The sequence below is a fragment of the Bacillus sp. XT-4 genome, from assembly GCF_050864245.1.
GTDB classification, from domain to species: Bacteria; Bacillota; Bacilli; order Bacillales; family Bacillaceae; genus Bacillus; species Bacillus altitudinis.
Genome location: NZ_JBPAFI010000002.1, coordinates 629,540 through 744,882 on the forward strand (window position 1 = coordinate 629,540; position 115,343 = coordinate 744,882).

At 41.5% G+C, this 115,343-nt stretch carries 110 protein-coding genes, 1 riboswitch and 1 other annotated feature (2 of these 112 running past the window's edge); of the genes, 34 read left to right on the forward strand and 76 right to left on the reverse strand.

Features of this window, described 5'->3' with window-relative positions:
* From ACRRMM_RS08525 to ACRRMM_RS08545, 5 genes are all read right to left on the reverse strand, one after another.
* On the reverse strand, positions 1-8 hold the beginning of the coding sequence (locus ACRRMM_RS08525) for an ABC transporter ATP-binding protein (protein WP_007499016.1). The gene continues 910 nt to the left of window position 1, outside the view; 8 of the gene's 918 nt are visible here — the first part of the coding sequence; it begins with the start codon at positions 6-8; its stop codon lies beyond the left edge, outside the window.
* Position 9: 1 nt separating this feature from the next.
* A complete protein-coding gene (locus tag ACRRMM_RS08530; RefSeq protein WP_007499018.1) occupies positions 10-1,089 on the reverse strand; it encodes an ABC transporter ATP-binding protein in 1,080 nt (359 codons plus the stop codon).
* Between the two features lie 12 nt (positions 1,090-1,101).
* Positions 1,102-2,019 (reverse strand): ABC transporter permease, encoded by a 918-nt coding sequence (locus ACRRMM_RS08535; RefSeq protein WP_017360167.1) that lies wholly within the window; start codon positions 2,017-2,019, stop codon positions 1,102-1,104.
* 3 nt (positions 2,020-2,022) lie between these two features.
* Entirely contained in the window at positions 2,023-2,967 is a 945-nt protein-coding gene (locus tag ACRRMM_RS08540; protein WP_007499022.1) for an ABC transporter permease, read from the reverse strand.
* Between the two features lie 116 nt (positions 2,968-3,083).
* Positions 3,084-4,721 carry a peptide ABC transporter substrate-binding protein gene (locus ACRRMM_RS08545; RefSeq protein WP_148780238.1) on the reverse strand — a complete coding sequence of 546 codons (1,638 nt, stop codon included), beginning with the start codon at positions 4,719-4,721 and terminating at the stop codon, positions 3,084-3,086.
* A gap of 482 nt (positions 4,722-5,203) precedes the next feature.
* Positions 5,204-5,423, forward strand: a binding site (T-box leader).
* Between the two features lie 53 nt (positions 5,424-5,476).
* On the opposite strand from ACRRMM_RS08545, the gene trpS reads away from it, so the two are divergent.
* A complete protein-coding gene (gene trpS, locus ACRRMM_RS08550) occupies positions 5,477-6,472 on the forward strand; it encodes a tryptophan--tRNA ligase (protein ID WP_017367013.1) in 996 nt (331 codons plus the stop codon).
* A 35-nt stretch (positions 6,473-6,507) separates the two neighbouring features.
* On the opposite strand, the gene ACRRMM_RS08555 is transcribed toward trpS, so the two are convergent.
* The 9 genes from ACRRMM_RS08555 to ACRRMM_RS08595 form a co-directional block, all read right to left on the reverse strand.
* Positions 6,508-7,260 (reverse strand): YjbA family protein, encoded by a 753-nt coding sequence (locus ACRRMM_RS08555; RefSeq protein WP_144684661.1) that lies wholly within the window; start codon positions 7,258-7,260, stop codon positions 6,508-6,510.
* Between the two features lie 165 nt (positions 7,261-7,425).
* Positions 7,426-8,325: an oligopeptide ABC transporter permease gene (gene opp4C, locus ACRRMM_RS08560; RefSeq protein WP_081114822.1), complete on the reverse strand. Its 900-nt coding sequence runs from the start codon at positions 8,323-8,325 to the stop codon at positions 7,426-7,428.
* A gap of 33 nt (positions 8,326-8,358) precedes the next feature.
* Positions 8,359-9,309 (reverse strand): ABC transporter permease, encoded by a 951-nt coding sequence (locus ACRRMM_RS08565; RefSeq protein ID WP_007499031.1) that lies wholly within the window; start codon positions 9,307-9,309, stop codon positions 8,359-8,361.
* A 77-nt stretch (positions 9,310-9,386) separates the two neighbouring features.
* A complete protein-coding gene (locus ACRRMM_RS08570) occupies positions 9,387-11,021 on the reverse strand; it encodes a peptide-binding protein (protein WP_428828875.1) in 1,635 nt (544 codons plus the stop codon).
* Positions 11,022-11,106: 85 nt separating this feature from the next.
* A complete protein-coding gene (locus tag ACRRMM_RS08575; protein ID WP_058214013.1) occupies positions 11,107-12,102 on the reverse strand; it encodes an ABC transporter ATP-binding protein in 996 nt (331 codons plus the stop codon).
* A 23-nt stretch (positions 12,103-12,125) separates the two neighbouring features.
* Positions 12,126-13,106: an ABC transporter ATP-binding protein gene (locus ACRRMM_RS08580; RefSeq protein WP_039963422.1), complete on the reverse strand. Its 981-nt coding sequence runs from the start codon at positions 13,104-13,106 to the stop codon at positions 12,126-12,128.
* Positions 13,107-13,276: 170 nt separating this feature from the next.
* Positions 13,277-14,071 (reverse strand): DUF2268 domain-containing protein, encoded by a 795-nt coding sequence (locus tag ACRRMM_RS08585; protein WP_428828874.1) that lies wholly within the window; start codon positions 14,069-14,071, stop codon positions 13,277-13,279.
* A 77-nt stretch (positions 14,072-14,148) separates the two neighbouring features.
* Positions 14,149-15,390 carry a beta-ketoacyl-ACP synthase II gene (fabF, locus tag ACRRMM_RS08590; RefSeq protein ID WP_008348501.1) on the reverse strand — a complete coding sequence of 414 codons (1,242 nt, stop codon included), beginning with the start codon at positions 15,388-15,390 and terminating at the stop codon, positions 14,149-14,151.
* A gap of 21 nt (positions 15,391-15,411) precedes the next feature.
* Entirely contained in the window at positions 15,412-16,350 is a 939-nt protein-coding gene (locus ACRRMM_RS08595; protein ID WP_008348504.1) for a beta-ketoacyl-ACP synthase III, read from the reverse strand.
* A 169-nt stretch (positions 16,351-16,519) separates the two neighbouring features.
* On the opposite strand from ACRRMM_RS08595, the gene ACRRMM_RS08600 reads away from it, so the two are divergent.
* On the forward strand, positions 16,520-16,753 hold the full coding sequence (locus ACRRMM_RS08600) for a hypothetical protein (RefSeq protein ID WP_035700279.1): 234 nt from the start codon (positions 16,520-16,522) through the stop codon (positions 16,751-16,753).
* 202 nt (positions 16,754-16,955) lie between these two features.
* On the opposite strand, the gene ACRRMM_RS08605 is transcribed toward ACRRMM_RS08600, so the two are convergent.
* From ACRRMM_RS08605 to ACRRMM_RS08620, 4 genes are all read right to left on the reverse strand, one after another.
* Entirely contained in the window at positions 16,956-17,153 is a 198-nt protein-coding gene (locus ACRRMM_RS08605; RefSeq protein WP_008348507.1) for a ComZ family protein, read from the reverse strand.
* 11 nt (positions 17,154-17,164) lie between these two features.
* The gene (locus tag ACRRMM_RS08610) at positions 17,165-18,130 is read right to left on the reverse strand and encodes a BMP family ABC transporter substrate-binding protein (protein WP_008348509.1); all 966 of its coding nucleotides are present in this window, start codon (positions 18,128-18,130) and stop codon (positions 17,165-17,167) included.
* A 90-nt stretch (positions 18,131-18,220) separates the two neighbouring features.
* Complete coding sequence (locus ACRRMM_RS08615; protein ID WP_148780241.1) at positions 18,221-18,796, reverse strand: nad binding enzyme; 576 nt, start codon at positions 18,794-18,796, stop codon at positions 18,221-18,223.
* A 75-nt stretch (positions 18,797-18,871) separates the two neighbouring features.
* Positions 18,872-19,612 (reverse strand): hypothetical protein, encoded by a 741-nt coding sequence (locus ACRRMM_RS08620; protein WP_007499048.1) that lies wholly within the window; start codon positions 19,610-19,612, stop codon positions 18,872-18,874.
* Between the two features lie 212 nt (positions 19,613-19,824).
* On the opposite strand from ACRRMM_RS08620, the gene ACRRMM_RS08625 reads away from it, so the two are divergent.
* The gene (locus tag ACRRMM_RS08625; RefSeq protein WP_024720055.1) at positions 19,825-20,019 is read left to right on the forward strand and encodes a YjzD family protein; all 195 of its coding nucleotides are present in this window, start codon (positions 19,825-19,827) and stop codon (positions 20,017-20,019) included.
* Positions 20,020-20,138: 119 nt separating this feature from the next.
* Here the strand turns inward: ACRRMM_RS08625 and ACRRMM_RS08630 are convergent, their stop codons facing one another.
* From ACRRMM_RS08630 to ACRRMM_RS08690, 13 genes are all read right to left on the reverse strand, one after another.
* On the reverse strand, positions 20,139-21,404 hold the full coding sequence (locus ACRRMM_RS08630) for an MFS transporter (RefSeq protein ID WP_148780243.1): 1,266 nt from the start codon (positions 21,402-21,404) through the stop codon (positions 20,139-20,141).
* Between the two features lie 169 nt (positions 21,405-21,573).
* The gene (locus ACRRMM_RS08635) at positions 21,574-21,753 is read right to left on the reverse strand and encodes a YjzC family protein (protein ID WP_008348517.1); all 180 of its coding nucleotides are present in this window, start codon (positions 21,751-21,753) and stop codon (positions 21,574-21,576) included.
* A gap of 103 nt (positions 21,754-21,856) precedes the next feature.
* Complete coding sequence (gene argF / locus ACRRMM_RS08640; protein ID WP_428828873.1) at positions 21,857-22,807, reverse strand: ornithine carbamoyltransferase; 951 nt, start codon at positions 22,805-22,807, stop codon at positions 21,857-21,859.
* A complete protein-coding gene (locus tag ACRRMM_RS08645; RefSeq protein WP_428828872.1) occupies positions 22,804-25,884 on the reverse strand; it encodes a carbamoyl phosphate synthase large subunit in 3,081 nt (1,026 codons plus the stop codon). Before ACRRMM_RS08645 ends, argF begins: the two co-directional genes overlap by 4 nt.
* Positions 25,877-26,938 carry a carbamoyl phosphate synthase small subunit gene (locus ACRRMM_RS08650; RefSeq protein ID WP_017360179.1) on the reverse strand — a complete coding sequence of 354 codons (1,062 nt, stop codon included), beginning with the start codon at positions 26,936-26,938 and terminating at the stop codon, positions 25,877-25,879. The genes ACRRMM_RS08645 and ACRRMM_RS08650 overlap by 8 nt, the downstream gene beginning before the upstream one ends.
* A 70-nt stretch (positions 26,939-27,008) precedes the next feature.
* Positions 27,009-28,160, reverse strand: coding sequence for an acetylornithine transaminase (locus tag ACRRMM_RS08655; RefSeq protein ID WP_250026579.1), 1,152 nt, complete (start codon positions 28,158-28,160; stop codon positions 27,009-27,011).
* On the reverse strand, positions 28,157-28,933 hold the full coding sequence (argB, locus tag ACRRMM_RS08660) for an acetylglutamate kinase (RefSeq protein ID WP_008348528.1): 777 nt from the start codon (positions 28,931-28,933) through the stop codon (positions 28,157-28,159). Before argB ends, ACRRMM_RS08655 begins: the two co-directional genes overlap by 4 nt.
* A 14-nt stretch (positions 28,934-28,947) precedes the next feature.
* On the reverse strand, positions 28,948-30,168 hold the full coding sequence (argJ, locus tag ACRRMM_RS08665) for a bifunctional ornithine acetyltransferase/N-acetylglutamate synthase (RefSeq protein WP_007499060.1): 1,221 nt from the start codon (positions 30,166-30,168) through the stop codon (positions 28,948-28,950).
* Between the two features lie 20 nt (positions 30,169-30,188).
* Positions 30,189-31,226 (reverse strand): N-acetyl-gamma-glutamyl-phosphate reductase, encoded by a 1,038-nt coding sequence (argC, locus tag ACRRMM_RS08670; protein ID WP_366963298.1) that lies wholly within the window; start codon positions 31,224-31,226, stop codon positions 30,189-30,191.
* A 138-nt stretch (positions 31,227-31,364) separates the two neighbouring features.
* The gene (locus ACRRMM_RS08675; protein WP_048001695.1) at positions 31,365-31,913 is read right to left on the reverse strand and encodes an MFS transporter; all 549 of its coding nucleotides are present in this window, start codon (positions 31,911-31,913) and stop codon (positions 31,365-31,367) included.
* A complete protein-coding gene (locus ACRRMM_RS08680; RefSeq protein WP_045034692.1) occupies positions 31,910-33,355 on the reverse strand; it encodes an FAD-binding oxidoreductase in 1,446 nt (481 codons plus the stop codon). Before ACRRMM_RS08680 ends, ACRRMM_RS08675 begins: the two co-directional genes overlap by 4 nt.
* 116 nt (positions 33,356-33,471) lie before the next feature.
* Positions 33,472-33,780, reverse strand: coding sequence for a metal-sulfur cluster assembly factor (locus ACRRMM_RS08685; protein WP_003211530.1), 309 nt, complete (start codon positions 33,778-33,780; stop codon positions 33,472-33,474).
* 46 nt (positions 33,781-33,826) lie between these two features.
* Positions 33,827-34,612 carry an alpha/beta fold hydrolase gene (locus ACRRMM_RS08690; RefSeq protein ID WP_017360185.1) on the reverse strand — a complete coding sequence of 262 codons (786 nt, stop codon included), beginning with the start codon at positions 34,610-34,612 and terminating at the stop codon, positions 33,827-33,829.
* Between the two features lie 137 nt (positions 34,613-34,749).
* Here ACRRMM_RS08690 and ACRRMM_RS08695 point away from each other — a divergent pair, with 137 nt between their 5' ends.
* From ACRRMM_RS08695 to ACRRMM_RS08705, 3 genes are all read left to right on the forward strand, one after another.
* Positions 34,750-35,562 (forward strand): Cof-type HAD-IIB family hydrolase, encoded by an 813-nt coding sequence (locus tag ACRRMM_RS08695; protein WP_065460126.1) that lies wholly within the window; start codon positions 34,750-34,752, stop codon positions 35,560-35,562.
* 88 nt (positions 35,563-35,650) lie between these two features.
* Positions 35,651-35,803 carry a hypothetical protein gene (locus tag ACRRMM_RS08700; protein ID WP_008348539.1) on the forward strand — a complete coding sequence of 51 codons (153 nt, stop codon included), beginning with the start codon at positions 35,651-35,653 and terminating at the stop codon, positions 35,801-35,803.
* Positions 35,800-35,991, forward strand: a complete 192-nt coding sequence (locus ACRRMM_RS08705; RefSeq protein ID WP_008348541.1) for a DUF3813 domain-containing protein — start codon at positions 35,800-35,802, stop codon at positions 35,989-35,991. The genes ACRRMM_RS08700 and ACRRMM_RS08705 overlap by 4 nt, the downstream gene beginning before the upstream one ends.
* A gap of 40 nt (positions 35,992-36,031) precedes the next feature.
* Here ACRRMM_RS08705 and ACRRMM_RS08710 read toward each other — a convergent pair whose 3' ends face one another.
* Both ACRRMM_RS08710 and ACRRMM_RS08715 read right to left on the reverse strand, forming a co-directional pair.
* Positions 36,032-36,487: a BsuPI-related putative proteinase inhibitor gene (locus tag ACRRMM_RS08710; RefSeq protein ID WP_017360187.1), complete on the reverse strand. Its 456-nt coding sequence runs from the start codon at positions 36,485-36,487 to the stop codon at positions 36,032-36,034.
* Positions 36,488-36,501: 14 nt separating this feature from the next.
* On the reverse strand, positions 36,502-37,344 hold the full coding sequence (locus tag ACRRMM_RS08715) for a YitT family protein (RefSeq protein WP_007499067.1): 843 nt from the start codon (positions 37,342-37,344) through the stop codon (positions 36,502-36,504).
* Between the two features lie 141 nt (positions 37,345-37,485).
* Between ACRRMM_RS08715 and ACRRMM_RS08720 the strand changes: the two genes are divergently transcribed.
* Positions 37,486-38,343, forward strand: a complete 858-nt coding sequence (locus ACRRMM_RS08720) for a DegV family protein (RefSeq protein WP_008348544.1) — start codon at positions 37,486-37,488, stop codon at positions 38,341-38,343.
* A 41-nt stretch (positions 38,344-38,384) separates the two neighbouring features.
* Here the strand turns inward: ACRRMM_RS08720 and ACRRMM_RS08725 are convergent, their stop codons facing one another.
* From ACRRMM_RS08725 to ACRRMM_RS08735, 3 genes are all read right to left on the reverse strand, one after another.
* Positions 38,385-40,034: a methyl-accepting chemotaxis protein gene (locus tag ACRRMM_RS08725; RefSeq protein WP_079920109.1), complete on the reverse strand. Its 1,650-nt coding sequence runs from the start codon at positions 40,032-40,034 to the stop codon at positions 38,385-38,387.
* Positions 40,031-41,008: a BMP family lipoprotein gene (locus ACRRMM_RS08730; protein WP_035700250.1), complete on the reverse strand. Its 978-nt coding sequence runs from the start codon at positions 41,006-41,008 to the stop codon at positions 40,031-40,033. Before ACRRMM_RS08730 ends, ACRRMM_RS08725 begins: the two co-directional genes overlap by 4 nt.
* 354 nt (positions 41,009-41,362) lie before the next feature.
* Positions 41,363-42,211 (reverse strand): CvfB family protein, encoded by an 849-nt coding sequence (locus ACRRMM_RS08735; RefSeq protein ID WP_017360190.1) that lies wholly within the window; start codon positions 42,209-42,211, stop codon positions 41,363-41,365.
* Positions 42,212-42,437: 226 nt separating this feature from the next.
* Between ACRRMM_RS08735 and ACRRMM_RS08740 the strand changes: the two genes are divergently transcribed.
* The 5 genes from ACRRMM_RS08740 to ACRRMM_RS08760 all read left to right on the forward strand — a co-directional run bounded on the left by ACRRMM_RS08740 (position 42,438) and on the right by ACRRMM_RS08760 (position 50,510).
* Positions 42,438-42,929 carry a YajQ family cyclic di-GMP-binding protein gene (locus ACRRMM_RS08740; protein ID WP_076821901.1) on the forward strand — a complete coding sequence of 164 codons (492 nt, stop codon included), beginning with the start codon at positions 42,438-42,440 and terminating at the stop codon, positions 42,927-42,929.
* 81 nt (positions 42,930-43,010) lie between these two features.
* Positions 43,011-43,129, forward strand: a riboswitch (SAM riboswitch).
* 78 nt (positions 43,130-43,207) lie between these two features.
* Complete coding sequence (locus ACRRMM_RS08745) at positions 43,208-45,049, forward strand: bifunctional homocysteine S-methyltransferase/methylenetetrahydrofolate reductase (RefSeq protein ID WP_268449138.1); 1,842 nt, start codon at positions 43,208-43,210, stop codon at positions 45,047-45,049.
* Positions 45,033-48,461, forward strand: a complete 3,429-nt coding sequence (gene metH / locus ACRRMM_RS08750; protein WP_428828871.1) for a methionine synthase — start codon at positions 45,033-45,035, stop codon at positions 48,459-48,461. Before ACRRMM_RS08745 ends, metH begins: the two co-directional genes overlap by 17 nt.
* A 117-nt stretch (positions 48,462-48,578) precedes the next feature.
* Positions 48,579-49,514, forward strand: coding sequence for an anti protein (locus tag ACRRMM_RS08755; protein WP_428828870.1), 936 nt, complete (start codon positions 48,579-48,581; stop codon positions 49,512-49,514).
* Positions 49,515-49,652: 138 nt separating this feature from the next.
* The gene (locus ACRRMM_RS08760; protein ID WP_046343157.1) at positions 49,653-50,510 is read left to right on the forward strand and encodes a GNAT family N-acetyltransferase; all 858 of its coding nucleotides are present in this window, start codon (positions 49,653-49,655) and stop codon (positions 50,508-50,510) included.
* Positions 50,511-50,555: 45 nt separating this feature from the next.
* Here the strand turns inward: ACRRMM_RS08760 and ACRRMM_RS08765 are convergent, their stop codons facing one another.
* From ACRRMM_RS08765 to ACRRMM_RS08790, 6 genes are read right to left on the reverse strand one after another with little or no spacing between them, the layout of a single operon-like run.
* Positions 50,556-52,370, reverse strand: a complete 1,815-nt coding sequence (locus ACRRMM_RS08765; protein WP_206114273.1) for an IucA/IucC family protein — start codon at positions 52,368-52,370, stop codon at positions 50,556-50,558.
* Between the two features lie 13 nt (positions 52,371-52,383).
* A complete protein-coding gene (locus ACRRMM_RS08770; RefSeq protein WP_428828869.1) occupies positions 52,384-53,733 on the reverse strand; it encodes a lysine N(6)-hydroxylase/L-ornithine N(5)-oxygenase family protein in 1,350 nt (449 codons plus the stop codon).
* Positions 53,708-54,262: a GNAT family N-acetyltransferase gene (locus ACRRMM_RS08775; protein ID WP_007499091.1), complete on the reverse strand. Its 555-nt coding sequence runs from the start codon at positions 54,260-54,262 to the stop codon at positions 53,708-53,710. Before ACRRMM_RS08775 ends, ACRRMM_RS08770 begins: the two co-directional genes overlap by 26 nt.
* Positions 54,259-56,040, reverse strand: coding sequence for an IucA/IucC family protein (locus ACRRMM_RS08780; protein ID WP_428828868.1), 1,782 nt, complete (start codon positions 56,038-56,040; stop codon positions 54,259-54,261). Before ACRRMM_RS08780 ends, ACRRMM_RS08775 begins: the two co-directional genes overlap by 4 nt.
* Positions 56,037-57,533: a pyridoxal phosphate-dependent decarboxylase family protein gene (locus tag ACRRMM_RS08785; RefSeq protein WP_428828867.1), complete on the reverse strand. Its 1,497-nt coding sequence runs from the start codon at positions 57,531-57,533 to the stop codon at positions 56,037-56,039. The genes ACRRMM_RS08780 and ACRRMM_RS08785 overlap by 4 nt, the downstream gene beginning before the upstream one ends.
* Complete coding sequence (locus tag ACRRMM_RS08790; RefSeq protein ID WP_035392469.1) at positions 57,520-58,866, reverse strand: aspartate aminotransferase family protein; 1,347 nt, start codon at positions 58,864-58,866, stop codon at positions 57,520-57,522. The genes ACRRMM_RS08785 and ACRRMM_RS08790 overlap by 14 nt, the downstream gene beginning before the upstream one ends.
* Positions 58,867-59,253: 387 nt before the next feature.
* Between ACRRMM_RS08790 and ACRRMM_RS08795 the strand changes: the two genes are divergently transcribed.
* The gene (locus tag ACRRMM_RS08795) at positions 59,254-59,790 is read left to right on the forward strand and encodes a serine O-acetyltransferase (protein ID WP_428828866.1); all 537 of its coding nucleotides are present in this window, start codon (positions 59,254-59,256) and stop codon (positions 59,788-59,790) included.
* A 168-nt stretch (positions 59,791-59,958) separates the two neighbouring features.
* On the opposite strand, the gene ACRRMM_RS08800 is transcribed toward ACRRMM_RS08795, so the two are convergent.
* The 3 genes from ACRRMM_RS08800 to ACRRMM_RS08810 form a co-directional block, all read right to left on the reverse strand.
* Positions 59,959-60,234 (reverse strand): hypothetical protein, encoded by a 276-nt coding sequence (locus ACRRMM_RS08800; protein WP_008348576.1) that lies wholly within the window; start codon positions 60,232-60,234, stop codon positions 59,959-59,961.
* Between the two features lie 63 nt (positions 60,235-60,297).
* Positions 60,298-60,858: a GNAT family N-acetyltransferase gene (locus ACRRMM_RS08805; protein WP_035392472.1), complete on the reverse strand. Its 561-nt coding sequence runs from the start codon at positions 60,856-60,858 to the stop codon at positions 60,298-60,300.
* A 14-nt stretch (positions 60,859-60,872) separates the two neighbouring features.
* Positions 60,873-61,739 carry an AraC family transcriptional regulator gene (locus ACRRMM_RS08810; RefSeq protein WP_025207121.1) on the reverse strand — a complete coding sequence of 289 codons (867 nt, stop codon included), beginning with the start codon at positions 61,737-61,739 and terminating at the stop codon, positions 60,873-60,875.
* A gap of 113 nt (positions 61,740-61,852) precedes the next feature.
* Between ACRRMM_RS08810 and ACRRMM_RS08815 the strand changes: the two genes are divergently transcribed.
* Entirely contained in the window at positions 61,853-63,229 is a 1,377-nt protein-coding gene (locus ACRRMM_RS08815; RefSeq protein ID WP_268357517.1) for an MATE family efflux transporter, read from the forward strand.
* An 81-nt stretch (positions 63,230-63,310) separates the two neighbouring features.
* Here ACRRMM_RS08815 and ACRRMM_RS08820 read toward each other — a convergent pair whose 3' ends face one another.
* The 4 genes from ACRRMM_RS08820 to asnB all read right to left on the reverse strand — a co-directional run bounded on the left by ACRRMM_RS08820 (position 63,311) and on the right by asnB (position 69,121).
* Positions 63,311-64,150, reverse strand: a complete 840-nt coding sequence (locus ACRRMM_RS08820; protein WP_024720032.1) for a phytoene/squalene synthase family protein — start codon at positions 64,148-64,150, stop codon at positions 63,311-63,313.
* Positions 64,143-65,618, reverse strand: a complete 1,476-nt coding sequence (locus ACRRMM_RS08825; protein ID WP_428828865.1) for a phytoene desaturase family protein — start codon at positions 65,616-65,618, stop codon at positions 64,143-64,145. Before ACRRMM_RS08825 ends, ACRRMM_RS08820 begins: the two co-directional genes overlap by 8 nt.
* Positions 65,615-67,132, reverse strand: coding sequence for a phytoene desaturase family protein (locus ACRRMM_RS08830; protein WP_428828864.1), 1,518 nt, complete (start codon positions 67,130-67,132; stop codon positions 65,615-65,617). Before ACRRMM_RS08830 ends, ACRRMM_RS08825 begins: the two co-directional genes overlap by 4 nt.
* A 147-nt stretch (positions 67,133-67,279) precedes the next feature.
* Positions 67,280-69,121 (reverse strand): asparagine synthase (glutamine-hydrolyzing), encoded by a 1,842-nt coding sequence (gene asnB / locus ACRRMM_RS08835; RefSeq protein ID WP_024720029.1) that lies wholly within the window; start codon positions 69,119-69,121, stop codon positions 67,280-67,282.
* 155 nt (positions 69,122-69,276) lie between these two features.
* Here asnB and ACRRMM_RS08840 point away from each other — a divergent pair, with 155 nt between their 5' ends.
* Complete coding sequence (locus ACRRMM_RS08840; RefSeq protein ID WP_008348597.1) at positions 69,277-69,804, forward strand: DUF2777 family protein; 528 nt, start codon at positions 69,277-69,279, stop codon at positions 69,802-69,804.
* A gap of 38 nt (positions 69,805-69,842) precedes the next feature.
* Here ACRRMM_RS08840 and ACRRMM_RS08845 read toward each other — a convergent pair whose 3' ends face one another.
* The 3 genes from ACRRMM_RS08845 to cotG form a co-directional block, all read right to left on the reverse strand.
* The gene (locus ACRRMM_RS08845) at positions 69,843-70,211 is read right to left on the reverse strand and encodes a YisL family protein (protein WP_007499115.1); all 369 of its coding nucleotides are present in this window, start codon (positions 70,209-70,211) and stop codon (positions 69,843-69,845) included.
* Between the two features lie 91 nt (positions 70,212-70,302).
* Positions 70,303-71,208, reverse strand: coding sequence for a fumarylacetoacetate hydrolase family protein (locus tag ACRRMM_RS08850; protein ID WP_007499116.1), 906 nt, complete (start codon positions 71,206-71,208; stop codon positions 70,303-70,305).
* A 127-nt stretch (positions 71,209-71,335) separates the two neighbouring features.
* Positions 71,336-71,857 (reverse strand): spore coat protein CotG, encoded by a 522-nt coding sequence (gene cotG / locus ACRRMM_RS08855; RefSeq protein ID WP_167764454.1) that lies wholly within the window; start codon positions 71,855-71,857, stop codon positions 71,336-71,338.
* Positions 71,858-72,058: 201 nt separating this feature from the next.
* Here cotG and ACRRMM_RS08860 point away from each other — a divergent pair, with 201 nt between their 5' ends.
* The 8 genes from ACRRMM_RS08860 to ACRRMM_RS08895 all read left to right on the forward strand — a co-directional run bounded on the left by ACRRMM_RS08860 (position 72,059) and on the right by ACRRMM_RS08895 (position 75,528).
* On the forward strand, positions 72,059-73,153 hold the full coding sequence (locus tag ACRRMM_RS08860; RefSeq protein ID WP_428828863.1) for a CotH kinase family protein: 1,095 nt from the start codon (positions 72,059-72,061) through the stop codon (positions 73,151-73,153).
* A gap of 122 nt (positions 73,154-73,275) precedes the next feature.
* The gene (locus ACRRMM_RS08865; RefSeq protein WP_008348605.1) at positions 73,276-73,437 is read left to right on the forward strand and encodes an aspartyl-phosphate phosphatase Spo0E family protein; all 162 of its coding nucleotides are present in this window, start codon (positions 73,276-73,278) and stop codon (positions 73,435-73,437) included.
* Between the two features lie 127 nt (positions 73,438-73,564).
* On the forward strand, positions 73,565-73,786 hold the full coding sequence (locus ACRRMM_RS08870; protein ID WP_003211745.1) for a spore germination protein: 222 nt from the start codon (positions 73,565-73,567) through the stop codon (positions 73,784-73,786).
* A gap of 14 nt (positions 73,787-73,800) precedes the next feature.
* Positions 73,801-74,034, forward strand: coding sequence for a spore germination protein GerPB (locus ACRRMM_RS08875; protein ID WP_017360215.1), 234 nt, complete (start codon positions 73,801-73,803; stop codon positions 74,032-74,034).
* Positions 74,035-74,065: 31 nt separating this feature from the next.
* On the forward strand, positions 74,066-74,680 hold the full coding sequence (locus ACRRMM_RS08880; protein ID WP_008348607.1) for a spore germination protein GerPC: 615 nt from the start codon (positions 74,066-74,068) through the stop codon (positions 74,678-74,680).
* Positions 74,677-74,853, forward strand: coding sequence for a germination protein GerPD (locus ACRRMM_RS08885; RefSeq protein ID WP_003210893.1), 177 nt, complete (start codon positions 74,677-74,679; stop codon positions 74,851-74,853). The genes ACRRMM_RS08880 and ACRRMM_RS08885 overlap by 4 nt, the downstream gene beginning before the upstream one ends.
* On the forward strand, positions 74,853-75,287 hold the full coding sequence (locus ACRRMM_RS08890; RefSeq protein WP_065460098.1) for a spore germination protein GerPE: 435 nt from the start codon (positions 74,853-74,855) through the stop codon (positions 75,285-75,287). Before ACRRMM_RS08885 ends, ACRRMM_RS08890 begins: the two co-directional genes overlap by 1 nt.
* Positions 75,288-75,309: 22 nt before the next feature.
* Complete coding sequence (locus ACRRMM_RS08895; protein ID WP_003211468.1) at positions 75,310-75,528, forward strand: spore germination protein; 219 nt, start codon at positions 75,310-75,312, stop codon at positions 75,526-75,528.
* Between the two features lie 47 nt (positions 75,529-75,575).
* On the opposite strand, the gene ACRRMM_RS08900 is transcribed toward ACRRMM_RS08895, so the two are convergent.
* The 5 genes from ACRRMM_RS08900 to addB are packed head-to-tail and all read right to left on the reverse strand — an operon-like array spanning position 75,576 to position 87,677.
* Complete coding sequence (locus ACRRMM_RS08900) at positions 75,576-75,875, reverse strand: hypothetical protein (protein WP_025207111.1); 300 nt, start codon at positions 75,873-75,875, stop codon at positions 75,576-75,578.
* Positions 75,876-75,892: 17 nt separating this feature from the next.
* Entirely contained in the window at positions 75,893-79,288 is a 3,396-nt protein-coding gene (gene sbcC / locus ACRRMM_RS08905) for an exonuclease subunit SbcC (protein ID WP_432450823.1), read from the reverse strand.
* Positions 79,285-80,460 (reverse strand): exonuclease subunit SbcD, encoded by a 1,176-nt coding sequence (gene sbcD, locus ACRRMM_RS08910; protein WP_007499123.1) that lies wholly within the window; start codon positions 80,458-80,460, stop codon positions 79,285-79,287. Before sbcD ends, sbcC begins: the two co-directional genes overlap by 4 nt.
* A 25-nt stretch (positions 80,461-80,485) precedes the next feature.
* A complete protein-coding gene (gene addA, locus ACRRMM_RS08915) occupies positions 80,486-84,190 on the reverse strand; it encodes a helicase-exonuclease AddAB subunit AddA (RefSeq protein WP_428828862.1) in 3,705 nt (1,234 codons plus the stop codon).
* A complete protein-coding gene (gene addB / locus ACRRMM_RS08920) occupies positions 84,168-87,677 on the reverse strand; it encodes a helicase-exonuclease AddAB subunit AddB (protein WP_428828861.1) in 3,510 nt (1,169 codons plus the stop codon). Before addB ends, addA begins: the two co-directional genes overlap by 23 nt.
* 166 nt (positions 87,678-87,843) lie before the next feature.
* Between addB and ACRRMM_RS08925 the strand changes: the two genes are divergently transcribed.
* Entirely contained in the window at positions 87,844-88,290 is a 447-nt protein-coding gene (locus ACRRMM_RS08925; RefSeq protein WP_428828860.1) for a ferritin-like domain-containing protein, read from the forward strand.
* 191 nt (positions 88,291-88,481) lie between these two features.
* Here the strand turns inward: ACRRMM_RS08925 and ACRRMM_RS08930 are convergent, their stop codons facing one another.
* From ACRRMM_RS08930 to ACRRMM_RS08940, 3 genes are read right to left on the reverse strand one after another with little or no spacing between them, the layout of a single operon-like run.
* Positions 88,482-88,892, reverse strand: coding sequence for a DoxX family protein (locus ACRRMM_RS08930; protein WP_073415055.1), 411 nt, complete (start codon positions 88,890-88,892; stop codon positions 88,482-88,484).
* 58 nt (positions 88,893-88,950) lie between these two features.
* Positions 88,951-89,790 (reverse strand): M56 family metallopeptidase, encoded by an 840-nt coding sequence (locus ACRRMM_RS08935; RefSeq protein ID WP_281201349.1) that lies wholly within the window; start codon positions 89,788-89,790, stop codon positions 88,951-88,953.
* Positions 89,783-90,205, reverse strand: a complete 423-nt coding sequence (locus ACRRMM_RS08940; protein ID WP_007499135.1) for a BlaI/MecI/CopY family transcriptional regulator — start codon at positions 90,203-90,205, stop codon at positions 89,783-89,785. Before ACRRMM_RS08940 ends, ACRRMM_RS08935 begins: the two co-directional genes overlap by 8 nt.
* Positions 90,206-90,481: 276 nt before the next feature.
* Between ACRRMM_RS08940 and ACRRMM_RS08945 the strand changes: the two genes are divergently transcribed.
* Positions 90,482-91,624, forward strand: coding sequence for an AbrB family transcriptional regulator (locus ACRRMM_RS08945; RefSeq protein ID WP_007499137.1), 1,143 nt, complete (start codon positions 90,482-90,484; stop codon positions 91,622-91,624).
* A 35-nt stretch (positions 91,625-91,659) separates the two neighbouring features.
* Here ACRRMM_RS08945 and lepB read toward each other — a convergent pair whose 3' ends face one another.
* Positions 91,660-92,172: a signal peptidase I gene (gene lepB / locus ACRRMM_RS08950; protein ID WP_007499139.1), complete on the reverse strand. Its 513-nt coding sequence runs from the start codon at positions 92,170-92,172 to the stop codon at positions 91,660-91,662.
* Positions 92,172-92,789 carry a TVP38/TMEM64 family protein gene (locus ACRRMM_RS08955; RefSeq protein ID WP_081298145.1) on the reverse strand — a complete coding sequence of 206 codons (618 nt, stop codon included), beginning with the start codon at positions 92,787-92,789 and terminating at the stop codon, positions 92,172-92,174. The genes lepB and ACRRMM_RS08955 overlap by 1 nt, the downstream gene beginning before the upstream one ends.
* Positions 92,790-92,948: 159 nt before the next feature.
* Between ACRRMM_RS08955 and ACRRMM_RS08960 the strand changes: the two genes are divergently transcribed.
* Together ACRRMM_RS08960 and ACRRMM_RS08965 are read left to right on the forward strand one after the other, a co-directional pair.
* Positions 92,949-93,311, forward strand: coding sequence for a hypothetical protein (locus tag ACRRMM_RS08960; RefSeq protein WP_008348633.1), 363 nt, complete (start codon positions 92,949-92,951; stop codon positions 93,309-93,311).
* Between the two features lie 85 nt (positions 93,312-93,396).
* Positions 93,397-93,831 (forward strand): hypothetical protein, encoded by a 435-nt coding sequence (locus ACRRMM_RS08965; protein WP_035700181.1) that lies wholly within the window; start codon positions 93,397-93,399, stop codon positions 93,829-93,831.
* A 234-nt stretch (positions 93,832-94,065) separates the two neighbouring features.
* On the opposite strand, the gene ACRRMM_RS08970 is transcribed toward ACRRMM_RS08965, so the two are convergent.
* The 7 genes from ACRRMM_RS08970 to ACRRMM_RS09000 all read right to left on the reverse strand — a co-directional run bounded on the left by ACRRMM_RS08970 (position 94,066) and on the right by ACRRMM_RS09000 (position 100,439).
* On the reverse strand, positions 94,066-95,022 hold the full coding sequence (locus ACRRMM_RS08970; protein ID WP_007499147.1) for an LCP family protein: 957 nt from the start codon (positions 95,020-95,022) through the stop codon (positions 94,066-94,068).
* A gap of 138 nt (positions 95,023-95,160) precedes the next feature.
* Positions 95,161-96,105 (reverse strand): siderophore ABC transporter substrate-binding protein, encoded by a 945-nt coding sequence (locus ACRRMM_RS08975; RefSeq protein WP_331832635.1) that lies wholly within the window; start codon positions 96,103-96,105, stop codon positions 95,161-95,163.
* A gap of 22 nt (positions 96,106-96,127) precedes the next feature.
* Positions 96,128-96,886 carry an ABC transporter ATP-binding protein gene (locus ACRRMM_RS08980; protein WP_428828859.1) on the reverse strand — a complete coding sequence of 253 codons (759 nt, stop codon included), beginning with the start codon at positions 96,884-96,886 and terminating at the stop codon, positions 96,128-96,130.
* The gene (locus tag ACRRMM_RS08985) at positions 96,877-97,827 is read right to left on the reverse strand and encodes an iron chelate uptake ABC transporter family permease subunit (protein ID WP_057079733.1); all 951 of its coding nucleotides are present in this window, start codon (positions 97,825-97,827) and stop codon (positions 96,877-96,879) included. The genes ACRRMM_RS08980 and ACRRMM_RS08985 overlap by 10 nt, the downstream gene beginning before the upstream one ends.
* The gene (locus ACRRMM_RS08990; RefSeq protein WP_017360230.1) at positions 97,820-98,770 is read right to left on the reverse strand and encodes an ABC transporter permease; all 951 of its coding nucleotides are present in this window, start codon (positions 98,768-98,770) and stop codon (positions 97,820-97,822) included. The genes ACRRMM_RS08985 and ACRRMM_RS08990 overlap by 8 nt, the downstream gene beginning before the upstream one ends.
* Positions 98,771-98,928: 158 nt before the next feature.
* Entirely contained in the window at positions 98,929-99,207 is a 279-nt protein-coding gene (locus ACRRMM_RS08995; protein ID WP_048001722.1) for a barstar family protein, read from the reverse strand.
* A gap of 62 nt (positions 99,208-99,269) precedes the next feature.
* The gene (locus ACRRMM_RS09000; RefSeq protein WP_428828858.1) at positions 99,270-100,439 is read right to left on the reverse strand and encodes an MFS transporter; all 1,170 of its coding nucleotides are present in this window, start codon (positions 100,437-100,439) and stop codon (positions 99,270-99,272) included.
* Positions 100,440-100,582: 143 nt separating this feature from the next.
* Here ACRRMM_RS09000 and ACRRMM_RS09005 point away from each other — a divergent pair, with 143 nt between their 5' ends.
* A complete protein-coding gene (locus ACRRMM_RS09005; RefSeq protein ID WP_428828857.1) occupies positions 100,583-102,022 on the forward strand; it encodes a PLP-dependent aminotransferase family protein in 1,440 nt (479 codons plus the stop codon).
* Positions 102,023-102,052: 30 nt separating this feature from the next.
* Here ACRRMM_RS09005 and ACRRMM_RS09010 read toward each other — a convergent pair whose 3' ends face one another.
* The 3 genes from ACRRMM_RS09010 to ACRRMM_RS09020 all read right to left on the reverse strand — a co-directional run bounded on the left by ACRRMM_RS09010 (position 102,053) and on the right by ACRRMM_RS09020 (position 104,665).
* Positions 102,053-102,535, reverse strand: a complete 483-nt coding sequence (locus ACRRMM_RS09010; RefSeq protein WP_428828856.1) for a hypothetical protein — start codon at positions 102,533-102,535, stop codon at positions 102,053-102,055.
* Between the two features lie 301 nt (positions 102,536-102,836).
* Positions 102,837-103,943 (reverse strand): alanine racemase, encoded by a 1,107-nt coding sequence (locus ACRRMM_RS09015; protein WP_098681009.1) that lies wholly within the window; start codon positions 103,941-103,943, stop codon positions 102,837-102,839.
* A gap of 143 nt (positions 103,944-104,086) precedes the next feature.
* Positions 104,087-104,665 (reverse strand): competence protein ComK, encoded by a 579-nt coding sequence (locus tag ACRRMM_RS09020; protein ID WP_017366958.1) that lies wholly within the window; start codon positions 104,663-104,665, stop codon positions 104,087-104,089.
* A 289-nt stretch (positions 104,666-104,954) separates the two neighbouring features.
* Here ACRRMM_RS09020 and ACRRMM_RS09025 point away from each other — a divergent pair, with 289 nt between their 5' ends.
* Positions 104,955-105,191, forward strand: coding sequence for an IDEAL domain-containing protein (locus tag ACRRMM_RS09025; protein WP_008348804.1), 237 nt, complete (start codon positions 104,955-104,957; stop codon positions 105,189-105,191).
* 58 nt (positions 105,192-105,249) lie between these two features.
* Here the strand turns inward: ACRRMM_RS09025 and ACRRMM_RS09030 are convergent, their stop codons facing one another.
* Positions 105,250-106,110 carry an SDR family oxidoreductase gene (locus ACRRMM_RS09030; protein WP_008348806.1) on the reverse strand — a complete coding sequence of 287 codons (861 nt, stop codon included), beginning with the start codon at positions 106,108-106,110 and terminating at the stop codon, positions 105,250-105,252.
* A gap of 142 nt (positions 106,111-106,252) precedes the next feature.
* Here ACRRMM_RS09030 and ACRRMM_RS09035 point away from each other — a divergent pair, with 142 nt between their 5' ends.
* The 4 genes from ACRRMM_RS09035 to ACRRMM_RS09050 all read left to right on the forward strand — a co-directional run bounded on the left by ACRRMM_RS09035 (position 106,253) and on the right by ACRRMM_RS09050 (position 111,350).
* Positions 106,253-107,785, forward strand: coding sequence for an FAD-dependent oxidoreductase (locus ACRRMM_RS09035; RefSeq protein ID WP_008348809.1), 1,533 nt, complete (start codon positions 106,253-106,255; stop codon positions 107,783-107,785).
* 25 nt (positions 107,786-107,810) lie between these two features.
* On the forward strand, positions 107,811-109,172 hold the full coding sequence (locus ACRRMM_RS09040; protein WP_370539267.1) for a globin-coupled sensor protein: 1,362 nt from the start codon (positions 107,811-107,813) through the stop codon (positions 109,170-109,172).
* Between the two features lie 61 nt (positions 109,173-109,233).
* Positions 109,234-109,818, forward strand: a complete 585-nt coding sequence (locus ACRRMM_RS09045; RefSeq protein ID WP_017360298.1) for a histidine phosphatase family protein — start codon at positions 109,234-109,236, stop codon at positions 109,816-109,818.
* Positions 109,819-110,204: 386 nt separating this feature from the next.
* Positions 110,205-111,350 carry a serine alkaline protease SapB gene (locus ACRRMM_RS09050; protein ID WP_026050071.1) on the forward strand — a complete coding sequence of 382 codons (1,146 nt, stop codon included), beginning with the start codon at positions 110,205-110,207 and terminating at the stop codon, positions 111,348-111,350.
* Between the two features lie 46 nt (positions 111,351-111,396).
* Here ACRRMM_RS09050 and ACRRMM_RS09055 read toward each other — a convergent pair whose 3' ends face one another.
* A complete protein-coding gene (locus ACRRMM_RS09055) occupies positions 111,397-112,698 on the reverse strand; it encodes a M48 family metallopeptidase (protein WP_342493410.1) in 1,302 nt (433 codons plus the stop codon).
* A gap of 177 nt (positions 112,699-112,875) precedes the next feature.
* Between ACRRMM_RS09055 and ACRRMM_RS09060 the strand changes: the two genes are divergently transcribed.
* A complete protein-coding gene (locus ACRRMM_RS09060) occupies positions 112,876-113,292 on the forward strand; it encodes a hypothetical protein (protein WP_007497192.1) in 417 nt (138 codons plus the stop codon).
* A gap of 15 nt (positions 113,293-113,307) precedes the next feature.
* On the opposite strand, the gene ACRRMM_RS09065 is transcribed toward ACRRMM_RS09060, so the two are convergent.
* Together ACRRMM_RS09065 and ACRRMM_RS09070 are read right to left on the reverse strand one after the other, a co-directional pair.
* Positions 113,308-114,861, reverse strand: coding sequence for a fatty acid--CoA ligase family protein (locus tag ACRRMM_RS09065; protein ID WP_428828855.1), 1,554 nt, complete (start codon positions 114,859-114,861; stop codon positions 113,308-113,310).
* 172 nt (positions 114,862-115,033) lie between these two features.
* Positions 115,034-115,343: the final stretch of a lipoate--protein ligase gene (locus tag ACRRMM_RS09070; RefSeq protein ID WP_008348846.1), read on the reverse strand. Its footprint extends 680 nt past the window's final position; the window shows 310 of its 990 coding nt (coding positions 681-990); the start codon falls outside the window, past its right edge; its stop codon occupies positions 115,034-115,036.

A 115,343-nucleotide genomic window follows, 5' to 3' on the forward strand; every position in this document is an offset into this window, starting at 1 on the left:
TCTGCCATGCTATTCACCCTCTTTTACTAATACAGGTTTTTCGTAGCTACCTTCTAGTTCACGCATTCTCGCCTTTACGGAAGCAGGCGGTTCAACTTTAGGGGCATTCGGATGAAGTAGCCATGATTTCACATAATGCGTATCTGATACTTTGAACATTGGTGGTTCTTGTTCAAAGTCAATTTTCATTGCATAATCGCTCCGGAGTGCAAATGCATCTCCTTTCGGCGGGTTTGTTAAATCTGGTGGTGTTCCTGGAATCGCCGTTAGTTTCCCTTCAGCTCCTCCATCTGTGTCTAGGCTTGGCATAGATGCTAAAAGTCCCCATGTATATGGATGTTTCGGATTGTAGAAAATTTCATCAACAGTCCCTGTCTCCACGATCTGTCCAGCATACATAACGGCTACACGATCAGCAACATTGGCCACAACACCTAGATCATGGGTAATAAAGATAATAGATGTTTCGACTTTTTGCTGAATTTCTTTCATTAATTCTAAGATTTGCGCCTGAATGGTTACATCAAGTGCAGTCGTTGGCTCATCAGCAATCAATAGCTTTGGATCGGCTGCAAGTGCCATCGCGATGACAACCCTTTGTCTCATCCCGCCACTAAATTCATGTGGATATTGTTTGATTCTTTTTTCAGGCATTGGAATCCCAACAAGCTCTAAAAGTTCAATGGCTCTTTTTTCAGCCGCTTCTTTTGAGATTTGTTCATGCTTGAAAAGTACTTCTGTAATTTGTTTCCCGACCTTCATGGTTGGGTTCAAAGAAGTCATCGGATCTTGGAAGATCATTGAAATGTCTTTTCCTCGAATGGTTTGCATTTGCTTTTCCGTTTTCTTGACAATATCCTGCCCATCAAATAAAATCTCTCCGCGCTTGAAATAACCTGGCGGCATCGGGATTAATCTCATGATGGCCTGTGATGTTACACTTTTACCAGAACCAGATTCACCTACAATAGCAAGTGTCTCGCCTTTATTTAAGTGGAAGTTCACACCACGAATGGCTTGAACCTCTCCACCATATGTTTTAAATGAGATTGCAAGGTCTTTCACCTCTAGAATACGTTCACGTTCCATCCTAATCACTCCTTATTTACGCAACTTCGGATCTAAAGCGTCTCTTAGTCCGTCTCCAACCACGTTAAAACCAAACATTGTAATACAGATAAATGCGGCTGGGAACCATAATCTCCATGGATAATACGTCATGGCCGGAATTCCGTCAGAAGCCATTGTTCCCCAGCTAGCTAATGGAGCCGGTACACCAAGCCCTAGATAGCTTAAGAATGCTTCTGTGAAAATAGCAGAAGGAATCGTTAATGTCATTGTGACAAGAATTGGTCCCATTGAGTTTGGAATCAAGTGTTTAAATAAAAGTCTAGATGTTTTTGCACCTAATGTTTGTGCTGCAAGAACGTATTCTTGGCTCTTCAATTGTAAAACTTGCCCTCGAACGATACGTGCCATGTTAATCCAGCCTACGACTGTCATAGCAAGGATAATCGTTAATAATCCTTTTGGCAGAACAACCATCATTAAAATAACCATTAATAGTGTTGGAATTGCCCATAAAACGTCTGCGATACGCATCATCACTTCATCTGTACGGCCGCCTTTGAACGCAGCAATACTTCCCCAGATGATCCCGATGATCACGTCAAGAACTGCTGCAGCAAGACCGATGAAGATCGAAATTCTTGCCCCTACCCATGTACGAACAAACATGTCTCGGCCTAAATCATCTGTACCAAACCAATGCTCTTTTGATGGCGGCTGATCTGCGTTTAGCAAATCTGTCGTCGAATAATCATATTTCGAAAATACTGGAACGAAAATGGCCAGAATCACAATAATGAAAATGATTGCAAGTCCAACCATTGCAAGTTTATTTGCACGGAAGCGAAGCATGGCATCCTTCCATAAAGATAGACTAGGTTTAGAAATTTTTTCAGATTCTGCTGCGTCAGCTGTCGCAGGCACAAATAAATCTTTTCTCATCTCTTCCATGTGTTAGACCCCTTTCTTCGCCTTCGTCAGTTTAATTCTAGGATCAATAATACCGTAGAGGACGTCAACAACTAGAATACTGACTAATAGAATAATACTGTAGAAGACTGTGACACCCATGATGACGGTGTAGTCACGGTTTGTAATGCTTGTAACAAAGTGAGAGCCAAGACCAGGAATACCAAAAATCTTCTCCACGACAAAACTACCTGTTAACACTGAAGCAGCCATTGGTCCCATGTATGTGATAACAGGTAACAATGCGTTTCGAATGGCGTGTTTGATCGTCACAGCTGATTTTGTTAATCCTTTTGCTCTAGCCGTTCTAATGTAGTCACTATTTAATACTTCAAGCATACTTGACCGTGCAAGTCTAGCGATAAATGCCATTGGCATGAAGGAAAGTGCAATAGAAGGTAGTACGGTGCTTGCCCAAGACTCCCATCCTGCAACTGGGAAGATCGCTAAAAAGCTTGCCTCAGATGCAAATACATATTGTAATAGCGCCGCTAAGATGAAACTTGGAACTGAGATTCCAAAGATCGTTAAAATGGCAATCGTATAGTCTTGCCACTTGTTATGATAGAGCGCTGCAAGGACCCCAAACAATACACCAAATGCTAATGCGAGGAGAATTGCCTCAATTCCGAGGGTAAAGGAAACGGGGAATCCAGAACTGATTAAATCATTAACAGTTTGTCCTTTATATTTAAATGAGGGACCAAAATCTAATTTTGCAACTGAACCTAGGTAGCTCACGTATTGAACAAATAAGGGTTTGTCCAACCCGTAGTGCTCGTTTAGGTTTGCTTCAATTTCAGCAGGAAGTTTCTTCTCTCCAGAGAATGGACCACCAGGTGCTGCCTGCATGAGAAAGAAAGTTGCAGTTACAATAACAAACAGTGTGATTAAAATATATATTAATCGCTTACCGATATATTTAAGCAACGGAATTGCACCTCCATGATTTTACAACAATTTCTCTAATCAGCAAGAAAGGTATATGGAGAGACATCCTCCATATACCTTAAGATCCTTGCCGTAGATCTCTTACACTATAACTCTTACTTTTCGAAATGTGCCCATTTGTATTGAACATCACCAAGTCCAGATACAACCACACCTTTAAGTTTTGGATCTTGTACCCAAAGTTGAGTGTAGAAGTAAATAGGCGCTACAGGCATATCGTCGATGATGATTTTTTCTGCTTTTTTCAGCATTTCTTCACGCTTTGTTTTGTCTGTTTCTTTTGCAGAATCATTCAATAATTGTTTGTATTCTTTGCTTTCCCATCCAGTGTCATTGTTTCCACCGTCTTTATCTTTGTAAAGCTCAAGGAAGTTCACTGGATCGTTGAAGTCTCCTAACCAGCCCATACGTCCGATTTGGTAGTCTCCACTGTGGATTTTATCGATGTATACGTTCCACTCAGAGTTATCAAGTTCAACGTTCACACCTAAATCTTTTTTCCACATTTCTTGAATTGCTTGTGCAATCTTTTGATGAGCTTCATCAGTGTTGTAAGAAAGTTTCAAAGCTGGAAGATCAGAAACAGACTTATAACCTAATTCTTTCGCACCTTTTTCAAGAAGTTTTTTAGCCGTATCTACATCGTGATCTTTGAAGTAACCAGTTTTGTTATCAGTGAATCCTTCCATTGTTGGTGGAACGATTGCCATAGCTGGAACTTGTTCACCTTGCGTAATTTTGTCAACGATCGCTTGACGGTTGATAGAGTATGCAAGGGCCTTACGGATGTTTGCATTGTTTAAAGGTTTTACTTCTGTGTTGAATTTGTAGTTATAAATACCAGCGATCGTTTGGATTTTAAGACCGCCATCTTTTTTCAACGTTTTTAAAGACTCAGTTGGAAGGTTTCCAGTTGGAGAACCAGCCCAGTCAAGTTCGCCTTTTTTGAACATGCTAAGTTCAGTGTTTGTATCTTTGATCATAGACATGTTAATCTTTTTCAATTTCACAGTGTCTTTATCCCAGTATTCATTGTTCTTTTCAAGTGTGATAGAACCGCCATGCTTCCATTTAGAAAGAACGAATGGTCCATTAGATACGTAGTTTTCACCAGCATTTGTGTACCAGTTTTTATTCTTTTCAGCCACTTTTTTGTTGATTGGCATATACGTATAGAATGCAGTTAGTTCAGTAAAGAACGGTGTTGGGTTCTCTAGCTCAACTACAAGCGTTTTGTCGTCTTTTGCTTTAATGCCAACATCAGAAACTTTTGCTTCCCCTTTGTTAGCAGCTTCAGCACCTTTAATATAATAAAGCTGGTAAGCATATTGAGATTCATTTTTAGGATCTAATGCCCATTTCCAAGCATATTCGAAGTCTTGTGCTGTGACAGGGTCACCATTAGACCATTTTGCATCACGAAGTGTGAATGTATAAGTTTTACCATCATCACTTGTTTTGATATCAGAAGCCATTGCGTTTTCTGGCTTACCTTCAGCGTTAATTCTTGTTAATCCCTCAAAAGTCTGACGGATGACACTTCCTGAAGTTGAATCATTTGCCAATCCCGGATGTAGAGAAAAAGGCTCAGTGGAGATATTCACATTTAATGTTGTTTTAGCCTCTCCAGAACTGCTCGTGCTGTCGCCTGATTTGTTTCCGCTGAAACCACAAGCGCTTAATACAAGTGTGAAAATAAGCATTAAAGTAACAACAGACCAACGCTTTTTCAACTGTATTCCCCCTTATAATATGTTTTTAGTTCAAAGGTCTCGATAGAAGATGAGATTCAGATTTAAGAAATAGCGTAAAAAAGTCCCTGAATAGCTTACTTTCTATTTCTTTTGTTTTTTCTGAATTTTCACTATGTAAAGAGCCTAGCACAAACGTGTGAACAAATTCATTATAATGAATAGAATAATTTATTGCAATATCAATTTCACATATTTTTAAAAAACGTAAATGGGGATAAAGATTGATTTTTATAAACTAAAGTCTCAATCACTTCAACAAATTAAAGCGTAAATTGATTAAAATAATTTAACAAATTCAGCAGGAATAATGTTTTATACATATAATTAATCATCCTTTTTTAAAAAATTCTGACAGATAGTTACTATTTTATCTAAAATTTTAAGTGTCAAACGACATGATGAGAAGGTCACAAATAGGCTTCGTGACTTTTTCATGGTCATCCTTTATAATAGATAGACATACTGTTGCGATGAAAAAGAAGAGTACATATATTCACCATTAACAGAGAGTCTGCGGTTGGTGCAAGCAGATAATGGCATGTATGGAATGGGCTTTGGAGCAGCTAACCGAACACTTGATAGAGTGAGTAGGCTTAGTCGGAGCAGTCTCCGATATCAACGTCTTGAGTGATTTCTGATTTGAAATAACAAGGGTGGTACCACGGTTCATTCGTCCCTTTTCTGTTGAAAAGTGATGGGTGGGCCTTTTTATATTGAAGAAAAGAGGTTTTAGTATGACAAAAAAGACGATTTTCTCAGGCATTCAGCCTAGCGGTTCTGTGACATTGGGGAACTACATTGGAGCGATGAAGCAATTTGTCGATCTTCAGCATGATTACAACGGCTACTTTTGTGTGGTCGATCAGCATGCCATTACGGTGAGTCAGGATCGTTTAGCCCTTCGACAAAATATTAGAAGTTTAGCCGCTCTTTATTTGGCAGTGGGACTTGATCCTGAGAAGGCAACATTGTTTATCCAATCAGAGGTACCTGCCCACGCCCAGGCAGGATGGATGCTGCAATGTGTCGCTTATATTGGAGAATTAGAAAGAATGACTCAATTTAAGGACAAATCTGCTGGTAAGGAAGCAGTCGTTTCAGGACTATTAACGTATCCGCCATTAATGGCTGGCGATATTTTGTTATACGGTACGGACTTAGTTCCTGTAGGAGAAGATCAAAAGCAGCATCTTGAATTAACGAGAACGCTTGCTGAACGCTTTAACCGAAAGTATAACGACATCTTTACTGTACCTGAAGTCAAAATTCCAAAAGAAGGCGCTCGGATTATGTCTTTAGCAGACCCAACGAAAAAGATGAGCAAATCTGATCCGAACCAAAAATCTTTCATTACCTTATTAGATGAGCCAAAACAGCTTGAAAAGAAAATCAAAAGTGCTGTGACTGATTCAGAAGGCATCGTCAAATATGACAAAGAAAACAAACCTGGAATTGCCAACTTACTGACGATTTATTCTGTATTAGGGAACGTATCGATTGCAGAGCTTGAACAAAAATACGAAGGCAAAGGTTATGGTGAATTTAAGGGAGATCTTGCGAACGTTGTTGTGGATGCATTAAAACCGATTCAAGATCGCTATTATGAACTCATTGAATCAGAAGAGCTTGACCGCATTTTAGATGAGGGTGCTGAAAAAGCGAACCGTACGGCAAACAAAATGCTGAAAAAAATGGAGAATGCGATGGGTCTTGGCCGGAAACGCAAATAAAACAAGCTTGCAGCATATTCAGCTGCAAGCTTTTTCTAATTCACTTTTGATTCATTTTCCATTTCCCAAAGTTTTTCAAAAAATGGCTGTCCTTTAATCATTTTTTCACAAAAGGCTAAATGGTTTTCTGACCATCCATCAATGGTTTCGTTATAAAGCATGTTCCAAATTTCCTCGAAAGACATTCGTTTGATCTGGTTGTACATGCGCGGATTCCATTCTGTATACCAATAGGCAATTTCTGCTCGGTTTTGAAGCCCCTTTAGTTGATCTAGCGCCATAAACATCAGCTGCTTCAGCTGTCTTTCTTTTCTCGTTAATCCGCTGATATGCTGCGGTGGTAATGATAGGATGTGATATTCTTTCGTCGATTCAAGGCTGTCCGGCGTGAATTCATACTCCTCTGCCTTCACATCTTTCACCATTTCATACACCAATTGCTCCTGTCTTGGAATCAATCGGCTCTTTCTCACAGGGATGGAATAACCAATCGTATCCACAGCAATGATTCTAATCCCGTCCGTGACCACAAAGCAATACTCTAATTTACGGCGTTCATGATTTTTTCGAATATATGATTTCTCAAATACAGACTCTAGCAGCGTCTTCGGCAGCTCTGATAGATCATTCTCTATGTAATCAAACAAAGGACTCTGCACCTTGAGTAAAGGTACTTGATCTAACAGCTCCACGCTGTCCTCCTTGCGCCACTCATGAAAATGGCACACATTATAGCCATTCTCTTCCCCTTCAAACCAATTCACCCATACGTCATGAAGAAATAACATAACCAATCCCTCACTTTTTAAAAACTGTTGTCCACAGTATGGGCAAGGGATAGAGAAATTATTCCAACTTTATTAAAACTTCTCCCTGACGGAAGGACGGCTTTATTTCCTGGGAAAAGGAGAACGTCTCGCAGAGTCCTTTCACGATTTTCTATAAGAAGAACCTTATTTTAGCTTTTTAGGATCAAGGGCATCTCTCAGTCCATCACCTAAGAAGTTAAAGCATAAAACGGTAAGTAGAATCAGTAAACCTGGGAACAGTGGATACCACCATGCTTGCACCATAATGGAGAAATTTTGTGCATCTTGAAGCATGTTTCCCCAGCTCGCCGTTGGAGGCTGGATGCCGAACCCTAGATAGCTAAGTGTCGACTCAGCTAAAATAACAGAACCGACTTTTAATGTAGCAGACACAATAATAGGGCCGATACAGTTCGGTAAAATATGCGAAAAGATGATGACATGGTTTTTCGTTCCGATCGTTCTTGCTGCGAGTACGAATTCTCTTGTGCGAAGTGACAAGAATTCACTGCGGATCAGCCTGGCGGTTGTTGTCCAGCCAGTCAGCGCAAAGATTAAAATCAATTTATCAATACCCGGTTTAAAAATTGTCACTAGCGTGATCAAGAGAAAAATATCTGGAATAGACAATACCACATCCACCATTCTCATGAGCACAGAATCGACAAAGCCTTTAAAGTATCCCGCTACCGCCCCAATGACGGTACCAATGGTGATGGCTCCGACTACTGAGACAAAGCCAACTAATAGAGACACCCTCGCTCCGTATAGCACCCTTGAAAAAATATCTCGGCCAAACTTGTCGGTTCCCATAAAATGCTCTGCACTTGGAGGCTGTAGCCGTTTCAATAAGTCTTGCTGTTCCGGTGCGTAAGGTGCGATCACCGGGGCGAAAATAGCAGAAAAGATAATGACCAATAAAATAGCGGAGCCGGCAACCGCCAATTTATTTTTGAAAAATTTCTCGCAAAATAAACGAAGCATCGTCTCTGGTTTTGGCGGAAGGCCTTCTTTTAATTTGAGATCAACAGAAGGTGTTCCCATATTAGGTTGTGCCAATTGTGCTTCAGCTCCCTTCTAATATTCAATACGCGGATCAACGATCGCATAGAGAATATCCGCTATTAAGTTTCCAACGACCACGAGCACAGCAGAGATAACAGTCATCGCCATAATGACGGGATAATCTCTTGAAAAAGCAGAATCGATAAACAGCTTCCCAAGCCCTGGCCATGTGAAGATTTGTTCCACCACGACCGCGCCGCCAATAAAGGATGGAATCATGAGTCCAAAGATCGTAATAACAGGCATCAGACCGTTTCTCAATCCATGTTTGAAGATGACTTTGTTCTCTCTAAAACCTTTCGCTCGCGCCGTACGAATGTAATCCTGCCGCATCACATCGAGCATACTTGACCTTGTATAACGTGTAAGGCCGGCCATATCAGCCGTTGCTAAAACAAAGGCAGGTAAAATAATATGATGAAGCCGGTCAAATAGATTAAAATCTGCATTTAAGGTAGAGACACCCCCGGTCGGAAACCATCCTAAATTCACTGATAAAACCATAATAAGGATCAAACCAAACCAGAAATTCGGAATAGCCAGTCCGATAAATGATGTAACCGTAATACCATAGTCAAGTTTTGTATACGGACGTTTTGCTGAAAGAACACCAAATGGGATGGCAATGATCAGGGCAACTAATGTAGAAAAGATCATGAGGATGAGGGTATTTGGCAGCCGGGCAAAAATCAAATCAGCCACGGGCGTTCCTTTTTTTACGATGGATGTGCCAAAGTCACCTTGAAGCATATTACCAAGCCATTTCATATATTGCACATATTCAGGATCGTTCAAGCCGTACTTATCAATAAAGGCTTCCCGGTCTGCGGCACTAATGGTCGGGTCCATCATGAGTGACATCGGATCGCCTGGTGCTGCTTTCATAATCGCAAAGGACAAAATCGTAATACCAAACAAAATTGGGATGGAAAGAAGTGTCCTTCTAATGATATATGTAACCATGTGCACAACTCCTTTTTCATCGGATGGCCATACTATGATGAAAAAAGGGGAGACCCCTCCCCTTCTTCACTAGCAAACTACTGTTCAATCCACCATTTTTCGATTTTGTAATATTCATCTTTCGGGTGGTAAGAGTAGCCTTGTAGATTAGATGGCATCGCGCGATGTGAGTTGGCATAATAAAGGAACGTATACGGCTGGTCTTTTGCAATCAGCTCATAAATTTTTTCATATGCCTTTGAATACTCTTTTCGATCACTCAAGTTTTTGGCATCAACTAGCAGTTTATCGACTTCTTCATTTTTATACCAAATGTTATTTAAGCCTTTTTCAGACTGACTTGAATGGAAAATGCTGTATTGGTCAGGGAATGTCGCTAAGCTCCAGCCGAGTAATAACGCATCATAATCCCATTTTGGCGGGGTTGTTTGTTCGATTAATGCACTGAACTCCACAATTTGCGGTTTTGCTTCAATGCCAATTTCTTTGAGCTGCTGCTGGACAACGACAGCAATATCTTCACGGACTTTGTTTCCTTGGTTCGTCTTCAAGACGAAGGAGAACTTCTTACCGTCCTTATCAAGATAACCATCTCCATCTGTATCCTCCCAGCCTTCTTCCTTCAGCATCTTTTTCGCTTTTTCTTGATCAAATTCAAATACTGGGACATTTTCATTTTTAGGGTAGTTCCATGACAGCGGGCTTTCTGGGATGTTGGCTACTTTCCCGTCTCCATCTAACACTTGATCGACAATCGTTTGACGGTCAATGGCATGGGTAAGCGCTTGACGGACTTTTTTACTTTTGAACAGTTCGTTTTTCTGATTCCAGCCAATATATGAATAATTTAGCCCTAGATCAGATTCGATTTTGATATTACTAACTTTTTCAGCTGTTTGCAGTTCTGCTCCAGGTACTGCAAAGAAATCAATATCACCTGCGGATAGCTGGGCCATGGCTGCATTTTGATCAGGAATCGTTTTAATGGTGACTGTATCAAGGTATGGCCGTCCATCCCAATAGTCATCAAATGCTTCAAGTTTGACATAGTCTCCTTCTTTCCACTCGGCAAATTTAAATGGGCCAGAGCCGATTGGATTTTTTCGGTTAAATTCATTTTCGCCAAGATCCTTTATAGGGACATCACCTAAAATATGTTTTGGTAAAATGCCATAGCTTCCTAGCGTGACATTATAAAAATATGGATCTTTTTTATTCAGCTTAAATTCGACCGAATAGTCCCCTGTTTTTTTGACAGACTCTAATACTTCAAAGCCTGATCCACGCTCACCATTGTAATCCTTATTGATCGGAATGCTGTATGTAAACACAACATCATCAGCAGTCAGTTCTTCTCCATCATGAAACTTCACGCCTTTTCTAATGGTCACATCAAACTGTTTGCCGTCATCGGATTCTTTAATATCTTCTGCCAACGCCAGCTGTGGGTTAAGCTTTCCATCTGTTTGCAGCAAAAAGCTATAGATTCTTTCTTCAATATCAGAACTTGCCACGTCTGTTGAGTAAAGTGAGTTAAATAATGTAGGCTCTGCAATCGAACCAATGACAAGATCGCCGCCTTGAACAGGTTTACCTGTGGATTTCTTTTCACTGTCTCCAGACGTTTTATTTCCACCAGAACAAGCAGCAAGGATCAATGTAAAGATCAGCAGCAAACTGACCAAAATGGACTTTCTCTTTCTATCTTTCATAGACAATTCCCCCTATCTTTTTTAAAAAATGATGACAGAAGCCCGTTTTATCCCCCCTCTCAAAGATGAGATCATACAAGCGTGATCAAGCGTCGTAGAGGTGGCAGGCCACAAAGTGGTTCGTTTTTAATTCTTGAAATTGTGGTACTTTTTCTTTACAGACTTCTTTCGCATGCGGACATCTTGTATGAAACACACAGCCTTTTGGCGGATTAGCAGGGCTTGGTAAATCACCTTGCAGCATAATCCGTTCCCTTTTCACCTGACCTTTTTTACGGGTGACTGGAACGGAAGATAAAAGCGCCTGTGTATACGGATGAAGCGGATCATCGTACAGGCTATGCTTATCCGCAAGTTCCATCATTTTGCCAAGATACATGACGCCCACTCGATCACTAATGTGGCGGACCACACTGAGATCGTGAGAGATAAAGAGATAGGTGAGGTCAAACTCTTCTTGAAGCTCTTCCATCAAATTGATGACCTGCGCCTGAATGGAGACGTCAAGCGCTGAAACAGGCTCATCTGCTATGATCATTTCAGGATTCATGGCAAGTGCACGAGCGATACCGATCCGTTGCCTTTGTCCGCCGGAGAATTCGTGCGGGTATCGATTCGCAAAACTTGGGTGAAGGCCGACTTTGGATAAAAGCTGTTCTACTTTTTCATTTCTTTCTTTTAAGGAATATAAGTGATGTGTTTTGTAGGGTTCTTTGATGATACTTCGAAGTGTTTTTCTAGGGTTGAGTGATGCAAAGGGATCTTGAAAAACCATTTGGATGTTTTTCCTTGTTGATTGTCTTAGCTTTGATTCAGATACATGAGAGATATCTTGCCCTTTAAATAGAATTTGTCCTTCTGTTGGTTCATATAAACGAATCATCGTCCGTCCTAATGTGGATTTACCGCATCCAGACTCTCCAACGATGCCTAACGTTTCGCCTTTATAAATGTTTAAGTCGATGCCGTCAACCGCTTTGACTGCTCCTACTTTCTTTTGCAGCACCCCAGCTTTAATCGGAAAGTGTTTTCGTATATTTTTTAATTCCAGGATGGTTTCTTTCTCAGATTGATCTGTCATGTATGGTTGATTTTCAGCAAGTGTCATGTTTGGCTTGCCTCCTCATATAAGAAACACCTGACGCTTCTACCATTTTCAAAGGTTGCCAGTTTGGGCAATTCACCTATGCAGCGTTCCATTACTTTCGGGCATCTAGGCGCAAAACGGCATCCTGCGGGAAGCTGATCTGGCGCAGGGACATTTCCTTTTATCGCCGTTAATGGCTGAATGTCTCCGTCAATGACCGGAATGGATTCAAGCAGTCCTTCTGTGTATGGATGAAGCGGATGATCAAACAACTCTTCAACGGTTCCATTTTCAACAACCTGTCCGCAGTACATGACAATGACGCGGTCTGCTACTTCCGACACAACACCTAAATCATGCGTAATGAGAAGTATAGACGTACCAAAGGTCGAACATAAATCTTTCATTAAGGTCAGCACCTGGGCTTGTATGGTCACATCGAGCGCAGTAGTCGGCTCATCCGCAATGAGGAGCTTCGGATCACAGCTTAGCGCAATGGCGATCATGACTCGTTGACGCATACCGCCGGATAAACGGTGCGGGTAATCTTTGATGATTTGTTCTGGCCTGGAAAAGCCTACAAGCTTTAGCAAGTCAATCGCTTTTTTGGTCGCTTCTTTTTTTGAAAGTTTTTTGTGGTAAATGAGGATTTCTGTTATTTGTTCCCCGATGGTTAAGACGGGATTAAGTGAGGTCATGGGTTCCTGAAAGATCATGGATACATCATTACCACGAATATTGCACAATTCCTTTTCACTATATGTAACAAGGTCTTTTCCATCAAGCTTAATGGAACCATCCATAATCTTCCCACCAGTCCCATTAATCAGACCCATGATGGATAAAGACGTAATACTTTTACCAGACCCAGACTCACCGACTAATGCGACTGTTTCCCCTTTTTTGATACTAAAATCAACGCCATCAACAGCAGGTATTGGTTCCTTTTTTCGAAAAAAATAGGTTTTTAAGTTTTGCACTTCAAGCAGTGTGCTCATGCATTCGCCCCTTTCTCCATAGATCAAATGAACCGAATCAAAAAATTCCGTCTTTTTAGAATAAAAAGAATTATCAAAATTTATATTTGTATATTATTACATCAGCATGACGAAATCAAGAAGTATTTAGTAAAATTGTAATATGTCACTTTTTTTGAGAATGATTGTCTTTATGACTCTATCGCCTTTAAGAACGTTTCCGCTGGCTCCGCAATCATAGATTCCCCGCTGATTCGGTGCTCATCGAAATACTTTTTCACGATATAAAACCCAGTGGCATAGCCAAGCATTTTGGGGTAGTTCCCTTTTCCATAAAGGAGATTCTGTATCAGTCTTTCGTCGTCCTGCACTTTCTGATAAAGGTGACTGGATACCCATTTCTTGTACATGCGCTGCAGCTGCGATTCGTCATATAAAGTCGTCCACTTTGCTGTATAGCTTTCTCCATATCTATGATACACAGCATATTCAGCGAGCCCCTCCATCATGATTGTATCAAGGAATGTAAAATCTTTTTCTTCTTTCGTGAGAAAATGCAACCTGCATACATGATGATATTCATGCGTCAGCAACGTACCGATTCGCTCCTTCGGTGTATGCGGGGATAAAAAAAGAAAGATTTTGTCATCAAATGCCATGCCGGATTGAAAGTAAAATTGTTCTCTGATCTCTTTGCTGCTCTCATTAACAGGCAAAATAAAGACAGGGACATCAGGACCTCCCCACTTTTTTTGCAACGCTTTGTATTCTTTCATCACAAGCTGGAAATACCCTTTTTCTTTGAGCTTGTCGATCATTTCCAGGCAGGCGTTCCATGATCGCACCATTCCGTGATGTTGTAAATGGGCGAGAATAGATGATCCTTCTTTTTTCTCCGCTCCTTTAAAATAAGGGACAAAACGTGCCGCCAGCTCCTGAAATGATGATGATTGCTCAATGAGATATTGTGTATTGATCAGACCCATACCGCTGAACACCTCCATTTTCATCATATGCAAAAAGGCGGCGATCTGTTTATAGATCGCCGCCTTCTTAAGACATATTACGCTTCGTATTTTTTGAAGATAATTGTCGCGTTGTGCCCGCCAAAACCAAGTGAGTTGCTCAATGCAACTTGTACTTCTTTTGAACGTGCTTCATTTGCTACATAATCAAGATCACATTCTTCATCTGGTGTTTCAAGGTTAATCGTTGGCGGAATGACACTGTCTTTAATCGCCAGAACAGAGAAAATCGCTTCTACTCCGCCTGCTGCGCCAAGTAAATGACCTGTCATTGATTTTGTCGAGCTGATCGCAAGCTGATTCGCATGCTCTCCGAACACTTCTTTAATCGCCATTGTTTCAAACTTATCATTATACGGTGTGCTTGTTCCGTGGGCATTGATATAATCAATTTCTTCCACTGTTAAACCTGCATCACGAATGGCTTCTTTCATTGCACGTACGCCGCCTTCTCCGTTTGGAGCAGGTGCTGTGATATGGTATGCATCTCCAGTTGAGCCGTAGCCAACGATTTCTGCATAAATGGTCGCACCACGTTTTAACGCATGCTCTAATTCTTCAAGAACAACAATTCCCGCTCCCTCACCCATGACAAATCCGTCACGGTTTTTGTCAAATGGACGACTTGCTGTATCTGGATCAGGATTTGTCGAAAGGGCTTTGTTTGCACAGAAACCAGCAAACGACATTTTCGTTAATGGTGCTTCTGTACCACCTGTAATCATCGCATCTGCATCTCCGCGCTGAATGACTTTAAAGGCATCTCCAATGGAGTTTGTTCCTGTCGCACATGCTGTCACTGTACAAGAGTTAACCCCTTTTGCGCCAAGTGCAATCGAAATTTGACCTGTCGCCATATCTGGAATCATCATTGGAACGAAGAACGGGCTTACGCGTCTTGCTCCTTTATTTGAATACACTTCGAATTGCTCTTCGAATGTTTCAAGTCCGCCAATACCAGATCCAACCCATACCCCAACACGAGGTGCGTTTTCATCTGTAATTTCGAGGCGTGAATCTTCTAAAGCCTTTTGAGCAGCAACAACTGCATATTGTGTGAAGCGTGCCATCTTTCTCGCTTCTTTTTTCTCCATGTAATCTTCGATGTTAAAATCTTTTAGTTCTGCAGCTACTTTTGCTGTATATTCACTTGAATCAACACGTGTGATCGGGCCAACACCTGATACACCTGCTACAGCATTTTTCCATGTTGTCTCTACATCGTTGCCAAGAGGTGTCAAAGCACCTAATCCTGTAACAACTACTCGTTTCTTATCCATTAATTTGTGCACCCCACTCTTTTATCGGCCCCATCGCATAGCGATTGCGCCCCACGTTAATCCTCCACCAAAACCAACCATTACAATCACATCGCCGTCATGAATTTTTCCGGCTTCGATTTCTTCACATAGTGAAATTGGAATGGATGCTGCTGATGTGTTTCCATATTTATGGACTGTTTTCGACATTTTTTCAACTGGCAGCTCTAAGCGTTCGCGTGCTGCTTCCATAATGCGAATGTTTGCTTGATGCGGAATCAAGAAGTCTACGTCTTCTTTTGATAGTCCAGCTTTTTCAATCACGTTTACACTTGACTCGCCCATTTGTCTCACAGCAAATTTAAATACTTCTCTTCCATTCATGATTGTATGATCTTTTTCATCTAAGTACAAGTGCTTCCCGCCGCTTCCATCGGCTCCAAGCTCAAATGATAGAATTCCCTTGCCTTCGCTGACTGTTCCTAGTACAGCAGCACCTGCTCCATCTCCAAACAAAACAGCTGTGTTGCGGTCATCCCAGTCGGTAATGCGAGAAAGCTTTTCTACACCAACGACAAGCACGTGTTTGTAAGTGCCTGATTCGATAAATTGTTTTCCAGTAACAAGACCATACATAAAGCCAGCGCAGGCAGCGCTAATATCCATTGCACATGCTTTATGTGCACCGAGCTGCTCTTGAATCATACAAGCGACTGTCGGAAATGCTTGATCTGGCGTAACTGTCGCTACAAGAATCATATCAATATCTTCTGCAGCCACATCTGCGTCAGCTAATGCTTTTTTTGCAGCAGCAAGCGCCATATGAGATGTATTGACATCATCAGATGCAATTCTTCTTTCTTCTATACCTGTTCTAGTACGAATCCACTCGTCAGAAGTTTCAACCATTTTTTCTAAATCACGATTTGTTAATACTTTTTCAGGTATATAGCGGCCAAGGCCAATAATTCCAGCATTCATTGAATAAGACTCCTTTTACTCATACGAGCATGTGATATTGTGATCTTATATTAGTATCTGGTACTAATTTTACCTTATTTTTTTCTCCTTGGCAATACAAACGTCTAACCTTTCCTCTCACTTTTTTCATAGATTAATGATATACCAATAGTAGAAAGGAACATGTGATATGGCGCAAAAGGATATTTTCTCAGCAATGATGTTTGGTCAGCCGCTTGAAAAAGAGAAAAGCAAGGCAGAAAAAAAGGAGGAGCGTGCAGAGACTTCTTCAAGTGATGACTCCATTGACTACATGCATGTCATGAATCAAATTGGAAACATTATGAACTCCATCGATGAGCTGAAGCCTGTGTTTAAAGATGTTGGTCCTATGATTAGTGCCTTCAAGAAAAAATTATCATAAAAAAAAGCCACTATTCTGTGGCTTTTTTTGATTGTTGACAAAGGGCTAAAATATTTTAGCCCTTTGTCTTCTTCTCAGCGTGATAGAAAACCTTTGCAGTCTAGGAAGGACAGCTACTTGCACGGAGCGAATTTGTCATTCGTGAGCACCAGCGCGCAGGACTGACAAAGAATGCGAGGGTTTGTCTACACGCTGAAAGCCACTATTCTGTGGCTTTTTCTGATGCTGCATCTGCTTTTCCAAGCTCATATGCCTCTTGCATGACAGATGTAAACAAAGAGAGAAGTGGCTGAAGTGCTTGTGGATCAAGCTGAATCCCTGCTTTATCTAATTCTTCTTTTGCTTGTGGAAAATACTTCATCGCAATTTGTAAAAACTCCATCGATTTTTCGTGTTGCATGTTCAACGTCCTCACTTTTCATTTGGCAATTTGCCTGTTTTTTTGTAATTCGCAATATCCTTCTCAATGTCTTTCACAAAAGCGCGGTCTATGGTTGAGCTAAATTTCCCCATTTCGATCACTCCTTCTTTAAAGTCAAAGGAGTACTCACCTTGTTCGTTTAGCTTGCCTTCATTAAACTTCTTCGCAATGATACTGTACGCTTTATCGACATGCTGTACTGTGCTAGTTAACACCGTATGGCTTCCAAGGTTGGATTGATCTGTGACATATCCGATCGCAGATAAATTGTCGTTTTTGATTTGTTCAATGACAGGGATATTATAACCATCACCTGCTGGATACACAACATCTACACCTTGTTTTTTCAATTTTTGATAGAGGTTCACCGCTTTGTCAGCATCATCCCAGTTTTCGACAAATTCCGCTAGGACTTGCACATGTTCGTCCTGATATTTTGCACCTTTGATAAAACCGTCTACTTCACTTTGCCAATCATATGTAGCCAGAATACCAATCTTTTTTGTTTTGGACATATGCGCTGCTGTCATGCCTCCGAAAAAGCCCATTGCTTCTCCTTTAAACGTGACGTTTGTGACATTATCAGCTTGAGGCTTGCCTCCATTGACCGTGATAAATTGTGTTTTCGGATAATCTTCACTGATCAAGTTGAAAATTTCGCTGTATTCATTGCCATGGCCAATAATTAAATTGACTCCTTTTTTATGAAATTCTTCAATGGCATCAACGATTTTCTCCTTGTCGACCATCCCTTCCTTATAATAAACATCTACACCAAATGTTGATTGGATATTTAATAAGCCTTTATAACCTTTCGTTCCCCAAACTTGATCATTAATCGTATCGGGGACGAGTAAACCCACCTTCTCAATATGTCCTTTTAACGGCGCCTGCGAGCAGGCAGATAGCATAAGAAGAAGGAACGAAAAGATCATGACAAGCCGCTGGTACTTCATGCCATGTTCAACTCCCTTTGCAACACGCAGGCATGAACCTGTATGTTAAATATAGGTTTATTTTATACTGAAAAAAGATAAGATGGAAGATCATTCTTGCTTTTTGTCGAAAAATGTTGAGTTTTGTCTTTTCCATTCTGCTATGATTTCTTCTGCTTGTTTGTCATCTGTTTGTCTTTCTACCTTCAATTGATGGATCATTTCCTCCCTTTGATCAGTCCGTGCCCACTTTAAAAGCTCCTTTGCGACATCTTCTACAAAAAATGTGTGATCATCCTTTATTCGTCTCTCTTCATGGAGTGTCCACGGACCAAACATGCGTGGAAGGATAACAGCCGAAACGCTTTGTTCATGCGAATGGCTTTCGGGTTCTTCGTAAAACAAGCGGTATATGCCATGCTTCGCTTCGAGGTCTGTCTCTCTGTTCATTGAATCATCTGATTGAAAAAAGATCAGGTCATATGCCTCTTTCCTATCTTGACCATCAATAACGCGGACAAGATCATTGCGGCCGAGCCACATCATCCGCTCTTCTAATAACATTTTTTGCTCCTCTGACTGCTCCTTAGGATATGTGATATCCACTTGTATGCCCTCTTTCATCATATATTCACAAAGTGTCAGTCCAAAAAATTCATCTGCACCTATGATCAGTCCTGTTTCCATGTTCATGTCCCCTTTTTTAGCATATCGAATAAAAAGAAGAGCCCTTTCCATGAAGGGCTGTTATCATCCTATTCATTACAATTCTCTTTCATGCGATTTATAAAACTTGTGAATGGACTGAAAGATTCTTCTTGGATGATCAAACATATGCAAGGTGAGGTCCATCTGACAATGGTCTGGATTCATCATATGTTGATCAATAAAAGGCTTTGCATGTAGTTCATAGGCATACGGTGCGCCGTTTAGTCTCTGCCATATATGAATCGGTACATGAGCTGAATGAACGGGGCAAGAAGGAAGTGGATACGTTTCTGCTTCCTTTGCAGAGCACCCATAGCTCTGTGCGAGTTCTTTCATGAACTGTTTGTAGAAGAATTTGTGTTCCTTTTCTCTTTCTCTTTGTGCTTGCAGGTGTAAACATGGATTCATCATGGCTATAGACCTTAGCACTTCTGGCATTTCTTCGGCAAGACTCATGGCGACAAGTGCACCCATTCCCTCTGCCAGCACATGAATTTCCCGGTTTAATATTTCTTGTTTTAATGTGTGATGAACAAGCTGTTTCGCACTAAAAACAGCATCTTCACATCCCCAGTGATTCCCATGAAGATGACTATTAAACAATGTATATCCTTCATCCTTTAAAGCAGTTAATAGCTGGTTTCTTCCGTAATGCTGAAGCCAGAATGATGTATTTTCCTGCACAAAGTGATTTCGGTCACCGAGGATTAGAATGCCAAAGCCATTTGGTTTTTGAGGAAGGTGAATGACGTTCCACTGGGAACCAAGCTGGAAAAAACGTTCGCTTACACCCATATGGCCAGCCTCCTTTCAGTGATTCTGCTTTCTATGATATGAACAACAACTCTTGTAGGAATAAGGAAATCCCCTAAAGACAGAAGAATTCTTTTTATTTTTATAGTAGAAGGTCTCAAAATGGTCACATAAAGGCGGAAAACAGTCTTTTCTCTGAACTCGTATCTATGGTATGATAGTCAATAGATTGTTACATAAAGGACGGTGGAATAATGCATTACATTATCACCCTCATTTGGACTTTTCTGCTGACACATATGGCTGGTTACATCGTTTCATCTATGAATGGAGCTGCTTATGATTTTACGTTAACTTCCATTCTTGCCATAGTGTTTACGGTTATTTTATTCATCTTTGCTGAAGTAAGTCCAATGAAAGAAACAGAAAGTTCAACAGAACATTCTTAATATTGCTGGAAAAGAGCTAATGATTTGAGATTAGCTCTTTTTCTTTTTTTCAGAATGATGACCAGAAGTTGAGAGGGCACGCTAAAACCCCCTGCCGTCAATTACAGGGGGTTTTTGAGTTACACATCAACCGTTTCGGACTTCTGTTTGTCTGCTGACAAATGGCTTTTCGCTAGCCCTGTGAACAGGAAGATCGCGATGCCTGATAAAATTTCAAGCACACCACCCCCCGCAATGACAGGTCCTGCTCCAAAGCGTTCTGCCAGGACGCCCGATATGACGGCTGCAAGCGGGAGAAAGACATTCGATGACGCATTGATCACGGCATATACTTGCGGCTGATCTTCTTGGTCAACAGACGTTTGAATAATGACCATCTCTGGGACATTGATTGCACTGACGGCTGCACCAAAAATAAAGGAAGCTAGAAGAACGACTGGAAGCCATGTACTCATTCCAGTGATAAAGAATGCAGCTCCTTCAATCATGCCTGCGACAATAAAGAACAAGCCGAATCTTTTGATTTTCACCTTCGCCAGTGCAAAGCCCATCATAAACGCACCAACTGCGGCGACACCTCTTAAAATGGAATAAACCATTGAATCACTTTGCAGCGCTTCTGCTACATATACAGCGGATAATGCCTGCCACGGAGCTGCGGCGACATTCATTAAAATACAATAAAGGGTTAGTGCAAATAAAATATGATGATTTTTAACGACTAGAAAGCCTCTTTTTAAGTTATACAGATATGTATTCTTTGCTTGTTTAATGTCTGCTGCTTTTTCTGCATCTGACTTTTGGAGTTTAACGCCAATAATGAACAAGCCCGATATGATGAATAAAGCAGTGGTGATCAGGAGCGTATCTGCAGGTCCAATTAATTTGACCAAAAGACCAGCGACCATCACCGCAGCAAGTGCGACAATTTCAAAAGATGATTGCAGGATCGCATTTGCTTTTTGAATGAGATGCTTTGGAACAATCTGCGGAAGGATAGCCACAGAAGCCGGGTTATAGGCTGCACCTGTTGCCGATTGAATAACCATTAATGAGATCAATAACCATAGAGGCAATATGTGCGAAAAATGCAGTAGTGGAATAATGAGTACAATGGTTGCTCGAATGACATCTGAAGCAAACATCCATTTAGATAAATGGTGTCTTTTCATAAGAGGTCCTAGTATTGGGGCCAACAATGATGAAGGAAGAACTGTCACTGCTAGAAGAAGTCCGGTACCGAGCGCTCCATCCCCTCTTAAAATCAATAACCAAAGAACGGATGTAAAAGCAAAACTTTCTCCTGTATTTTTTATGAGTCTTGATATGAACAATGAGGTGAAGCGTTTATTCCAAACACTTTCACTGAGATTCATCTTTTCCATCACACAAATCCTTTCAACCTTATACTATTCTTACATATTTTACCTTAAACTTTCTTTTTTTCATACTATTTATTTGAAAATTGGAACTTAATTGTTTTTTATTATAAAGAAAAAAGAGGCATGACACATGCCTCTAAAGACTTATTCATATGGACTCTTAGTCAATTGCTTACGGCTTTCTTTGGTAAGTCCAAACGCGGTTATGGTTCGAGTTATCTGGAAAGACGTCTCCTGCTTTAAGCTTTATCTTTAAAGGATCTTTCACCATACTACCGGTCTCACCGATTTCGATATAAACACCATTATTAGGTGCCTTATTACCAGATTTAAACTGATGCTGTTGACCCATTTCCATCCTCCTTTCTCGATTGATGTTATTATGTCCCGTCCATTGTCTCTCCAATCCAACATGTAAAAAGTCCCTGCTCAGTCGAGACAGGGACACTTGTGATTTATTTAGGTTGTTGATACATGAGCTCTTTGATTAACGCTTTTTGCACATGCAGGCGATTTTCTGCTTGCTGGAATACTTTAGAGTGTGGTCCATCAATGATATCAGTCGTCACTTCTTCTCCGCGGTGTGCCGGCAAACAATGAAGGAAGATATAATCTGCTGCTGCATGTTGCATGAGTTCCTCATTGACTTGATATTCTTTAAATTCAGCTAGACGTTTCTCTGTTTCAGCTTCCTGTCCCATGCTTGTAAATACGTCTGAATAAATGACATCTGCATCCTGAACAGCAGCTACTGGATCTGTTGTGACGATGACTTCTGCGCCTGATTGTTTTGCAAACGCCTGGGCAGTCTCTGTCACCTCTTGAAGAGGTTCATAGCCTTTTGGTGATGCAACGGCAATGTCACAGCCTAACTGCGCGCAGCCGACCATTAAGGAATGAGCCACATTATTCCCATCACCGATGTACGCCACTTTCACACCTTTTAGTGTGCCTTTTGCTTCTTTAATCGTCAGTAAATCAGCCAGTGCCTGACATGGATGAGAGTAGTCCGTTAGTCCGTTGATCACTGGAATAGAGGCGTATTTTGCAAGTTCTTCTACCTTCTCATGTTCAAAGGTTCGAATCATAATGCCATCTACATACCCAGACAGCACCTGCGCTGTATCACCAATCGTTTCTCCTCTGCCAATTTGCAGATCATTTGAGCTGAGGAAGAGCGCATGTCCGCCTAGCTGCGTCATGCCCGCTTCAAACGAGACACGGGTTCTAGTTGAAGATTTTTCAAAGATCATCGCTAATGTTTTTCCTTTGAATAAATCTTGATATGGATGTTGTTTCATTTCTTCTGCTTTTTCAATTAAGTACGCAATATCATTGATCGAAAAGTCTTTTAACGATAAAAAGTCTTTTCCGTATAATGCCGGTTGCACGTCGACTTGGCTCATGCCGTCACTTCCTTTTTATATAATTCGTGGAGAGATACTGGTGATACATCTCCATCTTTTCCTTGCAGGAACGCTTGCGCTGTTTCATATTCGGTTAGAACTTGAACACCATGTGTGAGTGCTTTTACACGCTGTTCTTTTGCCTCTTCATCATCACCTAAATGAATGTGAAGCGATTTATCGTCTTGTTGCAGCCACGATTCAAAGCTGCCAGTCCAGACGTTAAAGCCTGCTCGTGTAGCTTCATCTATGAGTAATTCACTGCCATGAATATAGAGGGTCCCTTTCTGTTGCCAGATCGGCGCAAACACTTTTTTCAAAGCGCTTTCGACGTTCTTTCCAACACACATTCCTTCACCCGTCGCTTTCATTTCAGGTGTCAGCTTTAAATCGATATCTTGAATGGCATGTGAGGAGAAGACTGGGAATTTAACAGCTGTGCCCCCCTTATTCTTCGTTGCCGGATTCAATTCTTCAAGCGTTGCACCAGCTAACAGCTGAGTCGCCATTGGGATCATGTCAACACCCATGACTTTACTTACAACTGGAACAGTCCGGCTTGCCCGAGGATTCACCTCTAATACGAGCGCCTGGTTCCCTTTCATCACAAATTGAATATTCATAATGCCTTTAAAAGCTAATTTCTTTGCGATTTGTTCAGAAGCGTTATACACCTGCTCTTTGATGTCTTCACTAATAGAGACACTTGGCAAGATGGCAAAGCTGTCACCTGAGTGTACGCCCGCTTTTTCAATATGCTCAACGATTGTTGGAATGAATGTCGTCTTTCCGTCTGAAATAAGATCCACTTCCACTTCTTTTCCAGTGACGTACTCATCAATTAAGATCGGATAAGGTAAATGATCTGGCTGATCAAGTATTGCTGCCAATTGAGCTTCTGTATGGACAACGATCATGCCCATTCCCCCAATGACATATGATGGACGAATAAGAACAGGGTACCCGATGCTTGCAGCATGCCCCAGTGCTTCTTCTTTTGAATGAGCTGTATCTCCTTTTGCATGAGGAAGATTCAGTTCATCAAGAAGCTGATAGAATAAATCGCGATCTTCTAATGCATCTAATGTGTCAAAGGACGTGCCTAACAAGGTAACGCCGGCTTTTTCTAAACCTTCCGCCACATTGATTGCTGTCTGCCCGCCAAATTGAACGATGACAAAATCAATTTGCTCCGCTTCAACTACGTTTAAAATATGTTCTAACGTGATAGGCTCAAAGTATAAACGATCTGCAATCTCATAATCGGTACTAACCGTTTCTGGATTGTTGTTCATCATGATGGTTTCAAATCCAAGCTTTTGTAGAGTAAGAACGCCATGAACGGCACTATAATCAAACTCGACTCCCTGCCCAATTCGAATCGGACCGGAACCAATGATGAGTGCACGCTGCTTTGTTTTCTCTTGATGCTCTCCATCACTTTTGCCAAAGTACGTAGAATAGAAGTAATTCGTTTTTGCATCGAATTCAGCCGCACATGTATCGACAATTTTAAATGAAGCGGCAATGCCATACTCTTGGCGAAGCTGTCTGATATCTTGTTCACTGCGATCCGTCAGAGAAGCGATTGTTTCATCAAGGAAGCCTTTTTCCTTCACCTTTCTTAAGGTGTCTTTGGATAGCGTCCCCTGATGATTCTTCAATTCTTGTTCGAGTGTAATCATATTCTTGAAAACATGTAAGAAAAACAGATCAATCTTCGTCGTTTCATGAATCGTTTCAACGGTTTCTTGTCTGGAAAGCAGCTCCATGACAGCGAAGAAACGGCGATCGTCCGGTGTTTTGATTAATTCAAATAACTGTTCAGTTGAATGTTCTTTCAGTTCAGGCAAGTGGAAGCCCTTTGTTTTAATTTCAAGTGATGCGACTGCTTTTTGAATGGCAGATTCTAAATTACGGTCAATCGCCATGACTTCACCAGTCGCCTTCATTTTTGTGCCTAATTTCCGGTCTGCCTGTTTAAATTTATCGAACGGCCAGCGCGGGAATTTCACCACGACATAATCGAGTGCCGGTTCAAAGCTAGCATACGTTGTTCCTGTAAGCGGATTTTTCAATTCATCTAATGTATATCCGACCGCAAGTTTTGCCGCCATTTTGGCAATCGGATAGCCTGTTGCTTTCGATGCAAGAGCAGAAGACCGGCTGACCCGAGGGTTGACCTCAATGACAAAATATTCTTTGCTGAGTGGATCGAGAGCGAATTGGATATTACAGCCGCCAACGACATCAAGCGCTGAAATAATTTTTAAGCTCGCTGAGCGGAGCATTTGATAATCCTGATCCGTTAATGTCTGTGACGGTGCAACGACAATCGAGTCACCTGTATGCACACCAACTGGATCGATATTTTCCATGTTACATACAGTGATACACGTATTTTGACGATCTCTCATGACCTCATACTCGACTTCTTTAAAGCCAGCAATGCTTTTTTCAACTAAGCACTGATGAATCGGACTCGCTAGAAGAGCACCTTCAATCAGCGGTTCAAAAGCCTCTTCAGTTAAAGCGATGCCTCCCCCTTTACCACCAAGTGTGTAGGCTGGTCGAAGAATGACAGGAAAGCCCACTTCTTTTGCAAATTGAAGGGCGTCTTTCGCATTATCCACAATTTCACTTTCTGGTACAGGTTCATTCAAATGCTTCATGAGAGCACGGAATTTCTCACGATCTTCACCGTTTTCAATTGTTTCAACTGACGTTCCGAGCAGTTTTACCCCATGCTTTTTCAGCACACCGGCTTTTTCTAGCTCGACAGCAAGGTTTAAAGCTGTCTGTCCGCCAAGATTGGCTAAAAGACCATCTGGTTTCTCTTTTTCAATGATTCTTGTCACTGAATCAACTGAAAGCGGTTCAAAATAAATTTCATCAGCAAATGACTCGTCTGTCATAATAGTTGCTGGGTTGTTATTCACTAAGATGACGTTGTAGCCTTCTTCTTTTAAGGCCATACAACCTTGTGTTCCTGAGTAATCAAATTCTGCTGCCTGACCAATGATGATTGGACCAGACCCGATGACTAGAATGGTTTGTATGCTTTGATCTTTAGGCATGTGCGACTTCTCTCCTTGCTTGTTTCACTTTCTCAATAAAATCATCGAATACCCATTCACTTTCTGCAGGGCCTGGATGTGCTTCTGGATGAAATTGAACGGACATAATCAGCTTCTCTTTATGAATGAAGCCTTCAACAGATCCGTCATTCACGTGGAGGAATTTGACGTCCACTTCTTTGTCATTCATGCTTTTTTCATTGACCACATAGCTATGATTTTGGCTTGTCATAAAGACACGTTTTGATTCTGTATCTTGTACAGGATGATTCGCCCCGCGGTGGCCAAAAGGAAGCTTATACGTATCCCCGCCAAGCGCAAGAGCAATTAATTGATGACCTAAGCAAATGCCTAGTGTCGGGAAGGTCATCATGATGTCATGAATGGTTTTTAAATATGGCTTCATTGTTTTTGGATCTCCAGGTCCATTTGACAAAAGGATCGCATCTGGCTTGATATCAAATACCTTTTCCATTTGTTTGTACGGAATCACTGTGACTTTACAGCCGCGCGCTTCGAGTGAGTCTGCAATAGATTTTTTAAAGCCAAAATCAATGAGTGCTACATGTTCCTCGCCGCTGCCTTGTGTGTATACTTCATCTTCTGTGACCTGCTCAACCACATTGTCTTGCTTCATTGCAGGTGGCGTTTCATTTTCGTCTAAACTAAGCACTGCATTCATCGTTCCATTTGCTCGAATGTTCTGCACGACTGCACGAGTATCTGTATGTGTAAGAAGCGGAATGTTCCACTTCTGTAAATAATCTTTTAAGCTTACGGCTGCAAGGTGATGAGAAAAATGCTCAGCTGCCTCATAGACAACGACCGCTTTTACTTGTGGTTTTTTGCTCTCAAAGTCTTCATGATTGATGCCGTAGTTTCCGATGAGTGGATATGTGAAAACAATGATTTGTCCTTTATAAGAAGGATCTGTGAGCACCTCTTGATAACCTGTCATCCCTGTAAAAAAGACCACTTCACCTGTTATGCCAGCTTCTCCTGTCAGATCTCCTTCAAAAGAGGCTCCATCTTCTAAATTTAAATAACCTTTCATGCTTGTGTCACCCCGTATTGAATAATTAATAATATAAATGCATGTTTATGCGTTCTGGTGTAAAAAAAATTTAGACTGTTACTGCTTCATTTGCTAACACTTGAATGACCGCTTCTATTGCTTGATCCAATTCAACTTTTTTGACATTCAGTGGAGGTAATAAACGAATGACATTCGGACCAGCTGGAAGCACCAGCAAACCTTGCGCTCGAAGGGCTGTGATGTAATCACCTACTGGCTGATGACACTCAATTCCTGCCATTAATCCTTTGCCCCTTACTTCTTTCACGATGTTCAGCTGTTTGACTTCTTGCAGTCTCTTTAAGAGGTACGCACCCTTTTCTTTCACTTCTGAAAGAAAGTCCTCTTTGAATATTACATCAAGGGTTGCGTTCACAGCTGACATAGCGAGCATATTGCCACCAAATGTTGTACCATGAGAGCCTGGAGAAAATGCATCCCCTAAAGCTTTTTTCCCTATCACTGCACCGACTGGAAACCCATTTCCTAAACCTTTTGCGGCTGAAATAATATCAGGATCAAGTCCCGATTGCTCATAGGCAAATGCTGTCCCTGTTCGCCCAATACCCGTTTGGATTTCATCTACAATCAGCAGCGCTTGATGTTTTTTGCAAAACGTTTGAACGGCTTCTAGAAATTCAGCTGTAGCTGGATTCACTCCACCTTCACCTTGCACCACTTCCAGCATGACAGCTGCGACATCATCGATTTCACACGCTGTAATCGCTTCAGGGTCATTAAACGGTACATAATGAAAGCCTTCCAGCATCGGTCCAAAACCAGTTTTGATTTTATCTTGACCTGTGGCAGCCATACCAGCATACGTGCGCCCATGGAAAGAGTGCAAAAACGTCACAATATTTGTTTTACCTGTTGCTTTTCGGGCCAATTTGATAGCCCCTTCATTCGCTTCAGCCCCGCTGTTGCAGAAAAATACGAGATCTCCTGAACTGTTGGCTGCCAGCTTTTCCGCTGCTTTTTCTTGCAGTCCATTTTCAAATAGATTTGATACGTGCCAGACCTCGTCAAGCTGCTTCTTGATGGCTTGATTGACCTTTGGATGGTTGTGACCTAAATTCGTGACCGCAATGCCTTGTATAAAGTCTAAATATTTTTTCCCAGTTGTATCAACTGCCCAAGAACCTTCTGCCTCTTTAATTTCAACATTCCACCGTCCGTACGTTTGAAAGAGATGACTCACAGGACCGCCTCCTTTTGTTTTACAATTCGAGTTCCTTTAAAGGTATCTCCTGTAAAAATACTACCTTTTCCATTCACAATCATGACTTCATCCACATCTCCAGATAAAGCACTTAGCGCAGATTGCACCTTTGGAATCATTCCCCCGGAAATAATACCTTCATCGATGAGCTTGAGCGCTTCTTGTTCGGTGACAACGTCTAACAGCTCACCATTTTTTAAAATTCCTTCCACATCTGTGACAAACATGAGCTTATCAGCTTTCATAGCTCCTGCGACTGCTGATGCTGCAAGATCAGCATTTACATTTAACGTTTGGCATTCTTCGGTCATAGATAGCGGCGCAATGACGGGAATGAATTGTTTCTCCATTAGTGCTTCTGCCATCTCTGGATTGACTTCTTTGATTTCGCCAACGTACCCATATACATCTTGATCGAGAAAATCGGCGACAAGCATCTGTCCATCTTTACCAGATACACCGACAGATGATATATCATGCTTTGCCAGCTCTGAAACAAAGTATTTATTCACCGTTCCTGAAAGGACCATTTCGGCTACCTCTAACACCGGCTTTGTTGTTTTGCGCTGTCCATCTACAAATTCCGTTTTCACTTCTAATTTTTGCAGCATTCTCGTGATTTCAGGACCCCCGCCATGTACGATAGCCAGTTTAAATCCAGCAGCTTGAAGTGAGCGGACATTTTCATAAAAGGTATCGGAAAGTTCTCGAATGACACTGCCTCCACACTTGAACACGATCGTTTTATCCATGTCTATCTCCTTCATTATGTGCGATAGCTCGCGTTAATTTTCACATAATCATAGGTAAGGTCACAGCCCCATGCGGCCGCTTCACCATTTCCTTCATTCATTTGAATGAAAATCGTAATCTCATCCTGCTCTAGATACGCTTTTGCTTCCTCTTCTGAGAAAGACTGAGGTTCATTATGTTTAAACAGACATTGCCCGCCTAAGTAAACTTCCACCTCTTCTGGCGTGACAGAAGCTGCGCTATGACCGATTGCTCCGACAATCCGGCCCCAGTTGGCGTCCGTACCGTATACGGCTGTTTTCACAAGACTTGAACCTACGATTTTTTTTGCAATAATACCAGCTTCTAAGTTGTTTTTTGCACCAACAACTTTCGCTTCGATTAATTTGGTTGCGCCTTCTCCGTCTCTTGCAATCTCTTTTGCTAGATCTTCGCAGGCTAGTTTTAATCCTTCTTTAAACAATGGCCATTCTGGATGTTCTTCATTCAGTGCCTGGTTTTCTGCCATTCCATTTGCCATCACAAGCACCATATCGTTAGTCGATGTTTCTCCATCGACGGTAATTTGATTAAACGTCACATCTGTAATGTCACGAAGAGCATTTTGCAAAGCTTCTTGTTCGACATTTGCATCGGTTGTGACAAACCCGAGCATTGTGGCCATGTTCGGATGAATCATACCAGAGCCCTTTGCTGCACCAGAAATGAGAATCTCTTTCCCGTCTATCGTCAAGGAGTATGTCGTATTTTTAATGACTGTATCTGTTGTTAAAATCGCTTCTTCAAAGTGGCCATTTCCTGCTTTTGCTTCTTTTAGCTGAGCGATGCCTGTTTTGATTTTATCCATATCCAGACACTCTCCAATGACACCAGTAGAAGAAACAGCAATGTAATCAGGCTCTGTCCCTAACATGTCTGCACAGGCTGCCTGCATGTCGTATGCATCTTTTAATCCCTGTTCACCTGTACATGCGTTGGCGATGGCACTATTGACAATGACACCTTTTAGTTTGCCCGTCTTTTTCAAGCTTTTTTGTGTGACTTGAAGAGGCGCAGCTTGAAAGTGACTTTGAGTGTATACCGCTGCACTCGCTGCTGGTACTTCACTGATGATCAAGCCAAGGTCTTTTTTTGAATAGCGTAATCCTATATGAATCCCCTTTGCTTCAAAACCTTTTGGTGATGATACGTCCCCGTCTATTTTGACAATACTTTTTTCATTCAATTCGATCATGTTTGTTGTCTCCCCTGTTCTTATGGATAGAGAGGTGTCATTGTGAGGCCCGCCTCTTCATGTAAGCCTTTGATGATATTGAAGTTTTGAACCGCTTGGCCGGCTGCGCCTTTCATGAGATTATCTATGACAGATACAATCGTCAGTCTGCCTGTTCGCTCATCTAAATGAAAACCAATGTCACAGAAGTTACTGCCGTATACTTCTTTTGTTTGCGGATATATCCCATGATCTCTCACTCTTACAAAATAGGAATCTTCATAAAAGTCCTTCATCCGTTTCATTAATTCTTCTTTTGTGACATCTGCTTTCAATTGTGTATACATCGTCGCCATAATCCCTCTTGTCATCGGGACAAGATGTGTTGAAAATGTGATGTTCGCCGTTTGCGGGTTCCATTCTCTAAGTACTTGTTCTATTTCAGGTGTGTGCTGATGTTCATTCACCTTATAAATTTTAAAGTTATCGTTCAGCTCTGAAAAATGTGTGCCAAGTGAGGCTGATCGTCCTGCACCGGACACCCCGGTTTTTGCATCTATTATGATCATAGATTCATCGATTAAATTCTGTTTCATCAGCGGTGCTAATCCTAGAAGAACTGAAGTAGGAAAGCAGCCTGGGTTTGCAATGACTTCCGCTTGCTTAATGGTTTCACGATTCAATTCAGATAATCCGTATACAGCTTGTTGAACCGATGCTTCATCCGCTGCCCTTCGTTTATACCACGCTTCATAAACAGTTCCATCTTGAATGCGCAAGTCACCTGATAAATCAATAATTGGCACCCCTTGATTCATGAGCTTCGGTGTGAGTTCACTTGAAACGCCTGCTGGTGTCGCTAAAAACACAGCATCTGTTTCTTGCACAATACCAGCCGGATCAATGGCTTTTAATGTTTGGTCAGTAATCGTTGTCAGATGCGGATAAGATTGACTGTATAATTGCCCATCACCACTTGATGAATACAATATACATTCCTCCACATGTGGATGCTGCTTAAAGATACGAACTAATTCCGCACCACCGTACCCTGTAGCACCTATAATACCTATTTTCAACGTCAATACACCCTCTTGATCTTTGTGAAATTATTTAACATTATAACATGTATAAAAATTAATTCAATTGTATATTTAATATTTGTTTTCATTTTTTTTCATAAAAAAATCCACATATCTTCGTGAGACATGCGGATTTTATCTATTGTTCTTCATATTGAGGACCAGAAGCGCACTGCATAAATATAATAGGGAACTTGCATAAAAAATCAAATGAATGGTGAAGAAATCAGCAAACAGGCCGCCAAGCATAATGGCGATAGATGAAAAAAGCGCTGTCCAAAAATGATAGTGCCCAACTTCTTTCATTCGCTTCTTCTCATTTGTGAGTTCGGTGACGAGCAGTTTCTCTCCGTGCTTCTGAACACCACCTAGCACACCTAAGGCAATCTGAATCATATAAACTTGCTCTACTTCTGTGATATGCGGAAAAAGGAGAAGAAGAAACGCCATACCAAACGAATGAATGATTAAAAAGAGACGCCTGTCGGTCGTTTCAGGAAGTTTTCCTAATAATAAATGAATGAACGCACCGCTCAAACCAAACAGACCATAAGCAAGACCAAATTGAGAATAGCTCGACCCAACATTTTTAATAAAAAGAATATAAAAAGGGAAAATAAGACTACTGGCGAAAAACAGTAGACTTTGTGAATAGACAAACCATTTCATTGCTTTAGCATTCATTGTGTATTGTACCTTTCATAAAAGTAGTTGATAAATCTGCCATCTGGATCTGCTTGCTTTTTCTTTTGAAAGAATAGATCGGTTTTTGGATACGCTTGTTTCATTTGTGCTTTCGTTTGATAAGGCATGTATGGTAAGTAATAGCTTCCATGGTGCCGCAAGGTGATATCTGTCATTTGCCGGATGACCCGCTCTGCTTCTGCCTTCTCTTCTTTCTCAAAACCATAATTCACTAACAAAACAAGTGCAAACATATCTTCTTTCGCATATGAGAGATCCGCTTTTTCATTTTTTTGTACGTAGCGGATCGTGATGTTCATTAAATTCAATTCTTCCTGTTGTAAAAAGCTTCTCATGTCATCGATATACGCACGAAAACGATCAACTGGAACAAAGTATTCTTGAAGCACATCGGTATCTGACTCATTTTCATATTCTAAAAAAGCAGAATCAGACCGCATCACGTTATTTCTTGTGATCAGCTGGTCATTTTGACTTTGAAAATACTTCTTTTGCAAGTTCCATAGCAAATCTTTCCCCATATCAAATCTTCTCGAAAGGCCGAGCATAAATTTTAAAGGGATGACGAGCTGATCTTCTTTGAGCTCGCGGTATGGATCGATCTGTTGATCAGAAGTAAGTGAATAATTCGTCACATACATCTCTTTCAAAAAATTTGTTTTCGCTGTAGAGATTCTTGCGAGATGCATGCGCACTTCTTTATTGTTCTTTACATGCTTTTGAAAATAATCAGTGTATTCATCGAAGTGTAGAGAGGTTGTCTCCATTTTATATAATTCATCCTTTGTTAAGGAAAGCTCAACATCTAAAATGACACCAAATAAGCCGTATCCTCCAATCACGGCAGTAAATAAATCATCGCTAGGCTTTACTGTGATGATCTCTCCATCTGCTTTTAACAGTGTGAAAGAGCGCACAGTGTCAATAAGTGAGCCGTAGCGAATGTCACGTCCATGTGCATTTGCACTTAACGAGCCACCAATCGTAAAGATGTTTTGAGATTGCATCACCTTTACTGCAAGACCATATGGGTTCACATATTTTTGAATATCATCCCATGTGGCGCCGCTTTGGACCCGAATGGTCTTCTTTTTTTCATTAAATGATACGATTCGGCGAAATTTCGTCATGTCTAGTACAATGCCATTTTCATAATACGTGTGGCCACCCATACTATGCTGCTTTCCGGCGATTGAAATGGGCAGATTCTTCTCTTTTGCTTCTTCTAATACTTCTTTTAAAGATTCTATTTCTTTTCCTTGCACGACTTTTTTTATTTTGACCGGCATGAGGTGACTCACATCTGTAAACGCCTCAAGTCCTTGTCTTTTGTGTGCTTGACCTTCACGTATAGAGACTGATGCAAAAAAGGCAGCACCATATCCCATCAAAAGGACGATCCATATCCACTTTCGCTTCATTATAGGTACTCCGTTCTATAAAATTACATCCATTATATCATTCCATACTCCTCCTCTACCTTAATTTTTCATAAAAAAACCTGGCATGAGTTCAACTCATACCAGGTCGTATTTACTTATTGAATACCAAGCGCAATTTTTGCGTATCTTGACATTTTGTCACGTGTCCAAGGTGGATTCCAGACGATGTGAACTTCAGTTTCCTTCACTTCAGGCAAGTCGCTTAATGCTTTTTTCACTTCATCCACGATAACTGGTGCAAGGGGACACCCCATTGATGTTAAAGTCATTGTGATATCCGCTTTTCCATTCTCATCAAGATCGACATCATAGACAAGTCCAAGGTTGACGATGTCTACGTTTAACTCAGGGTCAATCACCTGTTCTAGGGCGCCTAAAATATTTTCTTTCAATGCTTCATCCATGATATCCACTCCTTTTTCAACTAGTATAACGTACTTTTCCTTTTGGCTAAACGTTTGTGCTTTTCAGGTGTGTCACAAACCAATCAATCGTTTCAAACATCGCTTGTCTTGAGACCTTATGGCCAGCCTGTCCATCTGTAATAAAACGAATCAGGTGCGGATCTTCTTTATATTGGGTTTCTGCTAACTCGTCATAAAGAGCTTTTGCATGTCTGTAAGGGACAACTGGATCGTTTTCTGCATGCCAGAATAACAGCGGTCTTTTGTTTAATCGATCTGTTTGCAGCGTTAAATCATAAGGACGCAGCGCGTCTAATTGCTGATTGACTTCTTCGTCCGTGATATCTTTCATCAACCCTTTGTGACGCATGTCCATGATTTGTGCTTGTAGGAATGTCGTATATTTCGGACTGCCCATCAAGCTGACTGCCGCTTTAATCCAATCATGCTTTGCAAGTGCACCAAAGGTCGTGATCCCTCCCATAGATGTACCTGCAACACCTATTAGATCAGCTTCAATCAATTGTTTTTCTTGAAAATGTGTCTTAAGTATATCGATTTCACGTATTTCGTTTAGGACGATTTCCCAAAACTTTGATGCCAGTTCCTCTAAGCTGAGGTTTTCTGATCTTACACCATGATAAGCACAGTCAGGCAAAATGACTCTCATGCCTTTTTCCGCCAAATGAAAGGCGAAGTGTAAGTTGTGCTCGCGTGCACTTGTAAATCCATGTATAAAAAATACAAGTGGCAGTGGTTTGTCTTTATTTTCAGCTTTTACGATATGTAAAAATGGAATATCGTGCGTCATTTGCTCATCAATGGTGATCACAGCCTATGAATCCTCCTTTATCATTCCCGTCTTTGTTTATTTTAACATGTAGACAACGAAGATGTGATAAAGATACACTATAGGTGGAGGCACCCGCACTAGCTGCCTCCTATTACTTACAGATCAAAGGAGATTTTATGGAGACTAAACCTTATCTAATCGCACTTGACCTGGATGGCACGTTATTAAAAGACGATAAAACGATTTCAGCGCGCACACTTGATGTCATTCAAAAAGTGAAAGACAGCGGGCATCATGTCTGTATTTCAACTGGCCGGCCATTTCGTTCCAGCTCTCCTTATTATCAGCAATTGCAGCTCGATTCACCGATTGTGAACTTTAATGGAGCGTTTGTCCATCATCCTCTTGATGAAAAATGGGGCAGATTTCACACATCACTTGATCTTCAAGTCGTGAAACAGCTTGTGGATATTAGTGAGGAATATAAAGTGCACAATGTGTTAGCTGAAGTGCTAGACGATTTGTATTTCCATTATCATGATGAAAAGCTCATTGATATATTTAATATGAATGCAAACAAAGTGACCGTTGGAGACCTTCGGGACAATCTTGGAGAGAATGTTACAAGCGTCTTAATTCACGCAAAAGAAGAAGACGTCGGAGCGATCCGGAGCTATTTGACAGATGTTCATGCAGAAGTGATTGACCACAGACGCTGGGCTGCTCCGTGGCACGTCATTGAAATCATTAAAACAGGTATGAATAAAGCCGTTGGACTGCAAAAGATCAGTGATTATTACGGGGTGCCACAGGAGCGGATTGTGGCATTCGGAGATGAAGACAATGATTTAGAAATGCTTGAGTTTGCTGGATGCGGGGTTGCCATGGGCAACGGAATTGATGCAGTGAAACGCGTCTCAAATGAAGTGACAGATACGAATGAACAAGATGGGATTGCAAAATTCCTAACGAATTACTTCTCGCTTTAATTTTTCCATTCATACATAACAGGTCGAAACGGGCATACTACCGTTAGACAGGTTGTCCTGTCAGCTTGTGTAAAGGGGCGGATTCCGAATGGGTAAAAGAAGCAAATCGAAACGCTTTATACAACAAGGTAAAGATTCAGTCAGTCTGCATGACGCACGTTTTCCGTATCGTTCCACACTTGAAGAAGCTGCGGAGGACAGGGGAAATATGAAGACTGATGCTTCTGGAGGTTCATTGTGAGAAACGAACTTTTTGATCAAGCCAAATCATTTACTGAGGAAGCCCTTACTTCTTCATTTCCATCTGGTTTAGAGCGTCAACAAGCAGTTCAGCGAGCTAAAAACGCCGTATCGTCTGCATTTGCTAATTCGACAGATGCAGAAAGAAACCAGCTGCATACGTTCCAAGACCTGCTTGATGATCTTTAACGAAAAAAGCTGTCCGCTTTGTGGACAGCTTTTCTTATGCTTATTTCACTTGGAACGTTTTCTTCTCAGTGATTTGCTTTAGCCCTTCTGCTTTTCCTTTAAATGTAACGACCGCTTCATACGTTCCCGGCTCCACACCGCTTGACCACGTATCTTGGAAGTCATATGTTTCATCTGCTTTCAGCACAAAGGATTGGATGGCTTGTGTGAACATACGGTCTTTCGAGTAACGGTATTTTTCATTTCCGTCTTCATCGTACACACTCAATTCGAATTTTTGGCTTGTGTTAAACGTGAATTCAATATCTCGATCTGATTCATTTTTGAGTGACATATGAAATTGAACCGAAGAACCTTTTTGGACGGGGTCTACTGTGAGTACAACGGTTTTTTCTCCCATTTGACCGGATACCTCCTTGTCTGGTTCATCCTTTTTTTGTTGTCCACAAGCTGTTAAAACCAATAGAACGAGAAAAAGCACTAACCCTTTTTTCATCTTCTACCCACCTTTTAATCTCGTCTGAAAAATCCAAGAATATTGGTTGTTTGAACAATATTTGTAAAGGCTTTTGGATCGACTTCCTTTATAATTTGTTCAAGTTCATACAGCTCATACCTTGTAATGACAATGACCATCATTTCTTTTTGTTCATTGGTAAATGCCCCTTTTGCCGGAACAGTCGTAATCCCTCTGACCATTTTTCCATAAATGGCTTCTTTGATTTCATCTGCTTTCTTTGTCACAATCATGGCAGTCAGCTTTTCATGTCTCGTATGGATGGCATCAATTACCCTAGTCGTCACATATAATGTGACAAGGGTATATAAAGCTTTCTCCCAACCTTGTAACAATCCTGCTGTAAAAATGATAATTCCGTTTAAAATGAAGAAATACGTGCCCACTGGTTTGTCTTTCCATTTCGCTAAAATCATCGCAATAATGTCAAGGCCGCCTGTAGATGCCCCATATTTCAGTGTAATCCCAATGCCAAGTGCAGAAATGACTCCGCCAAATACAGCATTTAATAAAATATCTTCAGAAACACTTGTCTCTGGTAAAATGCCGAGGAAAATCGTTGTCAGTGCCACACTAATAATGCTATACAAAGTAAAGGAACGACCAACCTTCATCCAGCCTAAAATGCCGACCGGAATGTTTAAAATAAATAATAGGATCCCTGTTGATAAATAAAACGGTGCATATTGATCGATTAAACTAGATAACAGCTGGGCAACCCCTGTAAAACCACTTGCATATACGTCAGCAGGGATTAAAAATAAATTCAGCCCAATCGCATTGAGTAAGGCACCAATGACGACGACGATGAATTTTTTTGCTTCTCCAATGAACATGTTGTCATTCCTCCACTTACCATTCTCTCTATGGTTTTCCCTAAAATTTAGAATTTGAACACGAAAAAATGATTTTCTATGATATAGTTAGGCTAAAAAGATGTAAAATATGGTTGATTTTTTTAGAAAGAAGGGATTTTGATGACTGTTCATATCATAGCAGACAGTGCTGCTGATCTGCCTCTTTCTTATTATGATGAACAAAACATGACACTCATTCCGCTGCGTGTATTACTCGGCGAGCAGGAATTTGAGGATTTGATCACCATTGAACCAAAACAAGTATTTGATGCGATGAGACAAGGTGCAAGTCCAAAAACATCACAAGCTTCACCGAATCGGATCAAAGAAGCCTTTGTTTCTGCAGCACAAACCCATACATCCGCTATTTATGTTGCCTTTTCATCAGAGCTTTCAGGTACATACCAAACCGCTGTGATGATGGCAAACGAAGTGAAGGAAGAATACCCTGATTTCGATTTACGAATCATTGATTCTAAATGTGCTTCACTTGGTTATGGACTAGCTGTCAAACACGCTCAATCACTTGCCATTGACGGAAATACAATACAAGAAATTGAAACGTCTGTAAAGCATTTTTGTGAATCTTTACAACATATTTTTACTGTAGACGATTTATCGTATTTAGCAAGAGGCGGAAGAATCAGTAAAGCGTCCGCATTTGTTGGCGGATTGTTAAGTATTAAACCCATTTTACACGTTGAGGATGGAAAACTGATACCCCTTGAAAAAATTCGTGGCCGTAAAAAATTATTAAAACGCATAATCGAGCTGATGAAAGAACGCGGATCTGACTGGTCTAGTCAAACTGTTGGCATTAGTCATGGAGACGACCCTGCACTTGCAGAAGAAATGAGGCAATTAATTGAAGCCGAATTTCATCCAAAAGAAATCGACATCCAGGTCATCGGCGCGGCTGTCGGGTCCCACTCAGGCCCTAGCACACTTGCCATCTTCTTTACAGGCAGCCCATCATAAAAAGCACCCTTCCCTGAAACATCACGGGAAGGGTGCTTTTCTTATGATAGCTTAAATCGGTGAACGGTTTCGTTTAACCTTGCCGTCATACTCATCAGTTCTTCTACTTGTTTGTTCATTTGATGGAAAGATTGCAGTTGTTCGTTTGCCGAGGCAGAAATTTCTTCGCTGCCCGCTGCCGTTTCTTCTACAACGGCACTAATATTTTCAATCGAGTGCAGCACTTGTCCGCCAAGCTCTGTTGATTGAATAATTTGGTCATTTAAGACCGCCATTTCTTGCTTAATATGTTGTGCTTTTGTTTCTATATCTTCAAAGGAGTGTGAGGTTTTGTCCATTGCATCTTGCTGCTGAAGTGATAGCTTGACCCCTTCTTGTACAGTTTGGCTAATGGATTGAATGCCTTTTTCTATATGACTTACCATGTCAAAAATTTGTCTTGTTGCACGAGACGATTCATCTGCGAGCTTACGAATTTCGTCCGCTACGACGGCAAACCCTTTGCCAGCTTCTCCTGCCCTTGCCGCTTCAATCGCCGCATTGAGCGAGAGGAGGTTTGTCTGGTCCGCAATATCAGAAACCGTTTTGGCCATTGCGGAGATTCCGCTTGCGTACTGAGTGAATTCTCCTGCAGACTCTTCAATTTGTCTCGTCGCACGTGTATTTTTTTCAATGGCTGCTTTTGTTTCTGTTAACGTGTGCTTTCCGCTTTCCACCGCTTCAATGGCATCCTCTGTACTACGGATGACTGTATGTGATCTTTCGGAATTCTTACGGCCATGTGAATCCATTTTCTCAATCAAACTAACGCCATGCTGAAGGTCTTCTGAAATCGCTTGTGAACCATTCGCCATTTCGTCTGTCGATACAGACACTTGATTGGCCGATTCCATAAGCTTTTTGTTTTCATCATCTAACTGAACCGAGAATGATTCTACTTGGCTTGATACATGGCTGATTTCTTGAATCAAGCTAATCAGCTGATCCGTCATTTGATTGAACGACTCATTTAAGCCACCGATTTCATCTTTCCGCTTGATGTCCATCCGCTCCACAGCGAGGTTTCCTTCGGCAATCTGTTTTGCCCGGTAAGAAAGGGATTTGATTGGTGTCACAATGGATCTCGTTAAACCAATATTTAAAAAGACGGCGATGACAATCAATGTGAGGGCTGCGACAGATGCGCTTGTAATGATCCTTTGCACATTGTCTGCCGCCTCCTCTAAATGGTATTCATACGCTTCTTGTGCTCTTTTATTCATCGTATGCACGTCGTTTAAAACACCGTCAATTCTGGCAGCCACTCGTCTGGCATCAGAGGCATTTTTTTCACCAATGGCATTGTTTGCTTCTTGCGTCCATGTATCAAACTTTGAATTTAACCGTGTTAGGGCTTCTTTGTTCATATTTCCTGCGTTTTTGTTTAACGTTTGCAGCTGTTTTTTCGCTGTTGATATATCGGTTTGAACGACCTCTAGCTGTTCATCTGAAAGGGTCATGGAATAATTGGTCATGGCTTGTTCGACACTTTCAAAGCTGGCCTTCGTTTTTTGTACGTTCAGTAAGGTTTGAACTTCTGTTTCGCTTGATGACTGAATCTTTGTCATGCTCACAATAATAAAGGCAATTACGCCAACCGCTAAAAGAAGTGAAATGAGTGAGTTGAGCAAAATTTTGATGCGTAAGCTCATGATGCTGCCCCCTCTTCTTTCAGAAGTGTTTGCTTCAGTCCATTTAATTTTTTGGTCAATTTCTCAGCATCTTTGAGCACCCGGATTCTTGCCATATCGATTCCGTCATTACTTAAGTCATAAACGATATGTCCACTTTTGATGTTGCTGCTTTTGACGAGCTGTTCGCTGAATTGATAGACGACTTCATCTACTTTTTTGACCATAGACGAAATAACGGCTTTTTCAGCTGTATAATACTGATCGCTGTCCACGCCGATTGCATATTTGCCTTGCGTTTGCGCTTCTTTTAATACACCAACACCCGTATAACCGGCTGCGGCATATAAAACATCTGCTTTCTTTTTGATCATGTCTTTCGCTATGTTACTGCCTTTGCCTGCATCACTAAATGTGCCAGCATACGTGGATACGACCTTGATTTTCGGATTCACTGATTTTGCGCCTTTTTGATAGCCTTGTTCAAATCGGTGGATCACCTCTGCATCGACTCCGCCCACAAAACCAATAACATCACTTTTTGTTGTCATGGCAGCAAGAGCTCCCGCTAAATAGCTGCCCTGCTCTTCTTTAAAAGTCACTGATGTGACATTTTTCAGTTCAGACACAGCATCAATGAGTAAAAATTGCTTTTTCGGATATTTTTTCGCTACCTTTTCTAAGTCTTCTTGCATACTGAAACCTACACCGATGATCAGGTCATTTCCATCTTTCACAAGCTCGGTCAGCCCTTTTTCATATGTATCGGTTTCTGCAATTTCTCTATAATCGAATTCAATGCCAAGCTCATCACGTGCTTTTTCTAATCCTTTAAATGATGAATCGTTAAATGATTGATCACCAAGACCATCATCCGTCAGCATGACACCAATATGTTTCGTATTTGATACCGGTGGTCCTCCCTGCTGATTGCTGCATGAGGCGAGTACCATGATCATAGCTGCCATCAGAAGTAATGAAATCTTCACTTTCATCCAAAAACACACTCCTTTTATCATCCTTACCCCTTATTTATCGGATTTGAGAGTCATTGTTTCAATGATAAAGTGAAGGATTTTCAGCTTTTTTCATGACTTTTTTCACTGAAAAAATACCATTATTTATGACAAAAATAAAAAAAGTGAGCAAATGCTCACTTCAGATTGTTGACAAAGGGCTAAAATGAACTTGATTTTAGCCCTTTGTCTTCTTTTCAGCGTGATAGAAAACCTTTGCAGTCTAGGAAGTACGAGCACTGGCACGGAGCGAATTTGACATTCGTGAGTACCAGCGCGCAGGACTGACAAAGAATGCGAGGGTTTGTCTACACGCTGAAAGTGAGCAAATGCTCACTTTTTCTCGTATGTCCACCCTTCTTTTTGGTAAACAAGATCATTTTTCATCAGATGACCTAATGCTCGTTTGAAGGCTGCTTTGCTCATTTGAAATCTTTCCCGGATATCTTCTGGATCGCTTTTATCCCCGTAAGGCATTGCACCGTTTCTCGTTCTCATGTAAGTTAAAATTTCTTCTGCATCGACAGATAATGCATCCTGCTTTCTAGGAAGCAGAGAAACGTTCACGGTTCCGTCCTCTTTCACTGCGATGACGCGTCCTGTCACGGTCGATCCTAATCTAGGCTCTTCCTTTCGTTCCGTGCGGTGGATAAACCCACGCACGCCTGTATCTGTCAGCATAAAAGAACCTGTCGCAATTAAGCGATAAATCGTTCCCGTAATTTCTTTGTTCATTAACGTTTCTGGCGCTTCAGTAAATAATTCACTGATCACATCTTCAGTGGCTGGTTTTGCGAACATTCTCCCGTAACTTGTCACTTTGAGCATACAGTATAGTTTGTCGCCTTTTTTCGGCCACGCTTCCTCAAAAGGCGGGAGGTGTTCAGTTGCAACAAGTGCATCCTTTGACAAACCTATATCGACAAAAGCACCCATATCTTCTACAACGTCTACAACTTCTACCCAGTCGTATGTATGTGCATTGATTTTAGGAATTTTCATCGTCGCTGCCAGTCTTTCTTCATGATCTACATATAAGTAGACCTCTACTTCATCACGATCTCCAATATCCTCTGTCATCTCACTGCGATGTAGGAGAACAGAATCTTCGCCATCTGTTAAAAAGTAGCCGTATTCCATCTCGTTATCTATTTGCAAGGTCAGTTGCTCACCTGGTCTCATGTTCTCTTCCTTCCTATCTGCCCTTAAAAGAGCGTTCGTTCATCTTTTGATTCACTTTATTCTACTATACTTCAGTCATCATGAACATCTCTAGTTCTGTTAGCTAAAGTGGACAAACTGTACTTGAATTATACCGCATACATCTGAACTCTCTTCGATAAAGTTTCTTCTTCCCCTATGGGCATGATAAAATAGACGCAATATCTATAGTTGGAGGTCATATGTGATGGCAAAAGAAAGTTCATTTGATATTGTATCGAAGGTGGAGCTACCAGAGGTGCAAAACGCCATTCAAGCAGCACTGAAAGAAATTAAAAACCGTTATGATTTTAAAGGAAGTAAAAGTGATATTTCACTAGAAAAAGAAGAACTCGTTCTCATTTCTGATGATGACTTCAAGCTGGAGCAGCTAAAGGATGTCCTTGTGACAAAACTGATTAAACGAAACGTACCGACTAAAAACATTGACTACGGAAAAACAGAACATGCCCTAGGTGGAACCGTTCGCCAGCGTGCAAAGCTGATTAGCGGGATTGATAAGGACAATGCCAAAAAGATCAATGCCTTGATCAAACAATCTGGTATAAAAGTAAAGTCGCAATTTCAAGATGACCAAGTGCGTGTGACAGGAAAAAATAAAGATGATTTACAAGAAGTGATGGCGCTTATGCGCAAGGCAGATTTACCGATTGACGTCCAATTTATAAATTTTCGATAAATTTCAAATTTTCCATTGATTATTTCCGATTTTTTCGATACAGTTGATGGAAGTTCAATTCATTGACATGTTCATATCGCTTTCTTATCAAGAGAGGCAGAGGGACTGGCCCTGTGAAGCCTCAGCAACCGGTGTAGTAGAAATCTATTTTCTATGACCAAGGTGCTAAATCCAGCAAGCAACTGCTTGGAAGATAAGAAGAAGAATTTCCATACAGCCAAAAAGTCTTCTTCTTATCAGAAGGCTTTTTTTGTTACATAGAAATAAGGAGGAAACCAATGGGCCTATTACAAGACTTACAAAATCGCGTACTGATTGCTGATGGAGCAATGGGAACACTTTTATACTCTTATGGCATTGACCGTTGCTTTGAAGAATTAAATTTATCAAAAGAAGATGAAGTCAAAAGAGTGCACGAGGCATATGTGCAAGCTGGAGCGGACATTATTCAAACGAACACATACGGTGCGAATTATATTAAACTATCCCGCTACGGTTTAGAAGAAGAAACAAAACGCATTAACACAAAAGCTGTACAAATTGCCAAAGCAGCCGCTGGCTCAGCTTATGTCCTTGGAACGATCGGTGGCATTCGAACATTTAACAAAAATGCCTACTCTTTAGACGAGATTAAACGGAGCTTTAGAGAACAGCTCTATATCCTTTTAAATGAAGAGCCTGATGGATTACTGCTTGAAACATATTACGATATTGAAGAAGCAAAAGCCGTTCTTGAGATTGCTCGCAAAGAAACAGCGCTTCCGATTGTCATGAACGTCTCCATGCATGAGCAAGGTGTATTGCAGGACGGGACACCGCTAAAAGACGGTTTATCTGAATTATCCTCACTTGGCGCTGATGTCGTCGGCATTAACTGCCGGCTGGGCCCTTATCATATGATTCAGGCACTTGAAGGTGTTCCACTTTTGGAAAATTCTCATTTATCTGTCTATCCAAACAGCAGTCTCCCCTCCCTTGAAGAAGGCAGACTCGTCTATGATACAGATAATGATTATTTCCGAAAAAGTGCACTTGAGTTTAGAAATCAGGGCGCACGAATCATTGGAGGCTGCTGCGGAACAACCCCTCAGCATATAAGCGCCATGGCAGAGGCGGTCAAAGATTTAGCACCTATCACCGAAAAAGAAGTGAAAGTATTAAAAGAAGAAATTATTTCCATCCAAGATCAACGGACAGAACCAGGTCTTGACGAGCTGGCTGTGAAAAAACGTTCGATTATCGTCGAGCTGGACCCGCCGAAGAAGCTGAACTTTGAAAAATTCCTCGTCGCAGCGAACGAATTAAAAAGTGCAGGCATTGATGCCCTCACGCTGGCCGATAACTCTCTAGCTACCCCGCGTATTAGCAATGTAGCATGCGGCGCTTTATTAAAACAGCAGCTTGATATGCGTTCACTTGTCCATATCACATGTCGTGATCGCAATTTGATTGGACTCCAATCCCACTTAATGGGGCTGGACACGCTTGGACTAACCGATATTTTAGCCATCACAGGCGATCCGTCTAAAATTGGGGACTTCCCAGGTGCGACATCTGTGTATGATTTAACCTCCTTTGATTTGATCCGTCTGATCAAACAATTTAACGAGGGACTATCTTTCTCTGGGAAGCCGCTCGGGAAAAAGACCAATTTTTCAGTGGCTGGCGCGTTTAATCCAAATGTCCGTCATATTGATAAAGCGGTCAAACGCCTCGAGAAGAAAATCGAATACGGTGCCGATTATTTTATTTCACAACCTGTATACTCTGAGGAACAGCTTGTGAAGATTCATGAAGAAAGCAGACATTTGGATAAACCGATTTACATCGGTATTATGCCGCTAACAAGCAGCCGAAACGCAGAGTTTATTCATCATGAAATTCCCGGCATTAAATTGTCTGACTCGATTCGTGAGATTATGGCCAAGGCAGGCGAAGATAAAGAAAAGCAGCGGACAGAAGGATTAGCCATTGCCCGTTCTTTATTAGATACAGCCTGTGAATTGTTTAATGGCATCTATTTAATTACCCCTTTCCTTCGATCAGATTTAACAGCAGAACTGACAACATACATCCATCAGAAAGAAAAGGAGCCAAACACCCATGTCAACTATCACTGAACAGCTCAAAAAGCGCATCCTCGTCCTTGACGGTGCAATGGGCACAATGATTCAAAACGCCGATCTCACAGCAGAGGATTTCGGCGGAGAAGAGTATGAGGGCTGTAACGAATATTTGAACGTCACAGCCCCTCATATTATCTCCACGATTCACCGGCAATATCTTGAAGCAAGTGCAGATTTAATCGAAACAAATACATTCGGCGCGACGAAGCTCGTTCTCGATGAATATGGACTTGGCCACCTCGCCTATGAATTGAACGTAAAAGCAGCTCAGCTGGCAAAGCGTGAAGCAGACCGTTTGTCCACACCAGAGTGGCCCCGCTTTGTTGTAGGCGCAATGGGGCCCACTACAAAAACATTATCCGTAACAGGCGGCACAACGTTTGAAGAGCTCGTTGCAAATTATGAAGAACAAGCCCGCGCCCTGATTGATGGGAAATGTGATGCTCTTCTTTTAGAAACGAGTCAAGACATGTTGAATGTCAAAGCTGGATTTAAAGGCATTCAAGAAGCCTTTCAAGCGACCGGTATTGAGCTGCCACTGATGGTGTCAGGTACGATTGAGCCGATGGGCACTACCCTTGCAGGCCAAGATATTGAAGCCTTTTATATCTCACTTGAGCATATGAAACCAATCAGCGTCGGCTTAAACTGTGCAACTGGTCCAGAATTTATGACAGACCATATCCGTACACTCTCCTCCATCTCAAAGTCGGCTGTCAGCTGCTATCCAAACGCTGGTCTCCCAGATGAAGAAGGGCAATATCACGAATCCCCTGCTTCGCTTGCTAAAAAAATCGCCGCTTTTGCAAAAGAAGGCTGGTTAAATATCGTCGGCGGCTGCTGCGGTACAACGCCTGCACATATTCAGGCATTGTCAGATGAAGTACGTCCGATTCAGCCCCGCAGCATGACGCATGAGTCATCACCGCATACCGTATCAGGAATCGAGCCCCTCATTTATGAAGAAGCGATGCGCCCCCTCTTTGTTGGTGAGCGCACAAATGTCATTGGTTCACGCAAATTCAAACGGCTCATTGCAGAACAAAAGTTTGAAGAGGCAGCAGAAATTGCCCGTGCTCAAGTGAAAAATGGCGCTCACGTCATTGATGTGTGTCTAGCAGACCCTGATCGTGATGAGATAGCAGACATGGAAGGCTTTTTAAAAGAAGCCATGAAAAAAGTGAAAGCTCCTTTTGTCATTGATTCAACCGATAAACATGTCATCGAAAAAGCACTCATGTATTCTCAAGGAAAAGCCATTATTAATTCTATTAATTTAGAGGATGGAGAAGAGCGCTTTGAAGAGATTCTTCCGCTTGTCAAGCTATATGGCGGTGCACTTGTTGTTGGAACAATCGATGAAACAGGGATGGCCGTCACAGCAGATCGAAAACTTGAGATTGCCGTAAGATCCCATGACCTGCTCACGAAAAAATATGGAATCCCTGCGAGTGATATCATTTTTGACCCGCTTGTCTTTCCAGTAGGTACTGGAGACGAACAGTATATTGGTGCTGCTGAAGAGACGATTAAAGGCATTGAGCGAATCAAAGCAGCACTGCCTGAATGTCTCACCATTTTAGGCATTAGTAACGTGTCTTTCGGACTCCCGCCAGTTGGCAGAGAAATATTGAATGCCGTTTATTTGTATCACTGCGTCAAAGCGGGGCTTGATTATGCCATCGTGAATACTGAAAAGCTTGAACGCTTCGCTTCAATTCCAAAGGAAGAAATCAAGCTGGCTGAAACTTTACTTTATGAAACAAATGATCAAACCCTTGCTGAGTTCACCCAATTTTATCGCGGGAAAAAGAAAACAGAGAAGAAACCAAAGATCTCCTTATCACTTGATGAAAGGCTGGCACTCTATGTCGTCGAAGGGACGAAAGAAGGCCTGATTGATGACCTTGCCCTTGCTTTGGAGAAATTTGAATCACCTCTTCATATCATCAATGGACCATTAATGCAGGGAATGTCGGAGGTTGGGCGCCTTTTTAATCAAAACGAATTGATTGTAGCTGAAGTGCTTCAATCCGCTGAGGTCATGAAAGCATCTGTTTCATACCTTGAGCAATTTATGGAGAAAAAGGACGCAAGCGGCAAAGGGAAGATTCTCCTCGCCACCGTCAAAGGAGATGTCCATGATATAGGGAAAAACCTGGTCGACATCATTTTGAGCAATAATGGCTTTCACGTCGTCGATCTCGGAATCAAAGTAACCCCACAAACATTGATTGAAGCGGTGCAAAAAGAAAAGCCAGATATGATTGGATTATCAGGTTTACTTGTCAAATCAGCACAGCAAATGGTCTTGACCGCTCAAGATTTACAAAAAGCAAACATCTCTGTTCCCATTTTGGTGGGCGGCGCGGCGCTTTCACGGAAGTTTACGAAGATGAAAATTTCGCCTCAATATGATGGCCCCGTCCTTTACGCCAAAGATGCAATGGACGGCCTGTCTTTAGCGAATGAATTAAGAACGAACCCTCTTCAATTTCAAACAAAACCCTTAGAGGATCAAGAAACACTCCATAAGGAAAAAGAAACAAAGCAGCCAAAAGCCGTGATTGAATTACTAGAAAAACGCGCGACACTTCCGGAGGCAGCGATATTCACGCCTGAAAATACGAAACGCCATTATGTACGGGATATTGATTTGCACCACATTATGCCCTATGTCAATGAGCAAATGCTGATCGGCCATCATCTCGGTTTAAAAGGAAAGGTCAAAAAGCTCTTGGCTGAACAGCATCCAAAAGCATTGGAGTTAAAACAACTGATCACAGATCTTCTTCAAGAAGGCAGAGAGAAAAACTGGTTTGCACCTGCATTTGTCTATCAATTCTTCCCTGCCAATTCAAATCGGAATGACCTGCATATCTATGATCCAGAAGCGCCTGACCGCGTCATTGAGACATTCCAATTTCCAAGACAGGAAAAACTTCCGTACCGGTCTATTTCTGATTATGTGCGGAAAAGCGGAGAGAACGAGAAAGATTATATCGCCTTATTTGCAGTGACGGCTGGTGCCCGCATACGAGAAGTTGCGCAGCAATTTAAACAAGAGGGTGACTATTTAAAAATGCATGCGGTCCAAGCTTTAGCACTTGAGCTTGCAGAAGGCTTGGCTGAACGAACGCATCAAGTAATTCGTGATAAATGGGGATTCCCAGACCCAGTCGATTTCACGATGGAAAAACGCTTCCAAGCCAAATATCAAGGTCAGCGCTATTCCTTTGGCTATCCAGCGTGCCCTAATCTAGAAGACCAAGAAAAACTATTCCATCTGCTGCAGCCAGAAAAAATCGGGATTCATCTCACAGAAGGGTTTATGATGGAGCCTGAAGCATCCGTTTCAGCCATTGTCGTTTCTCATCCTGAAGCTCGATATTTTAACGTTCACTAAAAAAACCTCCTGAATTGGAGGTTCTTTTTATAAATAAAAATGGAATAAATATGAAAAATTAAGTTTATTTACCGATATTATAAATGAAAGTCATTTACTTAAAAGGAGATGTTTGTCATGGTCAAAAAGAAGATCGGGGTTTTATTGCTTACAGGTCTCTTTATTGCTAGCCCTCTTTTCCAATCACCTGCTCAAGCAAGTGAAACGTCTACGAAACAAACAACATATTATACAGAAGAATTGGAGCATCTGTATCCAGACAGTGATTATGCAAACAATGATACGATGGACAAAGCTCAATTCTTACAGCACTCTCTTCATCTAAACAAGACCTATTTATATCACGAAGGCAGTATCTCTTCTATGAATGACATTGATTTTTATCGGTTCACCAGCTCTAAATTTGATGGAGCAGATGGCCGCTTTTCTATCAAACTCGTCAATGTGAAAGCTGGAAATGATTTCGATCTTTATCTTTACAATCAGAGCGGGTCACTCGTGTCTTCCTCTGTGCGGACAAACAACCAAAATGAAATCATCCATATGCCGAAAATTGCCGCCAGTACTGACTACTATTTAGCCGTCAAACCAAAGCAATTATTAAATGAAGAGGACAACATGTATCGTATTGTCTTTGATAAAAGTATTGAAAAAGGCACAACGAAACGATATGGATCACCTGCCACATTGAATAGTTTCAATGAAGCCGGATCTCCCAATTCTTCTTTTGATTTAAGCAGCTTGCCGCAGGATGCCGTTGTCACTGGACTGTCATTAGAAGCTGAAAAAGGTAGTACAAATGCATATAATTATGTATTCACTGTCTCTTCATTAAAAGGCGGAACAGTGAACGTACCTTGGAACGGTCAAAAAGTTGACATCTCTTCTTATAAAACAAGTCAAGTGCCGGCAAAAGACCGCTTTTTTGTTTCTTTTAATGCAACCGAGGTTCCTCAATTGATCGGTGGACGGTTAATCAAAGTAGGCGTTGTCTCAATTAAGAACTTACAGCTCACCTTTGAATATGAATACAACCGTGACCTCAATTATTAAACTATACAAAAGGAAAAGGGAGCACCAAAACGGAGTTTGTCTACACGGTGAAGGAAAAGGTATCCCCTTTTCCTTTTTCTTATGCGTTCTTATGGTACGATACATAGAGAGAAATCAGCTAAGAAGGAGTTGCGTGTATTGCCAAACGTTATTCAACGATCTTTAACCCTTGATGACATACCAGACCTTGTCGCATTGTCAAAAGAGGTCGATTGGCCTGATTACAATGCGGAAGAGCTCACATCTCTTTTAACAAATGGACACTTTACCGGTTTTACAACAACTGACGGACAAGTCATTTCATGCGCTGGACTTTTTCAGTATGACAGTGTGGCATCAATTGGAGCGGTCATTGTATCTGAGACACATCGAGGCCTCGGTCTTGCCCGTCAAATGATTGACACACTGCTTCGTCATAGTGATCCAAGTGTCCCTGTCGTTTTAACGGCTACTGTACAAGGACAGCCAGTTTATGAAAAAATCGGCTTTCAGACAGCCGGTTATATTCATACATACAAAGCACAAAAAACAAATCCTAGTGCGCTTCACCCGTCACATCAGATTCACCTTTTTCCCGCTGATGAAACGCACCTCCCGTCTATTGAAAGGCTGGATGAAAAAGGCGCAGGGACCAATCGATCAAACTTCTTAATAAAGCGAATGGAGCGAGCAGCATTTAAACTGATCGCAAAGGATGAACACCACGAAATCACCGGCTTCGCGTTTGGTGTGGAAACACCAGCTAATCTGATGATTGGCCCGCTTGCAGCAAACGATGAACAAACGGCGCTATCACTCATTCAATCACTTCTCACGTCTTATTCTGGCGCCTTTCGTTTAGATATGCAGGAAGAAACAGCTGAACGCCTGCATACATCACTTGTAGAAGCAGGATTTACGAAAACAAACGTCGCACATTTTATGATGATTCGCGGGAACGAAAAGCAGAACGATCCCGCGCTTCTCTATTTCCTGGCCTCACAAGCATTTTCATAAAAAATCAAAAAGCTGTAGACAGATGTTGTCTACAGCTTTTCTTTTTTATTTTTCGCCTACGGATGAGAGGACTTGAGCGAGTGCATTTGTGACCTTGCCATGCTCTGATGCATGCGGCCGGTCATCTCCATCTCCATAGCCGTAATCAATCATGCGATTACGGTTTAAGCAAAGCTTTGTCAGCTGAGGCTGGAATAGATCAAATAAAGCAAAACGATCTTTTAGCTGTGGAAATTGCTTTTGATACTGCTGAATTTCTTCTGCAAGCAGGCGCCAAAGCGTCGTTTCATCTAACAGATTGTGATTGTCTAACACGTTTGACACGTAACGAAGATTGCAAATAAACAGACCCGTAAAAATAAATTGTACAAGACCCTCAGGCGGCTCACTACGCAGCACTTCCTTTAGATCTTCTTCTAATGAAGCCAATTCAGGCAGCGGTTGATCACTAATGTTCACATCATCAACAAAATCTTTGATCGCCAAACGATGCGGCTTGTGATCTTTTAATACAAGAATTGTATTTTGTCCGTGCGGTGAAAACACCGTGCCATATTGATACATAAAGTGCAGAAGCGGCGGCATGACAACATGGAAGAATGACGCCATCCATTCTTTTGCTGACAGACCCGATTTTTCAATGAGCTGCTTTAGATAAGGCTCGCCTTCATGATCCTCATACGTCAGTGCCGCCAGCGTAACAGGGCTCTCCCCTTCATCTAAATACGTATAAATGCTTTCTCTAAAAATGACCCCAAGCATTTCAAGGTATTGATATGGCGCACCAGGTAGCTTGCTGTAATAAGGATGATCAACATTGATACTCGCATTCTCACCTGGTAAAATGACGCGGCATACATCGGATAAAAAGGCGTCTTGATCGGCAATTCCTTTAATATGCGCTGTAATACGTGGCGCAATCACCGTACGTTCTGATGGGAGCCCCCGGTACACTAGCGTATTTAAAATACTCATTGGCAGTTTAATATGATGCTTGCCTTTATTTGAGATGTTTGTAAAGGTTCTGATCGATTGCTGTGGAATATATTGATCCAGCCCTTCTCCTAAATACACGATACGGCGCATGGCTAAATCTTCAGGGAAATGCTGGATGATCATATGCGTCCACTGCCATTTATGAACAGGCATCATATAATAATCAGCCGCATTCAGCCCTTCATCCTTTAACACACGTTGGAATTGACGGATCGTCACTTCGTCTAATTCTTTGGCAATGATGTGCTCATAGTTCTCATGATCGACCGCATGGAAAGTCGCAAGCTCTCGGTGAACAGCAATCCAAGACAGCTGCACACATTCCTGCCTTTCAGGTGCATAGGCTAAGTAATCTTCGTAGCTGAACCCAATACGCCCTTTGTTATAGACGATCCACGGATGACCAGTCATCTCGCCTTCAATCCATGCGTAATCTGTATCTGTTAGCTCATCTGCACGAAGTGCTTTTTTCGACAGCAAATGAACATCCGCTAACAAGGTATGGTGAAGCTCTTTGATCAAATGACCAGTTGTTTCAGAAGACATTGGGATGATTGGCTGAATGTCTAGTAAAAACACAATGGCACTAACATCCTTTGTCCACGTTCCGTCTTGACAGCACTCGATCGATTCAGCAATCGTATCAAAACTATCAAACAAACGAGGTTTTGCGAGATAACGATATTTCTTCTGTTCGTGAATGATTAATTCGTATTGGGCGATGCCATCTTGATGATTTAGCTGAACGGGATGCAGCATATCCTCATACATATATTCGGACAGCATTTTTGCCACCATTCGCTGGTTTGCTTTTTTCCAAGCAGCAGGATTGACCGCTTTTTTCAATTCATCTTGTACACTCATCGGTTCATCCTCCTTACCCTTTAATTTCTTCAAATGTATTTGCGTGTTTATGTGTACCGAATGTCTGGAAAACATGCTTTTGATAAAGTGGATACACAGGTCGACGAGCCAGTTCATTGATAATGACACTGTTTCGGTACGCCCCTAGCCCTAAATCTGGTGCGCCTACTCCATGTGTATGAAGCTCTGCATTTTGTACAAAAATATCATTCTCACCTAATGTGTTTGTTTTCAATCGATATTCACGTTCAACCTGGAAGCGTCCTTGATGATCCCACTGAATATGATGGGAAATCGGATCAATAAATGGCGGTAATACAGATTGATAGCCCGTTGCCAAGACGACAATGTCTGTCTCATGCGTAAAGGATTCCTCTTTGACCCATTGATTGCATGAAAGCGATAAGCCGTCCCTCGTTTCCTCAATCAAATTGACCTCCGTCATCGCCTGCAGCACGGTGTTCAGCTGCTCTCCGCAAGTAGAACGTTCATAAAGCAAGTGATAAATATCTCGGATCATCGCTGAGCTGATGCCTTTATACAGCAAATCTTGCTGCTTTAATAGCGCATCTTTTTTAGGCTGAGGAAGCTCATAAAAGAAATCAATATAGTCTGGAGAGAAATACTCAAGACCCAAATTTGAATATTCCATTGGGAAAAACCCTTTAGAGCGTGTAAACCAATGAATATCCTTCGCCTCATCGTCTGATAAAATGTCATAGAATACTTCTGCCGCACTTTGACCAGAACCGATGACCGTCACGGATTTTCCTTTAAAACAGCCTTCTTTCTTTCGTTTCAAGTAATCAGCAGAATGAAACACCCGATCCCCTAAAGCTGGCTGAAGAGATACTGGTACCGCAGGCTGTGTGCCGATACCTAAAACAAGATGCTTACTTTCAAACACCTCTACCGTTTGATCTTTCACATGACGGACATGCACTTCATATCGTTTTTCTCCAGCTTTTTCAACGATGGAGACAGATTCGACATTCATGCCAAATCGACAAGAATCTAATTGATCCGCGACCCAGCGGCAATAATGGCTATATTCCTTGCGCGGGATATGGAAGTCTTCTAGAAAGTAAAATGAATACAAACGGTTTTGTTCCTGCAAATAGTTGAGAAAGCTATATTTGCTTTTCACATCCGCCATACTGACAAGATCCGCTAAAAAGGGGACTTGAAGTGTTGTCCCTTCAATGAGCATACCTGGATGCCAGTGGAACGCTTCACTTCTTTCAAAAAACAAAGCGTCAATTTCGTCTACTTCTTCAGATAATGCAGCAAGCCCTAGGTTAAATGGTCCAATACCAATCCCAATGACATCCACTACATTATTTTGCTTGTTGAACCGCGTCATGGTTATACTTCCTTTCAAATCGATCTCGATGACAAAACATCAAAAGACCTGTTTTATCTGGTAAAGTAACTGGTTTCACACGTTCGAATCCACACTTTTCAAAGACATGAATCATTTTTTCGTTCCGAATATCTGGCTCAGCCACGATTTTTTCTGTTCGTTTGTTCTGCTCAAACTGAAATGCTGTCATGGCTTGAAGCAGCGGAGCCGCAAATCCTTTCCCTACATAATCTGGCTCTCCAATTAACAGGTGAATGCCTTGATCATGCGGAGAAGGCTCATAGTACGATTCAATGATATCCCCTTTCACATTGTATGCTTCAAAATAGCTCATCGGCGTGCCATCAATGGTTCCTAAATAAAGGGTTTGATGCGGATCATGAATGGCCTGATAAAAGTGCTTTTCAAAAGCAGGAAATGGAATATTCAAATGCCAAAATGGGTGGACATACTCTTCTTGCATCCACTTGTGGACAAGCTGGACGTCCCGTTCATATTCAGCGCGAATGAACCCAATTCGATGCCTCATCCAATCAGCGCCTCCTTATGTAAAAAGAGCGGATTCAACACAGACGTGTACCTGGATTGAGTTTCTAAAGAACCCGTCAGCTCATCCATATCTTCAAACCTCGTGAGTAAGTTCGCTTTTGAAGGCAGCTCCTGTGACCGAAGAAGACTGTTCGTCAGCTCAGATGCACCATATGTCTCTTCATGCGCAAGCAGTGTGTCTCTAATCAGGGCTAATAAATCTTCTTCTTTTGCAAGCCCCTCTGTACCAAAACCATTCACAAGACCAAACAAATGATTAAAGAAGAAATAGTAACGCAGTCTCTCAACCGCTACATTGTCTGCACAAATGGTTTCACTTCTGACGCTTAAGTTTTGAACAAGCTTCGCAAGCTGATCCTTTTTCGATTCACTATAATAGTAGCCTTGATTGTCACGATAATAGAATGTGTGCGGATATCCATTCTTTAGCTGTACGACAGCATTTTGCTGATGGGCTTCAAGGGCAAGACCATACGTTTCAAACAACCAAAGCATCGGCTCTAACGAAATCGATAAATATTGTGTGAACCAATCACGGCTGACATCTTCTGTTGATCTGCCTTCAGCATCTGCTAATTCATTGATAATGCCTGAAAGCCTTGATTTTCCTCCGTATGCATGATCCTGACATAGCCCTGCAATTAAGCTTGCCCCTTTTTCATGATGCAAAAATGGATTTTGACGAATGACGACTTCAAAGCCAGATTCCGCCTCATCCCCTTGAATAGATAGATACGCAGGATCTTCAATCACACGGAATCCAGAGAATTTGTCATATAATGAAACGCCTAATTCTGTTTTTAAGATACGAGACATCTCAACTCCACGATCAAGTTCCTTTTGTTTGTTAACGCGTAAAGAGTTTGTGATCTTTACAGGGACAGAGAATTTAAGCATGTACGCAGAGTCTTTTTGATAGACCGTTCTAAAGGAAGATGTCGCTGTGTATTCAGATCCTAGCGGCCCTAAATACGTCAGCATTCCGTCCTCTATATAACGCTTGACGAACGCTTTCTCCATGACCACTTGGACTTGTAGCGGATGAATCGGAATCAGGACATATTGACCGCCTTCTGTTAACGTCATCAGTCTCTCTTTTTCTTCTGGCATCTGTCGCATGAGCTCCTCAAACATGAGGCTTGCCGCAGACTGTGAAATTGAAGAATCCTGAAGCACAATTGACGGATGTGCTTTAAAGTAATGAAGCTGGAAAGAGCCTTTCAGCTCAGGAGAATAAATAGCTTCCTCCTCTTCTGTCATTCCTTGTCTGCTTTTTGGTGTAGGATGCGTTAAATGCCCAAGAAGGAGTGACTGCTCCGCTTCGATATATTCAAAATCAGCTGAAGAAAGAGCTGCTCGATCACTTTCTCTCTCTCTAATGAATCGTTCAATATTCCGGCAGCTTAAAATGATGCGAAGCATGAACTCATCCTCTGCATCTGTGCGGCCATATTCAATGAGAAGTTCCTTTGAACATAAAGCAACAAGTGTGGTGTAATCGATGATCGTTCCCTGTTGCTCACTGCCTTGCGGGCGAAAGCGAACGGGAAAATCAAAGAGATGACGGCCTACAGGCGAAAAATATCGAATCGGAATGACAAGCTCAAGATCTTGTTTTGCTAATGCTGCTACAAATACAAGTGAGCCGTCTGCTTTTGTCTCTTTCTTTGCAGATCGATCAATTCCTGTTTCACGTAAAAAACAGTTTAAAAAGCTTTGCATCGTTGCATTTTCAGCCATTTGTTTATATTGACTCAACGTAGTACCCTCCCGGATTGAATATGAGCGATCCCGATATCAACAATGTCAGAAAGGATTTCCTCAATATGTGTAATAGTCGTTCTCGGATTTAACAAAGTGAATTTTAAGCATGTTTGACCATCGGCTACTGTTTTTGCTACGACAGCCGTTCCTGTTTGGAAAAGTGTGCGATGAATGATTTTATTGATGTCATCTGCTTGATGATCATCCATAAAACGGAACACGACTGCATTGATTTCTGGATCAGGATTGATCACCTCAAGATGCTCATTTTTCTCAATCAACGTAGTCACATCTTTCGCAAAATGGATGGTATGGTCAATGATACTTGCAAATCCTTCTTCTCCAATCATACGCAGAGAGAGAAGGAGTTTTAGCGCATCAAACCGGCGCGTCGTCTGAACAGATTTATTCACGAGATGCAGAATGCCTTCCAGTTCATCTTCCTTTGGATTGAGATAATCTGCATGGTAATCAATCAAACCAAAATGTCTTTTATCCTTTAGTAGAAATGCCCCGCAGGAGATCGGCTGATAAAATTGCTTATGAAAGTCGATCGTGATCGAATCAGCCAGCTCGATGCCATCTAATTTTCCTCGGAAGGTTTTGCTTAATACAAGCGCTCCTCCATAGGCAGCATCTGCATGAATCCACAAACCGAAAGGCTTCACCATGTCATATATGTCACGTACAGGATCAATACTGCCAAAATCAGTTGTCCCGCAAGTCGCCACGACTGCAAATGGAAGCAAATCCTGCTCCTTAAGCTCCATAAGCTTCTTCTGCAAATCATGCAGGTCCATTCGGTGATGTTCGTCTGTCTCAACTAACACAACAGCCTGCTCACCTAAACCTAGCTGAGATGCTGATTTTTTCACAGTGAAGTGGGCATTCTTGGAGCAAAGTATCCGCATACGGTTTGCCTCACTCGGCAACCCTTTCTGCTGTACATTCCATTGCCAAGTGTTTTCGCAAAATGCATCTCTTGCTAAAAGCAGTCCCATGTAGTTAGATTGGGTTCCACCGCTCGTAAAGGTCCCATCTGCTCGTTCTCCATAAGAAAACTTTTCACATAACCACTTGAGGATTTCCTCCTCAACCAAAGATGCAATGCCGCTTTGATCAAAGGAATCCATTGATTGGTTAAAGGAACTTACGATCACCTCTGCTGCCAGAGCAGGGATAAGAGGTGGGCAATGCAAATGTGCCAGGCATTTAGGATGTGACACATCAACCAAATGCGGTAAAAGGTGATTTTTTATATCTTGAAAAACAGACTCAATGGATTCACCAGCCGGTTGAATCTGGAATAACGATTCGACGTGAGTCGCTAATTTCCCAGGCAATATTCCGCTATACGGTCCTCTGCTTGTTTGCCACTCTGCCAGTAAGCTGTCGATGGATGTGTAGAGAGCCGCTTGGAAGGACTCCCTCCCAAGCTGGCTTTGTTGAATAAATAATGAATCGACAGATGGTTTAGTTGACTGCATCGTAAACTGCCTCTTTAAAAATCGTGATGACTTTTTCAAGCTGTTCTTCTGTCATGGTCAAAGGCGGTAAGAATCGAATCACACTTCCAAAACGGCCTCCTGTCTCCACAATTAAGCCTTTATCAAAACAATTCTTTTGAATGAGACTGGCTAGCTCTGGATTTGCTGGATAACTGCCGTCCACATCCTGTTTCTCATCTGGATTCACAACTTCAACACCAATCATTAATCCTCTTCCTCGCACATCACCGAGAGCAGGCACTTGTTTTTGAATGTCTTTTAGATTGGCCTGCATACGCTGACCAAGCGCTTCTACATGATCAAGCAGATTGGTTTCTTTTATATATTTAAGCGTAGCAGTTCCAGCTGCCATCGCCATTTGATTTCCTCTAAACGTGCCAATGTGTGCACCTGGATTCCATTGATCTAAGTCTTTGTCATAAATCACAACGGATAGTGGCAGGCTTCCCCCAATTGCTTTTGATAACACAATGACATCTGGCACAATACCAGCATGTTCAAAGGCAAACATCTTACCAGTTCGGCCGATGCCTGATTGAACCTCATCAATAATAAGTGGAATTCCTTTTTCTTTTGTGATTCGTCTCATTTCTTGTATCCATTCAATTGATGCCGGGATGGAGCCGCCCTCCCCTTGCACCGCTTCAAAGATCATGCCTGCTGGCGGGAGAATTCCACTCTCAGGATCATTTAATACACGCTCAATATAAGAACTGGAAATGCGATGTGAGTCTTTACCGCCGATTCCAAATGGGCAGCGGTATTCATATGGATAAGGCAGGAAGTGAACATCTGGCATTAATCCTTGTACTTTTTCCTTTGGCGATAAGTTGCCGCTTAATGACATCGTGCCATGCGTAGCACCATGATATGCTCCGTGGAATGATAGAATGGAACGATTTCCCGTCGCTGTCTTGACTAATTTAATTGCTGCTTCTATAGCATCACCACCAGTTGGTCCACAAAATTGAATTTTTGCTCTTTTTGCAAACTCTTCTGGCAAGTGAGAAAAAATCTCATTCACAAATTCTTCTTTAATCTCTGAAGTGATGTCCAGCGTATGCAACGGTCTTTTTTCATGAAGCATACGTTCAATAGCATCTATAACAACCGGGTGATTGTGACCAAGGGCAAGTGTTCCTGCACCTGCTAGGCAGTCATAAAATTCTCTACCATCTGCATCTGTCACGATCATACCTTCGGCTTTTTGCATGGCTAATGGGAACCGTCTCGGGTAAGACCTTGCATTAGATTCTCTTTGACTTTGTTGCTCTAAAAATTGCTGATTTTTAGAAACGGTTTTGATGGACATAATAAAACACTCCTCCAATTGATAAAGATTATCATTTTCATTTACTAGCCTAGAGGATGTAAGATACGAAAGTCAATTGTATTCAAAAAGATGATTCTAAAAGCATATGAATGCTATATTCTCTTTTTAACGAGTAATTTCGTGTATTTTTTACAAACATCTACAGCCATAAGGGCGATGTAACGTTTGAGTATGAAAAATATTGAAAAAAATTACAAAACAATTCTCCTGGTTCTTTTGCTCTATGCGTTGTAGCTCCCTTGCTTGATACGCGACGGCCGAATGAAATGAATGCAGTAAAACAAAAAATGAACGTTATTTTATCTTGATATAAATGGTTATGATGGTATAATTTCTCTGAAACGAAAGGGAATCGAGGGAGATCTGATGATTTTAACGAAGCATGACCTTCACCACTACTTGGCACAAGATCAGAAAGCACTTGCCATCAATCGAAAAAGACCAAAGTGGCTTGGGGATGATATTTGGAAATATCAAAGATATTTACGAAAATATGAGTACTATACGAATAGCGGTGCTACGTTACGCAAATGGTTTTATCGTTACTTACATAAAAAGAAAGGCATGCAGCTTAGCTTTGATATCCCAATTGGTGTATTTGGACCTGGGCTCAGAATCAACCATACTGGGCTGTTGATTGTGAACAAGCACGCCAAAATCGGATCGTTTTGTGATATTCATCAAGGCGTGAATATCGGTCAAAACCATCATGAAAAAGATGTGCCCGTCATTGGAGATCATGTATGGATCGGTCCTGGCGCTAAACTGTTTGGAAATATTTATATTGCGAATCATATTTCCATCGGAGCAAATGCAGTAGTGAATCGCTCCTTTCATGAAGAGCGGATTGTCATTGCAGGTGTCCCTGCTCAAAAAATAAAAGAAAAAAGCCCTTCTTTATGAAGGACTTACTTGACCAAAGCAGTGAGCCACATGAGATAAAATAAGATGGATAAACATGAGGATCATCCTGCCCGAGCCCCATCACCATTTATCCTAAGATGCTTTGGCGCAATCAAACCATCAATCGGTAGCAACTTGAAGTGAAACAAATCGCCACAGCCGTACTCTCTAATTTGCGTTGGAGTACCCGAAGACCAGCATGAGAAAGTACAAGACAAAGACGAGGATGGCAATCGCATAGATGAGAATGGACACAATCAGTACTGTCCAGCCCAACCCTTTTCTTCCTGTTTGAATGAGATATATTCCAAGTGTGAAGAGCCCGAGTAAAAGACCTAAGATGGCCCATAACCATTTATTTTTCCCGTGTTTTGGTGCATCAACGAATAGGTAGATTGCGACTAATATGGATACAAACCAACCTGTAATCCATTTCACATTCATCCGCCACCCTTCTTTTTCAATTTATTGAATCTTACTATACTTTTTTCCTAATCTTAAAAACAACTATTCAAATGAATGATTCGGAAGGCTTTGCCATTCTTCTCTCAGCATCCCATACCGCATCGAATCATAATACTCCCCTTGATAGTAACGTACCTTACGCAGTCTTCCCTCAAGGATAAACCCGCATTTCTCTGCGCAACGCATCATGCGTTCATTTCCAGACCAGGTGGTCAGGCCGATGCGTGGGATATCAATGTGTGAAAAGAGTTCATCGATCCATAGACGCAATGCCTTTGTACCAACGCCCCCATTCCAAAAACGTGAGTCATAAATAAGAATCCCACACTCCAGCCAGCGTGTGCGTTCATTCTCCCAATAATAAGAAACTGTGCCCTTTAATTCACCTCCGACATCAATGCCAAATAGTTTTGGCAGGACAGAATCATCCTGTAAATAGCGTTTTTTAAATGCAGCAAGCGATATGTCATGTTCAATAAAATACGGAGCATTCCACTTTCGATAGGCCTGATCTGGTGCTTTAAACCTTAAATGCCATACCACTTCTAAATCGGTTTCGTCTAATGGACGTATGCTCACAATCTCTTCTTTTTTTCCTTTCATCTGTTCACGTTCCTTTACTTTGTCGTTCTTTTAGCAAGATGACGATACTCGATTGGCGTCATGCCTTCATTTTGCCGAAACAGCTTTGAAAAATAAGTAGGGTCATCAATGCCTACATGTTCTGCAATGAGAGCTATTTTTTCATTCGTTGAAGCAAGCAGGCTTTTGGCTTTTTCAATTTTGAGTCGATTGATGTACTGGCTCGGCGTCAGTCCGTACACGGTCTGCATGCACCTTGTCATGTAATCAGGATGATAATGGAGAATCTCTGCCAGCTTCTCCATCTGTAATTTTTGCGTAAAATGACGTTCAAGATAGTGAACCACTTCTGAAGCGACAGTCTCCTTTGCACTTGGAATATGAAATGCTTCTTTTTGTAAATGAATGAGCATTTCCTCAAATTGAAGCTGCTTTTTGAGCTGAAGTTCAGACGCATCATCATTTAAAGCGCGCATCGCTGAAAGATGCTTCTGTAGCACGCTTCCCCCTTTCACTTTTCCTTTTCGGGGCAGACGAAATTCATAGCTTGCTGCTTTTTCAAAAGTGGCTTGATTTTGCTTCATGTCAAACCAGTGTTCTCTCGGCCGATCTGTAAACTCAAATGAATCAATTGAAAAATGCAGCCACTCATAAAGTGTTTCTTCTTTGCATGGAAGATGTCCACCATGGGCAAGTCCCGGTGATAAAATGATATATTCTCCCTCTTTTACGTGATGAGGCACCTCGTCTTCTGTGATCCACAGTTCACCTTTCGTGACATAAAGAAGATCAAATACGGTGAAAATTCTGGAGATATGTCGTTCTCCTGGGTGGAATACACCTTTGCCTGAAGCAATATAGACTGGAAATGGCGGTACAGTAAATGTAATAAACGGACCCATATTCATCCCCTTATGAAGTCGGATTTCTCCAATAAGTTTCGGTTTCATCTCTTCTTATTATAGTCGATGCAAGGTACACTATAAATCGGATTTATACGAAAGAAGGTGATGTGATGAAACCACAAGCACTGACAATACAAAAGGTTCAAGCCAAAAGTGAAAAATCCCACCCTTCATTATTTGCATTAACTTGGCCTATTTTTATCGAAATCTCTTTATATATGCTGATGGGGAGCGCAGATACACTGATGCTCAGCCAGTATTCTGACAATAGTGTTGCCGCAGTAGGGGTAAGCAATCAGCTACTAAATCTATTGATTGTGATGTTCAGCTTCATTACGACTGGGACGACGATTGTCATTGCGCAGCTTTTAGGAGCGGGCCGCAATCAGGAAGCGACCCTAGTTGCCTATGTATCACTAGGCACCAACTTCCTCATTAGCTTTGTGATCAGTCTTCTTATGTTTGTGTTAGCTGTGCCCATCCTGCATATCATGGGATTATCAAGCGAGCTCATGCCAGATGCAACCGTCTTTTTACAGATTGTCGGCCTGCTGTCTTTTATACAGGCGCTCATTATGACCTATAGTGCTATTTTAAAAAGCTATGGATTCACGAGAGATACGATGTATGTCACCATCGGTATGAATCTGTTAAACGTTGCTGGTAATTATTTGGTCATCTTTGGACCATTTGGCTTCCCTGTATTAGGTGTCATGGGTGTTGCTCTTTCCACATCATTTGCACGGTTGATCGGTCTAACAGCCATGATCCTCATTGTTCGACACCGCATTGGATTGCGGTTTTCATTCAAGCGAATGTTTTACATCCAGCGAACGCATTTAAAAAAACTGCTAAAAATCGGCATTCCTTCTGCTGGAGAACAGCTTTCTTATAATGGCTCTCAAATGATTATTACGCTGTTTATCACATTTATGGGCACGCAAGCACTGGCAGCAAAAGTCTATACCCAGAATTTGATGATGTTCATTATGTTATTTGGTGCCGCCATTAGCCAAGGAACGCAAATCTTAATTGGGCGCCTGATCGGGGCGAAAGAATTTGATGCGGCCTATCGAAGATGCATGAAAAGCTTATACTGGGCCATTGCCATCTCGCTTCTTTCTTCTACTGCTTTATCTTTATCATCGACGCATTTACTTACTTTTTTCACTAGCAACAGTGAGATCATTCAAATAGCGAGTCTCCTCCTCATATTGACGATTATTTTAGAGCCTGGACGTTCTTTTAATATGGTCATCATCAACTCCTTGCGGGCAGCTGGTGACGCGAAGTTTCCAGTCTATATGGCGATGATTTCAATGTGGGGCATCGGCCTTCCGATCGCTTATTTATTAGGCATTCAACTTGAAATGGGCCTTATCGGGGTTTGGATTTCTTTTATCGTGGATGAATGGGTAAGAGGTATCTTCATGTATAGGCGGTGGCGTTCAAGGGTGTGGACGGAGTACCGGTTTACTTCCACATAAAAAGGACTGCGGGTGCAGTCCTTTCAGATTGTTGTCAAAGGGCTAAAACGAACTTTATTTTACCCCTTTGTCTTCTTTTCATTACGTAATATCTTCTAAAATAAGTGCTTTTTCTTGTGTTGAAATATATGACCGCTTCGTAAAGACGCGGTATTCGTTTTCTCTAGTTTTATCTAAAATAGCCTTATAAAAGTGAGCAGCTGCTTTCACTGGTATCCTTGAATAAAGTGGGAATTCATGGAGATGGTCAAAAAATTCCTCATAGTACGCCTCTGCCTCAAACGCAATATATTCCCATACGTGCTGGAAGGCTTGATTGACGATCCCTTCTTGTAATTCTTGCTCTGTATACCCAAATTGATCCATGACTTGTTTTGGCAAATAAATGCGGTTCCTTTCCGCCTTATCCTCACCAATGTCTCGAAGAATATTGGTCAACTGCATGCCAATCCCAAGGGAAATCGCTGCTTCTTTTAGCTGTTCTTTTTTACGCGGTGCAATGATCGGAAGCAGCATTAATCCAACTGTACTTGCGACATGATAGGAATAGATGAGCAGTTCATCTAACGTTTCATATCGATGCTGCTCTAAATCCATCTCCTGTCCTCGCAGCAGGTCACGGAATGGGGATTCATCCATACGAAACTGTTGAAATGTATACTCCAGCGCCACCCACATTGGATCATCACGATCTACTTCTCCTTGCAAGAAACGTTCAAATGCCTCCTGAAAAGACGCCAGTTCTTCCTTTGGTGAAGGAGACTCATCTACAATGTCATCCGCTCTCCTACAAAAGGAATAAACAGCCCAAACAGCCTGTCTTTTCTTTTTAGGCAGCATGGAAAAGGCACGATAAAACGTTTTTGAATGGGTTTGAATGGTCTCTTCACATATTTTCAATGCTGTTTGCACATCAACCACTTAGCTTCACTTCCTTTCTGTTGTTCAGCTCTTTAAGCAGTACAGAAGCCATGAGCTTTGCACTTTGCATCACGATCGGTACCCCGCCGCCGGGATGGATGGAAGCACCTACCGCATATAGATTGTCTACATCTGCAACCTTTACTTGCGGGCGAAACACACCTGATTGAAACAAATTAGGAGCGAGTCCAAAGCTGCCGCCTTCAAACAATCCTTCTCGCATTGAATCATTCGGTGTTCTCACCTTATGCCAGACAACCGCCTCTCGCAGCTGTGGAAAGCCTCTTTTTTCAAGACGCTCCACCATTTTATCCACAAAGTCTGTCTCTTGTTCCCAGTTGATGTGATCTCCTGATGGAACAGGAATGAGCATATATAGGACACTGCTGCCTTCTGGGGCAAGGGATGGATCGATGGTCGATGGATTAAACGTATAAAATGATGGATCTTGAGGTATCGTTTTCGTTTGGAACACCTCTCTCATATGCTGATCAAAGTGTTCTCCCATGAAAAATTGATGAACAGGTGCTTCATCGTATACTTTGTTTAACCCTAGATACACCATCACGCAGCCGGAGGATGGAACGTATTTACGCCGGTCTTGTTCACCTAAACCAAGCTGTTTTAACGCCGCTGGATAATCTCCGTTCATCACAAATGCATCAGCTACTATGTGCTCATCATTTATTTTTGCCTTGACCACACGTTTCCCCTCAAACTCAAATTGTGCGACTTCTTCACTTTTTCTTATGCGTACACCCGTCTTTAAGAGCTGTCTCTCCAATATATCTACTAAACTCGCATATCCGCCTTTTAAATAGTAAATTCCGTGTGCGTGCTCACTATATGAAACAAGCGAATAAATGGCGGATGCTTCATACGGATTTCCTCCGACATAGAGGGTTTGAAGTGCATATGCATCTCGGAGGCGCTCATCTGAAAAATATTTTTTGAGAGAACTTTGAACGGTTCGATATGCTTTTAATTTCATTAAAATCTTCATGTTCGCTTTTGTAAAAAAGGTTCGTTTTTCATGAAATGATTTTTCTAGAAAAGCTTCCTGCCCTTCTTGAAACCGATCCGTCATTTCTTGCATAAATGTTAAATATCCCTGTTCTTCCTTTGGAAATACACGTTTGATTTCTTCTAGTTGTCGCCGTGTATCAGAGTATTTCGTGTAGGAGGTTCCATCTTGATAGTGGATCGTATACAGCGGATCGAGCTGCAAGAGATCAAGAGATGTTTCATCAATGCCTACGTCATGTAAAATGCCTTTTAACATATCAGGAAGTAGGACAATGGTCGGACCTTCATCTACTTTATATCCTTTCTCACGTACAAAAGCAAGTCTCCCGCCGAGCCGTTCATTTTTTTCAACAAGGGTGACATCATGTCCAGCTTTTTTTAAATAGAGGGCTGAGATCATTCCGCCAATACCGCCGCCAGCAATCAATATATGTTTTTTCATGAGGCGCTCCCCTTTTCTTGATGTGGCACTCTTTTATGCGTATGTTTCTCTTTTGACAGAATCGCATTTGTCGTAATACGAGCTGATTCTAAAATGGTTGGCAATCCACTGCCTGGGTGGGTTCCTCCACCAACGAGCCAGCAGTGTTTCAACTCATCAAATTCATTATGCGGCCTGAGTACCATCATCTGCGTCAACTGATGTCCAAGATTAAATGTAGCTCCTTCATATACATACAGCTCTTCTTCCCAATGCTTCGGCGTGATCATCCGCTCGACTTCAATATGCTGCCTGATATTCTTAAAGCCCGTTTTCCGCTCCAGTGTATCCAGCACAAGCTCTCTAAATTCTTCTTGATGCGCTTCCCAGTCAATACCGCTTTGATTATTGGCAACGGGTGCTAACACATAAAGAGCGGACTTGCCTTTTGGCGCAAGCGAATCATCTGTCACACTTGCATTTTGAATATAAATGGATGGATCATCCGGCAGCTCAAAGGTTTTCGTAATCTCTTTGACGAACTTCGCATAGTCATCGGAAAAAACGATGGTATGATGCGGCTCATCATATATCATATCTAAACCTAGGTACAGCATAAAGGTGGAGCATGAGAATTTTTTCTTTTTCAGTTTCTTCTCGCTATATTTCTTTAAAAGCCCCGGCTCTACAAGCTTTGTCATCACGTGTGCAAAATCACCATTTACGACGACCTCATCTGCCTGTATTTCTTCACCAGTTTCTAAGCGAATGCCCTTCACTTTCCTGCCTTCCGTCAGCAACTTCTCAACTCCAGTTGATAGATGAAGGGTAGCCCCAGATTCAACAGCTGCCTTTGCCATCGCTTCTGACAGCTGATTCACTCCGCCTTTCGGGTGATAAACGCCTGTGTCATGCTCCATAAAGGAAAGAATTGAGAACGCTCCTGGGCATTCCCAAGGTGACATCCCTAAATATTTTGATTGGAATGTAAAGGCATATTTCACTGATTCATTTGAGAAATAATCCGACAGCACATCATATAAGCTTTTATTTAATGAGAGCTGAGGAAGTGCTTTGATGACTTTTGGACGCAAATAATGATGGAAACGATCCATTTTACTTTGTAGAATCGGCGTTAGGCTGTCCATTTTTCGTTTTGTATCATTCATAAAACGTACATACCCTTCGCCCTCACCAGGTGCAAAGGCTTCTAGTCGTTTGTACATTTCGTCTCGATCTCGAATCATATCAAGCTTCTCATCTTGAAAGATTAATCTATACATTTCTTTTAATTCAATCACATCTATATAATCATAGAGATTCTTACCGGCAAAGGTGAATAGCTCCTCTGCAATATGAATCATACTGAGAAAAGTAGGACCTGTATCAAACGTGAAATCACCAAGTTGAAACTTAGAGTTACGTCCGCCAACAAAGGACTGTTTTTCATATATATGAACATCATGTCCTTTGCTTTGCAACATCATAGCTGCTGCAAGTCCCCCTGGTCCTGCTCCGATCACAATGATTTTCATTATCCTTTTTCCTCCAAATTAATTCACTTTAAGTTAATTATACAAATTGAAGCGGTTAGATCAACTTTTGATGTGCTCTAAAAGTCTCATGTTATGTAGCAAAAAAGCCGACTTCCTTTCAACAAGTGCAAGAAAGCCGACCCTTTGTTATGCTTCTATATCAATTCGATATGTTTCAAACCAATGATGAATCTGTGCCAAATGGGCAATGAGCTGTGGGCCTTTCATTAACTGACCATACCAAGGAACCTGGAAAGAAGCCCCTTCCGTTTCAATCAGCTGTTTTAATTGATGTGGATCTAAAAATTCATGAAGCACAGAATCCTTTTGCGCGAGACAATCTGTTAACATCTCTTTTACCGCCTGAGTATAAGCAGGATGATGTGTTTTCGGATAAGGGCTCTTCTTGCGATAAAGCACTTCATTCGGTAAAATTCCCTCTAATGCTTTCCTCAAAACCCCTTTTTCCCGATTTCCATACATTTTCATTTCCCAAGGAATATTCCATACATACTCAACAAGACGATGATCTGCGAATGGAACACGTACCTCAAGGCTCGCCCCCATGCTCATACGATCTTTTCGATCCAGAAGCGTGGTCATAAACCAAATCATATTTAAGTAAAAAAGTTCTCTTCGGGCTTTATCTACTCCGGTTTCTCCATCTAAAAGAGGGGTTTCTGCCACGGTTTCTTCATATTTGCTTTGCGCATATTCCTTCAGTGATAATTTCTTTTGCCATGAGTCTTGAAGAAGCTGAATGCGTGCTTCCGTTGATCTCATCCACGGAAATCCATTGGTTTCGCTTGCCATGTGAAACCATGGGTAACCTCCAAAAATTTCATCTGCACATTCACCTGATAAACCAACAACAAAATCCTTTTTAATTTCTCGGCAGAACCATAGTAAGGAAGAATCAATATCTGCCATCCCCGGCAAATCTCGCACTTCAACCGCTTCTTTCAAATAAGAAGCCAGCTCTTTTTGCCCGATGATACAGCTGTGATGATTCGTTTGAAACGCTTTGGTCATTCGATCAATCCACGGCCCGTCAGCATTGGGCTGAAATTGACTTGCTTCAAAGAATTGATCATTTCCGTCGTAATCAACGGAATACGTATGCAGCGGGGCTTTCCCTATTTTCTCAAAGTGCTTGGCGGCAATGGCTGTAATGGCACTAGAATCCACTCCACCCGATAAAAACGTACATACAGGCACATCAGAGACGAGCTGTCTTGTAACGGCATCCGTAAATAGTTCCTTCACGTGCTGAGCGGTGTCATCAAGCGAGTCTGTATGCTGCTTGCTTTTGACATTCCAGTACCTCCACACACGCAAACCATCTTTTGAAAAGGTTAGGGCATGTGCCGGCCTCAGCTCTTTCACCCCTTTAAATACGCCTTGCCCTGGTGTTCTAGACGGCCCTAGGCCAAAAATTTCTGATAAGCCTTCATGATCGACTTTGGCTTTCATCTCAGGATGAGCCAGAAGTGCTTTGATTTCTGAACCAAACAAAAAGGAATGATGACGTTCTGTATAGAAAAATGGCTTGACACCGAGCCGGTCTCTCGCTGCAAATAATAATTCACGCTCACTATCCCAAATGACAAATGCAAAAATTCCATTAAAATGGGTCACACACTCTTCCTTCCATTCTGTATAGGCGTGAAGAAGAACCTCTGTATCAGAATGCCCAAGAAAGCGGTGCCCCCTTTTGAATAATTCTTTTCGTATATCCTCCGTGTTATAGAGTTCTCCATTGTATACCACCGTATAATCATGGTGTTGATGGGTATATGTCATCGGCTGCTTTCCACCTTCAACATCGACAACAGCTAACCGTTTATGGCCGAAAAGAACGTGCTCACTTTTCCACGTATTTGTATCATCCGGCCCTCGTTTAGATAATGTATCTGTCATTTGATTGATTACATGATCCTGTTGGATGAGCTGCTTTTTAAAGTCTGCCCAGCCTGTTATTCCACACATCATCATCAGCTCCCATCCGTTTTTCATCAAGTGTTCTCATTTAGCCTTTCTTAGTTTATGCATCGTCTCCTTGATAGTTGATTTGTCCTTTTTTGCCCTGTGTATAGGACAAGCTTCATTTGGTAAGAAAAGAAAGAGGAAAGGAGGTTTTGCGAATGGAGAACCGCATGACCTATCTTCAGCAAAACCACCCAAAATGGTGTAACGGGTACTTACTGATGGAAAACGGTCATTGTCTGATTGAAGACGAAGAAGGAGACATCATGCTGCCTGAAAGCCTTCAAAGTTCTATGATCTGTTTGAAAGAAAAGGATCGATGGACAAAAGGAGAATTGCTCGGGTCTGTCGTTCTTTGTGATAATGGGAAGTTGATGGAGGTAAAAGGCGGTGAACGCATTCAATATACAGCGTCTCTTTCTAAAGGGTGGCTTGATTTGCTTATGTTCGTACCAGAAAGCGTCTTTTATCAGATCATTGACCATGTAGAACAGCTTGGCTTTTCCGTCTATGATTGTGTCTTCTCTTCCTTCCATCCTTCTCATCGCGTGTCTTTTTTTCAGTTTTCAGGAGACATGCAATCACTTGCCCTTCAATGCCACCATCATTCGGGTACAAATCAAGTTCAATTGGAATGGACGACATCTGACGGTCACCGGCTGATGTCTCAGTTTGATCTCACATAAAAAGGGCACTGCTTTTGATAAGCAATGCCCTTTTTATCTTAAAAGATATGGAAACCGATCGGCAGACGTAAGCCTAGAAGAATGGTCACAATGGCAACCACGATAAAACCAATGAATACACCCGTCACCGATTTTCCTTTTTTCTTGCGTACAAGGACCATTTCCATGAAACCAATCACAAGAATACCAAGTATCATTTTTCCAACATACTCGCCCCCGTAACCCGGGATTTTCATTCCTGTGCGAACATACAGCTCTACGCCTGTTGCAATAATAATCAAGTAGAACAGTCGTACGATCATATGCACAATTTTAGCGCCTTTATCGTTTTTACCTGCTAATGCAAAGGCAACGAAAAATAAAATAATACCTAGCACCCACGCTGTAATATGTAAATGTGTTCCCATTTGTGATTTCCCCCTTTATCAGAACAATTACCTTCTCATCGTACCACGAAATAAGTCGAACACAAAGCGACAATCCTGTGTCAACACGCCTTTATTTGACGCGATTTGATAACGTCCCAATTGGTTCAATTGTTACTTCAACCTGATCGCCTGAGGCTAAAAATTTTGGCGGTTCAAAACCTTTGCCGACTCCAGAAGGTGTACCTGTTGCAATGATGTCTCCCGCTTCCAGCGTCATCCCTTTTGAAAGAGTTGACACAATGTCTTCAATTGGGAAGATCATTAATTCCGTACTGGCAGACTGACGAACCTCTCCGTTTACCTTTGTTTCCACATGGAGTGCTCCATGATCCTCGATCACTGACTTGTGAACGATATAAGGTCCCATTGGACAAGTTGTATCTAAGCTTTTTCCTATGAAAAATTGTTTGTGTTTTTTCTGCAAATCTCTTGCCGTTATATCATTTAAAATGGTGTAACCGAAAATGTAATCGTGGACCTCTTCAGGAGCAATATTCTTTCCTGTTTTGCCAATGACAATGGCAAGCTCCCCTTCGTAATCCAATTCACTTGTCACATCTTCATGTAGAAGAATGTCCGCTTCATGCCCTACAACAGAGGTAGGCGCCTTTGTAAAGATCATCACGTCTTTAGGAATATCTGCCGCACTTCCCATTTCCATGACGTGATCTTGATAGTTTTTCCCAACACACATGATGTTTTTCGTTGGTTTTGGAATCGGTGCATGGAGTGTCACGTCCGAAAGCGGATAGACATAAGAGCCGCGGTCTTCTTCTTTTTTCTCCGCCCAATCAAGAAGCTGTTTGACGTGTTCGACAAACTTGTCCCCCATATTGATGCATTCAGATAAAGAGTTTGGCAATGTTTCTAGCTCAAATAGTTTTGCTTCTGCCTTTTTGACGTCCATCACCCATTCATCATCAATGACGACCCCGATAAACAATCTGTTATGTATCTCACCTGTAAAAAACTTCATGTTTTCCCCTCACAATCTTCATTTCACTACATTATGATGTCTCATTTTTATTTCTCTACGAAATAAAAAAAACCCTTTTTTATCATACTCTCTTTTAAAAAGGGTTTCAAAAATGAAGACCTGACATTTAGCGGTAGCGTCGATACTCCCACATATTCCCTTGATCCCATTTACGATCAACATTTCCTTGATGGCGGGAATGATGTTTTTTCTTCCCGCATCTTCGGCAAGAGTGACTCCGTTTGTGATGAGAACGTTTAGATCGATGGCTACGGTGTGATTTGCGGCAGCTTTTCTTATGATGTGATCTGTGTTTGCTGCGGCATGATTTTTTTGGTTCACTCTTTTTGCTACGGCAAGACTTTTTGCTTTTATACGACTTTTTACTTTTACATGGTTTCTCGCTCTTTACACTTTTCTTTGAGCAGCGACTTTTTTTAGAACGATAGCTTTTATGGCTTTTTTTGCTGCGATGTGACTTACGGCAGCCGCCTCCACCAAAGAACCAGTGACGGCGATTTGAATGACGAGAACGAGATGATTTGTGTGAATGTCCCGATTCAGGTTCACGATCTAAGTGATGATCACGCCCCTCACTTCGAAGTGAATCAACTGCATGCTCAATATGAGAATGATCAAATGTGCTCACGAACAATTCCCCTCCCAATCTGTGCTGACAAAACAAACAGACAAAGCTGTTTATCTTCTCTGCTTTATGTTACGAGACTCGATAGACAAGTGTTCTTGGCGAATGCCTCTTTCTTAGAAAACTCCATGAATACCTACCAGCAGGTACAGGACATTCCTTCATTTTCATATAGTGGAGGAGATATAGGAGGGTGATGAACGCATGGACACAGAACCTTTAAAACAACTGGATATCTGGATTCATCCAAAAGATCTCATGGAATTAAAAAAGGACGTATGGAACGATGAACCCGTCGAGGCCATTCTGAAAACCGGCCAAACCAAGTCACATATTTATGCCTCATACCGAGGATCACACATTCGAAAGCTCAAGAAAAAATCATATCAAATTGAATATCGAAAACCAAAGCAAAGACAGGGCGAATCCCTTTTTCACTTAAATGCAGAGTACAATGATCCTTCTTTCATTCGCAACAGGCTGTCTTTTTATTTCTTTGAACAAATGGGTGTGTTCAGCCCGTCCGCTTCTCATGTGTTTCTGACCATTAATGGAAGAAAAGAAGGCATTTATTTAAAAATAGAATCTGTAGATGAGCTGTTCCTCCAAAAACGACAGCTGCATGGAGGCGGCATTTATTATGCTGTAGATGATGACGCCAATTTCTCTCTTTTAAGTTCATTTGATAAAAAGCCTAAAAAACATCTTCTTCTCGGTTATGAGAAAAAAACGGGAACTCCTGAACACGACAAGCAGCTGAGTGAATTTATTTACTTTTTGAACACCGCAAGGGACGACACGTTTGCAAGTAAGATTGAGCAGTACCTTGATGTAACACAATATTTCCGCTGGCTCATTGGTGTTGTGTGTACCCAAAATTTTGATGGCTTTGTTCATAACTATGCCCTTTATGTGAATGATCAAGGAAGGTTTCAAGTAATGCCTTGGGATTATGATGCGACTTGGGGTCGTGATATTCACGGAGAGGAAATGGCGTTTGATTATATTCCAGTCAGCGGTTTCAATACATTAACCGCTAGATTACTAGACATCCCTGCATTTAAAAGAGACTATTATGCCCTTTTCCAGCACGTACTAGATACACATTTTTTAGAAAAACGGCTTCTCCCCATCATTGAGACATGGCATGCTTCGATTGATCAGCGAATTGGAGAAGATCCATATACGAAAAACCGACAAGACATGCTGCGTTCAGAGCGAGAATTAATCCGACAGTATATCAACAAAAGACGACGTTATTTACAAACTGAGATTAAAAAAGAGACATCGCACCTGTAAAGACACTTTCGAATTTTGTCACTTTAGTTCTCATATTGACGAAAGAGCTTTTTTTATAGAAAAATAGGGTATACTAACCATATCCTTCTATTTGATAAAAAATGTGAGAGTTGGCGTCCGTTATGATCAATTATGAAATTGAACAAAAAAGATTACATTTAATTGAGACCGCAAAAAAATTCGGAATGAATGCCGAAGAAACCATCAGGTGCAGTCAAGAGCTTGACACACTCTTAAATAAAGGCATCAAAACCACCTCTAAAGAATGCTCGAATAAAGGGTAAACCATACACTTCATTCCTCTCATCAAAGTTCTTCAAAAAGACAATCACATATTAAAAGACCCATCATAAGCTATGGTGAAACGCCCAAAAACGAAGTGCCCTATTTTTCTAAAGGATGTGCACCGCTATGCCGGCTATTGTTGGAGCCTTTAAAGTAAATGCCGTCGGAACGAGCGGAGTCGTTCATGTTGGAGATTGCATCACCATTTCTCCAAATAGTCAGGTTAAAACGTTTGCCGGCGCAGGCAGTTTTAACACTGGTGATCAATTACGCATTAGCAACTATAAAAGTGTGACAAATACGTATGATAGTGATGTCATTGATCAACCGCTTGTTGGTAACTTGTAAGGAGTGAGAATCCATTGAACTTCTATATTAATCAAGCGATACAAATTAATTACTTACGTGTGGAGTCTGTGAGTAACTCATCCGTTCTTCAAATCGGCAGTGCTGGATCAATCAAAGCACTCTCCAATCTGTATAACACTGGTAGCTACGTAGAAGCAGCACCTGCCGCAGCAGGCACACAAGGAATTCAAGAAGCTCAAGGCGCAAGCACGGCACCTTTTGTACCGCTTCAGTCACCAACAACATAAGTTCATCTGCAATCCCCGGAGGTGTATGCATATGTATGACTATCAAAACAGCGCTTCACAAATGTATGGCATCATTCAAAAGCAAACACAGCAAATCATGATGCTTGAAAAAAGGCTTAACGAGCTTCAGCAAGAAATGCAAATGATCAAAGATAAACCGACAACAACGATTGAACGGATTGATTATCAATTTGATCAACTGAAAATCGAGCGGCTGGAAGGCACATTAAATATCGGCCTCAATCCATCTGATCCAAATAGTGTTCAAAATTTTGAAGTGGGCCAAACAACAACTCCGGGAATTGGAATGATGCAGCAAGAAATGGCTGATCAATTTTTCAATCAAACACGCCAGCTTGTCGATGCATTCTTAAATGAAGAAGCACCGCAGCTTCTTGAAGAACTAGAGCAGCGATACGAAGGCTCGCTTGATGAAAGCAACAAACACCATATCATTGAGGACATTCGAAAACAAATAGACAGCAGAATCAAATATTATGCGGGGCAGCTGCCTCAAAGGGAAGATATGACCCCGCTTCAACGTTCCGAGCAAATTGCTGAATACGTGAAACATGATGTCAAACGGGCAATCGAGCACTTTTTAGCCCATATTCCAAATGAAACGAAAGGAGAGGAAAACGGATGAATTTCACAGTCGTCAACCGCAACATCGAAACCGGAAGCATTAAAGTAGTTGGGGTATCGTCCTCTTCCCTATTTATTATCGGGGACACGGATCACGTACAACTGTCATCGATTTTCGATACACCGCCAGAATCATTAATTATTGGCCCGTTTGTTCCTCTAGCCCCTCGATAATGATCAAGCGCACATCTCAAGTAAAGTTCTCGAAGGTGAATTCTGTCGGGATTGCGAGTGTTGTTCAAATTGGTGATACACAAGAGCTATGCCCGAACGTGAAGGTGTTAGCTGTTCAGCGAACCATTAGTTTGTTTTATGGAAATGAAGCTGAAAACCTAGATGCAAAAGAATTTGAAGTGTATTATGAGCCGATCCCATTGATGCTGCCAGAACGAGCGGTTAGAACGGCCTTTTATCATGAAAAGCCTCTCATTAAAGTGTCGTCCATTCATGTAGAAGGGGTCTCTTCCTCCTCTATCTATCAAATTGGCTCTACGTGCGGAATAAATGCCGTTGCGCGAGTGAAGCATATTCGAGAGTTATTTAGCAACAATGACGAACATCCGCCAAACTCACAATTGGACCTACCTTCGCATATGATGGTGATATGACTTCGAATAAAGGATGTCGATTATGCCAGCAATTGTCGGACCCATTTACATTAACTCGATTTCTGGGGGCGTCGTAAACGTCGGTGACTCATTTTATCTTTCGCCTAAAAGTTCTTCAAAATCTGCTTTAGGCTCTGGAGCGGGGAATACCGGAGATTTCTTGATTTTAAATAATGGCATTAGCGCCACCAACTATGTGGATCCTGACTTAAATGATCAGAATATGGTAGGCAATGCATAAAGCGGCTCCTCTACACTCATTTCATTTAGAGGAGCGCTTTTTTATGCTCATTTCTTTCTGCGTTGTCTTGATTTCTTTGTTTTGACCAGCTTGCTTGCCGGCTGCTTTCGAATCCATTTGATGTACGGAACAAGCTTTTCATCTTGTCTTAGTGCATCCAGCGTATTCAAACGTGCGGCAAGCTCCTGGTTTGTATAAAGAGCATGTACTTGTTTATGGCAAGGGATACACAGGAAGGCAGTCGGTAGAAAGGCCCCGCCCTCTTCTTTTGGGGTCAAGTGATGTTCCGTAAGGACGACCTCTTGTCTTCCGCACAGCTCACATAATCCAATCGTTTGCTTTGCCATCCTGAGATCACCTCACTTTACATTAATTCCATCGAGACTGTTGTTCCTTTCCCGCTTGGATCTGCTGGGTGGACAATCAGTTTCTTTGGCAGTCTCATCTTTAATTCTTCCACATGGCTGATCACACCAACAGCTAAATTTTGAGACTGCAGCTTCTCTAATGCTGTAATCACCGTATCTAACAAGTCTTGATCGAGTGTACCAAATCCTTCATCTAAGAAGAAGAATTGCAGCGGGAACTCACCTCTCAGCTGAATTTGTGCAGACAGAGCAAGAGCAAGTGCTAAAGACGTCAGGAAAGTTTCTCCCCCAGACAAGCTGGATACCGGACGTCTGACACCTCCATTGGCATCATCCCGCATCACAAAACCGCCCTCTGAATCGACTTCAATGGCATACCTTTGTCTTGTCAAAATCCCAAGACGATGAGAAGCATCACGGCTGACACTTTCTAGCTGTTCTTCTGCTAGGAACTCAACAAATGTATTCCCTTTAAACACAGTTTGAAGCTTATCCAGCCGGTCAATTTCTTGCTGCAGTTCTTCAAGGCGTTCATGAATGCTTGCAAAGCGCTGATGGTTTGCTTCAATCACTCGCAGATGCTCTTGTGCAGATCCACTCAGCGCTGTCGCTTCTTCAAGCGCTTTTTCCGCCGCTTTTTTTTTTAGTTGAATGTCTGTCCACTCGTCTTCATCCAGCGACTCACCTTTTAACAGTTCAGAAATTCGCTTTAAGTTTGCTGCACATTGCTTTCTTTTATCCTCAAATTCATCAATTTCCTGTTTGACTGTAAGACGTACAGATCGATCCATTAAAGCAGGTGCTATCTCCTGAGGATGAGCAAAAGGAGTAGATGCTGTTTCTTTTTGCCACGCTTTCTCAGCTTCTTGTTTTCGCCGCTTCGCCTCTTGGAGCTGACGTTCACTGCTTGAGAAATGGCTTTGTGCCTCACTAAATAATTGCTGTGCATGCTTAAATTGCTCGTACGATTGCTGTTCTTTTTCATTTAAATGAGCAAGAGATTGTTGAACTTCGTCCAGTTCATCAGAAAGAGAAGCGGCTTTTAAAGGATATCGCTGTAAATCTGTTTCATATTGATCGATCAGGTGTTGCTGGCTTCCCAGCTGATGCGCCAGCTTATCGAGTTCCTTCTCTAGATCGTATATGGCTGTTTGCAGATGCTCTTTTGCCTGCTGTTTTTCCTCTAGAAAAGAAATACTCTTCTCAATACGCTCTTGATAACCTTCCGCTTGTTGATCCTTTTCATCAATTTGTTGCTGCATTTCCTGCACTTGGTTGATTGTCAGGTGAGGAAAGGTCTGTTCAAATTGCGTCAGTTGTTCGGAAAGCTCAGATCGAAGCTCCTTGATCAGCATGTCTAGTTCTTGTATGCGCTGCTGCTCAAATGTCAGTTGATCTTTGACTTTGCTCATTTCTGCCGCTTGATCATAAGTGACGTCCATTAAACGAGCTCGTTTGCTTTCGATTGCTTGAATATCTTGTTTTACGCCTTTCCATTCTTGAATCAGCTGGTGCAAAGACTGCGGATTCTGTACTGCTTCTACTGCTGCAGCTACTTCAGAATCGGGGGCTTTTTGAGATAAAAAGGAGAACTGTTTAACTAATTGATTGGCATGCGTTTCAAGCAGCTGCTTTGCAGCAAACATGTCTCTAGCATATTCCTCTGCCAGCTTGAGCTCTTTATCCATTTTTACAATCCATTCATCAATTTGGGCAACCGTTTCTTCATGGACATTGTCTATCACAGCCTTTGGATCATGATGAATCGATCCACAAACAGGACATGGTTCACCGTCTACTAGCTCTGCCGCTAATTCTTTTCTTAATTCTGCCGATCTGACAACATCACGCTGTTTTAATTTTTCTTGTTTTTTGTCCTGCTCTTTATGACTCCATTCTGTAAGACCTCGTTCAAATTCACATACATAAAAATACAATTGCTCTATCGCTTGAAACGATTGATTTATTTTTTCATGATGATCTTTTTGCTGTTTTTGAAGCTTTTCATACGATTGTGTCGCCTGTGCTGAACGCTGTCTTAGCTCCTCAATCTTTTGTTCTTCCTTTTGAATGCTCACATTCATTCTTTGAACATTTTCACTGAAACGAAGTGCGTCTTGTACAAGTTTCCGCTCTTTGACAGAGACTTGTAATTGTTCCAGCTCATGCTTCAACTGTGTTTGTTTCGCAAGCGCACGCTCTAATAAAGATTGCACGTTTTCGGCTTCCGCTTTTTTTTGAGTCAATTGCTGCGCTTTTTCATGGTTTTGCTGCTCTAGTACGGTCTTTTCCTGAAGAGCTGTTTCTTTTTTTCGTTCAATTTCTTTTAATTGAATCAGCTGCTCTTTCTTTTGAAGAAGCTCTGGCTCATTTTCCATTTTCTTTTGCCGCGTTTGCTCATACTCCTGCGTCATTTGATCATAGATCGTTCGTTGATGAAGTAAATGTTTTTCTGCTTCCTGCTTCTCTTTTGATGCTTGAGAGAGCTGCTTTTCAGCCTTTGTTAATGCATCCGCATAAGGCTTTAATGTCTCTGCCTGCTCTGCAATGTGAAGTTGATTCTTTTTCTCTTCCATCGTGGATGCCAGCAGATTGAGGTTGTGTTGTTCCTTCTCGTACGCTTCTTGTTCCTTTTGATACTGCCAGATGGCTTGCGCTTTTGTAAAAGCAGTGAACGCTTCGTCCCGCGTTTGTTTTTTCTCATGAAAAATAGCTTGCGCCTGCGCAGCTGCTTCTTTAGCTTTCGCTAATGCCTCTGGACCAGCTTCTCCTAATCCAGTCAGTTCAGCCAGCAGTTCGTTTTTCTGACCATAGTGTTTTTGAGCCTTTGCGCGTAAACGTTTGACGAGCTGATCACCATATTTCTCCAAATTAAACAAACGCTGCAGCATTTGGCGTCTGTCGGCTCCTTTCAATGAAAGGAATTCCGCAAACTTTCCTTGGGGTAAAACAACCGCTCTCGTAAAATCGTCAATGGTTAAACCAAGTAATTCTTCTATTTTACGATTGACCTCACTTGCTTTATCTGCAAGAACTGTCTGCGTATCACCAATTTCAATCAATCGGCATAACGTCGTTCTAACCTTCATTTCATCTGCCCTTTTAAAGGCACGTTCCACTTTATAAGAAATATGGTGTTCCCTTTGCAAAGCGAACGTAAAGGAGACAGACAGCTTTTCTTCAGCTTGGTTCAAAATACCATGCGTATTATTGAGTGCACGTTCGACCTTGCCATAGAGTGCTAGTGTCATGGCATCTAATATGGACGATTTTCCGCTTCCAGTCGGTCCAAAAATACCAAACACACCTGCATCACATAAGGAGCTAAAGTCAATGGTTTGCTCTTCTCTGAAGCTATGAAGTCCTTTAATGGTTAGCGTGATCGGCTTCAATTCGCTTCCTCCTCTTGCATGTCATTGGCAAGCTCTAAAAATAGCTTGACGGTTTTTTCATCAGGTAGACCTCCACCTGTCTGACGCTCATAAAATTTCACGAACCGCTCTTCAATCGAGAGCTTTTCCACTTGTTTTTGTTCTTCTTTTTGCTGTAACTCTTTAAACTTTGGTCTAATATGGACAAATCCACTATGCTGTTTTCTAAGCTGATGAATTTGTTCGATCGACAGCTGATCTGTTAAGTGAATCTCTAAATCAATCCAGGCTTGAAGATCCCGCTTTTCATCCAGCCAACTGTGTACTTGGCTCAGCCCTTCAGTCGCCTTCCACTTCATAAGTGGTTTACCGCTTGATAAAAACACTTCTTTCCAGCTTGCTGTTTCATTCGGTTTTGCATCCACAATGGTGACTGATTTGGCGTAGCCTGCTTCAGAAAAGCTGTATGCAAGTGGAGAGCCAGAATAGCGGGCAATCGTTTTGGCACGTTTAATGGTTTGGGGGCGATGCAAATGCCCCAGTGCGACATAACAAGCCGCCTCAGGCAGACTTTCGGCCGCAACGGTATATGCGCCTCCCACTTCAATCGGCCTTTCCGAATCCGTTTGACTGCCACCTGCCACATAAATATGACTTGTTGCGATATTAACCGTATCCGCCTGAAATTGGTTGCTTAAATGTTGAAACATTTGTTGTATTTTTAAATTGTACTGATCACGGAGCAGTTTCTCTTCAAATGTTTCAGCCAGCACCTCGTTTAGCCTTGCTTCGGATGGGTAAGCGAGTGCGGCAATAGATAGACGTTCACTTGCAGAAGGAACATCGACATGAATTAAATCATTTGTCGGATATCCAATTAAATGAATCCCCTGCTCATTCGTTAAAGGAGATGCGGCTGATAAACGGTCTGGGTTATCATGGTTGCCAGAGATCACAACCACCTGACGCTTTCCTTTATCAGATAATGCAGACAGACTTTCATAAAAAAGCTGTTCTGCGCGAGCAGGAGGGTTCACTGTATCAAAGGCATCGCCTGCCATCACAATGACATCAATGTGTTCATCCTTGACGATTTGATTTAATTCATCTAAAAACTCCGCTTGCTCCTCAAGCCTGCTTCGGCCTTCAAGGGTTTTCCCTAGATGCCAATCCGCTGTATGCAGAATCCTCATGTGATTCACCTCTCATTCATTCCACCTATAAAGAAATTTCTAGATTTCCATCAAAGAAATAAAGGATTTTCTCCTCTAATGTTCTGTTTGTTAAACGCTCTACCGCTGCTGTATACAACGATATTTGCGTTTCATAGCGTTTTTTTAACATCGCTTCAGCTTCCTCTAAGCCACCTGAGAATCTGCCAGTCACTCGATCTGTTTTATAATCAAGTAAATAGAGCTTGCCATCTGCTTCAAATAAACAATCAATCATTCCTTGAATGAGCACAGGTTCACCTTCTGCATCAATATGGCTGTATACCTCTTTAACCGGTAAAACCATACTAAACGATACTTCTCGTTTCACCCAGTCCGCTTTCCGCAGTTTTTGACCAATAGCAGTAGAAAAGAAGGCCACAATTCCTTCTCGATTGATGGACTGGATTTGTTCATCTGTTAGTAAGTCTTTCTCTTTTAAAGAATGGAGCAGCTCTTCTACACGAGATTCATCATATGGTTCATTTGAAGGAAGAGGGATATGCTGCATGACTGTATGCATGGCCGTCCCTTGTTCTGCGGCTGTGAGTGTTTTTTTCTTCATAAAAGCCGGTCGTTCGTACAATGTCGCACGAGCTTTTCGAACGGAAGAAGGCACACTGTATTCATCCTGTATTTCTTTCATTCTTTTGATCTCAGAAACTGACTGCTTTGTCCCTACTTGGGAGGCCGCTAAATATGGATATCGCCATGAAAGCCTTTCTTTTACTTCCTCCTCGTACTCGCCATATCCTTCAACAGGCACCCCTTCCATTAATGCTTGTACCACTTCGTCTTGTTTTTGTTTTTCAAGTAACATGTCTTCTTTTAGAAGATCGGACGCTTGATGAAAGGTGATAGAAAATGATGATGGATGAGAGAGAACGACTTCTCTCGATTCTTCTAAAAGAGATGACATCGCTTGATGACGGATAAGAGCAGGGCCAATAAAATCTAAGTATGTTCTCGCTTGATAACGTTCAAAATCAGGGAGGAGCCAGTCGTCTCCGTTTGCGGCATTTTGCCACTTGCTTAAAGCTTTCACTTGATTTTTGACAGAACCGACTAAAAATAATTTTTCTTTCGCCCTTGTGAGCGCCACATATAGAACCCTCAGTTCTTCAGATAATAGTTCTTTTCTCATCTTTTTTTTCATCGCGATCAGCGGTAATGTTGCATAACTAATTCTTAGCTCAGGATGAATATATTTGCTGCCAAAACCTAATTCTTTATCGAGCAAGTAGGACTGATTTAGATCCATCATATTAAAGTTCCTGCCAAGTCCTGCAGTAAACACAACAGGGAATTCGAGTCCTTTACTGCTATGAATGGTCATCATGCGGACAACATCCTCTGTTTCACTGAACGTTTTTGCCGCTCCAAGATCATCTCCACGCTCTTGCATTCTTTCAATAAATCGAAGAAATCGAAATAGCCCTCTAAATGCAGCCTTTTCATACTGTTTCGCTCGATCATATAAAGCCCGAAGGTTTGCCTGTCTTTGCTTACCTCCTGGCATCCCGCCGACATAATCTAGATATTGTGTATCTCGGTACACTTCCCAAATCAGTTCTGCTACCGAATGCTGAATCGAAAAATCACGCCATTTGCGTAATTGAAGGAAGAAACGCTCCAGCTTTCTGCATGTCGGATGATCAGAGTGTGTCACACTCATAAATGCCTTCACAGCGTCATAATAAGTGCCTTTTTTATCACTTGTTCTAATCAGTGCCATCTCATTTTCGTCTAAATGAACAAGAGGTGACCTTAAAACAGCAGCGAGCGGAATATCTTGATATGGATTATCAATCACTTTTAACAAAGAAAGAATGACAGATACTTCTGTAGCTTCAAAATAACCTGAGGAAAGATTCGCATAAACAGGGATTCCCTGCTTCTTCAACTCTTCCATCATTTGCGGAGCCCACGGCATTGAGCGAAGCAAGATCACAATGTCTCGATACTGCAAGTTGCGGGTCAGCTGCTGTTTTGCATCGTACACTTGAAAAGGCTGTTCTACCAATTCTTTTATTTTCTTCGCAATCACTCTCGCCTCAAATTGTACCGTCTCTAGCTCTTCTCGTTCTTCATCGTTTTCTGTGTCGTGCTGATCTAAATGAACAAGAAGCATTTCTGACGTCGTGTCTTCGCTTTGCGGATAACTCGCTCCAAGCTTTAATTCAGCTTGTTCGTCATATTCAATTTCTCCAACTGTTTCTCCCATCAGCTGTTTGAACAGAAAGTTGGTACTGTCTAAAACATCAGCCCGGCTGCGGAAGTTTTTATTTAGATCAATTCTTTTACCTGTTTCTTTGCTGTCTGCTTTGAATTGTTTATATTTATTTAAAAAGAGCATCGGCTCTGCAAGTCTAAAGCGATAAATGGACTGCTTCACATCACCAACCATAAAGCGGTTGCCTTCGGCAGGATGTTTTCCTTTAGACACGAGCTTTAAAATCGTTTCTTGGACAAGGTTTGTATCCTGGTATTCATCCACAAGTACTTCTTCAAATTGCTGTTGATAGTATTTAGCCGCTTCTGTTTCAATGAGATTTCCTTCTGCGTCCTGCTTCGCTAAAATGCGCAAACAATAATGTTCTAGATCCGAAAAGTCTACGATTGATTTTTCTTGTTTTGCTCTTTCGAAACGCTCTCCATATTGAATCACAAGCTCTACAAGTGTTTCTACAACTGGCTTCATTTCAGCCAAGCTTTTTAAATGCTGATCGGGACTGCGCATAAAGTATTCATCTTTTAGCTTTTCTAATTGTTTTTTGGCTTGATTGCGTGCATCTGTTGCTTTTTCTAACAGAGCTGGGTCATAGTCATCCCCTTTGCAAGTCTTTAACCTTTTAAAATTGATGTTTGGCAAAAGCTCATAAAGTGTCCCAAAATCATCTTGCTGCCTTATTAATTCATTTACTTGCTCTAAATCATCTATAAAATTCTCTGCTCTCGGTGCTGGACCGCCCGGCTCTTTTGATAAAGTGAGCGCTTGTTCCAGCAGTTCCTGACAGCTTCTTAAAACGAGAGAAAGGTCCTCTTTGATATATGGATAAAAGGGTAACTCTTCTACCTTTGTCTGTGTATCCACATCATAAAGAGAAAGGAATGCCCGCATCCATTGTTCGGGCGCTGGATGTGACCTAGAAAACTCATAAATTCTTTTGACAAGCCATTGAAGATCTAAATCATGCCGATCAGATGTGTAACGATCAACGAGTTCAAAGAATGACGGCTTTCCAGCCTTATACTCATCCTCAAACAGTTCATCTAACACTTCATCTCCTAGTAATTCTCCTTCTGTTTGATCAGCCAAACGAAAACCTGGATCAATGTCAATCTCATAATAAAAGGTACGGAGAACTTGCAAACAAAAGGAGTGCAAGGTAGAAATATTGGCACGATTCATAAGTGACAGCTGTCTCCGCATATGAAGGGAACCAGGGTTTTTAGATAGTTCTTTTTCAAGTGCTTCAGTGATCCGGTGCTTCATTTCTGCTGCTGAAGCATTGGTAAAAGTCACTACGAGCAGCCTGTCCACATCAACTGGCTGCTCCGGCCGAGTCATTTTTCGAATGAGCCGTTCAACCAAGACCGCTGTTTTCCCTGACCCTGCAGCCGCAGCAACAAGAATATCTTGTCCTTCTGAAACGATGGCGTTCCATTGGTCATCTGTCCAAGTACTATTATTCGGTTTTGGTATTTGCATACTGATCCCCTTCTTTTTTGATCCGGTCTAACATGACATCATCCTTCTCAGAGGTGAGCACCCTAAATTCATTATCTTCTATTGATTCATCAAATTGGCAAATAGACTTAAAGGAGCAAAAGCGGCAAGGGGTTTGATCCTTTAATTTATATGGGTTTATCTCTACCTCACCGCTTGTAATTCTTTCTCCTGCCTCTTCAAAGGTTCGCCGAACGTGTTTTGTGAGAATATGAAAATGATCTTCACTTAATACCGCAGAGTCAGATCGGAAAGAACCATCCTTTTTCAAACCAGCTTGGATGACTTGTGATCTTCCTGATTCGAGTGTTTGATCCATCAACTTCACTGCTTCCACATCTTCGAGCAATAGACCCTTCATTTTAAATTTCTTCAATATTTCCTGCTCAATTGCATCCTCTGCGAGCGGAATAGGGGCTTGAATGAGCGGGTCATGAATATGGAAGTATAAAATTCCTGCCGGTGTCGCTTCCATGCCAAGCCATTCTTTAGAATACGTAATGGTCAGGTCTAAATAAGTGAGCATTTGCAAGGCTAAACCGTAGTAAACTTCTGCTAGATCAAGTCCCTTCTCACTGGACTTATAGTCGACAATTCTTAATAGAAGTCCTTTTGATCCTTCTGCTTTATCCACTCGGTCAATCCTTCCAACAAGCTCCATCGTGCAGCCGTTTTTTAATTGAAAAGTAAACGGCGGCAGAGGTCCTTGACCTCCAAAACCTAACTCAAGTCCAACCGGAGAGAATCCGCTCACTTTTGCATGTTCGCTTAATATAGAAGACACCCTGATGAGGATTTTTTGGAGCTTTTCTTTTATATAAGCATGCCGATTAGAGCTTAATAAAATTTCTTTTTGCAGACGTGGAGCCAGCTGTTCGATTGCATGCCTTGAGTAGGTCACACAATCTTCCTTCGTTAAGTTTTTCCAATCCTTTTTTTGTTCAACAAGCGTATCTGAAATCAGTTTTAAAGCCGAGTGAAAGAGCTGGCCGATATCAGGTGCTTCTAATTTGTAAAATTGTCGATCTTTTAGTTTTAACCCGTGGGAAGCAAAATGAGAAAATGCACATGCATTGAATTTCTCCATTCTTGAAACACTGCCCTGAATATGGTCACCGTAAAGTTCTTTTGTGACATTCGGCTTTAAACGTTTCGCTCTATTTGTAAAGAACAAGCTGGACATGATTTTTTTTGATACGTCACGGTTGGACGAGGTCATCAAATGATTATATACACTCCACCATACGCCGCTGATCGGATATTGATTGAGCCATTGTTGCAGCTGCGAAACGGTATAGGATAACGAGACATGCTCGTTTGTTACAAATTTTAATTGCTGCTGATCTTCCAACTGCTCTGGATCTAACACATAGAGGGCTTGCTGATGGTTTGGCATCAGTTCCTCACAATACTTGATGAGGGTCGAAGGCAAAAGAGACCGCCCTTCCGTATCTGAAGCTGAATAGGATACATACAGGTAGTGCGATGGACTGGACAGCGCTTGATATATCAAAAATTGTTCATCCAGCAGCCGTTCCTTCCCTGTCTCTGCCAGCTCTGCTCCTGCCCGTTTTAACCATTCCCGGTCGTCTTCAGACAATACACTTTCATCAGAGGGTCGTGCAGGTATAACCCCATCATTTACTCCAATGACAAACGTACACTTTACTTGATACATTCTGGATAAATCCATACTTCCGATAAACACTTGATCAAGTGAAGGGGGAATCAAAGCGAACTTGAGAGAGGACAGTCCTGTATCTATCATCTGTTGAAATAATGGAAATGAGAGCTCCTCCTCGCCCAGCATTTCAACAAATTCATCCATCAATTGAATGACAGCATCCCACACTTGCCCATGCTGCATCGCTTCAGCTAACCTGCCTGCTTCTTCTGCCTCAAGCCTTGCCTTTTCAAGCTTTTCTGGCACTTGGGCTTCCTCTAGAAAGACATACACTGCCTCCACCATGTCTCTTAGCTTTTGCGCTTTTTTCAACCTTTTTTGCAATTGAAAGAGAGGCGGAACAATCCATTCTTTTACATCATTCAGCATTTGCTCCATTTCTATTTCTTGATCGGTTTGTCCAAAATCTTCATCTAGTGATTGGAAGCGGCGATAATGAAAGCGTGAACCATTCGTCCAGCGTTCACCTTTTACACCGTAAGCAATACAATAGTTTTCAAGCTGATCCGCCTGTTCTCTCGCTTTGTTTTTGGCGAGTTCAAGCGGAAATAAGAACTCCGTTTTCACACAGCGAAACACCGCCTCATACCGCCAGTTCCCTTTTATGACATCGAGGCTCGAACGAATGAACTCAATGAGCGGATGATACTGCATCGATTCATTTCCATCAATAAAGAAAGGAATATCGTAATCTCGAAACACCTCTTTTAACGTATCTTTATAGTCGTCTACATGTCTTGCAACAATTGAGATGTCTCGTAACCTAAGACCTTCCCCTCTTACTAAATCAAGAATATCTCTCGCTACTCCCTCAATTTCAGCTCGTTTATTTGCACTTTTCGATACGGTAAGGTGAGGCGTTTCTTCTTGATATGGCTGCAAAGGTCTCTGTTCATATTGATTTTCTAAATAAGCTAGATCTGGGGTATGAAGATGCCGCTTATTTCTCTCCAAAATGTTCTCAGAAATAGCCGCTCCGCACTCTTTGGCCAACTGATAAAGCTGGGAATATGTCTTACCTGTCATGCGAAATAAATCAAGTTCATTTGGCTGCGTGTCATGATAGGAACGATCCACTGTGAATGCAGCTGTTATTTTTTCTGCATGTAGCAAAAGCTGTTCAATGACAAGAAGCTGCTGGGGGGTAAACTGATAAAAACCATCTATATAAATGTGTGCCCCTCTCAATTCTTCTGATAAAGGAATTTGCTGAGCCAGAAGTGTCAAGTAATCCTCTGAGTGCACATACTCATCTTGCAGATGCTGCTCCATCTGCTGATAAAGAACATGAAGATCATGCAATTTTTCCGCCGCACGTCTTTCTTCTGTATACTCTGAATGCATGCTGGATGCCGAGATTTTTTCAATATCCTCCGGCATCATACAGTACCTTTTGAATTCAGCCATCGTCTTTTCTATTTGCTCAACAAATCCCGGTTTATCACTCGCCTTTTTGAATACCTTAAACTTGTCTTTCTGTTCTTCTATTACTTTTCTTAAGAGCATTTGAATTCCTGTGCTTGTGACAAATTGACGGTTCGCACCGCCAGTCTGCTGTAATATAGACCAGGCAAGCCGAGTAAAACTAAAGACTTTGGCCCTGATCATTCCACCAGCTTCAGACGTTTTTGCAAGCTCATATTCCATTAAAAATGTCATTTGATCCGGGACTAAAAAAATGATTGGCGGACCCAGCGGATCAAGCCGCAGTTGTTCTTTGATTTCTTCTAGAATTGCAGTCGTTTTTCCACTCCCCGATCTGCCTGCTAAAAACTGAATCTCCACGTTCCACAACACCTTTCTTATGTACTCATATTCTAGCGAAAATAAAGGTAAATAGCTATTTTCCTATCACCTTCCCTTTCTCCTCCGATTGAAAAGAAAATAGGCACCTTTCCCGACTCTTTTCATATCATAAACCATCATGATCTAAAAGGAGGCTGGCAATATCATGTATTACGTTTATTATGACTACTCGCCATATGACATGCGCCAAAACACAAGGATCATTGCAGACCTTGAAAAGGCCATCAATGGCGAATATTCTGCGATCCAATGCTATGAAAAACTTGCACAAAAAGCAAAAAATCCTGAAGCGAAAAAAATCATTCAAGAAATACGTCAGGATGAAGTCAGACATTATCAGCTATTTACAAAGCTATACTATTCTTTGACTGGTAAAAACCACAAACCAAGCATAACAGAGCCTTGTCCAGACCAATTTAGGGAAGGTCTCTTATTTGCCTTTAAAGACGAACAAAAAACAGTCGATTTTTACTTAACGGTATCAGACTATGTCCGTGATCAAGGAACAAAGGAATTAATGAAGCGTATTGCTCAAGATGAACAGCAGCATGCTGTCTGGTTTCTATATCTTTTAACGCACCATGTTTCTTAGTTACCCCTATTTTAATAGGAGATCGTATGTTCCGTCAAAAAATGAAATTGCTTTTTTGCTCATTCAATATGTGAAATAAAGGGCTGTCATCATCAAAACGCCTCTTCGCTTTTCCTTTTTTAATGATAAAACGACCTTTTGACCATAAAAAAACTCCTCTGCTACAAATCGCAGAAGGAGTTTTTTGTTATTTAATGAAATTTTGCTTCATTGCTTTGCTGCTGTTGTTTTAACAATCCATCAATCGAAAGCATCTTGCTGCCACTAAGTGTCAAGTAAAGCGCCATGACCATTAAAGAAAGTTCAAATTCATAACCGCCCACAAATCCTCTTGAAAAACCAACTGTGATAATGGCTACAGCCATAATTGGCACAAATAAAGCTGCGAAAAGACGTGTGCCTAAACCTAGAATCAGGGCAATTCCACCAACCAGTTCAATTGTTTTGACAATATAGGCCATAAATTCAGGAACACCAATTTGACCAAAAAATGCAGCAGTGCCTCCTAGTCCACCTTGATATGCTTGAAGTCCATGTAAAAAGAAAATAATGCCTAAGATGACGCGTACAAAAAGTGTTCCTATTTCTTGATTTGTTTTCATATAGTGATTTCCTCCTATTTTTACACTACATCATGTAATGTTCATTCGTAAAAAAAAATTAGTAATTTAAGTTGAGCATAATCATTAAGACCACCATGAGGATGGTTGATGTCACAATTGGGATAAGTGGTACATTGAAAGGTATGTTGTATGTTGGGTTTAAGATTTTTTGGATTCTTAAATTTAATGCTCGGTCTCCAAAGGACACGGCAAATTTCGTTTGTTTTTGAAACTGGGTTCTATTTTTAATGAGTTTCAAAAGGGCTTGCCCTACTCCAAGCTCAGTCCCTGTCTGCTGAATGGCATAGTCATCTGCAATGACCTCACGAAAAACGGAGTAACTTTGTCTCATATGCTTTAACACAGGAATGTACCAAATCACTTTTGTGAGCATAGAGAAAGTGAAAGTCTTTAAAGGGTCGTAGCTGTATTTGTGATGTAATTCGTGATAGACAACCGCATCGATTTCTCCTTCATCCAGCATGTCTATAAGCGCTGTTGAGAGATACACTTTTGGCCGAAGCATCCCCATTGCGAAAGCAAGCGGTTCATGGCAATGAAACACAATGATCTCATTTCTATACTTGTCTGATAGACTTTGCGTTGAATGTTGATCGACTGCCATCATCATATTTCTTTTGAAATGAAGATACTTTCTGATCTGCTTTGTCATATAGAAAACGGCAAAACCAAGCGTATACAAGACGAACGCATCCAGAAAATACTTTAAAGGAGTGAATCCATAAAATTCGAGAACAGATTGACATACATGGATCAGGTTATATGCTTGATTCCAGCCAAAAAAGCTTGAGAGTACATAATAGCCCATCTGGTAAAAGATCACTAAGCCAATCAATATACCGCCTAAAAACAGCAGACTCGACTTCATTTTAATCATGTCGTTTCTCCTCTTTTTTGGATGCAAGCCTTGCTTCGAGTACCTTCAGTAATTCAGGATCAGCACTTTCAATTGCGTCCACCATATGATTGACTGCAAGGGGGCCGAAATCATCCATCAGTCCTTGAGTAATCCATTTCGTTTGCTCATTTAGAAATTCTTCTTTTGTTAAAACAGGGTTATAGATAGATGAACGCCCTTTTGTTTTCTTTTCCACAATTCCTTTTTCGGTTAATCGATTGAGTACCGTCATGACCGTGTTGAAATTAATTGGCTTCTCATCTGACAGTTTCTGCTGTACCTCTTTAATCGGCATATCCTCACCTTGATAAAGGATCTCCATAATCCTTCCTTCTAAAGGACCGAAAAAGCGGTTCAATCCCTTTTCGTTATATTTAAAAGAAGGAATTTTCATGTCATCACCTCACACTATGTAGTGTAGTGTAATTGAAAATGATAGTCAACTGATAACAAAAATAGGGGAAAATCGTTGTATATTGTATTTGTTTTTGGCAAAAATTATATGTCATTTATATCAAAAACAATCTTTTTTCTAACAGAGTTAACCATAAGATAATCTTATGAAAATACTAAAAAAATTCGTATTTTATTTATAGAGACTTTTGTATTATAGTGAAGATAACAACATTTCACTTACTGAACAAATATACAGGAAGAAGGTTTATATGTGATGAAGCAAGGAAACAGCCTTCGAACCGATCTCATTTTGATTGCGGTAAGCGGTTTAGGTGGATTCCTTTTGTCTCTAACAGGGATGTCTATCGGCTGGATGATTGGCACATTAATGACAGCTGCATTTATTGCCCTGCGCCGTCCCGCCCTGTTTCAGCGTAAAGGAAAGAATACCTTACGTATTCACAGTAGATGGCTACTCCTTGGTCAATTCATTCTCGGAATCGAACTAGGACAAAAAATGAACATGAAAGTCCTTCACATTTTCGCTGAAAATTGGCTTCCCGTGAGTTTCATGCTCGTCTTTTCTATTTTATTAGCCATGCTCTCCGGGTTTGTCTTATGGAAGCTGAGTAAAACAGATATGCTGACCAGCTTTGTCGGCACTGCCCCCGGCGGTCTTTCCGCTATGCCGGGCATCGCCCAAGAGGTTGGAGCAAATACAGCTGTAGTGAGTCTCGTACAAACGATACGTGTGTTAATGGTCGTACTGACCATTCCATTTACGGTATTTTATTTAAATACAAAAAGCCAATCAGATGTGGTAGTCGCCCAAGGCAGCGCCTTCTCATCAGGCGTTTTCACAATATCAAACATTTCTTGGACTGCTGCACTCATTTTAGGGGCATGGCTGATGTCACGCCTAGCCGTGCGTCTTCACTTTCCCGCCCCTTGGCTGATCGGCAGTATGTTAGGTGTGGCGGCTCTCCAAGTAGGGGCAGGCGCCTTGACAGGTCATGATTTGATTCCTTACTGGCCAGCCCAAGCGAACATTGCGTCACAAGTATTTCTAGGGGCAACCATCGGGTCAAAAATGAATAAACAAATGTTTGTCGGACTAAAAAATACCTTGATTGTGGCCGTCGTCAGCTCAGCCGGATTGATTGCTGCGACCGTTCTCAGTTCAATTGCCATCGCAGAAATAACAGGTATTTCTGTCATTACGGCCATTCTTGCTTTTTCGCCTGGCGGTATTGCAGAAATGGCCACAACAGCTGTTACACTTCATGAGGATTCCACATTTGTTGTGGCTGTACAAGTCGTCAGAATTATTTTGGTCATCGCCATGCTGCCACCGTTTTTTCGTTTCTTACATCATGTCTGGGCAAAAAGACAGACTGATTATAAAGCCGCTAAATAGAAAAAGCCGCTCTACTTATGCAGAACGGCTCTTTTTTATTCATCATGATTCCTTTTTACACCGACTACTTGATCCTTTGAGATCGTTCCAAAATGCCGGCTGTCAAAGCTATGTATTCGATTATCTCCGATCACGAAGTAATGATTGTTTTGTATGTTCTGACGACCGGTGATGGCTTTCAGCTGAAAATCACCTGTTAGGACGTTGCCCATTTTATGTTTTTTCTGTTCTTTTAAATACGGCTCTTTCCATTTTACACCATCAACAAACAGTTGATCATCTTCATATTTGATTGTTTCTCCTGGAAGCCCAATGACCCGTTTGATCAAGATTTGATTTTTAGGGCCATGAAATAATACATAGTCAAACCGGCTAATTTTCGTGAGTTTTGGCGAGAACTTGTTAATTAATAATTCTGTTCCATCTGTAAATGTCGGGTCCATACTAACCCCTTCTACTTTGTACGTGACAAACATGAAATTCTTTACTTGGAACAACAAGACGATGCATGTAATAATCATGAACCATAGCAATGGCTTCTTTTTCATTAAGAGCCTCCTTTGTCCTCACGCTGACTCATCCGAATATTCAACCTATTTTCTACTCTCTTTCCAACATACCATAATAAAGCAATGACTAGAACCGCAAAAATACTTCTTAACGGATTCTTTACTAAAGCTGAAATGTCATAGCCGATAAAACTAATAATAAAGAGCATGACACACTTCCCTGATAAAGCAGCTAATGAGAACTGCCAGACGCTGATTCTTGATAGACCTGCTACGACATTAACGGCAGCAGACGGTGTAAAAGGAAAGCAGAGTAAAATAAACAACGGACCAAATCCCCGCTTTTCAACCCAAAGCATTAGCTTTTGAATAGAAGGGTGTCTGCTAATAAAGTTCAACATCCTCATCTGTCCAAATTTTCTGATCAGTAAAAAGACAAGGATAGACCCTGCACTTGCACCAATCCAGGTCAATAAAAAGCCTTCCCATAGCCCAAAAGCATTTGCATTGGCCACCGCAAATGCCACGAGAGGTAAAAACGGTAGAAATGCTTCTATTAAAGGGAGTAATATAGCCACAATGGGTCCAAAAGCCTTGTAGCTTTCAAAAAATGATGTGATATTTTCATGAGTAAATATAGAAAGAAATAATGGCAACTTGTTTGACTCCTTCAAGGTTTGTCTATCTTTCATTTTACATGGAAAACATAAAAATATACAAATGAATCCCTCTCAGCCCCCCCTTGAGATTTTTTAACTCATCCGATATAATAAATAAGAACAAATGTTCTACACATAAAGAAAGCAGGCATGGACATGACGAGATTATCAAGCGTACAACTTCAGATGATGGAACAGGCCATCTTTCTTCCAATGGTCATCTCCATCCTCAATCGTGATTTGACGCACCTTAAAAAACATCAAACATTCAAACTAAATGAACCATATATTCAGCTAGTCACCTCTTCATTAAAAGAAGCACAAAAAGCCCTTTATCAACTGAAACAACAGTTACGTAAAGAAAAAATGAACGTACAGCAAATTGAACACGATGAAGGATTTACGACATATTTATTTCTGATCAATGGCTATGAAGAAAAGCATAAATATTTTAATCCCCGTATACGTCATCGTGTAGAGGAAATGCTCACCCATTATTTCCTCCATTCAGGAAAATAATATGGTTATATTTTACATTTATAGAAGGAACTCTTCACTTTTTGGCGAATTGATTATTATACCAAAAATTAGGAGGTTCCAACTCATGTTCAAAAAAATAACAGCACTTACCTTAGCAGCAGGATTACTTGTGCCAAGCACAGTGTCAGCATTAGAACCACTGCAAACAGGAAAACAAGCCCCAGCAGCATCTACACAAATAACAAGTGTAGCCTATACAACGGTTTCTATCGTTGGAAAACGAGTAAAGTTTGAAGTGAAAGCACTCGAAAATCCTTTCAACATGAATTACTATAATCGAATTGCTTGGACGAGTACGGACGAAGAGCCAAGTGTATTCAATGACAATATTCTATCGGTCATTGTCGCTAAAAAAACCGGACAGTCTTATCAAGTCTTTTCATACGAAGCGCTCACTTCGGTAAAGGACAAGATTGAATCAGGTCAAAAGGTGTATGGCTGGGCGCTTGCTTTAAATGGTGTGTGGTACCCAACGATGCCTGCAACCCTCTATTATTAAAAAAAAAGCCTGCCACAGCGGCAGGCTCCAGATTGTTGACAAAGGGCTAAAATGAACTTTATTTTAGCCCTTTGTCTTCTTTTCAGCGTGATAGAAAACCTTTGCAGTCTAGAAAGGACGAGTACTGGCGCGGAGCGAATTTCACATTCGTGAGCACCAGCACGCAGGACTGACAAAGAATGCGAGGGTTTGTCTACACGCTGAAGCCTGCCACAGCGGCAGGCTCTTTCTCCATTATGACAATTCGAGCTGTTTTCTCAGCTCTTGTCTCACTTCTTCTAATCCTGGTCCATCTAACTCAAAGTAATACACATTCCCAGGCTGGTAATCGTGCCCTTTTAACTGGATGGTATCCACTGATTTTAATGAACTCAGTAAAGGGAATAGACCGATCAACTGTTTCATGGATAAATTGGTGGAGACGTTATCTCCAAGTGTATCAATGATGTTGTCATAAGACGGTATGGACGAAATGGATTTGGATTTTTCAAAGATGGCTTGAAGTGCTTCCATTTGGCGCTTTCCGCGCATGAGATCACTATCTGCCTTTCTCGTTCTCACAAACGCTAATGCTTCTTCACCACTGAGCGTATGCGTGCCTGTTTCCACATGAACTTTTCCTTTTGAATCCTTTTCCATTTGTTTTGCAATGCCTTCATCTTCAATCGTTACGTCAATTCCATTTAGCTCATCGACAATGTCTTGAAACGCCTTAAAGTTTCCTGCAATCACATAGTCTACCGGGATGTTTAACAAATTCTCTACCGTTTTGACTGATAAATCTGCACTCCCAAACGCATGGGCGTGAGCAATTTTATCATATCCTCTCCCCGGTATATCAACATAAGAATCACGAGGAATACTTAGGAGCTTGATCGTTTTGTCTGTTCGATTCACCGTCGCCAGTAAGACCGCATCACTTCTTGCTTCGTCTACCGTTTCACCTGGACGGCTGTCAATCCCTAAGAGCAGCACCGAAAAGCTATCCTTTCCTGGATCAAAAGCTTTCACACGCTTTTGCGAGGTCTCTCCTCTTTCTAAAGATACTTGCGCTTTATTCGACGCTTTTGAAATTTTATAGTATGCATATCCTGTGACAGATACTGCCATGATCATGACAAATGCCATGATAAACAGCACGACTTTCACCCAAGGTCTTAGCCTTCTTTTTGATCTTGTTTTCTCCTTCATCCTTTCCGAACCCTCACTCTATCTTAGTCTCACAATGTAGGTTCCACTATAACATATTTTGATGAAAGTTTCCTGCATGCAACATATTTTTATGTATCCACAATAAAAAGCTGCTCGATAGGAGCAACTTTTCATCCATTACTTTTGTTCAATTCCTTTTTTCACTTCATCAATCATCGCATTCAATGATTCAAGGCCGCCGCCCGCTAAATACCACATGTCAGAGTTTAAATACACCACATGATTGTTTTTAACCGCTTTGACTGATTTCACATAATCATTTTCAACAAGCTGTTTCGCAGACGTTTCTTCTCCAATCGCCGCACCGCGATCCACGACAAATAAGTAATCTGGGTTCGTTTTGACCATATACTCATACGAAATGCTTTGTCCGTGTTTATCAGATGGCTCTAGCTTTTGATCTGCTGGTGTAATCCCAAATACATCATGAATCAGACCATATCTTGACTTAGGACCAAATGCCGTCATTTTGCTGTCGTTCGCCATAATGACGAGACCATTTTTCTTTAACTTTTTGGCTTGTTTCTTTAATGCATCTACTTTTTGATCAATAGCAGAAAGTTCTTTTTTGACTTGGTCTTCCTTATCAAAAATCTTTCCTAATGTTTCAGCATTCTTTTTAAATGATTCCATATAGTTTGCGTTATCTACATCCATATAAATCGTCGGAGCAAATTTAGAAAATTCATCAAATGCATCTGCTTGACGGTGCTGAATAATGATCAAGTCAGGCTTCATCTCTGCAATTTTCTCAAAGTTTGGCTCTTTTAACCCGCCGACATTCTCATATTTGTCACTTTCATATTTAGATAAATAGTGAGGAATCACTTGTTTTGGTAAAGCTGTCACGTTGACACCAAGCTTATCAAGTGTATCGAGACTTCCCATATCAAAAACGACGACTTTTTTCGGGTTTTTCTTGATCTTCACACCGTCTTTATTCAACATATCCTTTACTGTTACGGTTTCCTCATTCGTTCCCGCTGTTTTTCCTTGGTTACCACAGGCAGCAAGGACAGCAATCGCTGTTAATACTGTTATCATCCAAATCCATTTTTTCATGATTGATCACCTCTTCATTTTTTCAAGAAAAATATAAGCAAATACGCTCACCACGAATGACTTCGATCGGTATGCGCATGTCATAAATGTGTTCAAGTACTTCTGTTTGAATCACTTCATCAACGCTTCCTTCTTTGACCACCTGACCCTCTTTTAAGGCGACGATGTGATCTGAATAGACAGATGCAAAGTTAATATCATGGAGAACAACAACAATCGTTTTTCCAAGATCTTTCACGAGCTGCTGAAACAGCTTCATCATTTCAACTGAATGGTTCATATCTAAATTGTTTAAAGGCTCATCTAAGAAAATATAATCCGTATCCTGAGCCAGCACCATGGCAATAAAGGCTCTCTGCCTTTGTCCGCCGCTTAGTTCATCTAAATATTGATGCTGGATTTCGACGAGTCTCATGTATTGAAGCGACACATCAATCATGTTCTCATCTTCTTTTGTCAAGCGGCCTTGAGAGTAAGGAAAGCGGCCAAAGCTGACAAGCTCACGAACGGTCAGACGCACACTCATGTGGTTCGACTGCTTCAAGATGCTCATTTTTTTCGCAAGCTCCTGAGGAGAGTAGGCACGATAAGGTTTGTCCTCTAAACAAGCTTCCCCAGTATCAGGTTGAATCAGGCGGCTCATGATGGACAAAAGCGTACTTTTGCCTGCGCCATTTGGACCAATGAGAGAGGTCAGCTGTCCTTTTTTTACACTGACAGTTGTTTCGTGAAGCACTGTTTTTCCGTTATATGTCTTACTGACTCCCTTCATCACGACCATGAACGACTCTCCTTTAAAAGTAGATAAATAAAATACAGTCCGCCGACTAAATCAATCAGCACACTAAGCGGTGTTTGAAACGTAAAAACCTTTTCCACAAGAAATTCCCCGCCAACAAGCGCAATGACACTAATGAAAAACGAGCCTAATAGCAAGTACGTGTGCCGATATGTACGAAACAGCTCTCTTGCCACATTTACGACGAGTAAGCCAAGAAACGTAATCGGGCCGACGAGCGCCGTCGCAATAGAAACAAGGACAGCAATGACGATCAGCATCTTTTTTGTGATCCTGTCATAGTCAATCCCGAGATTCACAGCCTGTTCCTTTCCTAACGACATGACATCTAATTTCGCGCGGAAGGTCCATATATAAAGACAAAGTGCCGCAAATAAAAGAGAAGCGAAGAGTAAAATATCTGTGTTCATGTGATTAAAGCTGGCAAAGGACTTGTCCTGTACGACTTGGTATTCATTCGGGTCAATGAGCATTTCCATAAAGGAAGAAAGACTTTTGAACAATGTTCCAAACACAATCCCGACAAGCAGGAGTAAGAAAATATGCTTGTTTTTGCGCTTGAACATGACCGTATAGAGCAGCACAGAAAACAGAATCATTAATCCAACGCAGAGAAAGAAATTCAGGTTCTTATTCGCGATCATCAAATTGGTCGATCCAAAAAGATAAATAATCGCCGTTTGCAAAAACAAGTAAAGCGCGTCTAACCCTAAAATGCTTGGCGTTAAGATTCGGTTGTTGGTCAATGTTTGAAATACAACAGAGGAAAAGGCAATCGCGCCTCCTGTCAAAGTCATGGCAAGCACCTTTTTTAAACGGCTCGGCACTGTGTACTCCCAGTACCCCATTTGAAAGGTGACGAAGATGACAATGAATACGGCTGCAATGGCTGCAATGAGAAATAATGTTCGTTTCTTATGCATAGCGCTTCCTCCTTAATAACATGTACAGGAAGATCGCACTTCCAATAATGCCGACCATAAGCCCGACAGATATTTCATATGGATAAATGATCACCCGTCCGAGTACATCACATATGAGCACAAAAATGGCCCCTAATAAAGCCGTATGCGGCAGGCTCTTTTTCAAGTGATCCCCTCGGTAGATCGATACAATATTCGGAATGATTAAGCCGAGGAAAGGTAGCATGCCAACAGTCAAAATCGTTACAGAAGTAATCATCGAAACAATCACCAAACCAACTGCCATGACACGTTTATACGTTAAACCTAAATTGACGGCAAAGCTCTCACCCATACCAGCCACTGTAAAGCGGTCAGCATATAAATACGCGATGATCAATAGAGGAACACTCACATAGAGCAGTTCATAACGCCCCTGAACAATAAGAGAAAAATCCCCTTGCAGCCATGCGGATACGTTTTGGATCAAATCATATTTATAGGCTATAAACGTGGAAATTGAACTAATAATTCCGCCAAACATTAAGCCGACTAACGGTACGTAGATCGTATCGTTCACCTTAATATGGCGTAAAATTTTTAAGAATAATAGATTGCCAGCTAACGTAAATAAAAACGCAATCGCCATTTTCATCAGCGGGCTTGCTTGTGTAAAAACAAGCATAGCGGTTAAAATACCCAGCTTGGCCCAATCCATTGTTCCTGCAGTCGTTGGAGAGACAAATTTATTTCTAGTCATGCTTTGCATGATAAAACCGCATAAGCTCAGGCTCATGCCAGCAAGCACAATACTCATCAGCCGCGGGATGCGACTTGAAAATAAGGTGTTCATTTGTTCATCTGATAGATGAAACAACTGTAAAAGAGACAGGTCCTGTACTCCGACAAACAGCGACGCACATGCCAAACACACAAACAACAAACTTAATTGGTACAACTTCATACAGGGTTCACACTTTCTATCAAGCTCTCTGCCACAAATGATTATCATTATCAATTAACGGCAGTTCATATATTATCATATTTAGTGAAATATTCAATAGTAGAATGAGAAAGGGTGAAAACCGCATAAAAAAACAGCTTTTAGGATCAGCTGCTTTTTTACGCTTCAATATTCAATTGAAACTGCCCTTGCAGTTCCTCTTCAGCCTCTTGAAATAACTGCCGCAAATTCTCTGCATAATCACCAAGCTCGTCTTTGCTTGCTTGATAATGAATCCATGTCAGCTCTATAGGCAAGCTCACTTCTCCTGTTAAACAGTCCCAAAGGGCATCAAGATTTTTCCCGTAATGATCAGGAAGTTGTAACACTGTTTTTAGTTGATCATGAAGCTCCTCTTGTGATCTGCACATCGCACCATTTAGCTGTACTTTTTTCATTTCCCTCCCCCTCTTCTGTCTTTATTTTAAACGAATTGGAGAGGAAAGAGAAAGAATCCATTTCACTTTTGCCTCTCTCTGAAACTTAAACTAAGCAAGATCAGACAGGCAGCCAACACGAGCATGAAAAAGAGCGTTAACACTGTCTGAGTACCGTACATATCAGCAAAGAGACCCACGAACACACTTGGTATCCCAAGACCTAGATACGCAAACAAGTAATACCCAGCAACGGCTCTAGCCGCTTCCTTCTTCCCTTTCTCAACAATCAGCTGGAGACCGCCTAAGTAAGTAAATCCATAGCAAGCTGTACCCGCTAAAAGAGTTCCAGCAAGGACAAGGAATATAGACCCGCTATTAGCACCGAATAACAGCAGGCCATATCCGCACGGAAGACAAATAAAACCGATACGAAGCGCTGCACTGCTATTCATCTTTCGGACAAAGGGCTGCATCAGAACACCTGCCATATTAATAAAAAACAGCGCCGGGCCTACCCACAATTCATAGCCATTTAATTTAAGCTGTGCTGGCAAAATCGAAATGACAAGACCGCACACAGACCATGCGATAGCAATGGCTATGTTCGCTGGCATTGTTCCTTTTGGAAACCTCGGCATGTTCATGAGCGGTTTACTTGCATCCCCTTGTACAGGCGGCACCAAAAAGAATACAGCAACAATCGTCAACATGATCAAGACCAACACAATCCAATAGCTAAGAGGCGTCAGTGACACTCGCTCAAAAGAAAGAATCGCTGTAAAAAGAGCACCTCCTCCAAATCCAATTGAACTGCATAATGCGATAAACGTTGGGATCCAGCCCGATTTCTCTGGATATAAAGCAATCAAGTAGCCAGTACATGTGCCAACACTTAACCCAAGCCCCACTCCTTGCAGCAGCCGGGCGACAAAGAGCATTTGTATGGTCGGCTGCACGATCATGAGCAGGGTGGCACATAATGAAAAGCAAAGAGCGATCAATAAAATCGGTTTTCGTCCAGCCCGGTCAGACATGCCGCCAAGTAACAGTAATACTGGAATCAGTCCGAAAACATACGCAGCAAACACAAGGGCTGTTGACGCCTTTCCGTATCCTGCCTGCTCTGCATATTCCGTATAAAGAGGGACTTGCAGGTTCACTGCTGTTGTAATCATAAAAAGGCTAAATAAAACGAACACAAACGGAATCATAGATAGCTGTGCTGTTTCTTCTTTTGATGCAGGAATCATGGGACTCTCTCCTCTGTGTAAATGATATGAACCAGTGTACACATCATTTGGATTTCTTCCCACATCCAAAAATGAAGCTATTGACCAGTCCATAATTCCATGTCATCATCAATGATGACATGACAAAGGAAAGAAGGTGCACTGTGTACATTCATTTAGACCGTTCCAGCCCTACCCCGCTCTGGCAGCAAATCGTCAATGGCATCATTCAAAAAATTCATACAAACACCCTGAATCCTGATGATCAGTTGACTCCGACAAGAGTATTGGCACAAGAGCTCAACGTATCTCGATCCACCGTACAGCTTGCCTATGATGAACTGCTGGCAAGAGGCTATGTCAGCACCTCTAGAAGAGGCGGAACAAAGGTCATTTCAAGTGATCACTATGCTGCTTCTCCCCCACATCAAAACGAACCACCTTTTGCACTTCCGACAAGACCTCACTTTGACGAGGCTGAAAAACAAATGGATCACTGGCTCTCGGCCAATCAATTTCATGAAACACTTGAGATTGATTTCCGCCATCAAGAACCAGCCATCGACGACCATTTTCAAAACATATGGAAACGCTCGCTTCTAAAAGCACTACAGCGCTTAAATATGAAAGATTGGGGCTATTCTTCTCCGCATGGATTATGGGAAGTGCGTTCAGAAATTCGCCAATACTTATCGGTTGAACGCGGCATTGATATAGAAGAAGACCAAATGGTGTTAACAGGGGGCACACAGCAAGCCATTGACTTAATTTCACAAGTCATGCTCAAAAAAGGAGATACAGTCGCTGTTGAAGATCCTGGTTTTCCTGGAGCTAGGTTGTCCTTTCTACATCGCGAAATGAATATTTACCCCGCACCAGTCGATGAAGGAGGAATGATGGTGAATACATTGCCAGAACGTACAAAGCTGATCGCTGTAACGCCCTCTCATCAGCGGCCAACCGGTGTCTGTATGAGCGTCAATAGAAGACGGGAGCTGCTGCAGTTTGCTGTGCGGCATCAATCTTACATATTAGAAGATGATTTTGATGGGGATTATCGTTATCATGGCGGACCGCTTCCTTCTTTATTTTCAGAAGCACCCGATCATGTGATCTATATTGTCAGTTTTTCCAAGGTACTTGCACCAGGCATCCGCCTTGCTGCCATCATCGGCTCCAAAGCAGTCATCAAAGAAATCGCTGCACTGCAATCACTTATTCAAAGACAGCTGCCGATCATGGAGCAAATCACTCTTGCCTCTTTTTTCAGAGAAGGAGAGTTTACGCGATATGTCAGGCGGATGAGACAGGTGTATAAAAAACGGCAGGCAGCGATGATGGATGCTCTTTTGACACATCACTTTGACAAACACTTCCGTTTATATGGAACCGATACAGGCCTTCACGTCTTTTTGGAAGGAACATCAGACTTTGATGAACAAGGTACGATTGAGGCCGCAAAAGCGGCAGGTGTCGGCATTTATCCATTAAGCCCCTATTGTTATGAAAGCAAAAGGAAAGGGTTGCTGCTTGGCTTTGCCTGTACGGATGAAGCCATGATTCAAGAAGGTGTACGCCGATTAAAGCAAACACTGCACATCTAAAAAAGCCTGGAAGTCTCTCTTCCAGGCTTTTCATTGTGATTGCTGAACGTTTCCTACTTCTTCAATGAAAGAGACTGTCTCTTGCAATCCATCTTGAAAATATTGAGTGGCTGACATAAACAGCTTTTCTTGATCAGGACGCTTCAACAGCTGCTCTACCTTGCTCATTCCTTTTTCAAATGAAGCAAGACCTGTCTTTAATTGTTTGTCTGCCTTTTGATACACAGCTGGCACTTCTTGATGAGTAAGCCCTTTTTGAATGACACGGTCGAATGCTTTCGTCGCTTTTGTCAATTTTTCATTCACTTGAATTTTTCCGTGTCCATCTGAAATAAATTGATCGGTCATGTGTTCATATGCTTCATTTAACTCATCCATATAACGCTGAACCCATTGTTCATACGCAGCTTCTTTTGTGTTTTGTTTTGAAGGCGGCTGACCTGCTTGATTGCAGGCTGTGAGTAGTGTCACTGTCACGGTAAATAGCAGCATCAAATGCCATCGTTTTTTCATACACGGCCCCCATTTCTCTTTCCCATTTGTTCATATCGGTCAAATATGATCAACTTTTACCTCATACGAACACCTTGCAAGAAATGACTTATTTTTATTGTAACAGACCGCATGTATCACTTCTGTGATTTATGCGGAAATGAATGAAAATCCTTCTAATGGTTCACATTTCCCTGCCATTTCATGATGATACAGTCAATAGACGACGAGAAAGGCACATTTGGTTTCAATCTAATTCATCTTCGCCATTTTTTCTCCAATAAAAAAGACCCCTTTCGGCGCCTTTTATGATCCTACCCATTTATTGCAGCTTTCCTTTACAAGCAATCTCCAGCTCTTCTACCACTTCGCCATCTTGAATGAGGTATGCTTTTTCATGAAGATTCACAGCAGGACAGATGTGATTCGGAATAATTTGCACCTTCTCACCGATCTGTACACTTTGACGAAAGCCTTCATGATAGATAATGGCATGCTCGTCAAATACGCTTGAAACAAATACATCATCATATTCTTTCACTTTGCCTAAGCCCTCTGTTTTGGTCAGCCCTTTTGTACGTGTTTGTGCCGTCAGCCCCTTGGCCCCTACATCTGTAATCACCCGGCGCTCTGTCGGTTTACTAATGACCGTTGTCAGCACAGATGCTGCACAATGTGAATATGTGCCGATTACATTGGACTGAGAAGCATCCATCAAGATGTATGTGCCTGGCCGTATTTCTGTGACTCCTTTTGGAATATCAAATTGAAATAAAGATGGCGGTGTTGATCCAATACTGACGACCTCTAGCGGCATACCAGCTTCTTCTGCAATCTGCGCAAAACGGAGCGTTCGATTTACAGCCTCATTGTATAATGTCTGGCAATGTGCTTTACTTTCCGCTTGATACGTATGACCATCATGAGAAAAAATCCCCTTTAAATGAACGGCATCACTTGTTTGAATCGCCTCTAATATGTGGCAGAAATCATGTTCTTCAATGACACCAGACCTTCCCTCTCCAACCTCTATCTCAATTAAAACCTCCGCTTTTTTCTCTGATTCACAAAAGACTTGCTCAATCTGCTTCACATGCTCAACACAATCTATACCGAATGAAATCTGTATCAACTCTGCCAGTTTACGAATCCGCTTGAGTTTAATCTCACCTACAATTTGATTGGCGATAAAAATATCCTTGAGCCCATGGGCTGCCATTACTTCAGCCTCTCCTACTTTCGCCACCGTAATGCCAGATGCACCTTTCTCTTCCTGCAGCTTGGCAAGTGCAGGCGTTTTATGAGTTTTCGTATGAGGGCGCAATTTGACATGCTGACGGTCTGCGTATTGCTGCATCGCCACTACATTCTCCATCATCACCCTTTTATCAATGAGTAGTGCCGGCGTATCCAGTTCTTCATACATCATCCCCATGACCCCTTTCGTTATATAAAAAATTATATGATATAGATAAATTATATATTTTTTTATACGATAATCAATGGTTTTTTCTGCAAAAAAGTGATGACGATGAGTAAGCAGTCCAGCGGCTGTCTGCCGCTGGTCTCTCACTAATAACGATTACGAAGTTCTCTTAAGATAAAATCATACACAAGGTTGAGCTGCTGTTCCTTTGGATACAGCATAAATTCTTGTTTCTTAGGAAGACCTCCATCAAGTCGATCTTGAAATTTCGTTCGGAGATACGCTGTTCGGTGTACCTGACTCTCAAATGACTTATATGAGACATCTAATTTGACCGATTGCTCATTTGTAAAAGTAACAACCGTGTCTCCGAGGGATGATTCCTGAAAGATATGAATGTATTTGTGGGAGATCCATCCGCATTGAGGGCGGTTGGATGAATAGGTTGGGAAGAAATACAGATGATTGGATGAGTCAATCACGATGGGAGGCTTGTGGGAAATACCTGTTACTTCGTATGTTCCCGCTTTTCTGCCTGCATAGCTTGAGCCAAAGAACCTGCAACTGCGTTCTATAATTTGCAGCGGCTTTAATTCAACGTAAAAGCTTGTCTCTCTTTCGATCACTTTTGAATATACTCGTTTTCCTTCTTCAACCGGAAGGACCGCCATTGTTGTTTGATTAATGACGTATGAATCTAATGGTGTTTCACTAATTCCTGACACTTCATTTCCTCCTGTGTTAATTTTTGGTTATTTTAGATACTATTAATCTATCACCAACGTATAAGAAACGACAGGATTTTTTCAATATTTATTTAAAATTATCTTTTTATCATGTTTTTTAGTACATTCGATCTATCTAAAAGCCATTTTTAAAGATATATCGCATCTTGTCGACTGGACAAGTGGTGTCGATATGGCTCAAAAATAAATTGTCTAAAAATTATAAATTCTTGTTGATTTTTTCTCCGCCAATCCATATACTATAAAAAAGGCATCGGGGGGATTCTTTATGAAAGAGAAAAAAACGTATGCTGAGCTCATGAAGTCCCGCAACACCCAAAAAACCGAAGAGAATGGCGTTACTATTTTAGACATTTATATTCAAATGGTTTTAGATGAGGCGCTTTATAAACAGCGCTTAACCTTCCTTAGAGAAGAGATTGACAAGGCGCTAGATCAGCGTGATGAAAAGCGTTTTAATGACCTGTCAGCTCAATATGCAGAACATTGCTTACATCAATCATGATGATTTTACTTGCGGCAGAGAGACAGAAACTTGTCTCTTTACCGCAAGTTTTTTGTTTTTATCCATTTAATATGGTTCCGCCATTCACATGAATCATTTGTCCATTCATATAAGAAGAGTCTTCGCTCGCTAAAAATAAATAACTCGGTGCTAACTCTACTGGCTCACCAGGCCGCTCCATTGGGACATCACCACCAAATTCAGACACTTCCTTTTCCGTAAATGTGGATGGAATCAGCGGTGTCCAAATCGGTCCAGGCGCTACCCCATTTACCCGAATCCCTTGTTTGATAAGAGATAGAGATAATGATCTTGTAAACGTTACAACCGCCCCTTTTGTCGATGCATAATCAATTAAGGTTTCATGACCTTTATAAGCAGTGACCGATGCTGTATTAATAATACTGCTTCCTTTTTTTAAATGAGGGAGCACCGCTTTTGTTAAATAGAACATGGCAAATATATTCGTTTGAAATGTCCGAAGAAGCTGGTGAGAGGTAATCTGTTCAATGCTTTTTTGCGGATGCTGTTCACCTGCATTGTTGACCAAAATATCAATCGAACCGAAAGCATCTTTTGTTTGTTTGACGACCTCGTGTGAAAAAGCTTCATCGCCTAGATCGCCTGCTATTAAGATAACGCGACCTCCCATTTTTTCAATATAGTCCTTCGTTTCTTCCGCATCACGATGTTCATTCAAATAAACAATCGCTACATTGGCTCCTTCTTTCGCAAATAAGACAGATACTGCTCTTCCAATCCCGCTGTCTCCACCTGTGACAATCGCCGTTTTCCCTGTCAGCTTTTTGCCTTGCACCTCTCGATCAAAGATAGGTCTAGGGTTCATTTTATATTCAAGTCCTGGACGTTCGTTCTGATGCTGAGGCGGTAACGTTTTCTTTGGCTGCTTTGTTGACACGTCAGACCACTCCTTCCTTTTTATCTCGTTTATTTTTATGTGTTGCTCATTTTTTTATGTATTTCGCTCTTGTTTTCATTAAAATGTATGATTTTCAGCATCGTGGAAAAATTATACACAACAAGTGACTGGAGGCGACAACATGGAACAAGAACATAAAGGATCGGAACAAGCAAAGTCATTATGGCTAGCTGATAGTGAGAAGCCCTCTTTTCCTACTGTCAGCGAAGATCTTACAGCAGATGTCATCATTGTCGGTGCTGGTATTACCGGTATCGCTACTGCATTTGAAATGACAGAACGCGGACTGGATGTCATCATCATAGATGCTGATCAAGTATTGCAAGGAACCACCGGACATACAACAGCGAAAATTACCTCCCAGCATGATGTGTACTATCATGATCTGATTCAACATATTGGTATGCCGAAAGCCCGTTTATATGTAGAAGCAAATGAAAAAGCTAAGGAACTCATCCAAGCACGTGTGAAAGAGTATGACATTGATTGTCATCTTGAGGTAAAAGATGCTTATCTTTATACAACAGAAGAAAACGGCGTCAAAAAGTTAAAGAAGGAATTAGATGCGTACAAACAGCTCGGTATCGATCGCGAATGGAAAACAGCGCTCCCGTTTGATGCTGGCATCAAGGCAGCCCTCGCCATGACGCAGCAGGCACAATTTCATCCTCTTCATTATCTTCATGCACTGATCGATCAGCTCATTGACAGAGGCGTGCGCATATTTGAACAGACAACGGCAGTCGATGTAAAAGAAGGAAAACACCCTGCTGTCATCACAAAAAGTGGCCATCATCTGATGGGGCGCTCTATCATTTCATGCTCACACTTTCCTTTTTACGATGGCAAAGGACTGTATTTCACGCGAATCCATCCTGAGCAATCTTATGTCGTCGCAGCCAAAACAAAAAAACCGCTTCCAGACGGCATGTACTTAGGAATTGATCAGCCTGCCCATTCATTAAGAACAGCAAAATTCCATGGAGAAGACGTCGTGCTCATCGGTGGACAAGGCCATAAAACCGGACAAGGCGGAGATGAATCCGCACACTATGAAGCACTAGAAAAGTTTGGTGAAGCGACCCTTGGCATAACGGAAGTCCTTTACCGCTGGTCCACGCATGATATGGTCACAATGGATCAAATCCCATACATTGGCCGCCTGACATCACATCATTCGAATATTTTTGTGGCAACAGGCTTTAGAAAATGGGGCATGACCACTAGCCACGTAGCAGCAACACTGATCGGAGATTTGATCGAAGGAAAATCGAATCCTTACGAATCCATCTTTACTCCATCAAGACTCGTGTCAGACGCATTCGTAAAAGACTTTATCAAAGAAAACACCAATGTTGCAGCGAAGCTGATCAGCGGTAAATTAAAGCGAGCTGATCAAACAATTGATGATTTAAAACCGGGTGAAGGCGGGATTGTGTCTTATGAGCATAAAAAATGTGGCGCTTTTAAGTCAGAGGACGGCGATATCTTTCTTGTCGATACAACCTGTACTCATTTAGGCTGTGAAGTCGCGTGGAATAATAGTGACCGCACGTGGGACTGTCCTTGTCACGGGTCTCGTTTCTCCATTACGGGAGAAGTAGTAGAAGGTCCGGCGAAAAAACCACTAAAAAGGTCATATAAAGAACAGTAAAATTTCACTGTTTCCCCTTTAAAAAATCCAATATTATCCGATAAAAAACATAAAGTCTGATATTTTTGATGATCATGGGGGGACAAACACATTGTTATTTAAAAAAGAGAGTAAAAAGAAAAACACTGCTTTTTTCACACAGCAGGATGATGGGATAAAACGAATCAATTTTCCGGAGAATACGGACATTGCCAAACAAATTAAAATGATTGATTTGACGCAGCAAGACCTTTTTATCTTGAAACAGCTGAATCCAATCGTTCAAGATGAAATTGAACATATCGTCGATAAATTTTATAAAAACCTAGAAGTCGAGTCTTCCTTGATGCACATCATTCAAGATAACAGCTCAGTCGAGCGTCTAAAGAAAACACTACGCATTCATATTAGTGAAATGTTTGCCGGTGTGATTGACGAATCTTATGTGGCCAAAAGAATTAAAATTGCACAAGTTCATTTAAGAATTGGACTTCAACCTAAATGGTATATGGCAGCCTTCCAAGACCTATTGCTATCCATAATGGATTTATTTGCCCAGCATATCCAAGATTTCAAAGAATATCAGACGGCAGTGAAGGCGACGACGAAAATTTTAAATCTAGAGCAACAGCTTGTCCTAGATACGTTCCAAAATGAATACTCTAAAGTTCGTGATGAAGCAGAACTACAGCAAAAAGAGCTTCATACAAAAATTACAGAAACATCTAATTCACTTGCTTCTCTCTTCTCAAACACAACAAATGCAGTGGACAAACTTGTATCAAAATCTGATGAGATGGCGGATATGTCACAGGCTGGCACAAAGATCTCAGCACAAGTTGAAGAGAAATCAATTGGCGGTAAAAAAGAGTTAGAAATTCAGCAGACGCAAATGAACCAAATTGACGGCAGTATGACAAAGATTGAAACAGAAATTAAACGCTTAGAAGAAATTGCGAAACAAATTGAACAAATTTTTGGGATCGTCACAGGTATTGCGGAGCAAACGAATTTACTATCTTTAAACGCTTCAATCGAATCAGCTCGAGCAGGTGAACATGGCAAAGGCTTTGCTGTCGTTGCAAACGAGGTTCGCAAATTATCAGAGGATACAAAGAAAACGGTTTCAACTGTATCTGAGCTCGTCAACAACACAAATTCACAAATCGCCATTGTGTCACAGCATATTGCTGATGTGAATTTACTTGTGACAGACAGTAAAGAAAAAATGACCCAAATCAACTCGCTATTCGATGATATCGTCAGCAGCATGAACTTAAGCAAAAACCAAAACGGAAAAATTGAAATAGATTTGCAAACATTCCTAAACGAATTGAAAGAAGTCAAACAAACAGTGTCCCAAGTGGCAAGTTCGGTCGAGTCCTTAACGAGTCTGACAAATCACTGATCCAGTCATTCTTCTTCAGTTTTAGTATAATAGAGGAAAAGATAGAAAAGGCGGGATTTGATTGACAGCAATTTGCCTAGTCAGACACGGAGAAACCGATTGGAATGCAGCAAAACGAATTCAAGGACGAACAGATATCCCTTTAAATGACACTGGTAAATGGCAAGCGGAACAAACCGGTCTTTACTTAAAAGATGCCCACTGGGATGTTGTCATTTCCAGTCCGCTATCAAGGGCAAAAGAAACAGCTCATTTGATTTTACAGCATGTACATGCACCGCTCGTGATCATGGACGATTTTATTGAACGTGACTATGGCGACGCTGAAGGCATGTCATTTGAGGAACGTCAGAAACTGTTTCCAAATAAACAGTATCCAAATATGGAACCACTATCGGCACTTCAAGATCGAATGCTAGAAGGTATCGAAAAAGTGAGAGCAACCTACCCAGATCAACGGGTACTAATCGTAGCACATGGTGCTGCCATCCATGCCTTACTCACCTCACTAGCTGACGAACATATGGGTATTAAGGATACAAGACTTGAGAATGCCTGCTTAAATTATGTGGAATGGACAGATGGTCAATGGAAGGTGAACGATTACAACGTGGTCAACCACTTAACACAATCTGCTCCTTCTTAAAGAACCTGTTTTCATAACAGGTTCTTTTTCATGTCAAAAACAATGATAAAATAATATTTTTTTATATCGAAATTCGAAATAGATGATAGCCTTTTCTACCTATTTTATGGCATTTCGGGTATCGAATGTTTATCCTCAAATGGATCATGAGAAAAAAAGCACGATTCCTTTTTAATAGAAAACCGTTAGAAATATAAAATAAACATATTTTACCATCAATTCCAAGCGACTTAATTCCCTATTTTTCGCTAGGACTTCCACAAAAATTCAGGTCTACTCTTATTTGCCTATCTCTATTAAACTGAAAATACAGAATAATCAAACGGATCATTCTAATAGACTACGGATGATTATTCTGAAATAAGAAAAAGGGATGTGGAATGTGCGTGAAAAAGAAAAATGTGATGACAAGTGTTTTATTGGCTGTCCCTCTTCTGTTTTCAGCAGGGTTTGGAGGCTCGATAGCAAATGCCGAGACTGCCTCAAAGTCAGAAAGCGAAAAAAGCTATATCGTTGGCTTTAAAGCTTCTGCCACCACAAACAGCTCTAAGAAACAAGCAGTGACACAAAATGGTGGGAAATTAGAAAAACAATACCGCCTCATTAATGCTGCACAAGTGAAGATGTCTGAACAAGCCGCAAAAAAACTTGAACACGACCCTAGCATTGCTTATGTAGAAGAAGACCACAAAGCAGAAGCATATGCACAAACCGTCCCTTATGGTATCCCTCAAATCAAAGCTCCAGCCGTACACGCTCAAGGTTATAAAGGTGCTAACGTCAAAGTAGCTGTCCTTGATACTGGAATCCACGCCGCACACCCTGACTTAAATGTTGCAGGCGGTGCTAGCTTCGTCCCTTCAGAGCCAAATGCCACACAAGACTTTCAATCACACGGAACTCACGTAGCCGGAACCATTGCTGCCCTTGATAACACGATTGGTGTTCTTGGGGTTGCGCCAAGCGCCTCCTTGTATGCCGTTAAAGTGTTAGATCGTTACGGCGATGGACAATACAGCTGGATTATCAGTGGTATTGAATGGGCTGTTGCCAATAACATGGATGTCATCAATATGAGCTTAGGCGGACCAAACGGCTCCACAGCGCTTAAAAATGCTGTAGACACAGCGAATAATCGCGGAGTAGTTGTCGTTGCCGCAGCAGGGAATTCAGGTTCAACTGGCTCTACTAGCACCGTTGGCTATCCTGCAAAATACGACTCTACGATTGCTGTTGCCAACGTGAACAGCAACAATGTCAGAAACTCATCCTCTAGCGCAGGTCCTGAATTAGATGTTTCTGCACCTGGTACATCGATTTTAAGTACAGTACCAAGCAGTGGATATACATCTTATACGGGAACATCGATGGCATCTCCTCATGTAGCAGGAGCAGCAGCGCTTATCCTTTCTAAGTATCCGAATCTATCGACTTCTCAGGTTCGTCAGCGCTTAGAAAATACGGCAACACCGCTTGGTAATTCGTTCTATTACGGAAAAGGATTGATTAACGTTCAAGCAGCTTCTAACTAAAATAAGTGTGACAAAAAAATCCGGCTAACTGAGCCGGATTTTTTATTTATTGCTTTTTCGATGTTTCCTCTTTTTTCGATGTTTCCTCTTTTTTCGCCGCTTTTTCCATATCGATGATTCTCTCCATCATCGTCGGGTGTCCATAGCGGAATATTTTCACTAAAAGTGGCGGATTGACTTGGGAAAGCCCTGATTTTGCAAGCTTTTGAAATGATGTTACCCCCGCCTCTCCATCTTTCGTCAAGTTCACGGCGTATTCATCAGCTGCACGTTCTTGATGCCTTGACACAGCATTTGTAAAAGGAGAAGCAGCAAATGACAGCATAGATACAATGATCAAAAGAAGCGGAAGAGCAGCAACGTCATATGGTGCCTTCAGACGAAATGGAGAAGCGCCTTTTTGGTAAAGGGAAAAATAAAGACGATCAATGGCAAAAAATCCAACCAGAGACAACACTAAATATCCTGCTAAACCAATATATACATGCTTCATCACGTAATGTCCCATCTCATGCGCCATGATAAATAAGATTTCACGGTCTTTCAGCTTTTGAAGTGTCGTATCCCACAAAACAATACGCTTATTTTCACCAATTCCTGTGACGTAAGCATTCATCGTGTTTGTTTTCTCTGACATGTTGACTTCATATACATGATCTGCTGGAATGTGCGCTTTCTCTGCAAGAGTTAATATCTTTTTCTCAAGCGCTTGATCCTTCAATGGGTAAAAATCATTGTAGAGTGGATCAATAACGACCGGCTGTATAAAGAAGAGAAATAGTGTAACTGGAACGGTTAAACACCAAGCATACAGCCACCAATATTTCCTTTTCTTTTGAATGAGCCAAAAGAACACAATCGCGCATAGAACAAGCAGTGGATATTGAATCCAAAAATCAAGCGTTTGGTCTTTTAGCCAACTTGCCGTGCTTTGTGCTGAAACACCGTAGTGCAAGGACAACTGGTAGCTCACCCACTTGACCGGCAATGTGATCAGCATCGTCAAAAGTGACAGCACAAACACATACACAAGTTTGCTCAAAAGATGAAAACGAGCTGCTGCCAAGCTCCAATCTGCTAATTTCCTTGAAAACCCTGAAATGAGCAAAAGGAAAAAGACATACCAATCTAAAGGAATTGTCATAAAGTACAACAGGTTACGAATGTTCGAGTAACTTCCACTAATCACAAGCTCATGGCTTGTCATAAATGTATGCGGGTCTGCACTTGTCCCTTTCACACTGTCAGGGACAGATGAATCCCCCATTAGAAATAAGTAAGAATAAATAAAAAGACCGTACAATATGTATGCTACCGTTGCAAGAGCTACCCATTTGCGTACTCGCACTGGTCAGCCTCCTTTCCATTTCTCTCTCTATTGTAATCACGCACGTTTTTGTTTAGAACCTGTCTCATGTGGCTCCATCATAGCATGCCCTATCTGAAAAAGCTTGAGTGAAAAAAATGATTATGCTGTTCAAAAATCGGAGAAACTAACCATAAAAAAGTGAGTTGGAGGTTCATCATGAAGAAAATCCTTGCAGGAATTGTGATCTTTGGGCTTTTACTGATTACCTTCTTTTATGTGTTCAGCCGGACAAGTGACATCTTCGATGAAAATCGAGCAGAGAAATTATTGCTTTCACCGACGAACCAGTCCATTTCTTATGAAATAGATGATAAAGATACAACTGAGGATCTAATTGAACAATTAAACAAAGGGAAACAAACAAGCAGCCATCTCAAAAAGAATGTAAAAAAGCCAGATTATATCGCCAAGGTCATGTTCGGACGGACAAATGGCACTTCTTTTCAGCTATGGACCAACCGCTCTCAAGTTGTTTTTTTAGTAGACGGCACCTATTATGAATTAAATCAAAAACAGTCAAATTCCTTTCGAAAACAGGTACAAGAAGCGATTCAAAAAGGAGCCTCTTCATAAGAAGAGACTCTTTTTTTATTTACTTGTTTCTGCTTGGTACTTATCCTTTAGCGCTCTTCTTAAAATTTTACCAGTCGTGTTTTTTGGAATATCATCAATGAAATGGATCGTTTGGGGCTGCTTATATTTCGCCAAATAGCGTGAACAATGTGTGATGATGTCTTCTTGATTGATGTGAGCATGTTTCTTAGGGGAAATGTAGCAGACAACAGCCTCTCCTGTGTTTGGATCGGGCACACCGATGACAACGGCTTCTGCTACAGCTTCATGTTGATAAAGCACTTCTTCTACTTCTCTTGGATAGACATTATACCCGCCAACGAGAATCATGTCCTTTTTTCGATCGACGATATAAATATATCCGTCTTCATCTCTTCTCGCCAAATCTCCTGTGTACAGCCAGCCATCTTTCAGTGCTGCTTCTGTGTCTTCTGGCATTTGATAATAGCCTTTCATAATGTTTGGCCCTTTTGCAATCAATTCTCCGACTTCGTTTGGTCCAACTTCCTCTCCAAGTTCATTCACGATCTTATTTTTCACATTCATAATATCAGTTCCGACTGAACCTGGTTTTCTTTTTCCATCAAGGGGATTGAATGCCGTCACTGGGGAAGCCTCTGACAATCCATAGCCCTCTAACACCGTGACACCGAACTTTTCTTCAAAACCGTGAAGTAAAGCAACAGGCATGGACGCACCGCCTGATATACAAATCCTCACCGACTTCATCGCTTCCTCATGACCTTCCTGACGATATAAATAGTTATACATGGTTGGAACACCAACAAATAGCGTTGGTTTTTCTTTCTCCATCATTCGTAAAAGCTCTGATGGGCTGAAATGCGGCAGGACATAGATGGTCGCTCCATGAATCAAGGGGGCATTCATACAGACGGTCAAACAAAACACATGGAACATCGGCAATGCAGCAATCACCTTGTCCTTCTCATCAATTGACAGGTACTCCGCAATGTCTCTTGCATTTGAATATAGGTTAACATGAGTGAGCATTGCCCCTTTTGGTTTTCCTGTTGTGCCAGATGTAAATAAAATAACGGCCGTATCGTCAGGTTGTATGGAAGGATGCTCAGTTTCCGGCGCATCTCCAGACACAAGCTTTCCGAAGAAAACAAGACGATCAGATACTTCTTTTAAACTTGACCTGCACGCAGATTCATTTTGTGCACAAATAATGACTCGTTCAATAGCTGGAAGCTGTTCATACACCTGCTCGTATATCGGCAGAAGCTGATCCGGTGCAACAATCCCTTTTACATCACCAGTGACCAGCATATAGCCGATTTCACTTGGCGTATATGTTGGATTGACAGGTACAACAACAAGTCCTGCCTTTAATGCACCAAAAAATGAAATCACAAAATGCGGTGAATTTCCTAAAATCAGCGCGATATGATCTCCCGCTTGAAACCCTTCGCTCACTAAACCATCTGCAAAACGTTCGATACTTGTCATCAGTTCTCGATAGGTCCACTTGTCCCCTTCAAAGATCAGTGCGACGTTCTCTCCCTTGGTCATCGCAGTCTGCTCAAGATTTTTGATCAAATCCATTCTCCCACCCCTTATACTTCATCAATGAATGAATAGCCATTCATTTTATGACCAAACATTCCTCCTTTCTATTATAATAGACAATCGAAAAAATCCACAAGATCAAATGTAAACCGCTTTCATCCCTTTCATTAGAAAAAGCACCGCTATCTCTAGCCGTGCTTGTCCTTGCTTAATAAATCAAATCCAGAAAATCTTCTTTTGATACGTTACCAAAATAATGGCGCATATCCATGTCTTCTAATACATCACTAATGGTTTTGCGATCATATTGCTGCCCAATGAGTCGTTTCTCAATATCAGCAATATCCCCTACACCGAAGAAGTCACCAAAAATTTTGCAGTCTTGAATGATGCCTTTTTTCACTTCTAATCGAAGATCAATCGATCCAGCTGGAAAACGCTTAGAGTGCTGCAAGTTAAACTTAGGTGAACGGCCGTAGTTCCATTCCCATTTTTGGTATCGATCACGAGAAATCTCA

What these genes read in the sequence shown, in the direction of transcription:
- ACRRMM_RS08530 (WP_007499018.1), bottom strand. Translation starts at nt 1,089, where the DNA reads ATGGAACGTGAACGTATTCTAGAGGTGAAAGACCTTGCAATCTCATTT.
- ACRRMM_RS08535 (WP_017360167.1), bottom strand. Translation starts at nt 2,019, where the DNA reads ATGGAAGAGATGAGAAAAGATTTATTTGTGCCTGCGACAGCTGACGCA.
- trpS (WP_017367013.1), top strand. Translation starts at nt 5,477, where the DNA reads ATGACAAAAAAGACGATTTTCTCAGGCATTCAGCCTAGCGGTTCTGTG.
- ACRRMM_RS08555 (WP_144684661.1), bottom strand. Translation starts at nt 7,260, where the DNA reads ATGTTATTTCTTCATGACGTATGGGTGAATTGGTTTGAAGGGGAAGAG.
- opp4C (WP_081114822.1), bottom strand. Translation starts at nt 8,325, where the DNA reads ATGGGAACACCTTCTGTTGATCTCAAATTAAAAGAAGGCCTTCCGCCA.
- ACRRMM_RS08565 (WP_007499031.1), bottom strand. Translation starts at nt 9,309, where the DNA reads ATGGTTACATATATCATTAGAAGGACACTTCTTTCCATCCCAATTTTG.
- ACRRMM_RS08570 (WP_428828875.1), bottom strand. Translation starts at nt 11,021, where the DNA reads ATGAAAGATAGAAAGAGAAAGTCCATTTTGGTCAGTTTGCTGCTGATC.
- ACRRMM_RS08575 (WP_058214013.1), bottom strand. Translation starts at nt 12,102, where the DNA reads ATGACAGATCAATCTGAGAAAGAAACCATCCTGGAATTAAAAAATATA.
- ACRRMM_RS08580 (WP_039963422.1), bottom strand. Translation starts at nt 13,106, where the DNA reads ATGAGCACACTGCTTGAAGTGCAAAACTTAAAAACCTATTTTTTTCGA.
- ACRRMM_RS08585 (WP_428828874.1), bottom strand. Translation starts at nt 14,071, where the DNA reads ATGGGTCTGATCAATACACAATATCTCATTGAGCAATCATCATCATTT.
- fabF (WP_008348501.1), bottom strand. Translation starts at nt 15,390, where the DNA reads ATGGATAAGAAACGAGTAGTTGTTACAGGATTAGGTGCTTTGACACCT.
- ACRRMM_RS08595 (WP_008348504.1), bottom strand. Translation starts at nt 16,350, where the DNA reads ATGAATGCTGGAATTATTGGCCTTGGCCGCTATATACCTGAAAAAGTA.
- ACRRMM_RS08600 (WP_035700279.1), top strand. Translation starts at nt 16,520, where the DNA reads ATGGCGCAAAAGGATATTTTCTCAGCAATGATGTTTGGTCAGCCGCTT.
- ACRRMM_RS08605 (WP_008348507.1), bottom strand. Translation starts at nt 17,153, where the DNA reads ATGCAACACGAAAAATCGATGGAGTTTTTACAAATTGCGATGAAGTAT.
- ACRRMM_RS08610 (WP_008348509.1), bottom strand. Translation starts at nt 18,130, where the DNA reads ATGAAGTACCAGCGGCTTGTCATGATCTTTTCGTTCCTTCTTCTTATG.
- ACRRMM_RS08615 (WP_148780241.1), bottom strand. Translation starts at nt 18,796, where the DNA reads ATGGAAACAGGACTGATCATAGGTGCAGATGAATTTTTTGGACTGACA.
- ACRRMM_RS08620 (WP_007499048.1), bottom strand. Translation starts at nt 19,612, where the DNA reads ATGGGTGTAAGCGAACGTTTTTTCCAGCTTGGTTCCCAGTGGAACGTC.
- ACRRMM_RS08625 (WP_024720055.1), top strand. Translation starts at nt 19,825, where the DNA reads ATGCATTACATTATCACCCTCATTTGGACTTTTCTGCTGACACATATG.
- ACRRMM_RS08630 (WP_148780243.1), bottom strand. Translation starts at nt 21,404, where the DNA reads ATGGAAAAGATGAATCTCAGTGAAAGTGTTTGGAATAAACGCTTCACC.
- ACRRMM_RS08635 (WP_008348517.1), bottom strand. Translation starts at nt 21,753, where the DNA reads ATGGGTCAACAGCATCAGTTTAAATCTGGTAATAAGGCACCTAATAAT.
- argF (WP_428828873.1), bottom strand. Translation starts at nt 22,807, where the DNA reads ATGAGCCAAGTCGACGTGCAACCGGCATTATACGGAAAAGACTTTTTA.
- ACRRMM_RS08645 (WP_428828872.1), bottom strand. Translation starts at nt 25,884, where the DNA reads ATGCCTAAAGATCAAAGCATACAAACCATTCTAGTCATCGGGTCTGGT.
- ACRRMM_RS08650 (WP_017360179.1), bottom strand. Translation starts at nt 26,938, where the DNA reads ATGAAAGGTTATTTAAATTTAGAAGATGGAGCCTCTTTTGAAGGAGAT.
- argB (WP_008348528.1), bottom strand. Translation starts at nt 28,933, where the DNA reads ATGGATAAAACGATCGTGTTCAAGTGTGGAGGCAGTGTCATTCGAGAA.
- argJ (WP_007499060.1), bottom strand. Translation starts at nt 30,168, where the DNA reads ATGATCGAATTGAATGAAAAAAGTATTGTCAAAATAGACGGGGACGTA.
- ACRRMM_RS08675 (WP_048001695.1), bottom strand. Translation starts at nt 31,913, where the DNA reads ATGAATGCTAAAGCAATGAAATGGTTTGTCTATTCACAAAGTCTACTG.
- ACRRMM_RS08680 (WP_045034692.1), bottom strand. Translation starts at nt 33,355, where the DNA reads ATGAAGCGAAAGTGGATATGGATCGTCCTTTTGATGGGATATGGTGCT.
- ACRRMM_RS08685 (WP_003211530.1), bottom strand. Translation starts at nt 33,780, where the DNA reads ATGGATGAAGCATTGAAAGAAAATATTTTAGGCGCCCTAGAACAGGTG.
- ACRRMM_RS08695 (WP_065460126.1), top strand. Translation starts at nt 34,750, where the DNA reads ATGGAGACTAAACCTTATCTAATCGCACTTGACCTGGATGGCACGTTA.
- ACRRMM_RS08700 (WP_008348539.1), top strand. Translation starts at nt 35,651, where the DNA reads ATGGGTAAAAGAAGCAAATCGAAACGCTTTATACAACAAGGTAAAGAT.
- ACRRMM_RS08710 (WP_017360187.1), bottom strand. Translation starts at nt 36,487, where the DNA reads ATGAAAAAAGGGTTAGTGCTTTTTCTCGTTCTATTGGTTTTAACAGCT.
- ACRRMM_RS08715 (WP_007499067.1), bottom strand. Translation starts at nt 37,344, where the DNA reads ATGTTCATTGGAGAAGCAAAAAAATTCATCGTCGTCGTCATTGGTGCC.
- ACRRMM_RS08720 (WP_008348544.1), top strand. Translation starts at nt 37,486, where the DNA reads ATGACTGTTCATATCATAGCAGACAGTGCTGCTGATCTGCCTCTTTCT.
- ACRRMM_RS08725 (WP_079920109.1), bottom strand. Translation starts at nt 40,034, where the DNA reads ATGAGCTTACGCATCAAAATTTTGCTCAACTCACTCATTTCACTTCTT.
- ACRRMM_RS08730 (WP_035700250.1), bottom strand. Translation starts at nt 41,008, where the DNA reads ATGAAAGTGAAGATTTCATTACTTCTGATGGCAGCTATGATCATGGTA.
- ACRRMM_RS08735 (WP_017360190.1), bottom strand. Translation starts at nt 42,211, where the DNA reads ATGAGACCAGGTGAGCAACTGACCTTGCAAATAGATAACGAGATGGAA.
- ACRRMM_RS08740 (WP_076821901.1), top strand. Translation starts at nt 42,438, where the DNA reads ATGGCAAAAGAAAGTTCATTTGATATTGTATCGAAGGTGGAGCTACCA.
- ACRRMM_RS08745 (WP_268449138.1), top strand. Translation starts at nt 43,208, where the DNA reads ATGGGCCTATTACAAGACTTACAAAATCGCGTACTGATTGCTGATGGA.
- metH (WP_428828871.1), top strand. Translation starts at nt 45,033, where the DNA reads ATGTCAACTATCACTGAACAGCTCAAAAAGCGCATCCTCGTCCTTGAC.
- ACRRMM_RS08755 (WP_428828870.1), top strand. Translation starts at nt 48,579, where the DNA reads ATGGTCAAAAAGAAGATCGGGGTTTTATTGCTTACAGGTCTCTTTATT.
- ACRRMM_RS08765 (WP_206114273.1), bottom strand. Translation starts at nt 52,370, where the DNA reads ATGAGTGTACAAGATGAATTGAAAAAAGCGGTCAATCCTGCTGCTTGG.
- ACRRMM_RS08770 (WP_428828869.1), bottom strand. Translation starts at nt 53,733, where the DNA reads ATGACGCGGTTCAACAAGCAAAATAATGTAGTGGATGTCATTGGGATT.
- ACRRMM_RS08775 (WP_007499091.1), bottom strand. Translation starts at nt 54,262, where the DNA reads ATGAGGCATCGAATTGGGTTCATTCGCGCTGAATATGAACGGGACGTC.
- ACRRMM_RS08785 (WP_428828867.1), bottom strand. Translation starts at nt 57,533, where the DNA reads ATGCAGTCAACTAAACCATCTGTCGATTCATTATTTATTCAACAAAGC.
- ACRRMM_RS08790 (WP_035392469.1), bottom strand. Translation starts at nt 58,866, where the DNA reads ATGTCCATCAAAACCGTTTCTAAAAATCAGCAATTTTTAGAGCAACAA.
- ACRRMM_RS08795 (WP_428828866.1), top strand. Translation starts at nt 59,254, where the DNA reads ATGATTTTAACGAAGCATGACCTTCACCACTACTTGGCACAAGATCAG.
- ACRRMM_RS08800 (WP_008348576.1), bottom strand. Translation starts at nt 60,234, where the DNA reads ATGAATGTGAAATGGATTACAGGTTGGTTTGTATCCATATTAGTCGCA.
- ACRRMM_RS08805 (WP_035392472.1), bottom strand. Translation starts at nt 60,858, where the DNA reads ATGAAAGGAAAAAAAGAAGAGATTGTGAGCATACGTCCATTAGACGAA.
- ACRRMM_RS08810 (WP_025207121.1), bottom strand. Translation starts at nt 61,739, where the DNA reads ATGGGTCCGTTTATTACATTTACTGTACCGCCATTTCCAGTCTATATT.
- ACRRMM_RS08815 (WP_268357517.1), top strand. Translation starts at nt 61,853, where the DNA reads ATGAAACCACAAGCACTGACAATACAAAAGGTTCAAGCCAAAAGTGAA.
- ACRRMM_RS08825 (WP_428828865.1), bottom strand. Translation starts at nt 65,618, where the DNA reads ATGAAAAAACATATATTGATTGCTGGCGGCGGTATTGGCGGAATGATC.
- ACRRMM_RS08830 (WP_428828864.1), bottom strand. Translation starts at nt 67,132, where the DNA reads ATGAAAATCATTGTGATCGGAGCAGGACCAGGGGGACTTGCAGCAGCT.
- asnB (WP_024720029.1), bottom strand. Translation starts at nt 69,121, where the DNA reads ATGTGTGGAATAACAGGCTGGGCAGACTTTAAAAAGCAGCTCATCCAA.
- ACRRMM_RS08840 (WP_008348597.1), top strand. Translation starts at nt 69,277, where the DNA reads ATGGAGAACCGCATGACCTATCTTCAGCAAAACCACCCAAAATGGTGT.
- ACRRMM_RS08845 (WP_007499115.1), bottom strand. Translation starts at nt 70,211, where the DNA reads ATGGGAACACATTTACATATTACAGCGTGGGTGCTAGGTATTATTTTA.
- ACRRMM_RS08850 (WP_007499116.1), bottom strand. Translation starts at nt 71,208, where the DNA reads ATGAAGTTTTTTACAGGTGAGATACATAACAGATTGTTTATCGGGGTC.
- ACRRMM_RS08860 (WP_428828863.1), top strand. Translation starts at nt 72,059, where the DNA reads ATGGACACAGAACCTTTAAAACAACTGGATATCTGGATTCATCCAAAA.
- ACRRMM_RS08865 (WP_008348605.1), top strand. Translation starts at nt 73,276, where the DNA reads ATGATCAATTATGAAATTGAACAAAAAAGATTACATTTAATTGAGACC.
- ACRRMM_RS08870 (WP_003211745.1), top strand. Translation starts at nt 73,565, where the DNA reads ATGCCGGCTATTGTTGGAGCCTTTAAAGTAAATGCCGTCGGAACGAGC.
- ACRRMM_RS08880 (WP_008348607.1), top strand. Translation starts at nt 74,066, where the DNA reads ATGTATGACTATCAAAACAGCGCTTCACAAATGTATGGCATCATTCAA.
- ACRRMM_RS08885 (WP_003210893.1), top strand. Translation starts at nt 74,677, where the DNA reads ATGAATTTCACAGTCGTCAACCGCAACATCGAAACCGGAAGCATTAAA.
- ACRRMM_RS08890 (WP_065460098.1), top strand. Translation starts at nt 74,853, where the DNA reads ATGATCAAGCGCACATCTCAAGTAAAGTTCTCGAAGGTGAATTCTGTC.
- ACRRMM_RS08895 (WP_003211468.1), top strand. Translation starts at nt 75,310, where the DNA reads ATGCCAGCAATTGTCGGACCCATTTACATTAACTCGATTTCTGGGGGC.
- ACRRMM_RS08900 (WP_025207111.1), bottom strand. Translation starts at nt 75,875, where the DNA reads ATGGCAAAGCAAACGATTGGATTATGTGAGCTGTGCGGAAGACAAGAG.
- sbcD (WP_007499123.1), bottom strand. Translation starts at nt 80,460, where the DNA reads ATGAGGATTCTGCATACAGCGGATTGGCATCTAGGGAAAACCCTTGAA.
- addA (WP_428828862.1), bottom strand. Translation starts at nt 84,190, where the DNA reads ATGCAAATACCAAAACCGAATAATAGTACTTGGACAGATGACCAATGG.
- ACRRMM_RS08925 (WP_428828860.1), top strand. Translation starts at nt 87,844, where the DNA reads ATGTATTACGTTTATTATGACTACTCGCCATATGACATGCGCCAAAAC.
- ACRRMM_RS08930 (WP_073415055.1), bottom strand. Translation starts at nt 88,892, where the DNA reads ATGAAAACAAATCAAGAAATAGGAACACTTTTTGTACGCGTCATCTTA.
- ACRRMM_RS08935 (WP_281201349.1), bottom strand. Translation starts at nt 89,790, where the DNA reads ATGATTAAAATGAAGTCGAGTCTGCTGTTTTTAGGCGGTATATTGATT.
- ACRRMM_RS08940 (WP_007499135.1), bottom strand. Translation starts at nt 90,205, where the DNA reads ATGAAAATTCCTTCTTTTAAATATAACGAAAAGGGATTGAACCGCTTT.
- ACRRMM_RS08945 (WP_007499137.1), top strand. Translation starts at nt 90,482, where the DNA reads ATGAAGCAAGGAAACAGCCTTCGAACCGATCTCATTTTGATTGCGGTA.
- lepB (WP_007499139.1), bottom strand. Translation starts at nt 92,172, where the DNA reads ATGAAAAAGAAGCCATTGCTATGGTTCATGATTATTACATGCATCGTC.
- ACRRMM_RS08960 (WP_008348633.1), top strand. Translation starts at nt 92,949, where the DNA reads ATGACGAGATTATCAAGCGTACAACTTCAGATGATGGAACAGGCCATC.
- ACRRMM_RS08965 (WP_035700181.1), top strand. Translation starts at nt 93,397, where the DNA reads ATGTTCAAAAAAATAACAGCACTTACCTTAGCAGCAGGATTACTTGTG.
- ACRRMM_RS08970 (WP_007499147.1), bottom strand. Translation starts at nt 95,022, where the DNA reads ATGAAGGAGAAAACAAGATCAAAAAGAAGGCTAAGACCTTGGGTGAAA.
- ACRRMM_RS08975 (WP_331832635.1), bottom strand. Translation starts at nt 96,105, where the DNA reads ATGAAAAAATGGATTTGGATGATAACAGTATTAACAGCGATTGCTGTC.
- ACRRMM_RS08980 (WP_428828859.1), bottom strand. Translation starts at nt 96,886, where the DNA reads ATGGTCGTGATGAAGGGAGTCAGTAAGACATATAACGGAAAAACAGTG.
- ACRRMM_RS08985 (WP_057079733.1), bottom strand. Translation starts at nt 97,827, where the DNA reads ATGCATAAGAAACGAACATTATTTCTCATTGCAGCCATTGCAGCCGTA.
- ACRRMM_RS08990 (WP_017360230.1), bottom strand. Translation starts at nt 98,770, where the DNA reads ATGAAGTTGTACCAATTAAGTTTGTTGTTTGTGTGTTTGGCATGTGCG.
- ACRRMM_RS08995 (WP_048001722.1), bottom strand. Translation starts at nt 99,207, where the DNA reads ATGAAAAAAGTACAGCTAAATGGTGCGATGTGCAGATCACAAGAGGAG.
- ACRRMM_RS09000 (WP_428828858.1), bottom strand. Translation starts at nt 100,439, where the DNA reads ATGATTCCTGCATCAAAAGAAGAAACAGCACAGCTATCTATGATTCCG.
- ACRRMM_RS09010 (WP_428828856.1), bottom strand. Translation starts at nt 102,535, where the DNA reads ATGAAAAAACGATGGCATTTGATGCTGCTATTTACCGTGACAGTGACA.
- ACRRMM_RS09015 (WP_098681009.1), bottom strand. Translation starts at nt 103,943, where the DNA reads ATGATGTATGAAGAACTGGATACGCCGGCACTACTCATTGATAAAAGG.
- ACRRMM_RS09025 (WP_008348804.1), top strand. Translation starts at nt 104,955, where the DNA reads ATGAAAGAGAAAAAAACGTATGCTGAGCTCATGAAGTCCCGCAACACC.
- ACRRMM_RS09035 (WP_008348809.1), top strand. Translation starts at nt 106,253, where the DNA reads ATGGAACAAGAACATAAAGGATCGGAACAAGCAAAGTCATTATGGCTA.
- ACRRMM_RS09060 (WP_007497192.1), top strand. Translation starts at nt 112,876, where the DNA reads ATGAAGAAAATCCTTGCAGGAATTGTGATCTTTGGGCTTTTACTGATT.
- ACRRMM_RS09065 (WP_428828855.1), bottom strand. Translation starts at nt 114,861, where the DNA reads ATGGATTTGATCAAAAATCTTGAGCAGACTGCGATGACCAAGGGAGAG.